The 115,343-nt window shown below is 44.6% G+C and carries 73 protein-coding genes and 1 tRNA gene (1 of these 74 running past the window's edge); 46 read left to right on the plus strand and 28 right to left on the minus strand.

The window, feature by feature from the left end; genetic code table 11:
• Window positions 1-324 precede the first annotated feature (324 nt).
• The 3 genes from Q0R52_RS27945 to Q0R52_RS27955 all read left to right on the plus strand — a co-directional run bounded on the left by Q0R52_RS27945 (window position 325) and on the right by Q0R52_RS27955 (window position 6,377).
• On the plus strand, window positions 325-2,733 hold the full coding sequence (locus tag Q0R52_RS27945; protein WP_295801621.1) for a hypothetical protein: 2,409 nt from the start codon (window positions 325-327) through the stop codon (window positions 2,731-2,733).
• 197 nt (window positions 2,734-2,930) lie between these two features.
• Window positions 2,931-5,264, plus strand: a complete 2,334-nt coding sequence (locus tag Q0R52_RS27950; RefSeq protein WP_295801623.1) for a hypothetical protein — start codon at window positions 2,931-2,933, stop codon at window positions 5,262-5,264.
• A 234-nt stretch (window positions 5,265-5,498) separates the two neighbouring features.
• Window positions 5,499-6,377, plus strand: coding sequence for an AraC family transcriptional regulator (locus tag Q0R52_RS27955; protein WP_295801624.1), 879 nt, complete (start codon window positions 5,499-5,501; stop codon window positions 6,375-6,377).
• A gap of 22 nt (window positions 6,378-6,399) precedes the next feature.
• Here Q0R52_RS27955 and Q0R52_RS27960 read toward each other — a convergent pair whose 3' ends face one another.
• From Q0R52_RS27960 to Q0R52_RS27970, 3 genes are all read right to left on the minus strand, one after another.
• Entirely contained in the window at window positions 6,400-8,304 is a 1,905-nt protein-coding gene (locus tag Q0R52_RS27960) for a right-handed parallel beta-helix repeat-containing protein (RefSeq protein WP_295801625.1), read from the minus strand.
• A gap of 143 nt (window positions 8,305-8,447) precedes the next feature.
• Window positions 8,448-9,743 carry an amylo-alpha-1,6-glucosidase gene (locus Q0R52_RS27965; RefSeq protein ID WP_295801627.1) on the minus strand — a complete coding sequence of 432 codons (1,296 nt, stop codon included), beginning with the start codon at window positions 9,741-9,743 and terminating at the stop codon, window positions 8,448-8,450.
• 279 nt (window positions 9,744-10,022) lie between these two features.
• The gene (locus Q0R52_RS27970) at window positions 10,023-10,751 is read right to left on the minus strand and encodes a GntR family transcriptional regulator (protein WP_295801630.1); all 729 of its coding nucleotides are present in this window, start codon (window positions 10,749-10,751) and stop codon (window positions 10,023-10,025) included.
• A gap of 227 nt (window positions 10,752-10,978) precedes the next feature.
• Here Q0R52_RS27970 and Q0R52_RS27975 point away from each other — a divergent pair, with 227 nt between their 5' ends.
• The 8 genes from Q0R52_RS27975 to Q0R52_RS28010 all read left to right on the plus strand — a co-directional run bounded on the left by Q0R52_RS27975 (window position 10,979) and on the right by Q0R52_RS28010 (window position 32,960).
• On the plus strand, window positions 10,979-12,796 hold the full coding sequence (locus Q0R52_RS27975) for a class I mannose-6-phosphate isomerase (protein ID WP_295801631.1): 1,818 nt from the start codon (window positions 10,979-10,981) through the stop codon (window positions 12,794-12,796).
• A gap of 4 nt (window positions 12,797-12,800) precedes the next feature.
• Window positions 12,801-14,225, plus strand: a complete 1,425-nt coding sequence (locus tag Q0R52_RS27980) for a sugar porter family MFS transporter (protein ID WP_295801633.1) — start codon at window positions 12,801-12,803, stop codon at window positions 14,223-14,225.
• A 227-nt stretch (window positions 14,226-14,452) separates the two neighbouring features.
• Window positions 14,453-16,495 (plus strand): hypothetical protein, encoded by a 2,043-nt coding sequence (locus Q0R52_RS27985; protein ID WP_295801635.1) that lies wholly within the window; start codon window positions 14,453-14,455, stop codon window positions 16,493-16,495.
• 296 nt (window positions 16,496-16,791) lie between these two features.
• Window positions 16,792-20,007, plus strand: coding sequence for a glycoside hydrolase family 38 C-terminal domain-containing protein (locus Q0R52_RS27990; protein WP_295801636.1), 3,216 nt, complete (start codon window positions 16,792-16,794; stop codon window positions 20,005-20,007).
• 183 nt (window positions 20,008-20,190) lie between these two features.
• On the plus strand, window positions 20,191-20,940 hold the full coding sequence (locus Q0R52_RS27995) for an insulinase family protein (RefSeq protein WP_295801638.1): 750 nt from the start codon (window positions 20,191-20,193) through the stop codon (window positions 20,938-20,940).
• A gap of 817 nt (window positions 20,941-21,757) precedes the next feature.
• Window positions 21,758-24,613, plus strand: a complete 2,856-nt coding sequence (locus tag Q0R52_RS28000; RefSeq protein ID WP_295801640.1) for a hypothetical protein — start codon at window positions 21,758-21,760, stop codon at window positions 24,611-24,613.
• A 214-nt stretch (window positions 24,614-24,827) separates the two neighbouring features.
• On the plus strand, window positions 24,828-25,445 hold the full coding sequence (locus tag Q0R52_RS28005; RefSeq protein WP_295801644.1) for a response regulator transcription factor: 618 nt from the start codon (window positions 24,828-24,830) through the stop codon (window positions 25,443-25,445).
• A 195-nt stretch (window positions 25,446-25,640) separates the two neighbouring features.
• Window positions 25,641-32,960: a cadherin-like beta sandwich domain-containing protein gene (locus Q0R52_RS28010; protein WP_295801647.1), complete on the plus strand. Its 7,320-nt coding sequence runs from the start codon at window positions 25,641-25,643 to the stop codon at window positions 32,958-32,960.
• Window positions 32,961-33,325: 365 nt separating this feature from the next.
• On the opposite strand, the gene Q0R52_RS28015 is transcribed toward Q0R52_RS28010, so the two are convergent.
• Entirely contained in the window at window positions 33,326-33,613 is a 288-nt protein-coding gene (locus tag Q0R52_RS28015) for an Arm DNA-binding domain-containing protein (RefSeq protein ID WP_295801649.1), read from the minus strand.
• A gap of 644 nt (window positions 33,614-34,257) precedes the next feature.
• Between Q0R52_RS28015 and Q0R52_RS28020 the strand changes: the two genes are divergently transcribed.
• From Q0R52_RS28020 to Q0R52_RS28040, 5 genes are all read left to right on the plus strand, one after another.
• A complete protein-coding gene (locus Q0R52_RS28020; RefSeq protein WP_295801651.1) occupies window positions 34,258-34,602 on the plus strand; it encodes a universal stress protein in 345 nt (114 codons plus the stop codon).
• Window positions 34,603-34,607: 5 nt separating this feature from the next.
• Window positions 34,608-35,126, plus strand: coding sequence for a hypothetical protein (locus tag Q0R52_RS28025; protein WP_295801652.1), 519 nt, complete (start codon window positions 34,608-34,610; stop codon window positions 35,124-35,126).
• 237 nt (window positions 35,127-35,363) lie between these two features.
• Complete coding sequence (locus Q0R52_RS28030; RefSeq protein WP_295801653.1) at window positions 35,364-36,200, plus strand: universal stress protein; 837 nt, start codon at window positions 35,364-35,366, stop codon at window positions 36,198-36,200.
• A 10-nt stretch (window positions 36,201-36,210) separates the two neighbouring features.
• Window positions 36,211-37,053, plus strand: coding sequence for a universal stress protein (locus Q0R52_RS28035; RefSeq protein ID WP_295801656.1), 843 nt, complete (start codon window positions 36,211-36,213; stop codon window positions 37,051-37,053).
• A 38-nt stretch (window positions 37,054-37,091) separates the two neighbouring features.
• Complete coding sequence (locus Q0R52_RS28040) at window positions 37,092-39,752, plus strand: cation-transporting P-type ATPase (RefSeq protein WP_295801659.1); 2,661 nt, start codon at window positions 37,092-37,094, stop codon at window positions 39,750-39,752.
• Here the strand turns inward: Q0R52_RS28040 and Q0R52_RS28045 are convergent.
• From Q0R52_RS28045 to Q0R52_RS28055, 3 genes are read right to left on the minus strand one after another with little or no spacing between them, the layout of a single operon-like run.
• Window positions 39,749-40,819, minus strand: a complete 1,071-nt coding sequence (locus Q0R52_RS28045) for an AI-2E family transporter (protein WP_295801661.1) — start codon at window positions 40,817-40,819, stop codon at window positions 39,749-39,751. The two genes, Q0R52_RS28040 and Q0R52_RS28045, sit on opposite strands and share 4 nt — an antisense overlap.
• A gap of 12 nt (window positions 40,820-40,831) precedes the next feature.
• On the minus strand, window positions 40,832-41,431 hold the full coding sequence (locus tag Q0R52_RS28050; protein WP_295801664.1) for a CDP-alcohol phosphatidyltransferase family protein: 600 nt from the start codon (window positions 41,429-41,431) through the stop codon (window positions 40,832-40,834).
• Between the two features lie 8 nt (window positions 41,432-41,439).
• Window positions 41,440-41,925 carry a hypothetical protein gene (locus Q0R52_RS28055; RefSeq protein ID WP_295801666.1) on the minus strand — a complete coding sequence of 162 codons (486 nt, stop codon included), beginning with the start codon at window positions 41,923-41,925 and terminating at the stop codon, window positions 41,440-41,442.
• 127 nt (window positions 41,926-42,052) lie between these two features.
• On the opposite strand from Q0R52_RS28055, the gene Q0R52_RS28060 reads away from it, so the two are divergent.
• From Q0R52_RS28060 to Q0R52_RS28090, 7 genes are all read left to right on the plus strand, one after another.
• Window positions 42,053-42,934, plus strand: coding sequence for a universal stress protein (locus tag Q0R52_RS28060; RefSeq protein WP_295801668.1), 882 nt, complete (start codon window positions 42,053-42,055; stop codon window positions 42,932-42,934).
• 21 nt (window positions 42,935-42,955) lie between these two features.
• Complete coding sequence (locus Q0R52_RS28065) at window positions 42,956-45,463, plus strand: cation-translocating P-type ATPase (protein ID WP_295801670.1); 2,508 nt, start codon at window positions 42,956-42,958, stop codon at window positions 45,461-45,463.
• The gene (locus tag Q0R52_RS28070; protein ID WP_295801672.1) at window positions 45,460-45,921 is read left to right on the plus strand and encodes a hypothetical protein; all 462 of its coding nucleotides are present in this window, start codon (window positions 45,460-45,462) and stop codon (window positions 45,919-45,921) included. The genes Q0R52_RS28065 and Q0R52_RS28070 overlap by 4 nt, the downstream gene beginning before the upstream one ends.
• A gap of 11 nt (window positions 45,922-45,932) precedes the next feature.
• Window positions 45,933-46,178: a hypothetical protein gene (locus tag Q0R52_RS28075; RefSeq protein ID WP_295801674.1), complete on the plus strand. Its 246-nt coding sequence runs from the start codon at window positions 45,933-45,935 to the stop codon at window positions 46,176-46,178.
• A 35-nt stretch (window positions 46,179-46,213) separates the two neighbouring features.
• Complete coding sequence (locus tag Q0R52_RS28080; protein WP_295801676.1) at window positions 46,214-47,290, plus strand: glycosidase; 1,077 nt, start codon at window positions 46,214-46,216, stop codon at window positions 47,288-47,290.
• A 130-nt stretch (window positions 47,291-47,420) separates the two neighbouring features.
• Window positions 47,421-47,807 (plus strand): hypothetical protein, encoded by a 387-nt coding sequence (locus Q0R52_RS28085; protein WP_295801678.1) that lies wholly within the window; start codon window positions 47,421-47,423, stop codon window positions 47,805-47,807.
• 95 nt (window positions 47,808-47,902) lie between these two features.
• Window positions 47,903-51,955 (plus strand): CusA/CzcA family heavy metal efflux RND transporter, encoded by a 4,053-nt coding sequence (locus Q0R52_RS28090; RefSeq protein WP_295801679.1) that lies wholly within the window; start codon window positions 47,903-47,905, stop codon window positions 51,953-51,955.
• Between the two features lie 689 nt (window positions 51,956-52,644).
• Here the strand turns inward: Q0R52_RS28090 and Q0R52_RS28095 are convergent.
• Window positions 52,645-53,073 (minus strand): transposase, encoded by a 429-nt coding sequence (locus tag Q0R52_RS28095; RefSeq protein WP_295801681.1) that lies wholly within the window; start codon window positions 53,071-53,073, stop codon window positions 52,645-52,647.
• 350 nt (window positions 53,074-53,423) lie between these two features.
• On the opposite strand from Q0R52_RS28095, the gene Q0R52_RS28100 reads away from it, so the two are divergent.
• From Q0R52_RS28100 to Q0R52_RS28110, 3 genes are all read left to right on the plus strand, one after another.
• The gene (locus Q0R52_RS28100; protein ID WP_295801683.1) at window positions 53,424-53,693 is read left to right on the plus strand and encodes a helix-turn-helix domain-containing protein; all 270 of its coding nucleotides are present in this window, start codon (window positions 53,424-53,426) and stop codon (window positions 53,691-53,693) included.
• 213 nt (window positions 53,694-53,906) lie between these two features.
• On the plus strand, window positions 53,907-54,266 hold the full coding sequence (gene mobC / locus Q0R52_RS28105) for a plasmid mobilization relaxosome protein MobC (RefSeq protein WP_295801685.1): 360 nt from the start codon (window positions 53,907-53,909) through the stop codon (window positions 54,264-54,266).
• On the plus strand, window positions 54,241-55,368 hold the full coding sequence (locus Q0R52_RS28110; protein ID WP_295801687.1) for a relaxase/mobilization nuclease domain-containing protein: 1,128 nt from the start codon (window positions 54,241-54,243) through the stop codon (window positions 55,366-55,368). The genes mobC and Q0R52_RS28110 overlap by 26 nt, the downstream gene beginning before the upstream one ends.
• Window positions 55,369-55,565: 197 nt before the next feature.
• Here the strand turns inward: Q0R52_RS28110 and Q0R52_RS28115 are convergent, their stop codons facing one another.
• The gene (locus Q0R52_RS28115; RefSeq protein ID WP_295801689.1) at window positions 55,566-55,961 is read right to left on the minus strand and encodes a helix-turn-helix transcriptional regulator; all 396 of its coding nucleotides are present in this window, start codon (window positions 55,959-55,961) and stop codon (window positions 55,566-55,568) included.
• Window positions 55,962-56,101: 140 nt separating this feature from the next.
• Here Q0R52_RS28115 and Q0R52_RS28120 point away from each other — a divergent pair, with 140 nt between their 5' ends.
• The 4 genes from Q0R52_RS28120 to Q0R52_RS28135 all read left to right on the plus strand — a co-directional run bounded on the left by Q0R52_RS28120 (window position 56,102) and on the right by Q0R52_RS28135 (window position 58,179).
• On the plus strand, window positions 56,102-56,683 hold the full coding sequence (locus Q0R52_RS28120) for a hypothetical protein (RefSeq protein ID WP_295801691.1): 582 nt from the start codon (window positions 56,102-56,104) through the stop codon (window positions 56,681-56,683).
• 105 nt (window positions 56,684-56,788) lie between these two features.
• Window positions 56,789-57,544 carry a HEPN domain-containing protein gene (locus tag Q0R52_RS28125; RefSeq protein ID WP_295801693.1) on the plus strand — a complete coding sequence of 252 codons (756 nt, stop codon included), beginning with the start codon at window positions 56,789-56,791 and terminating at the stop codon, window positions 57,542-57,544.
• 164 nt (window positions 57,545-57,708) lie between these two features.
• Complete coding sequence (locus tag Q0R52_RS28130) at window positions 57,709-57,846, plus strand: hypothetical protein (RefSeq protein ID WP_295801695.1); 138 nt, start codon at window positions 57,709-57,711, stop codon at window positions 57,844-57,846.
• Between the two features lie 12 nt (window positions 57,847-57,858).
• Window positions 57,859-58,179, plus strand: a complete 321-nt coding sequence (locus Q0R52_RS28135; protein WP_295801697.1) for a hypothetical protein — start codon at window positions 57,859-57,861, stop codon at window positions 58,177-58,179.
• 83 nt (window positions 58,180-58,262) lie between these two features.
• Here the strand turns inward: Q0R52_RS28135 and Q0R52_RS28140 are convergent, their stop codons facing one another.
• The 11 genes from Q0R52_RS28140 to Q0R52_RS28190 form a co-directional block, all read right to left on the minus strand.
• Window positions 58,263-59,261 (minus strand): PorP/SprF family type IX secretion system membrane protein, encoded by a 999-nt coding sequence (locus tag Q0R52_RS28140; RefSeq protein ID WP_295801699.1) that lies wholly within the window; start codon window positions 59,259-59,261, stop codon window positions 58,263-58,265.
• Window positions 59,258-61,822 carry a gliding motility-associated C-terminal domain-containing protein gene (locus Q0R52_RS28145; RefSeq protein ID WP_295801701.1) on the minus strand — a complete coding sequence of 855 codons (2,565 nt, stop codon included), beginning with the start codon at window positions 61,820-61,822 and terminating at the stop codon, window positions 59,258-59,260. The genes Q0R52_RS28140 and Q0R52_RS28145 overlap by 4 nt, the downstream gene beginning before the upstream one ends.
• A gap of 141 nt (window positions 61,823-61,963) precedes the next feature.
• Complete coding sequence (locus Q0R52_RS28150) at window positions 61,964-66,847, minus strand: putative Ig domain-containing protein (RefSeq protein WP_295801703.1); 4,884 nt, start codon at window positions 66,845-66,847, stop codon at window positions 61,964-61,966.
• Between the two features lie 288 nt (window positions 66,848-67,135).
• Window positions 67,136-70,639 (minus strand): hypothetical protein, encoded by a 3,504-nt coding sequence (locus tag Q0R52_RS28155; RefSeq protein ID WP_295801705.1) that lies wholly within the window; start codon window positions 70,637-70,639, stop codon window positions 67,136-67,138.
• 32 nt (window positions 70,640-70,671) lie between these two features.
• Window positions 70,672-75,642: a hypothetical protein gene (locus tag Q0R52_RS28160; protein WP_295801708.1), complete on the minus strand. Its 4,971-nt coding sequence runs from the start codon at window positions 75,640-75,642 to the stop codon at window positions 70,672-70,674.
• Between the two features lie 52 nt (window positions 75,643-75,694).
• Window positions 75,695-81,319 carry a hypothetical protein gene (locus tag Q0R52_RS28165; RefSeq protein WP_295801710.1) on the minus strand — a complete coding sequence of 1,875 codons (5,625 nt, stop codon included), beginning with the start codon at window positions 81,317-81,319 and terminating at the stop codon, window positions 75,695-75,697.
• A gap of 728 nt (window positions 81,320-82,047) precedes the next feature.
• On the minus strand, window positions 82,048-83,223 hold the full coding sequence (locus Q0R52_RS28170; RefSeq protein ID WP_295801713.1) for a hypothetical protein: 1,176 nt from the start codon (window positions 83,221-83,223) through the stop codon (window positions 82,048-82,050).
• A complete protein-coding gene (locus Q0R52_RS28175) occupies window positions 83,216-84,262 on the minus strand; it encodes a hypothetical protein (protein WP_295801715.1) in 1,047 nt (348 codons plus the stop codon). The genes Q0R52_RS28170 and Q0R52_RS28175 overlap by 8 nt, the downstream gene beginning before the upstream one ends.
• On the minus strand, window positions 84,249-86,222 hold the full coding sequence (locus Q0R52_RS28180; RefSeq protein ID WP_295801718.1) for a hypothetical protein: 1,974 nt from the start codon (window positions 86,220-86,222) through the stop codon (window positions 84,249-84,251). The genes Q0R52_RS28175 and Q0R52_RS28180 overlap by 14 nt, the downstream gene beginning before the upstream one ends.
• Window positions 86,223-86,513: 291 nt before the next feature.
• A complete protein-coding gene (locus Q0R52_RS28185) occupies window positions 86,514-87,839 on the minus strand; it encodes a hypothetical protein (protein ID WP_295801719.1) in 1,326 nt (441 codons plus the stop codon).
• Between the two features lie 44 nt (window positions 87,840-87,883).
• The gene (locus Q0R52_RS28190; RefSeq protein WP_295801721.1) at window positions 87,884-88,894 is read right to left on the minus strand and encodes a hypothetical protein; all 1,011 of its coding nucleotides are present in this window, start codon (window positions 88,892-88,894) and stop codon (window positions 87,884-87,886) included.
• A 471-nt stretch (window positions 88,895-89,365) separates the two neighbouring features.
• Here Q0R52_RS28190 and Q0R52_RS28195 point away from each other — a divergent pair, with 471 nt between their 5' ends.
• The gene (locus Q0R52_RS28195; RefSeq protein WP_295801722.1) at window positions 89,366-89,983 is read left to right on the plus strand and encodes a hypothetical protein; all 618 of its coding nucleotides are present in this window, start codon (window positions 89,366-89,368) and stop codon (window positions 89,981-89,983) included.
• An 812-nt stretch (window positions 89,984-90,795) separates the two neighbouring features.
• A complete protein-coding gene (locus tag Q0R52_RS28200) occupies window positions 90,796-91,011 on the plus strand; it encodes a hypothetical protein (RefSeq protein ID WP_295801723.1) in 216 nt (71 codons plus the stop codon).
• 8 nt (window positions 91,012-91,019) lie between these two features.
• On the opposite strand, the gene Q0R52_RS28205 is transcribed toward Q0R52_RS28200, so the two are convergent.
• Both Q0R52_RS28205 and Q0R52_RS28210 read right to left on the minus strand, forming a co-directional pair.
• On the minus strand, window positions 91,020-92,246 hold the full coding sequence (locus Q0R52_RS28205; protein WP_295801724.1) for a site-specific integrase: 1,227 nt from the start codon (window positions 92,244-92,246) through the stop codon (window positions 91,020-91,022).
• Window positions 92,247-92,437: 191 nt separating this feature from the next.
• Window positions 92,438-92,528: transfer RNA gene (locus tag Q0R52_RS28210), tRNA-Ser, on the minus strand.
• Window positions 92,529-93,002: 474 nt separating this feature from the next.
• Between Q0R52_RS28210 and Q0R52_RS28215 the strand changes: the two genes are divergently transcribed.
• The 6 genes from Q0R52_RS28215 (at window position 93,003) to Q0R52_RS28240 (ending at window position 98,371) form a co-directional block, all read left to right on the plus strand.
• On the plus strand, window positions 93,003-93,848 hold the full coding sequence (locus tag Q0R52_RS28215; RefSeq protein ID WP_295801726.1) for an SDR family oxidoreductase: 846 nt from the start codon (window positions 93,003-93,005) through the stop codon (window positions 93,846-93,848).
• Window positions 93,849-94,013: 165 nt separating this feature from the next.
• On the plus strand, window positions 94,014-94,985 hold the full coding sequence (locus tag Q0R52_RS28220; protein WP_252789003.1) for a polyprenyl synthetase family protein: 972 nt from the start codon (window positions 94,014-94,016) through the stop codon (window positions 94,983-94,985).
• Window positions 94,985-96,037 (plus strand): TerC/Alx family metal homeostasis membrane protein, encoded by a 1,053-nt coding sequence (locus Q0R52_RS28225; protein ID WP_295801731.1) that lies wholly within the window; start codon window positions 94,985-94,987, stop codon window positions 96,035-96,037. Before Q0R52_RS28220 ends, Q0R52_RS28225 begins: the two co-directional genes overlap by 1 nt.
• Window positions 96,038-96,138: 101 nt before the next feature.
• Complete coding sequence (locus tag Q0R52_RS28230) at window positions 96,139-96,621, plus strand: group II truncated hemoglobin (RefSeq protein WP_295801734.1); 483 nt, start codon at window positions 96,139-96,141, stop codon at window positions 96,619-96,621.
• A gap of 86 nt (window positions 96,622-96,707) precedes the next feature.
• Window positions 96,708-97,499 carry a diadenylate cyclase CdaA gene (gene cdaA, locus Q0R52_RS28235; protein WP_252789000.1) on the plus strand — a complete coding sequence of 264 codons (792 nt, stop codon included), beginning with the start codon at window positions 96,708-96,710 and terminating at the stop codon, window positions 97,497-97,499.
• 20 nt (window positions 97,500-97,519) lie between these two features.
• A complete protein-coding gene (locus Q0R52_RS28240; protein ID WP_295801737.1) occupies window positions 97,520-98,371 on the plus strand; it encodes a sterol desaturase family protein in 852 nt (283 codons plus the stop codon).
• Here the strand turns inward: Q0R52_RS28240 and Q0R52_RS28245 are convergent.
• The 3 genes from Q0R52_RS28245 to Q0R52_RS28255 form a co-directional block, all read right to left on the minus strand.
• Window positions 98,331-98,744 carry a hypothetical protein gene (locus Q0R52_RS28245; RefSeq protein WP_295801739.1) on the minus strand — a complete coding sequence of 138 codons (414 nt, stop codon included), beginning with the start codon at window positions 98,742-98,744 and terminating at the stop codon, window positions 98,331-98,333. The two genes, Q0R52_RS28240 and Q0R52_RS28245, sit on opposite strands and share 41 nt — an antisense overlap.
• Before the next feature lie 196 nt (window positions 98,745-98,940).
• On the minus strand, window positions 98,941-101,436 hold the full coding sequence (locus Q0R52_RS28250) for a M1 family aminopeptidase (RefSeq protein ID WP_295801741.1): 2,496 nt from the start codon (window positions 101,434-101,436) through the stop codon (window positions 98,941-98,943).
• A gap of 87 nt (window positions 101,437-101,523) precedes the next feature.
• The gene (locus Q0R52_RS28255; protein ID WP_295801744.1) at window positions 101,524-102,804 is read right to left on the minus strand and encodes an amidohydrolase family protein; all 1,281 of its coding nucleotides are present in this window, start codon (window positions 102,802-102,804) and stop codon (window positions 101,524-101,526) included.
• A 297-nt stretch (window positions 102,805-103,101) separates the two neighbouring features.
• Here Q0R52_RS28255 and Q0R52_RS28260 point away from each other — a divergent pair, with 297 nt between their 5' ends.
• The 4 genes from Q0R52_RS28260 (at window position 103,102) to Q0R52_RS28275 (ending at window position 110,299) form a co-directional block, all read left to right on the plus strand.
• On the plus strand, window positions 103,102-105,468 hold the full coding sequence (locus tag Q0R52_RS28260; RefSeq protein ID WP_295801746.1) for an ABC transporter permease: 2,367 nt from the start codon (window positions 103,102-103,104) through the stop codon (window positions 105,466-105,468).
• Window positions 105,469-105,541: 73 nt separating this feature from the next.
• Window positions 105,542-107,914 (plus strand): ABC transporter permease, encoded by a 2,373-nt coding sequence (locus Q0R52_RS28265; RefSeq protein ID WP_295801748.1) that lies wholly within the window; start codon window positions 105,542-105,544, stop codon window positions 107,912-107,914.
• Window positions 107,915-108,052: 138 nt separating this feature from the next.
• On the plus strand, window positions 108,053-109,567 hold the full coding sequence (locus tag Q0R52_RS28270; protein ID WP_295801750.1) for a PA14 domain-containing protein: 1,515 nt from the start codon (window positions 108,053-108,055) through the stop codon (window positions 109,565-109,567).
• An 81-nt stretch (window positions 109,568-109,648) separates the two neighbouring features.
• Complete coding sequence (locus Q0R52_RS28275) at window positions 109,649-110,299, plus strand: porin family protein (RefSeq protein WP_295801751.1); 651 nt, start codon at window positions 109,649-109,651, stop codon at window positions 110,297-110,299.
• Between the two features lie 72 nt (window positions 110,300-110,371).
• On the opposite strand, the gene Q0R52_RS28280 is transcribed toward Q0R52_RS28275, so the two are convergent.
• The gene (locus Q0R52_RS28280; protein WP_252788991.1) at window positions 110,372-110,782 is read right to left on the minus strand and encodes a BrxA/BrxB family bacilliredoxin; all 411 of its coding nucleotides are present in this window, start codon (window positions 110,780-110,782) and stop codon (window positions 110,372-110,374) included.
• A gap of 281 nt (window positions 110,783-111,063) precedes the next feature.
• On the opposite strand from Q0R52_RS28280, the gene Q0R52_RS28285 reads away from it, so the two are divergent.
• The 4 genes from Q0R52_RS28285 (at window position 111,064) to Q0R52_RS28300 (ending at window position 114,740) form a co-directional block, all read left to right on the plus strand.
• Window positions 111,064-111,930: a M23 family metallopeptidase gene (locus Q0R52_RS28285; protein ID WP_252788990.1), complete on the plus strand. Its 867-nt coding sequence runs from the start codon at window positions 111,064-111,066 to the stop codon at window positions 111,928-111,930.
• Between the two features lie 14 nt (window positions 111,931-111,944).
• Window positions 111,945-112,364 carry a polymer-forming cytoskeletal protein gene (locus tag Q0R52_RS28290; RefSeq protein ID WP_295801759.1) on the plus strand — a complete coding sequence of 140 codons (420 nt, stop codon included), beginning with the start codon at window positions 111,945-111,947 and terminating at the stop codon, window positions 112,362-112,364.
• A 159-nt stretch (window positions 112,365-112,523) separates the two neighbouring features.
• Window positions 112,524-113,840, plus strand: a complete 1,317-nt coding sequence (gene ahcY / locus Q0R52_RS28295; RefSeq protein ID WP_295801761.1) for an adenosylhomocysteinase — start codon at window positions 112,524-112,526, stop codon at window positions 113,838-113,840.
• A gap of 480 nt (window positions 113,841-114,320) precedes the next feature.
• Window positions 114,321-114,740 carry a hypothetical protein gene (locus tag Q0R52_RS28300; protein ID WP_295801762.1) on the plus strand — a complete coding sequence of 140 codons (420 nt, stop codon included), beginning with the start codon at window positions 114,321-114,323 and terminating at the stop codon, window positions 114,738-114,740.
• A 30-nt stretch (window positions 114,741-114,770) separates the two neighbouring features.
• Here Q0R52_RS28300 and Q0R52_RS28305 read toward each other — a convergent pair whose 3' ends face one another.
• Window positions 114,771-115,172, minus strand: a complete 402-nt coding sequence (locus Q0R52_RS28305) for a DUF5655 domain-containing protein (RefSeq protein WP_295801764.1) — start codon at window positions 115,170-115,172, stop codon at window positions 114,771-114,773.
• 3 nt (window positions 115,173-115,175) lie between these two features.
• On the minus strand, window positions 115,176-115,343 hold the final stretch of the coding sequence (locus Q0R52_RS28310) for a PAS domain S-box protein (RefSeq protein ID WP_295801766.1). Its footprint extends 2,565 nt past the window's final position; only the last 168 of its 2,733 coding nucleotides appear in the window; its start codon lies beyond the right edge, outside the window; its stop codon occupies window positions 115,176-115,178.

The following is a 115,343-nucleotide window of genomic DNA, read 5'->3' on the forward strand; positions in this document are numbered from 1 at the left end:
TTGCGGAAAACCTCAATAATGGATTAATAAAGCCCATATTAAATAATATATAAAGGGCTGTAATAATCCAATTATCGCAACTATCCTAATCCACTTATAATTATGTAAGTGGATTTTATTATTTACTTTCATATCTAAAAAATTATTTATCTATAATTAAAACCCCTCTTGTCCCAACTCATATATAGTTACCTAAATTTAATATATCCCAAAATGCTAATAAACAATTAAAAAGAATACCCGGAGCAGCTTATAATTAGGTAAGATCTGTTCCGGGTTATTTCATCTTTTATTGTGTTAAAGAGTATTTTAAATGCTGGTTATTTGATAGCTAAAAAGACATATTTCCCCTGTGGTAATTCATCAGCATTGCTAAATTTATATAAAAAAAAGTTACACGTTTTATTTCACTTACTTTTTCGCCTTTTAAGAGTTTTAAAAATTCTAACACCAATTATTTTAAACGCCAAAATAGACATGCAAAACAAAACCATTGCTCAAGTAACAAAAGTTGTCATCCTGTGTTTTTGTATTATAAACTTAACCACGGGAATATGCTATGGTCAATTAGATTTATCAACAAACTATTTCAAAATTCATATTGATACAAAGGGATTTATCACCAGTATGAAAAAAGGTGGAATAACGCCAGGCAGGGAATTTAGTCCAACCGATAAACCCTCGCCACTGCTTTGTTTATATAGTTCTAAAAAAGATAAATATTATTTGCCTCAATCGGCCCGATATAATTTTGCTAAAAGAGAATTGTTGCTTACATACGGTAATGGCTCTAAAGCAAGTGTTTTGATTAAAGCTGTAAATAAAAAATACATTACATTAACTTTAAAATCACTTTCTCCGCGCAACGATATTGACGATATTCAATGGGGGCCATTTCATACTAATATCACCAATCTTTTTGGCGATATAATCGGAGTAGCCCGTGATACAAGCGAAGCCGTAAACTTTTCAATAGGCGCTTTAGCACTAAATGATGCCACTACAGGCGGTAAAGCAAATGTAGCCGGCGATTTTTCGCCATGTCAATATATCATTCATTCACCTGACGTTTCCAGGTTTCCGTTACCTGCTGGTTTGCACGAAGGGGAGATGTTCACTTTAGGTGGTAATGGTATCAATGATGTTGCTTTTTTTTCGCACCCCGAAGAATACTATCGAATCTTAAACGGTAATACTGCCTTTATTGATAATAAAGGGCAAATTAGTTTAGCGTATCACGCCTCGGACAGGCGGGTAGAAAAAATGATTCATTTTTCTTTAATGCCGTTGATGCCGGCAAACTATCCCGTTCATCAAAAAGTGCAGGCCATTCCTGATTTAGATTTGATAGGCTCTTCCATTGCTTTGTGGGGAGCCCCTGATGATTTGGCATTGAATGTTTTAGAAAATATTGTTGTGAATGAAAAATTGCCTTACCCTAAAGTGAATGGAAAATGGATAAAAAAGCCTGCAAGATACATTCCTGATGTAGCATGGTATGGTAATTACGACAGTTGCTTAGTTTATACAAAGCGCCTCGGTTTTAAAGCCATACAGGCAGAAGGCCTGGGCGAGTTCTACCCTAATCGTGCCAATCATGGAAACATTGACTGGAAGATCCCATTTTCTGCTGGAAAAACTACTATAAAAGAGTTTACAGATCAAACTAACAAAAGTGGAATTTTATTTGGCTTGCATACCCTCAATAATTTTTTGCAAAGCAATGTTAGCAGCGATGTAAGCCCCGTGCCTAATGATAGCTTATGTGTTTTGTTGAAAACAAAGCTTAGCAATAACATTACTGCTAATGATACTAACATTATTGTTGATAATGAGCAATACCTGAATGAATACGGTGGCTGGGAAGGGCACCCCACCAATATAATAAAAATAGGAAACGAATTAATTTACTATAAAGGAATTACTGCTACAAAACCCTACACACTTCAAAATGTAAAGAGGGGTTTTTGGAAAACAAATGCAACAGCGCACAACAGCGGCGATGCGTTGTATAAATTGCAAACCAATTGCTATGGCGGTTTAGTGCCTGATATTTTTTTGCAGGATAAATTGGCTGATTATTATGCACAGCTTTCTAAGGTGAACGGCATGGATTATATTGATTTGGATGGCGAAGAAGGGTTTCTTTATCAAGGGCATGGCAACTATGCTTTCAAGAGATTTTTCAAAAGATTTTTTGAGCAATCTGCAAAACTTGGCGTTTCCTATCAACGGGTAATGGGAGCAACAATAGCAGAAGGCGGATGGCACTACCAAAGCGTATTGAATGTAGGGGGCGGAGAAAATATGTATTTGATAAAAGACAGAAAATGGGCTATTGAAGGAAAGGATATTAGAAATATTTGTTTTTCAAATTTTTTACCCGCCACTTTTGGAATTACCGCGCCGCTTCGCCCAAACTCTACAGTACAGGAATGGGAAAATTTGCAGGCAATTTCAGTAGGAGTGGGAGTAACATACATGATGAGTCTATCTGAAAAATCAGTAGAAAGTTGTTTGCAAAAAGATCTAATTTTTCGGGCGATTAAAATCTGGGAAAATGCAAGAGCAGCCAATAGCTTTACTTATACTGTTAAAAAAATATTAGCAGATAGCGCCCGTCAGTTTCACTTAGAAGAAATAGATACCAATACCTGGAAATTGTTCGAATTAAAAAACGGGAAAAATATTTATTTGAAAACCTTGCATCGTGACATCCAAAATGGATATTGAGTGAAAACGTTAAACGGAAACAGGTTAGTTAATTTCCGGTATAAGGTTAGTGTGTGACTAAAAACTTTGACGGAACCCACCACTGACTTTGCCAAATGGTAAATCTCAAATCCAGGTTAGTGCATTACATAATGGCAATGACACGATAAAGTTTGAATTGGTTGTTTCTGTGATTGGAAAAGGAGAAAAAATTTAAAATGATCCTGGATAAAAGAAAATGTGCTTTGGCATTTGCTATTTGCGTCTCTGCCCTGCAACAGGTAAATGCACAGCTAAGTCAAACTTCATTAGCACAAGCCCTGTTAAAACAATTGCATGGTTGTATGCATATAAGTGTAATTCAATACAAAGGAACCACGCAAATCAAAAAATATGAATTTAAACAAGACCGTTTGCAAACCGACGGTGCACAATGGCAAATATTATTAAATGAGCGCTCGGTAGTAAATCATGAAGTAATAGACATAAATGCAGATTTTATACTGAATGAAGGGCGCGCTTATTCTACTGCGCCGGCTGTTTCGTTCGATTTCAGTGAATGGAGCAGAAAGAACTATGTAATGGTGCCTGCAAGTATGTATAATGGTAACCGGTATCATTCCATCGGAGACGGCTATAATCCAGCATATACCAGGGACATGTACTACAACCCTCGTGTACCTCTAACCATTTCGAACAATCCACGGCTGTCAGTTGAAACGGATAAGGCTTCATTGGTTGAGTTACAGACGGGGAATGCCGCTACACCTGCGATGTGCTTTTTTTCGCCTGCTGAAAACAAGGGCTTTATCATGCTTACCACGCAGCAAACAAAATTTGGCAACAGCGGATTCACCATTGTTGAAAACGCGAAACAGGATAGCTGCAGTTTTGCCATCTCAGCGCCTGCTGTCCGAAAGTTGGCGGCAGGCTTTGGAGACTTCCACGATAGCGGCGACCAGGCGCCGAACTGGAAGGCCGGAGATAAGATGACCTTGCACTTGAGATTGTATGTGTTTGATGCTGAAAGTATCCCCGACCTGCTGAAAAAATTCATGCGGGTACGCAAAGATTTAACAGGACCCAACCATCCCCGCAATCAGCTACCAATGAGTCAATTACTGGCAGCGGGAACTTCTATTTGCAGCAACAATTTCATAAAAGCTCCGGCAGGTAGTTATTACAAACCTGAAAACAATGATGATTTTCAGTTAGGGTGGGTTAGCGGTATGATGAATAGCTACCCTATGCTCGCCTTTAACAACGTAACCGAACGTAACCGGGTGGCCGCAGAGCTCGATTTTGTAGTAAGTAAGCTGCAGGGGAAAAGTGGGTATTTTTACGGTGGCATAAAAACTGACGGCGAACTGCGCCCGGAAAAAATGCATCCCGATTTTCCTGCAGTGCAGGCTATGGTTCGCAAAAACTGTGATGCGTTGCTTTGGTTGATGAAGCACTTAATGCTTTTTAAGGCCCAAGGCTATGGTAATATGATAAAACCCGAATGGGAATCAGCGGCAAAACGGTTGGCGGGAGCTTTTGCACATACGTGGAAAATACATGGAGAGTTTGGTCAGTACATAGCACCTGAAACCGGCGAGATCGCGGTGTATAATTCTACGGCGGGAGCAATTGCACCAGCCGGATTGGCCATTGCCTCTGATTATTTTAAACAACCGGAATGGTTGCAGGTTGCCAAAGATGCTGCCAATTTCTACTATAGCCGGGATGTGGTTGGGCAGGGTCTTACGGGGGGCGATTGTGGCGATATATCGATGGACGCTAATTCAGAATCAGCTTTTGGTTTTCTAGAATCATTGATGGCGTTGTATTATTACACGGCTGATAAAGTATGGTTGCAAAAGGCGGAGGTACAGGCTGCTCTTTGTGCTACCTGGACACTTTCGTACGATCCGGTGTTCCCTCAAAATAGCCAGATTGGAAAACTAGGTTGTAATATGGCGGGTGCTGTATGGGCGAGTATTCAGAATAAACATGCTGCTCCCGGTATTTGCACTTCGTCAGGAGATTACCTCTTTAAGCTCTACCGGGCTACCGGAAATACGCCTTATGCCGCTTTGATACGGGATATTCAGCACGCGCAGGCCGAAGCAGTCAATATGCCTCCGGATCATATTACCACAAACAATTTAGTAGGGTCCTCTATGGAAAGGATTCAGCCCAGTGATGCAGAGGGTAAGGGTAGCGTTGGCAATTTTATTAATACCCGGAATTCCTGGACGGAAACCAATGGCATATTAATGGCGATGGAGATCCCTGGCGTATATCTGCAAACAGACAGGGATGAAATTTATGTCTTCGACGCTGTTGAATCCAGGATAGTAAAGCGAACCAGAGAGGGGCTTGTTATCTCCATCACAAACCCGACGAGGTATGATGCGAATATTTCAATTTTTGCAGAAACTACAGCAGATTCTAAAAAGCCACTGGGTTACACAGCATTCCTGAAATGGCCAAAAGTGGAAGTAAAAGCGAGTGCAACCCGCCTATTTCTGGTTAGCAATAATGGGAAGGCTGTAACTCAGTATTGACATTTGTCGCAGCGGCGACAAAAAACAATTGCATGCTCGTGCATTATTATATACATGTTAAATATGTTAAAATTTGATATTCGCAGTAAAATAAATTAGCAACCAGGGGGCGTCTTAATTGGATCAAAAAAAGGTCCACCAATCCGGATATTGAGCTCAAAACAAACGTTTGCGCGGAGTTTGATAAAATTAAATTATGGAATGGTGGTAAATTACCTAACCAATTATTTCAAAATGAAACCTCAACTGCTAAAATTAAATAACGATAGTGCGAATTCATTTAGCGTGCGGCGTGATGTTGTTCCTTCTGTAAACAATCGTTGGCATTATCATTCAGAAATCGAATTAATTTATTTTAAGAACGGGAATGGAACCCAATTTGTTGGCGACAGCATAAAGCGGTTTCAATCGGGCGATGTTGTATTAATTGGCCCATTTTTACCTCATTATTGGAGGTTTGATGATGCGTATTTTAAAAATGAAACAAAGGCCGTTGCCGATGTGCAGGTTGTTCATTTCAACGAAAACTTTTGGGGTAAGGACTTCATCAATTTACCAGAAAATAAATTGATCAAATCGATTATTGATAGTTCGAAAAGGGGAGTGTCGGTAAAAGTAAATAAAACCCAGGAGTTAGGAACCGTTTTTGATGCGCTGGTAAGTGAGGAAAGATACAATAAAATTATTTTATTGATAGAGGCCTTAATGCTTGTCGGGCAAAGTCAGTATGAACAACTATCGTCAATTGTATTTAATCATAATTTTGAAGATTCGGATAAAGACCGTATAAATGCGATTTATGATTATTCACTAAAGAACTTTAAAAATCAAATAAAGCTGGAAGAAATTGCGGAGATCGCTAATATCAGCCCAAATTCTTTTTGCCGGTATTTTAAATCGAGGACAAGAAAAACCTATACTCAGTTTATAAATGAAATAAGAATTGGCAATGCCTGTAAACTACTTATCGAAGATAATATAAATGTTAAGCAAATTTGCTACGAATGCGGCTACAATAACTTTGCAAGTTTTCATAAATTTTTCAAATCAATCACAAACAAAAGCCCTTTAAATTATCAAAAGGAGTTTTTAGCCAGGAACAACCAGGCCTAATTGGTGTATTAATAGTAGAATATCATTTCTTTTTATCGACTGATATCATTTTTACATTATCAATATCAGTTGAAAGATCTTTTTTGCCCATGTTTTCGATTTGTGCCGATACATCATCAAAGCCTTCAACCGCATTATCCTTTATTTCCACTTTCCGGCAGTCTGTCGGACTAAACTGGGGACGTTTGTCGCCCTGCTTCATAAATTCTGTACGGATAATTTTATTGTTTTTGAAGATGAGAAATTCGGCATTACGCGCGGTTAAAACCAGGCAATCATATATCTTAAAAAGATTGTTTTCGATGCGAATATTACGGTGTACTATGTTTTCAGATCCATGGGTCTCCGGGGCAATGGCAATAATATAGTTGTCTGGGGCTGAGTTATAACCACAATTTTCAAAAATATTATTTCGAATGGTTACATCTTTTACTTCGCCTGATTCATACCAACTCGATGCGTCATTAGCGATAAGAATCGCATGCATACCAATTCCAATGAATTCATTATTTTCTATCAAAACTTTTTTCCTGGTTGTAATAAGAAGACCACGGGTATTAACCCTTTCAAACCTGCAATTGAGTATAGTGACATATGGTGTCCAGGTAATATTTTCCAGGCAGTCGTTAATAACCATATCACGGGGAACGGGGGCTGCAAATTCTACCTCCATCTCTGTTTCTGAGATGAGTTTTGCCGAGGTTAATACGCCGGTACTAAAAACCTGGAGTTTTGATGAGTGAACAAATGCTACGGTGTCCCCCGCAAAGAAAGCTTCAAAACCATATGTCTGGGGGTGCATAAACCGAATCTTAAGCCGGGTGGGCGAAATAATATCCGTGACCTCCAGATGTGTGCCATGTACATTGATCGGGTCGTCGTGCGTGCTTTTGAATTGGCAATTTTCGATTGTTATGTGACCTTTGCAGCCCGAAAAGTGTATGCAATCAGCAAAGGATGCGATCATCCGCCCGCTTTCGGCGCGAGGCATAACAAACACGCTGTCGTAATGCAGGTTTTCCGAAAACTGATTAACAATACCTAGCCCGTGCATGTAATGCATCGAAACATTTTTAATAGTAATATTTTTTGAAAGATTAATAAAACCGCCAACCTGGTCACGAACAGGGTCGCGAATGGTAAGTACTTCTCCGGGTTGAAAATTATATTTTTTGAAATCGCCGGTAAAGCGGACCTGACCGGCAGCTGTCATAACTGCCGTTGCTTTTTGAAACGGCGCCCACGAACAATAGACTTCTGTTCCTTTGGATGGATTTACCAATATTGCATGGAAGTTCGTCATGCCCCAACCTTCGCCATACCATTGCAACCGTCCATTGACAATTGTGTGTCGCGAATCGGGATGAATGTCGGCAATTATAACACTGTCTGAAACCGTTCGGAAAGTCATCTCTGACACAGTCGGCCGCTCAAAATCTATTTTAATATTCTGCAGATGTATATTTTCGCAATGGGCCAATGCAAACGTGGTCATTTTGCCGTGAAACACAAATAATGACCCATTGCCTTCGATGGTTAGATTTTTCATTTTTTCGAAGAGAAGCCCTACTGTTTTCAATTTCGAAGGGCATTCTGCCGCCGACGATGTATTCGAAATAAAGTAATTTCGCTTTTCGGCATGTTCCGGCCAAAAATCATAGCGGCCTTCCGGAAATACCAACTTTATTGCCTCATTCTTTTTACAGGCTTCGATAGCTTTTTTTAATGCAGGCACCGCATCTTCAAAACTTCCCGGTTTTGCGCCGTAGTCAGTTACATTAATTAAATTATTGTGAGGTAGCGTTTCTTCCCCTGTCGCAGTAAAAGATATTCGCTGCCCGCCTTGTTTGGGATTTCCTTTGCTTGCATGTGCAAAACCAGAAAAGGTTAGAGCCGATATAAAAACAAAAATGGTTAACCTTTTCATATTTATAATATTACTACTTGGTTTTTAGATTTTGATGTAAAATATTGAAGCTGTTTTCTGAGAAAAATTCTCCTCCTATCACCGAAGTGATTTTCCACAGCAATTGCAAATCATTTTTTATTTGTGCAGCACTTAACTGCAATTTAATTATTCTTTGCCCACTCCTTCAATTCATCTATTGCTTTTGCCAAAACACCCGCTGAACCTTTAAAAGCTGCCGATCCGTTTGGCTTACCATCAACGCCGTACCATTCATAAAAACCTTTGTCGTTGATTGTTCTGTCGAGCATGGGTTGCAATTCACTATATGCTTCTTTGATAAAACCATGTTTTATAAGCTGCTGAATCATTCTTGCGCCAAACCAGGTCCAGTCTCCGCCGTTTTGATATATGTATGGTTTTGACGCTGAGGAGTTTTTATAAATATTCTCCGGGTAAACAGGGTATAGCGTTAAGCCAATAGAAGGAGCACCGGAAAGTTTTACATTCCGCATCATATCCTGATTAACAAGTTTAATTTCACTTTTTGATAAAATACCCGCTTCAATGGCCATGGCAGTTCCGCCATGAAAATAGATTTTGTTCTCATCAAAACTTGCAGGGAACGGTGATTTATCAAGATACAAATGCGGAATAAACTTATGCTTTTTGGCATCCCAAAGATGTTTTCTAATGGAATTGACAGTGGTTGTTTTTAGCTGCTGCCATTTTTTTTGGTCATTTTCTGTTTTATAAAAACCGGCCATATCATTGAGCGCTATAACAAACATAGCGTTGTCATATATGTCAATAGCCCAATGGGTATTTTCATCAATATCAACTACGGCACCGCCTTCAATTTGTACGTCTCCCCAATCTTGCGTTGTAGCCCCTGTCAAAAGGTGATATTTATTTGAATAACGGTTCTTTAATAAATAGGTAATGGATGTCTCCATGCGTTGTAAGGCGGTTTTCCCGGCTATCATTTCCTGCAAAATTGATTTGTCGCCGGTTATACGAATGTATTTGGCTATGGCCTGTATCAGCGAAGTTTCCTGGTCTGTTTCAACTGTATTCTTGAAACCTACATGGGATGCGTCATTTGGAGAGGTGTAAATATTAGGGTCGTTCCACGTTACATGGCCTTTTAATACATAGCCGTCCACAATTTCGCCGTTTGTTTGCTGAAGCTTGAGAAAAGTAAGCAAATTTGCCCTAATGCTGTCGCGGCCGTAAACTTTGCATGAAGTTTCAATGAAAGTATTAAAATCACGTATCCAAACCTGGGGGTAACCATCACCTGCATTAAAGCCTTTGCTTAAAAGAGCTGTGGCTTTTACGTATACTGTATCCAGTCGTTTGTCTGCCTTAATCTGGGTAGCCAATTCATGCCCCGGTTGAGCCAGTCCTTTTATGAAAATGCTGATTATTAGAACTGTAGTTAAAAAGATATTTTTCATGTTTGTTCTTAATATCGAGGGGGGCGATATTTTTAAAATAAAAAAAAGTTTATAATGGCCTGTAAAAATGATAAACGTTTAGTGATTATAATTTCTCGAATTTGTCATAACACTAAGCAGAATTGGCAATATGGTTGTGGCCTATGTTAATCTTATTCTGTAAAGAAAAATCAGGAAAAGGTATAATGAAGGATATTTGGAATCCCTGGGTTAAATATTTTTAATGAAGTGTATTATAAGAACGCCTTTCAGCTTTCGCCTGAGAATGATTCTATTTAATTATCTTGAACTTTCGACAGTATACACAAAACTATCTGCTTTGTAATAACCCAGGTTAAATTCTATCGGCCTCTCCCCCTGGTCGAATACGAATCGTTTACGAAACAGTACCGGGCTGCCGACCGCTATTTTTAGTTTAGTCGCAATAAACGTGTCAGCTGCTTTTGCACTTATTTCTTCTTTTGATAAGGTGGCAATAACAGAGTGATCATGTTCCAACATTTCGTACAGTGGCTTTTTAAAATCTTCGTCACCAGTTAAGCCAACACGGGGATGAAAATATGAAGCAAAGTATACGAACGGCTCATTCGGTTTGCCTCTTACTCTTTCCATCTTCAATATTTTACGATCGGTCTTTATTTCAAAAAAATTAGCAAGCGCATCATCCGGGAACACCCATGTCACGTGCAACTCAAAATTCTTGATAATTATGCCCCGTAATTTCATTTCCTGCGAAAAGCTTAACCAGTTATTTGATTTGGAGCTTACTGCTGCTTGTGAAACTTTGGTTCCGGTTCTTTTTTTGCGTATTAAAAGCCCTTCAAAAACTAATTTATTAATGGCCTGCCTCAATGTGGTACGTGATATCGCCAGTTGCTTTGCCAGCTCAACTTCATTAGGTAAAGTTTTGCCGTTTTTATATTCTTCTTCTGCAATAATGTCCCTTAATAGCATTTCAGTTTGTATATGCAGGGGAATAGGACTCTTGTGATCGATGGAATATTTCATTTATCTAAAAATATTTGCAATAATAAGCATTTTGAAAATTAGTTAATTTGTTTGTACATAAAACACATTTGTAATATTATCAGGTATTCCCTAAAAAAAATTTCAATAATTGTTTTTAATTTATATGTTTGTACATTATAACATATATCGTATATGTCTGAAATAATACAAATTGGAATAATGCAAAGCTTTTGATTGCTAAACACCTTGATACGTTACAATAAATTATGAATTCTAACTACCCCAACAAGCAAACTTCTTACGATGAATCTATGGAATTGCAACTGCGCAAATCTTCACAGTTTTTAATGCCCGTTAAACTAAATCGAAGCACAATAATTGAAGGTACTTATAATAAGTATCCGTCGCAACCAATTGGTGAAAATAAGATTTTTAACGGATATGAGTCGCTGGCAAAATGGGTAATTGACCATAAAACTGTTATCATAGACGGGTACGCAGGGGTATTTTGGGATAAGGCTAAATCGATACTTCAACAACAAATAGAAGTTGAAGGTTTAACGGTAAACTGGATAGAGACTAGCGCTTTTTTGAAATCCGTTTCAGAAATTGAAACCCTGGTGCAGCCCTATCTCGGAGCGGAGGATTCTGTATGGGGAACCAAATGTTTACTTGAAATTAAAGATCTATATGTATTTGAGGACCTGGCCGCACAACTACCGGACGATGGGTGTGATATTAATATCGTAATTGGTACGGCCGCGTCACTGGTAAATTGGGACTCCCCCATAATTTATATCGATCTTCCAAAAAATGAACTGCAATACCGGATGCGGGCCAATTCAGTTACCAATTTGGGTAGTGATCGGATACAGGAGCCATTTCTCATGTATAAACGATTTTATTTTGTTGATTGGGTTTTATTAAATCAGCATAAGAAAGCAATACTTGATAAAATAACTGTATTAGCAGACGGACAGTGGCCAATAGATATTAACTGGATGCTGGCTACGGATTTTAAGGATGGGTTAAACAAGATCAGTCAATCCACAATCCGTGTACGGCCCTGGTTTGAGCCGGGAGCCTGGGGTGGCCAATGGATAAAACAACATATCCCGAATGTAAATGAGGACGTGGTTAATTACGCATGGTCGTTCGAATTGATTGTGCCTGAGAATGGACTGGTTTTTGAAAGTGACGGAAACTTACTGGAAGCATCGTTTGATTTTTTGATGTTTTATAATCAAAAAAAGGTGCTTGGCAAGCATGCTGAAAAATTTGGTGATGAGTTCCCGATAAGGTTTGATTTTTTAGACACCTATGACGGAGGCAATTTATCAATCCAATGCCATCCAAAACTAAAGTACATACAGGAAATATTTGGAGAAACCATTACTCAGGATGAAACCTATTATATATTGGATTGCGAAAAGGATGCCCATGTATATTTAGGCTTTCAGGAAAATATCGATCCTGAAATTTTTAGGAATGAACTGGAGAAAAGCCAGGATGAGGGGGTAGAAGTAAATATTACCGATTATGTACAATCGCATTCCGCAAAAAAACACGACCTGTTTTTAATTCCCAATGGTACCGTTCATAGCGCCGGCGCCGGCAACCTTGTACTTGAGATAAGCGCCACCCCATACATTTTTACCTTTAAAATGTACGATTGGCTCAGGCTTGACCTTGATGGCAATCCACGGCCAATTAACATTGATCATGCTTTTAATAATTTAAATTTTGAGCGCAAAGGAAACCGCGTACAGGAAGAGTTGATCTCAGCTCCCAAAGTTTTAGAAACAGGTAAAGATTGGGAACTTATCCATTTACCAACACATGCCGACCATTTTTATGATGTCCACCGCATTGATTTTGACAGTGAAATAAGGATAGAAACTGATAACTGCTGCCATGTGATGATGCTGGTTGAAGGCGAATCAATACTTGTAGAAACTGCGGACGGATCAAACCAAATATTCGCTTATGCCGAAACATTTGTAGTTCCTGCAGCGGCAAACAGCTATAAGATTACCAATCTTGGTAAAAGCAAGGCAAAAGTTATTAAAGCATTTTTAAAATAACCCGATGAATACAGTAACAATAAATACTCCAACAAAAAAGAGCAATACTTACCTGTACCTGGTTTGCCTGGTAGCGGCCCTTGGCGGGTTTTTATTCGGGTTTGATACGGCCGTGATTTCCGGCACGGTTAGCCTGGTAAAACACGATTTTAACCTTAACGCAAATTACGAAGGCTGGTTTGTAAGTTGCGCATTACTTGGCTGTATTATAGGCGTAAGCATTTCTGGCAAATTAAGCGATAAATATGGCCGCAAGATTGTCCTTATCCTTTCCGCAATTTTATTTCTCGCTTCGGCAGTGGGCTGTATGTTTTCCGGTTCGTTCGCTGTGCTGGTAATATTCAGACTGATAGGTGGTTTGGGGATAGGCGTGGCATCAATGGTGTCTCCTTTGTATATCTCCGAATTTTCACCGTCGCGTTTTCGCGGAATGATGGTTTCGCTATACCAATTAGCTTTAACCATAGGAATAGTACTTGCCTATTTTTCGAATGCCTACCTGCTTAACCATTCAGGTGGCTCGTTTGGTAGTAATAGTATGAACAGGGTTTTTTCTACCGAAGTATGGCGGGCTATGCTTGGTCTTGGTGCTTTGCCTGCTGCCGTATTCCTTATTTCATTATTTATAGTTCCTGAGTCGCCAAGATGGTTGCTGTTAAAGGGCGAAGAACAAAAAGCAAAGGATATTTTAACAAAGATTGACGGTGCCGATGCTGCAAAAAATGAAATAGAAGCCTTTAAAGCAACAGGGGATGAGGATTCACAAGGATCATTGAAGGAGTTATTTAAGCCGGTTTACCGCAAAGCCCTTTTGATTGGTTTGTTGCTGCCATTTATGTCGCAGGTATGTGGTATCAATGCGGTTATTTATTACGGGCCCAAAATATTGGAACAGGCTGGTTTTACACTTAATAATGCGTTGGGCGGCCAGGTAACCATAGGGCTGGTTAATGTTGTTTTTACTTTTGTAGCCATTTTTACGATCGATAAATGGGGGCGCCGGCCGCTGTTGTTCACCGGGATCGGCGGAGCCATAATTGCATTACTTGTAATCGGTGCGTTGTTTGCGCTGGGCATAACCTCCGGTCCGTGGATATTGATTTTCATTGTTGCTTTTACTGCCTGCTTTTCTTTCTCATTCGGACCGGTTTGTTGGGTGGTAGTGGGCGAAATATTTCCGAATGCCATCAGGGGAAAGGCTATGGCTCTTGCCACACTTTCGTTATGGGTAGGTAATTTCTTGGTTGGTCAATTAACCCCGCTAATGCTGGAGGGACTTGGATCCTCGTGGACATTTTGGCTATTTGGCCTGTGTTGTTCACCAGCGTTGTGGGTAACCTGGAAATTGATACCCGAAACCAAAGGTAAATCGTTGGAAATGATCGAAACCTTTTGGAAGAAGGCGTATGCCGATGGTAAAAATAAATAAGCCGTTTTTTAGGTAAAAACTAATAGTTACATATAAATTCAATATAAGGTGACCCGGCAGCATTCAAAATGCACGGGGCATGTGCCTCGGATAAATTATCTACAATGAAAAAAAAAAATTATACGGCTTGTTTCCTTCTCGTTTCGTCTTTGCTTAGCACGTTTTCAGTCTTTGCTTTTCAAAATCCGCATAAAGCAGTTATTTCTGATGCACCTGTAAAGCGGGCAATGGCATTAGGTATTCCTACACTTGATAACCTCGCCGGCGATTGGATTCCGATGGAGCAAGTTGAGAATATGCCGGCGGTTCATAATTTTAATCACATGCTGGTGGTCAACCGCGATTTGACCTCCTATTTCTATTATCCCGGTGGCATTTATCCATGGAAAAAAGGTCACCCCATGACTACATTGACGATTGACGGGCAGGAGTACCAGGCGACGGAAACCCGTTGTTTTCCCTATAAGGCTCTTCGCCGTAACCGGTATTGCAACGGCACTTCTGTAGAGACCGATACGCGCATGATCAATGAGTCGAGAAATGTAATGTGTCGCATAACTGCAATTAATACAACGATATTACAGCGCCGCATAACCCTTACACTACGTGTGCCGGGTAAGCTTATGGCCGATGGTATTGGTGTTTCTAATGGCACACTACGCCTGGGTGTGGTATCAATAGTACGCCCGGCACGCAAGCCTGATGCTGTTTCGGTAGAAAAAGATACCGTTATTTGGCGCTGGGTGGCAGAACTCCCTAAGGGCGGCTCTACACATATTGAATTTACCGCAGGAGACGAGGTTTCGACACAAAACGCGCAAACCGATGCCAATGTCACTAAATGGGCTACCGGGTTCAACTCGTATTTTGATGCGTGTAAAACAAACTGGGAGGATCGCTGGGCAGATGCCTTCACCCCCGGAAACAAGCATTTTTCAGGACATCTACCCGTTTTAAAGAGTAATGATGCAGCATTGATGCGCAACTATTACGTCGGAGTATGGACAATGTTAGCGTTAGAGCGTACGCAGTTCCCGGTTAATAAACGTTCTTTTATTACAAGTGGTGAACGGGAAGATGGCACACAGTTTTATTGGGACGCTTCTATGCAGTCAACCACCTGGGCCCTCCTTGAACCCACCGGTATGAAGGCAACACTCCGCCGCTGGTTGGTGCAGAACCCAAGGACTGGACAAGCTAGCGGATATGCGCTTGATTTACGGACTGTTAAAGGATTTGATATAACTCATTACAACCGAATCAATGGTTACGCCTTCAACGCATGCACAATTTTTAAAACGATTGACGAATACCTGCGTGTGACAAACGATCACGCCTTCCTCGATGAAAAACTGGAAAATGGGAAGAGTGTGATAGCAGCAATGGATGCGCTTGCCACCGATTGGGAAACCCTTCCGAAGGGACATGACGGATTGGCTAACTACGGTGAAAATAACAACCTTCTTGAATGTGCTCCCGCTTATATTAATTGCGTATCATCATGTAACGCGCAGGATATCTGGATGATGAGGCAGATGGCTAAGTGGTATTTGCTACATAATAATAAGGTCCGCGCTAAAGAACTTGAAACAGAGGCTGCCGCTTTACTTCCCAAAGTAATGTCGCTTTACGAGCCGGGCGCCGGCGTTTGGAACGCCTGGCAGTTAAACGGTAAACGCGTAGAACTGCGTCACTGTGTCGACTTTATTTATACCGGCAACGCTTTGAAAAGCGATCTCTCCGCGACGCAAAAGTCGGAGATGGTCTCTTTTGTTAAGCAGGAACTGCTTACCCGCGATTGGATGCGTGCCATGAGCCTAAAGGATTCTGCGGCGATAAATTCAGACCGGCCGGATCATGGGCCAATGGGCGCATATGACGGTTGGGTTCCGTTAACAGTTAATACTATGTGGAACCTGGGCGATCCTGGTAGCGCCTATAAGTTCTACTGTCGTACCGCAGTGGTTACCAGCGAAGGCCCCTTTGCCCAGGCCCGCGAGTTTTTTGGCCCCAACCGTACTGCATATGATGCCCCCGTACGCATTGCAGCGAGACAGGGCTGCATGAAAGAATGTATCAGTGGCGTAGCGTTCAGTGATGTGGTAATCACTACGTTCTTCGGTTTTGTTCCCGAAGCCGGCAATAAACATGTCGTTGCAGATCCCTCTACGCCACGTCCATTTTCGGGCGAGCTACGTAATATTCATTTTGCTGGTAAAGAATTTACTCTTAAAGCAGGGCACAACGGTGTTAAGATAATTTCGGAATAGAAATGAAAAAATTAAATGTTATCACCTCAATCAGTTTGGTCTTTGTGCTCATCAGCTTTGGTTGTTTAGCACAAAATGCAACATTCAAAATAGTTAAGAATATTCGGGCAGGCGAGATAACTTCGTCGGCATCGGGTACTTTTGGTCCGGACCAAAGTGTTAGCCATTTAACCGATGGCTCGGGTATTCACAATAACCTGCATGATAGTAACGGTGGTGCGCAAACCATGTGGCATACACCGGAAAATCCTGTTGCCAGCATCCCCGCAAAAGGATTGCCTTCATATAAGGCATGGGTGAAATTTGATTTTTCAACCCCAAAATCTTTTAACAAAATATTGATATGGAACCATAATCAGCAGAATCTGACTAACCGCGGATTTCGCTCAATAAAAGTGTATGGAACAACCAACGAAATTGATTGGATCGAGTTAACCGCCTTGGAATTGCCTGATGCTAAAGGCATGAATGGGAAAGCATCGGAAATAGTTATTAATGAAAGAAAGGCATTGAAATCCGTAATTATTGCTGCCGCATCTAATTGGGGAGGTAATACTTATGGCCTTAGTGAAGTGAAATTTATATCGGAGCTTGAAGTCGCTGAGTCGGCCTTACCATTTCCTAATGATATTGATTGCACATCAACAAGTATATACCGCTATTGTAAAGATGGCAAGCCGGGAAGAGAAGTCATGCTCGCTTTTAAGGGGGATAATTTATATCAACCTTCAGAAATTGAGGTTACCGCAGATGGCCGCACAGTAACAACCTCCGTCCCATTTAGAAAAGAGGGATTAGAAACGGCAGCGATCACACTCCCGTCCGGTGTAGGTATCGAGAAGGAAATACAAATATTTGTTTCGTTAAAAGCGGGGAGCAAAATCATAAGAAAATCATTTGTATTGCCGAAGCAGAGACAATGGACAGTGTATATTTATCCGCATGCACATGTGGACATAGGCTATACAAACACCCAGGCAAATGTCGAAATTATTCATAAGCGCAACCTTGTTAACGGAATGAAGCTTGCAAAGGAAACGGCAAACTATCCGGAGGGGGCACGTTATGTTTGGAATCCTGAAGTGATGTGGCCTGTTGAACGTTATTTGAAAAATGCCACACCAACTGAGCGGGAAGAATTATTGGAGGCTATTAGAAAAGGATACATCCATCTTGACGCGGGGTACATCAACGATAATACGAGTGTAACCGCCGATGAAGAATTTCCCAGGTTTTTTGGGGATGCAAAACGACTTGAAAAATTAACAGGTGTCCCTGTTAGTACTATCGACCAGACTGATGTTCCCGGTATGTCATGGGGAATCGTTCCCATGGCTGCTCAATTTGGAATAAAATACGTTTTCGCACCTTTCAACGGATCAGACCGCACCGGGCTGGCCGACAAATTCAGCTTCAAACCATTCTGGTGGATTGGACAGGATGGCGTTTCAAAAGTATTATTTCTTCAACCCGGGGATTATACTCCCGGTGCAAGAGAAAAAGGATTTAAATATTGGCCTTTAATGGCGGGACAAAAAGATCCGAACAAATTACTGCAAATCGTAAAAACAGATCATCCACGTGAAAATTTCATCGATGGTTATTTATGGGAAAAACTTAAGGAGTTGGAGGGTAATAGCAGTTACCCCTACGATTTATTTCCAATGACGTGGGCAATGGCAGACAATACACCAATAGATGCCGACCTGCCCGATGCCGTTAAAAGCTGGAACGAAGAATATGCATTTCCGCACCTTGTTATTGCAAGTTCAACAGATATCATGTCGGCATTTGAGAAGAAATACGGGGATATAATTCCCTCACTCAGGGGTGATTTTACAGAGTATTGGACAGATGGCCTGGGCTCAGCTGCTAAAGAGACATCTATGAACCGGAAATCGAAAGAACGCTTGATTCAAACGGACGTTCTTTGGTCGATGTTGCATCCAAGGGAAAGAGCGCCGCGTTCAGAAATGAATGAGGCATGGCGCAATGTGCTCATGGGGTCGGAACACACTTGGTGTTATATGAATCCTTACCAGGCCGACATGCAGAATGAAATATGGGGGGTAAAGCAAAATTTCTTTAAAACCGCGGAAAAGAGCAGTATTCAACTTCTTGCCAATGCGCTTAGCACCGTATCAACCGATAAGTCAAATATTATCTGTGTTTTTAACACTTTGTCTTGGGTACGCAATGGTTTGATAACGATTTCACACGATCAAAGTGAAGCTGCTTTATCCGTAAGGGATGAAAATAATAAACTGGTTAAGTCACAAAGGTTGAGCACCGGTGAATTAGTGTTTTTAGCAGCTGATGTTCCTGCGTTAGGATCGAAAAACTACACCCTGAGTATTGAAAGTGGGGAAAAAACCAATATGAAGATGGCTAAAGGGAATATCCTGGATAATGGCCTGGTCAAAGTTTTGATTGATCCTGTTACCGGTGATATTACCAGTTTAAAGGATAAAACGGGCGTTGAATTTGTGAATCCCGGTGACGCCTGTAACATCAACAGTTTCAGGTATCTTCTGGGGAGCGGGAAGCCGGCTTCAGGCGGCCCGCAATACGCGGCTAATACAACTACATCAATCGGTACGCTTTCGCACAAGCCGGTAAAGGCGACGGGGCCAACAGATGTGCAATCTGTAATTAAAGAGAATGGGCCGCTTCTTGCATCCATTGAGGTGAATTCAAAAGCTGATGGTTGCAATAAGCTAACACGGGAAGTTCGTATTATAGCCGGGATGCCGGAAGTTGAAATTAATAATCTGGTAGACAAAATAGCAATAAAGGAAAAGGAAGGGGTTCATTTTGGTTTTTCATTTAACATCCCAAACGGACGTACGCGCATTGATGTTCCCTGGAGCGTAGTAGAAATAGATGCCGATCAACTTCCTGCTGCAAACCGGAACTGGATTTGTTTCCAACGCTGGCTTGACATATCAAATGAAGGCAAGGGGATAACCTGGTGCTCATTGGATGCGCATACTTTCGAAAGTGGTAATATGACTGCTAATATTATTGGAGGAGCTCTTCATTCACCTGAATGGATCCAACATCTGCCTTTAAGCTCAACCATATATTCATGGGCGCTTAACAATCATTGGCACACCAATTTTCCGCTGTCGCAGGAAGGTAAATTGAATTTTCGTTACAGGATATTACCTCACCAATATGCCTACGATGCGGTTAAGGCTAATCGTTTTGGGCTTGAGGAGTCACAACCGCTGATTGCTACTCCGGTTAAGAAAAAAATAATCCTGAACACCTTGATGAAAATCGATAATGTGAACGTTTTTATTTCGATCATTAAAACATCTGAAGATGGAAAGTCGATGATTATTCGCCTGCGATCATTATCGGATAAACCGGAAAAGGTAAATCTGTCTTTCCCTTCTTTTAAGCCAAAATCTATAAGAACATGCATTGCGGACGAAACGCCGGGTGAAGAAGCGGGGACTTCAATTAGCATGTTGCCACATGGAATTACATCGTTAATAATAGAGTAGAAGCAGATTTAAGATATTACCCCTTTTTAACTTTTGGGTGGTAAGGGTTGAAAAAGCCCCATTGTAGCCAATATAATGGATACCGCCATTATGTGGGTTAGTTTTAATAGATTTTTCATTTTGTCGCTTGTTTTTATCTTTTGACGATTTAACCACGCAAAACGGTCGGGTTTTTGTAAAATAGTGCTTAACAAAGCCTACGCTATATTTAAAGAGCGTTTTGCTAACGAAAGCGGCTTTACATTTGTGTTTGTTGGCAGCATTGATACCGTTGCTATTAAGCCATTGCTGGCCAAATACCTGGCAAGCCTGCCGGTTGCCGGCAAGGTTGAACAGCCAAAAGATTTGAATATCAATATTCCGTTGGGAGTTATTGAACGCACTGTTTATAAAGGAACCGAACCCAAAGCTACCGTTAACCTGGTATTCTCCGGCGCGTTCGACTACAGCTTTGAAAACAAGCTGAAAATGGATGCGCTTAAAGAAACCCTGCAAATCAGGATGCTGGAGCGCTTACACGAGGACAAAAGCGGCGTGTATTCGCCTGGCGTGCGTATGAGCACCGTAAAATTGCCGCAGGGCAGGTTTAGTACCACTATTACGTTTGGCTACGCCCCGCAAAATGTAGATAAACTCATCGCCTCGGCGCTCGACGAGGTAGAGAAAATTAAAACCGCCGGTCCGCCGCAGGTTAACGTTGACAAGTTTAGGGCCGAAAGCCAACGGACCATTGAAACATCGTTAAAAACCAACGGCTTTTGGTTAGGCTACCTGAGTTCGCAACTGCAAAATCAGGAAAAGCTGAACCAAATAGATGATTACACCAAACAACTGAATCTAATAACCCCAGCCGATGTCAAGGCCATGGCAAACAAATACTTAACAGGTAAAAACTATATCAAATTAGTGCTGCTGCCCGAAAAAGCGAAATAGTTTGGCATAAAAACAAAATACTCTTTGTTCTTAGCGTTTTTCATTACGATAAATGATGTCAGTTAATAGTTTAAATTCAATGCCCTTCGAAAGAGCGAAGGTCATTTATTATTGCTTAATTTTCAGTGTTATCTGTGGTTGAATAGTTAATTTCCTTGGAATATTCACTCGCCTTGTTCTAGCGACGGCGAGCTTTTGCGAAAGATTCTAAACAACGATAGGTTTTGGAACAAAGTATTTTTTAACGCCAGCGAAAACTTTGCCGGTACTGTTCTAAACCGCTTCTGCTTGATTCGTTTAAATGTAAGCACAAAAATAGCGCTTATAAGTTACCAGGAAGTCCTTCGGATTTTCAACTAAAGCCTTTTACGAAATATGCTAAATAATTTCACACTATGATAACATTGTCCGGAAGCTTTAAGTGGAATGAATGGGACTCGAACCATCGCGATATATGCTTAATTATCAAATATTTGACAATTCAGAAAATCAAAAGGTAACCGAGTAGGTAACCGAATAACTTGATTTATTTTGATCGAGCGTGAAAGAACTTACCATCAAAATAAATACAATTGATTATTTAAGAGGAAGCAAGCGGAAGTCTGCTTTGTTGTGCTAAAATGGTGGTCTTTAGGGATTATTTGTGCTGCTTAAGGCTAAATTATCGACTAATTGCTTATTTTTATAAACTCTTATAATAAGTAATAGATAGGTTTAATACTTAAAAATATCTATTTTTATTACACGAATGTCCCTGATGAAACAAACCCCACGGTGTCTAAATAACATAACGTTAGGTGATCTGTGCCGCACTTTTATGCAAAGACTATTTTTCAGGCGTACTTTTTGCTATCTTTTTGGGATTTCAGTATTTATTTGCGTCACCCCAAGGGCATCTGCTCAAAAATCAATAGCTGTTAGGACAATTGCCCTTCCGAAACCGTTCGATCATGCGGAAATAAAGCACCTGATGCTCGACGGAGATGGCTTTTTATGGTTTGTAACCAACCAGGGTATATGGCGTTTTGACGGGACAGACGTTCAGCCGGTCGATATCCATAACGCCGTGCTCCCACAAAATTCGGTTCCGGATGGCATATACAGGTATCATAATTTCTTGTTTTTTAGTTTACGGGATGTGCCGACAGATACATACCAAGTACTCTGTTATAATATCGGCAACAAAAATTTGAAACAGTATAAAATGCCCGGCAGGCCGATTAATTATATGACTGGCAAAGGCGGATCGCTTCAATTTATGACCAGCGATGGTAGCCGGTGGATGTTTACCGATGAGGATGGATTGAAGCAGACAGACAAATATTTTACATACAAGGGCTGGGTTAAAGGTGACGGCATGGAATATTATACCATTGATGCAAATGGCAACACCTATTTATTTTCGCATAAAAAGGCAGGATTGGTAAAGAAAGACAGCATTATTTGGAGCCTTCCCGCCGCGCCGCTGCAAAAATTAGCTTTTGTAAAACAAGCTTATTGCGATTCAAAATATGTTTTTGCCAATTGTGGGAATGGTTTGGTAGTTTACGATAAAAACAGCCTGCAAATTGTGTACGAACGGCTTGACGAAACATACGGACTATCTCTCCCCGGCAAAGACGGAGAACTTCCTGTATTTAAAATCATAAACGATTTACGCATACAGGATATGTGCAAAAAAACCGGCACCAACCAAACACTTGTAGGTACAGACAAAGGCCTGCTGGAAATAAGCCCGTCCGACGAAGGTCCCGGCGAAACGGACCAACAGCAACTGATTGTCGATTTTTTTAAGGATAAAAGCATCCGAAGCATCTACCGTTCGTCAAATAAAAAGTTATATGTTGGCACTTACCAGGGGCATTTTGTTTGCGATGGCAATACCTTTAAACGCATAAACGGTAATATTGCTTACACGGTGCAGCCCGTTAACCAAAACATGCTCCTGGCAGGCATGGAAGGCGGCACAGGATTTTATTTGTTAAATACACGTACGGATGAATGGCATTTAAATCCAAACCCTTTACGCACTACTGGTACTACTAAAATTATACCGTACAACAACGGTTTCCTAACAGGCTCGTCCGGTTACATCTATTATTTGACTGCTTTGCTCAACGGCGATTATAAAATCAGCCCCTGGCTTAGCGATGCAAACCTTGGTTTAATTAAGGACCTTAAGTTTATTAATGGAGATTTATGGATAGCATCGCTAAGGGGTTTATTTAAAGTCGACAAAAGCGGCAACGAGAAAAAAATATACCCGGCAGGTCGCACTTTGGGTTGTTATGCCATACTAAAAGCTAATGACGGCCTTTGGATAGGCACCAATGGCGAGGGTTTGGTTAAAATTGATGCTGCCGGCAAAGTAACCCGACAGATCCATTTCAATGACGGCCTGGCAGGCGAATATGTTTATTCATTGTTCCAACTGAATAATCTGGTAATTGCTGGCACCAGCGGCGGCGTAAATATTTTTGATCAGTCATCCGGGATGCAGCCGCTTGCTATTCCTGATTTGCCTTCATCCGATGGCAACTTATACCAGGAAATTAATCATTCGGCGGTATTCGACGATACTGCTAAACATAAGATCATTTTTGGAGGCACCCAGGGACTAACTTTTTTGGATAAGGATTATTTGAGATCTGCCGCCGGGAAACCCAACGACCGCGTAAATCTCTCCTATATTAAAAAGGGTTATAACACATCACAGCCACCCGCTACTGATATTTTCGTTTCAAACCAGGGTGTTATCGAGATTTTACCTGGCAATACCTTTACCGGATTAAAATTTTCGGGGCCATTTAATCAAAAATACATCCTCTTCCGCATTAAAGAACTTGGTTCTGCCTGGCAGCAGCGAAAGTTATCTGAAGAAGTTTCTTTATTCGCCATACCACCCGGAAAATACACATTGCAGGTGCGGTTCCCTTCTGTAACCGATCAGCGTTTTTGGCTTATCAAAACTATTGTTGCGGTGCCCCGCTTTTATCAGACATGGTTTTTTAAAGTAATTATGGCGTTTTTTATTGGTATCGGGATTTATATTGCCTGGCTTTGGCGCGCCCGGCAGATAAGGAAACAACACCTGCTGCGCACTACCATTGCCAGCGATTTGCACGACGAAATTGGCAGCGCACTTACCCGCATATCATTAAGCAGCGAATTGATGAACATTAAAAAGCAGATGGACACCAAGATAGTGGAGCGCATATCAACCGATAGTAAAAGCGCCATTGCATCAATTTCGGATATTATTTGGTCTGTGGATGCGCGAAATGATAATAAAGACGACCTGATTTTACGGATGAAAGCCCACGCCAGCAATATGCTGGAGGGACTTGCAACCATAAATTTTGAAGTGCATGGCCTGGAAAATGTTGTAAATTTACCCCAATTGGTAAGGCAAAATATCTACCTCATTTTTAAAGAAGCCATTAATAATATCGCAAAGCATAATGTTAACCCACAGGTTTGGATAATACTCAACAACCAGCTAACCGGCATGACCGTCACGTTAAAAAATACTATTGAACAAAGGCAAAAAGCGGCTTTTATTGGCCAGGGGCTTAAGAACATGGAAATGCGCGCCAAACGAATGAAAGCTTCGCTCGATGTTGTAAATGAGGATGGTATATTTTCAATAACGATAAAAATGAAGAGGTGGTGAGGAGGAGTAAGGAAAGTCAGTAAAGTCTGGACAGAGCGGAAAAATTGGTGGTTTACAGTTCGCGCAAAACCTGTTGGGTGCACTATACTATCTGTCAATCTGCTAATCGTTAATCAAACTTTGCTGTAGCGTCTTTACTGACTTTGCTGACTCAACAAAGAAATACCCCAAACATGTTATATCCACATATGTTTATTATTGTCATTTTTGAATTATGATTAGTGTTGCTATTGTTGAAGACGATGAATATATACGAAACAGCATCGTCCAATTTTTAACGATGCAGCCTGAATTCGACAGGATTTACAACTATGGAAGTGTTGAATTGTATATGGCCGGCACCGTTGTTCCGGATGTGCTTTTGATGGATATTGACCTGCCCGGAATAAGCGGGCTGGAAGGAGCATTTCTAATCAAGCAAAAAAGCCCTTTAATAAATATCCTGATGCTTACCGTTTACGAAGATAAAGAACGGATATTTAAAGCATTACAGGCCGGTGCTACGGGCTACCTGTTAAAAAACACCCCCCTGCCCAAACTAAAAGCCGCCATACTGGATGCCGATGACGGCGGCGTGCCCATGAGCCCTTTAGTAGCGAAAAAGGTAATTGCCTTTTTTTCGGGTAAACCTGCTGCCACCGAAAATACCACCGGTGAGCAACTCACCGCGCGCGAACTGGAAGTGGCCCGGTTGCTGATCAATGGCGATACTTATAAGCAAATTGCCTGGCATCTGCACATCTCTCCCGATACAGTGCGCCAGCATATTAAAAATATTTACCGCAAATTACAAATTAACAGCCGCGTTCAGTTGATCAATGAATTCAGGTAATTCATTAATGCTATCTTTCGGATTATTCCGACTTTCCCGGCTTTTGGACTACTCCGTATACCCCATTCATGTTATAGACACGTATCCTTTTTCGGTCTAACTTTAGCGAAGCTGCTTGGGTCACGCTCGGAGCTCTCAAGACAGCTTATTGCAAAAAAAAACATGAAATAATCTGCCCAGCTCAATAAAGTCTTTATGAAACATTTTTACCGCTATATGCCCGGACTGTTTAAGTTAACAATTTTTTTTATTGCAGCATCAGCGCTTTCCTTAACAGCGCGGGCACAAGGTACGCCCGGTACGCCTTCTGTAAGTGGCAACTTTACTATATGCAGCGGCAGCACGGCAACATTTACCGCCAGCGGCGCGTCGGGCGCTTCATTTGGCTGGTATGATGCCGCAACAGGCGGAACCCTGCTTTCAACATCGGCTACCTATACCACACCGGTATTAACGGCCAGCAAAAACTATTATGTGCAGCAAACGGTAAGCGGCAGCACCAGCAGCAGGCTGGCTGTAACAGTTGTAGTGGCGGCCGCGCCTTCGTTAACCACGCCTACCAATCTGCTGGCAACGCCGGCCACAATTTGCCAGGGCACGTTCAGTGCGCTTACCGCAAATGTGGATGCAACTGCCGGTCAGTACGTATATTGGTATGATGCGGCAACTGGCGGTAATTTGCTGGCCGGTGTTCCCAGCGGCGGCAAGTTTAACGTATCGCCCAATGCCACTACTACCTATTATGCGCAATCGCAGGCCAAAATAGACACAGCTACATTTAATTATACTGGCTCAGTACAAACTTTTACGGTACCGGCTGGAGTTACCAGCCTGCAAATTGATGCAAGTGGCGGCCGGGGTGGGAAAGGTACCGACCTGGGTGGTGGCAGCAAAGCCGGCGGCGGCGGCAGGGTTCAGGCTACCATGGCCGTTACGCCGGGCCAGGTACTGAGCGTTTATGTAGGCGGAGCCGGAGCCGATTTTCATTCTGGCTCCAGTTCACCCGGTGGATTTAACGGAGGCGGAAATGGCCCCGTTTGCTTTAATAGTGGTCCGGGCGGTGGCGGCGGCGCAACAGATATACGTACAAACGGGCAGGCACTCAGCAACAGGGTATTGGTAGCAGGCGGCGGTGGTGGTGGCACTGGATCTTATCCCAACTTTACCGGAGGCTCGGGCTCGGGTGGGGGCCTAACAGGCAATACCGGGCCGCTTTATTCAAACGGTCAGCCTGCCGGCGGAGGTTCTCAAACAGCCGGTGGCGCCGGTGGTTGCGATGCCAATGGCTGCGCCCCGGCTGGCAGCCGGGGCCAGGGCGGCGATGGCCAAAGTGACGGTGGCAAGGGCGGCGGCGGCGGTGGCGGTGGCTTTTATGGCGGTGGCGGTGGTGGCTCTGTTGGCGGTGGCGGCGGCGGCAGCAGTTATACCGATTCGACCTTTTTTCAAAATGTAGTACATACACAGGGATACCAGGGTGGTAATGGCCAATTAATCATTACTTATAATTCATCAGCCAACTGCGCGGTGGTGACCCGGCAGCCGCTTACCGTTACGGTAAATACCACACCACAGGTAAGTGCCGGCGTCAATGTAATCACTTGCGCAGGTACTGCGGTGACGTTAACTGCCACCGGCGCAAATACTTACGTGTGGCAACCCGGCAATTTAACCGGCGCCTCGGTTACCGTAAGCCCTTTGGTTACCACTACTTATACGGTAACAGGTACACTCACCAATGGCGGCTGCAGTAATAGCAGTACCGTAACAGTTACGGTGACAAGTATTTCGGTATCGGCATCACAAACCACATGTGCCGGGCAAACGGTAACGCTTCATGCCTCGGGTGCCGATAGCTATACCTGGATGCCAGGCAATTTAACGGGTGCGTCGATCGATGTGTCGCCCACAGCAACGACAGTATATACCGTGACCGGGCACAATAATAATGCAGGCTGCAACAGTACGGCGCAAACTACCGTGACCGTTAATCCACTGCCGGTTATTAGTGCAGGTGGCCCGATAACCGTAACTGCCGGCACCAGTGTAACCCTGACGGCAAGTGGGAATTCCGATAACTATCAATGGTCGGTTCCGTATTCGTTAAACAGCCCTTCCATTACTTTCATCCCATCGGCAACGCAAACGTGGACGGTAACCGGTACCATTACTTCCACGGGGTGTTCGGCAACGACCACCGTACTGGTAACGGTAGTGCCGGCTCCTTCGGTCACCGGCAACACTATCGTATGCCCGGGCAGTACAACTATGCTTACAGCGTCGGGCACCGGGCCCTTTACCTGGTATGATGCCATAACGGGCGGTAACCTTTTATTTACAGGTGCTGCATTTACAACGCCTGCCATTAACAGCAACATCACCTATTGGGTTTCTGATAACGGGGGCACCAGGATACCCGTGAATATTAATGCGCCGAAGTTCATGTCGAAAGCGGTGGCGACACCAGCATCAATATGTGCAGGATCAAGCAGTGCCCTATCGGTAACCCAAAACAACCAAACCATTAACTGGTACGATGCGGCCACTGGCGGCAATCTGCTCGGCAGCACGCCTGCCGGCGGCAGCATTTCGGTTAGCCCGGCCCAAACAACGGTTTATTATGCGCGGATCACTGCACCGGTTCAACCGGATACCGTTATATTTAACTATACGGGTGGCGTACAAAATTTTACCATACCTGCAGGTGTAACCAGCATGCAAATTGATGCAGATGGCGGCGGCGGTGGGCGGGGCGGCATTAGTGGTGGCCGCAGCGGTAGGGTTCAGGCTACCATGTCGGTTATTCCGGGCCAGGTACTGAGCATTTACGTTGGGGGTGCTGGCAGCGATTTTCAAGCCAGCAGGAACAATAACCCCATACTGGGTGGGTATAACGGGGGCGGTAATGCACCTTATAGAGGTACAAATGGCGCGGGCGCCGGCGGCGGCGCAACAGATATACGTATAAACGGGCAGGCACTTAGCAGCCGGGTTTTGGTAGCAGGGGGCGGTGGTGGTGGCTATGAATATTTTGCCAACTTAAGCGGAAGCGCAGGTGGGGGCCTGACAGGCCAAAATGGAGAGTACGATGTTACTTACTACGGTAACGCTGCCGGCGGAGGTTCTCAAACCGCCGGCGGTGCCCGTAGTTGCGATGCCAGTAGCTGCGCCCAGTCTGGCAGCCTGGGCCAGGGCGGCCAGGGTTTATCAAACAGCGGCACCGTAGGAGGCGGTGGAGGCGGCGGCTTTTATGGCGGTGGTGGCGGCAACACTTCTGGCGGTGGCGGCGGTGGCAGCAGTTATACCAATGCGGCCATTTTTCAAAATGTAGTACATACACAGGGATACCAGGCTGGTAATGGGTATCTAAAAATTATTTACAATGCTGTAAGTTCATGTGCTGTTAGCATGGTACTGCCTGATACGGTAACGGTTACCCCATTGCTTACGCCATCGGTAAAAATTGCGGCAGCTGCAAATTGCCAGGCCTGTATGCCTCAAACGGTAACCTTTACCGCCACAGCAACAAACGGCGGAACGGCCCCGGTATACGCCTGGTATAAAAATGGCGGGGTTGTTGGCACCAACTCGCCCAGCTATTCTGATAATGCCTTAACAGCAACCGACCAGGTATGGTGCATCTTTACCAGCAATTACCCTTGCTTAACCACCAATGCGATAAGCAGCAACAAAATAACCACAGCTACGCCTGTAATTTCAGCGATTAGTCCTTCATCCGGGCCGGTCGGCTCCCTGGTTACGTTAACCGGAAGCAACTTTCTAACCCTGTCAACAGTCAGCATTGGCGGCGTTCCGGCCATCCCTGTTTCCAATACCGACACACAAATTTTGGCCATGGTAATGCCGGGCGCCAGTACGGGGAATGTCACGGTAAACACCATTTTTGGCTCAACTACCGGTGCCGGCAACTTTACCGTAACACCGACATTGCCGCCCGTTATGCAACAGGGCGGCAAAATTGTGGCAACTTCGGGTGTTACAGCAACGTCGCAAGTCGGGCACGCAGTAGCGATAAGTGCCGATGGCAACACGGCGGTGGCAAGCCTTAATAGTTCGCCCGGCGGCGTCATTGTATTTACCCGCCAAAGCGGCGCCTGGACGCAACAGGCCATGCTTTCGGGTACCGGAGGTATCGGAACGGCGTTGCAAGGGTCGGCAGTGGCCATCAGTGCCGATGGGAATACTGTGATCTTCAGTGCACAAACAGATGCAGGCGGCAAAGGCGCATTTTGGGCATTTACGCGCAACAACGGGGTTTGGTCGCAACAGGGAAATAAACTAAGCAGCAGCGATGCAGCGGCAGGTTCACCCGGTAGCTATTTCGGCTCAGCGCTGTCACTAAGCGCAAACGGGAATACGGCTTTGATTGGGGGTACTTACGATAATTTATCTCAAGGCGCAGCATGGATATTTAAGCGTGACGACGCAGGCGCCTGGACGCAAAACGGCAATAAGCTGACCGGGACTCGCGCAACAGGCAATTCCTATTTCGGTAATGCCGTCGCACTTAGCGCTGATGGGAACACTGCATTAGTAGGTGGCTTTTTTGATGCCTCCCGCACGGGCGCCGTTTGGGCGTTTGTCAATAACAATGGTTCCTGGGCACAGCAGGGCGGTAAACTAACCGGCAGCGGCGCAACAGGCGGCCTTGGAGAGTTTGGCAATGCGCTTTCGCTGAGCGCCGACGGCAATACGGCCTTAATTGGCGGTTACCATGATAATAGCTCGGCCGGGGCAGCCTGGATATTTACGCGCAACAATGCCGTTTGGGCACAACAGGGCAATAAACTAACGGCAACGGGAGCTATCGGCAGCTTTTTATCCTTTGGGCAATCCGTTGGCTTAAGTGCTGATGGCAATATCGCGATGGTCGGAGCACCCAATGATAATAAAAATATGGGTGCGATGTGGGTTTTCCGCCGAAATAATGGCGCCTGGGCGGTGTACGGCAGCAAGCTTGTTGGCGGAGGCTTAATACTTACTGATTTCCAACCCGGTATGGGGCAATCTGTCACGATAAGTGCTGACGCTTCTACCGCGTTTGCCGGCGACCAAAACGATAATGCAAATGCGGGCGCGGCATGGGCTTACATACCACTGCCCCCGGTGCCATTAACCAGCCTGACTGTTAGCACGGGAACTTTAAGCCCTGCCTTTTCTCCAGGCGTTAACAATTACACCGTTACCGTAAATGGCGCTATCCAAAACATTACTGTAACACCATCAGTGAGCGACCCTGCGGCTACTATAACCGTAAACGGGGCAAGTACGCCATCCGGCTCGGCATCGGCACCCATAAGCCTCACTGTTGGGGTAAATAACATCGCGGTTGTGGTAACGGCAAGCGATGGCATCACTACTGATAGTTATTCCGTAGCGGTTACCCGGTTTTCAACTGATGCTACGCTTGCAGGCTTGAGCCTTAGCAGCGGAGTTTTAAACCCAGTTTTTTCCTCAGCTAACACAGCATATACCGCATCGGTGAGCAATGCAACATCGTCGGTCACCATTACCCCTGTTACTAACGATGCCGGAGCAACGGTAAAAGTTAATGGCGTAACGGTAGCTTCCGGAAGCCCATCAGCTGCGCTGCCGCTAATTGTTGGGGCCAATGTTATAAGCACTGTTGTAACTGCACAGGATGGTGTAAATACCAAAACTTATACGGTAACTGTAGTTCGACTTTCGAATAATGCCCTTTTAACCAGCATAAAGATAAACCCATCAACGGCGCTGACTTTAGTGAGCGGGGCTGACTACAAAGATTACACAACTACAGTGCCTAACAGCGAAACCAGCGTTAAAATAACGCCCACAGCACAGGACGCGACTGCATCCATAAAAGTAAACGGCGTAGCCACGGCCGGCGGGGCAGCCTCGGCTGCGATACCGTTAAGCGTAGGCGACAATGTAATTAATACCGTAGTAACAGCACAAGATGGTACTACCACCAAAACGTATTCTATAAAATTCACCCGCTTACCATCAACCAATGCCAACCTGGCTGGTTTTACAATAAGCAGCGGCACGCTAACCCCGGTGTTTGCTGCAGGCACAACCGGTTACACGGCAACAGTAAATACCGCTACTATAACGGTAACCCCTACAACCGGTGATGCCACTGCAACAGTTAAGGTAAATGGCACAACTTTAGCATCCGGGACAGCATCTGGGGCAATAGCCCTAAATGCCGGCGCTAACGTAATCAACATAGTGGTAACTGCCCAGGATGGGGTGACCACCCAAACCTATAGATTAACGGTAACCAACGGTTCGAATAATGCTCTTCTAACCACATTAAAAGTAAGCCCTTCAACGGCGCTGACTTTAGTGAGTGGGGGCGACTACAAAGATTATACAACCGCAGTTCCCAATACTGAAACCAGTGTTAAAATTACACCCACAGCGCAGGATGCTACCGCATCCATTAAAGTGAACGGTGTAGTCACAGCCAGCGGTACAGCTTCTGCTGCTGTACCATTACATGCCGGCGGCAATGTAATTAATACGGTAGTAACAGCGCAGGACGGCATAACCACCAAAACGTATTCTATAAAATTCACCCGCTTACCAACAACCAATGCCAACCTGGCTGGTTTGAAAATAAGCAGCGGCACGCTGACGCCGGTGTTTGCGGCAGGCGCCATCAGCTACACAGCAACGGTAAATACCGCAACTATCGCGGTAACGCCCACAGCCAGCGATGCAGACGCAACTATAAAGGTGAATGGCACAACGGTTGCTTCCGGCACGGCATCGACAGCATTGCCGCTGGTCGTTGGGTTAAATACAATTACAACCGTGGTAACGGCAAGCGATGGTACAACCACCAAAATCTACACGTTAACGGTAACCCGGCTTTCAAATAACGCTCTTTTAACCACCTTAAAGGTAAACCCTGTAACTACACTGACGGTAGTAAGCGGGCCCGACTATAAGGATTATACTACCACGGTACCAAATACCGAAACCGGCGTTAAAATAACGCCTACAGTGCAGGATGCCACAGCGACGATAAAAGTAAATGGCGTCTCGGTATCCAGCGGGGCGGCATCAGCGTCCATACCGCTAAATGTAGGTGACAATATAATTAATACAGTGGTAATTGCACAGGATGGTATAACAACCAAAACCTATTCAATTAAATTTACCCGATTGCCACCGGGCGGAACGTCATCATTATACACAACAAATTCTAACCGGGTAGATAATAACTTGCTGGTACACCAAAACGTATCGCCAAATGGCGATGGCAACAGTGATGTGTTAATTATTGACGGCATTACAGCTTATCCTGAAAATAAACTGCGGATAATGAGCCGCAGCGGAATACTGGTGTACGAGGTAAAAGGCTACAACAATGATACTAACGTATTTGACGGGCATGCAAGTTCAAATGGCAAGCTACAGCAAGCTGGTACTTATTTTTATTCTTTGGAATATAAAGATGGAAATGAAACGAAGTATAAAACCGGGTTTATTGTGCTGAAATATTAATGTAAAATGATTAATTAAAGACATCCAGGGCTTTCGAGGCTTCGGACGCCTTACAATTTTTACCCGTTGGTTAAACATAGCACACCAAGACGAAGTTATTCCATCTGCACAATGTGAAAAAGCGTTCTCCGTTTGCTTCCGGGTTTATTATTGCTTTGATATGAATATCTGCCAAACCACGAATGTCTACCAAGCTAAAACTTAATTTGGGCGTTTGCTGTCATTTTTCCTAACATCAGTTGTTCTATGATTTGAATAGGACTTGAGTAATTATTTCCCAGTACGGACCGAAAAACCGAACTATGCGCTTATGTATTTGGACGTCAATATTTTTAATTTCAGCCAGTCGCCGGACAACTAATGTCCTACAGGCGGTCTGCAGTTATTGGCAATCTGGCTTCCATCATTGATTGATGCGTCGCAAAAACTAATTGTTCCAAGGTTTTCAAATATGTATTAAATATCCTTGCTTCTTCAGTCGTGCCGGTCATTTTCTGAGATTTCGGATTCCATCGGCTGGCTGTTACATAACGCTTTGTAGAAAATTCGACTCTGCTGCCATCAATAGTAATTCTTAAATAAATTGGGGCGGTCCCATTGGCCAGGGTTTTGGTCTTTTTTAAATTAAAATTGATACAAATTGTGCTGATCATCGCATTGGCAGTTAAAATGTTAATTAATAGACTTTTATGATGCTTAGCGAGACCTAAAGTTAGTGGAACCGAATAGGTCTCGCAAGAGGTCTCGATCAGATTGGAAAATTACGGTCGGATTGGACTTGTCCTAAAAGCAAAAAAGCCTAAAATCATAGATTTTAAGCGTTTTCAATCTTTGTTATTAAGTACTTGGCGGAGAGGGAGGGATTTGTACACCTCTCAAACCGGTTTGGTATTCAATATGTTATGCGGTCTTTATTTCTTACTCACCGAAATGCTCACCACTTTTTTGATACAGATTAATTGCAAATCTTATGTAATAAAGATAGGTAAATTATGTGATTTTTAAAAGATGAAAGCATCATGAATCTTAATTATCTGTGATTTAAATGAGGGCTTTGGTGTGAAATTAAATTTGGTGTTGATTATACGGGAATAATTAAATGGAACTTTTAGTTTTTGGCCCGCGAAGGTCCACGCACACACACAGGCGTGAGGCATAAGGTGTATTAGTGTATTCATGCGATTAAAGATAATAAAAGTATGGCCGTTGCCATGCTGGGAAACACTTGATTAGGTGATGGTTGTCATTTTAAAAACACGCTTAAAACCGAAATTAGCATAAAATTTACGCCCCTGTTATGAAAAATGTATTAATCCTAACCGATTTTTCTGCCGGGGCCATGCGTGCGGCCGAAAGCGCATTGCTAATCGCAGCAAAGCTAGGCGCCGATGTGCTGCTGGTGAATGCTTATCCGATTACTCCTTATTTGCCACCTGTAGGGTCTGCCATTATACCGCAAAGAAGCGCGGACGATAAAAGGCGCGAAAGCACTGGCCGCCTCGACAACGAGGCCCGGCGGCCTATAAACCGCCTGCGTAGCCTTGGGCTGCCCGGCGATGCGCCGACAATCCGGCCCATCGCGCTGGAAGGCCGGCTGGCAGACGGTGTTTCGGGGTTGGCGCGGCGAAAAAAAGCGTACTGATCATCATGGGCGTCTCCAAAAGATCTTATGGCGACCTGCTTTTTGACGGTGAGGTCAAAGCGGTGCTGCAGCTGGTTGCCTGCCCGGTCCTGGTTATACCTGCCGGCTGGCCCGGGCCGGAGATCGGACATGTCATATTCGCGACTGACCTTGCGGAAGCGGACGTGCGGGTGATCGCTGAATTGGTCAGGCTTTCCGCCCGCTTAAAGGCGCGGGTGAGCCTGAGCCATGTTTCCCGGCCGGTACTGATTCCGGACTTCGCGGAAGAATTGCGAACCTCCTCCTTCACCGACCGGGTCATGCACCTTTATCCGGGTATCGGCTGCTCCAATCTTAGGGCAGCCAACGTCATGGGCGCGCTGGAACAGCTCAGCACTGAAAAGCATGCGGATTTGATCGAATTGCGTTACCGGAAACATCCGGTGTGGTACCGGCTGTTTAACGAAAATCCGCTGAAAGAGGCCATGCAGCATAGTCAAACGCCATTGCTCATCTTTCCTGAAAACCCCGGGCATCATGACTAATTTAACGCAGCGTGCCCTTGTGGGAAGCGGGTTGATCATCGGATATGGGGCAAGTGCATTAGTATGCGGCCACAAAACCTGACCGAATAAACTAAGTAAGGCAATGGTAACTGACGGCAAGCCATTGTAATGCCGAATGTGATAAAGGTCATTTATTTCGCTGGCAGGCGTCATTGCTCATTTCAATCATTTAGGGAACTTTGTCAAGAGGGTCGGAGCTTTCTATATAGTAATAGCATGAAAAAAATAAGCGCAGTATTTGATGGATTAAAATTCGCAGACAGCACCCTGGCTTACGCGATCAAACTGGCTGAAAGCACCAAGGCATTACTGTCAGGTGTTTTTCTGGAGTCATTTCTCTATAACAGTTACCGGCTGGATGATCTCATCGGGAGCCATGGCCTCTCACAGGTAAAAATGAAGCATCTTTTGGAGAAGGACAAAGAAACCAGGTTAAGATCGGCCGGCATTTTTGAGCAGGCGTGCAAAAAAGCACATATCAGCTATTCCATACACCATGACCCCAGCTTTTCTGTACCGGAAGTGCTCAGGGAAAGTATCTATAGTGACCTGCTGCTGGTCAGCGCAGGTGAAACATTCAGCCATGTACCAGGTCAGCCACCAACCCATTTTATAAGGGAGTTAATGGCAGGCACACAGTGCCCGGTCCTGATCATTCCGGCTGAATACCAGGAGATCGAAAAAGTCGTGCTGCTTTATGACGGAAAACCGGCCTCGGTGCATGCCATAAAAATGTTCAATTATATGATGCCCTGGTTACGCAGCAAAGCCACCGAAGTGGTTTCGGTAGCAGATACTCATGATACTGCAGAACTCCCCGATGAAACCCTGGTCAGGGAATTCATCGCCTGTCATTACCCTGCGGCAACCTACACATTGTTAAACGGCGACCCCGAAGAAGAGCTTTTAACTTACCTTAAAAACAGCAGCAAAAACAGCCTCGTCGTTTTAGGGGCCTATCAGCGCAGCGGGGTCTCGCGCTGGTTTAAATCAAGCATGGCCGACCGGCTGATGAAAGCTATTAATGCGCCCTTGTTCATCGCTCACCATTAACCTTAAACTTATGGAAAAGATACTTGTTACCACCGACCAGTCCGTTAATTCAAAGGCGGCAATCCGCTTTGCCATTAAACTGGCCAAACTACGCAAAGCGGAATTGATCATCCTGCACGTTTACCATCTCTTAAAGCCCTTCAAATGGAGCGAACATGCCTTTGAAGAGTATAGCGATACCTTTAGAAAAAAAACGGTGGAAGAATTAACATCATTCATCGCCGCCATCTATCACGATATCCATGAACCCGAAATTAATCATCAATTGGTACTGGTATCTAATATCGATGTAGTGGACGGGATCATGGATTATGCCAATATGCATAACTGTTCTTATATCTGCATCAGTACCCGTGGTGCCGGTAGCCTTAAAAAAATATTCGGTACCTATACCGCTAAACTGATCGGCAGTTCTGCGGTGCCGGTTTTATGTATCCCAAGTTCTTACCATTTAAAGGAATTAACACACATCCTCTATGCGTCGGATATGACCGATTATGAAAACGAGCTCAAAAAGGTCATCGACTTTGCCCGGCCTATCCATGCCAGTGTCTCGATGATGCACATTTCCTACCCCTACGAATTTACATTGGATAAGGAACTGGCGGAAGCCTCGTTACAGAAAAAAGCGGATTATAAAGTGAGGCTGCTGACCCCAGGGCGGGATATTACCCATACCTTGCTGGAGGATATTGAACAGGCGATAAAGTCGGATAAACCTTCCGTGCTGGTACTGTTTACCCACCAGTCAAGATCTATATTTGAAAAGTTGTTCTTTCCTTCTAATGCTGAGGAATATTCTTTTTACGGCAAGATCCCTTTACTTACCTTTAATAAAACGGAAGGAAAATAAAAAGTTCCCCGGTAAACAAACCCCACATTCTTACGATAATGAAATACCCTTTAGCACACCCTTTTTCATTATCTGTAGCGGAGGTGATCACGCTGACCCAAACCGACGGCCATAAAGGAATTTCCGAACACGAGGCTGCGAAGCGCAGTAAAGCCTATGGCGTGAATTCCTACAAAACGAAAAAGCAAAAAAGCCTTTGGCTGATCCTGCAGGCCCAGTTCACGAGCCCCATTGTTTACCTGCTGGTTTTTGGCGCAGCCGTTTCACTTTATTTTAAAGATATTTTGGAGACGACAGCTATTTTGGCTGTTATCGTGATCAATGCGCTGATCGGTTTCTTCATGGAAATACAGGCCCGCAGTTCGATGAACGCGCTCAAAAAAATGGATGTGATCCTGGCTAAAGTGATCCGCGACGGCGAAACGAAATCAATCCCATCTGAAGCGTTGGTGCCTGGCGACCTGGTTCCGCTGGAAGCCGGGGATATTATCCCGGCAGACGGCCGTTTAATAACTGTTAACCGTTTACAATGTGATGAGTCCTCACTTACCGGCGAATCCCTTCCGTCGGATAAGATGACCGGGGCGCTGCATACAGATACCGTTATTGGTGACCAGCAGAATATGGTTTTTAAAGGCACATCCGTAATTAACGGGAACGGAGAAATGGTGATCACGGGCATTGCGGCAAATACGCAGTTGGGCACCATCACCGCGCTGGTTGAAAGCTCGGAGGATACGATCACCCCGCTGGATAAAAAGCTGAACCGGCTAAGCCGCAAACTGATCTGGATCACCCTGGCCATGACCGCTATTTTTGCGGTGACCGGATTTATACAGGGCAAGGCGCTCCTAACCATCATAGAAACCTCGATCGCCCTGGCCGTGGCCGCTATTCCCGAGGGTTTGCCGATCGTTGCCACAGTAGCTTTATCCTATGGCATGTTGCTCATGGCCAGGCGCAATGCGATTGTGAAGAAGTTATCGGCCGTGGAGACGCTGGGCAGCACCGGGGTGATCCTGACGGACAAAACCGGCACCCTGACCGAAAACAAGATATATGCCGACACTTTCGCGTTCCCGGAGGAAACTGTAAAGGTCCATATCGAAAATAATCTCCTGAAATTTCCGCATGGAGCGATCAAAGTAAGCGCCGGAAACTTCGAGAAACTATTATTAACCGGTATTTTATGTAATAATGCAGACGAAATTACCGGAGATCCGGTGGAAGTTGCCTTAATACAAATAGCCATAGCGGCAGGCTTAGACAGGGCGAAATTATTTAAACAATACGAACGTGTTGCAGAGGTGCCCTTTAGTTCGGAGATCATGATGATGGGTACCCTGCACCAAATGTCTGCGGGATATTTTGCTGCAGCCAAAGGCTCGGTAGAACAATTGCTGGAAAAATGCAGCCAGGTACAATCGGGCACACTCATTAAAACCCTCAACAGCGAATCCCGTAATGCGATACTTTTAACATCGGAGAAAATGGCAGCCAGCGGGCTGCGCGTGCTGGCTTTTGCTTACCGGTCAGATAACCAGTTTGACGCCCACAATTATTTGAGCGACCTGGTTTATATCGGGATGGCCGGTTTTCTTGACCCGCCCCGCACGGATATTAAAGGCGCTATCCTGAGTTGCAGGAATGCGGGTATTAAAGTAGTGATGATCACCGGCGACCATCCGCAAACTGCGTTGAACATTGCCCGGAAGGTAGGCCTGATCGATGAGGACGATAAAGCGGTAATCGCCGGGAAAGAACTGCCGATGGCCGAACTATTAACCAAAGAATGGCGGCAACGGATCCTGGCAACCGCCGTTTTTGCCAGGGCCTCTCCTAAACAAAAACTGGAAATTGCTGATGTTTTTCAGGAGGCGGGATTTATCGTGGCCATGACCGGCGATGGCGTAAACGATGCCCCAGCCTTAAAAAAAGCGGACGTGGGCATTGCTATGGGCATCAGGGGAACCCAGGTAGCCAAAGAAACAGCGAGTATCATCCTGAAAGATGATTCTTTTACTTCGATCGCCCAGGCGGTGGCGCATGGCCGGGAGATCTTTCAGAATATTCAAAAGTTTGTGGTGTACCTGGTATCGTGTAACCTGAGCGAGATATTCATAGTGACTATTTTAGGCATAATTACACCGGCTGCTACCTTATTACCACTGCAGATCCTGTTCCTGAATATGGTGACCGATATCTTTCCGGCGTTGGCGCTGGGTTTAGGTACGGGAGACAGGACGGTGATGTCGCGGCCGCCAAGAGACCCAAAAAAGAATATCATTACCAACCCAAAATGGCTGGCTATCGCCTTATATTCTGCTGCCATTACCTCGGCGGTGATCCTGGCGGTTTTTTATTGCAAAGAAGTGCTGCATAGGGATGACCGTACCTGTAATAATGTCGCGTTTATCACCCTTACCTTCGCCCAGTTATTTCATGTATTCAACATGTCTTCGGATAGCTCAGGATTTGTAAGCAATGAAATTACCAGGAACAAATGGGTATGGATCGCCATTTTGATCTGTAGCGGTCTCACGCTGATGGTCTTTGCGGTGCCCGGCCTGCGTTTAGTTTTAGGGCTATCCGTACTTTCTTTTAAACTGTGGGTAGCTGCTTTAACCGTTAGCCTGTTGCCATTGGTTGTTTTCCAGGCCTTCAGGGCAGTCCAGAAAATCAATGGCCCAAAGAGTTAAACCTGCATCTGGCTTTTTACCGGCCGTTCATCACCCAGCAACACCCCCCATTGCTTATAATTTTCGCTGCGGTCGAATACGATTTTTAAAATAGACAGCACCGGCATCGCCAGAAACATGCCCGAAAGCCCCGCCATGACCCCACCAATGATAATACCCACAATAGAAACAAGCGGATTGATCTTGACCTGCGAACCCACGATACGCGGCATTAAAATGTTATTGTCCAGGAATTGTACCACCGTTATGGCTCCCAATACGATCAGCACATCTGCAATGCTAGCCGATGAAGCAAGGGTTAATAACACACCTAAAATATTGCCGATCAATGCCCCGAGGTATGGGATCAGGTTCAGAAAAGCAAAGATGATCCCGATCAGTAAGGCATTCTGTATACCGAAAACCCACAATGCGCCGCCCAAAAGGATAATGATGTACGTGATCTGTATCAGCAGCCCAACAAGGTAGCTTTTAACCATTTTTTCAGTCTGCCGTACGGCTTCCTCCACATTTTGGTACTCCTCTTTTTTAAACCACATCAGCAGGAACTTTAAAAAAAGGTTCCTGTACAGGATGATCAGGTAAATGTAAATCGGCAATAGTCCCATAAAGATGATGATGCCCGACAAAGATCCCGCCGCGCCGCTCAATACACCGCCCAGCGAGCTGAATAATTTTTTGCTTTGCATATTAATGAATTTCACTTGTTCGGCGGGGGAGTAGCCAAATGACCGGCTGATCCAGATACTCAGATCATCCAGGTGTTTGGCTACCGTGCGTTGGATCTGCGGAAAATCATCCAGCAAGGCGCCCACCTGGCTTGTGAACAGCCAAATGATCAGCGCCACAACGATCGTTAACAATAAGATCGGTAAAAAAACAGCGATCACTTCAGGCACTTTTAATTTCCTAAAAAAGCGAAATACAGGCAAAAGCATGAGGCTGAAAAAAAATGCCATTAACAGCGGCATAATGATCGTATTCCCGGCCACTATGATGGTTCCTAAAACGAACAGGCCTACGAGTTCTATGGCCCGTTTTACGGTCACCGGCATTTCTTTTACCATGGGGTACAGTTTTTACGCTTTTTGCAGTGTGCGCTTTTTTATTACCCAATATAACCCTTTTATATCAGTTTCCCATCTGGGGATAATAAGGACGAGCGCGATTTCCTCCAATAAGTCGAGGATGGTCAGGGCTGACACCCCATAAAACAGCACATAAACCGGTTCGGGCAGCCAATAGAAAAGAACCAGGAATATGCCCTGGAAAATAGCAACAAATTTGGCCAGGTAGGTATGAAAACTACTGATCTTACGATAACGAATCAGCGCAAAACAGATCTGGGTTATAAAAAGCAATACTTGTACCGCTACCAGCGCCAATTCTTTCCTTAGAAATTCCGGGTTCACCAAAGTTATACCGAAGATCGCCACCGCTATGGTCAGGTCGTCTGAAACAGAATCCAGTATCGACCCGAAGACGCTGGTCACTTTATACTTGCGCGCGAGGTAGCCGTCGATCGCATCGGTAAGGAAACTTACCACTAACAACCATTTAAAAACGGCAAGATGGTCATTGAATAATAATATCAAAAGTACCGTAGCTGCTAATAACCTGTAAAAGGTGATCGCATTTACCATATAATAGCTGGGTTTATGCATGAGGTAGATCAGCATGGTTGCAGTCAATCATTATCCTTACTATTTCCATCTTTCACCGGGGAAGCCGTGTTCGTTCCAATTTCTGTATGCCTGATCTGTCCGCCTAAATAACCGGTCCTTGCGATCAGCCCGAAGCCGATTAATGATGCTGTAAGCGCAAGCAATGCGAACGGCCTGACCAGGGAAGTACTTTTTAGTGTGACAAAAAGCCCGGTCACAGCGATCACGCCTATAGCAATTAAGCCGATCAACGATGTTAAGGCAGACTCTGCATGTTCTTCGATAACATTTTTAGATATGCCCTGTAAATGTTCGACCGTTTCTTCGGCGCCTTCACCTGTTGCATAAGCTATACCGGCTCCTATAGCAGATATGATCAAAAGGTTATAGGCGGCAATCAAAGTAGCATTGCTTTTTCTCCATATCCCATGGATCAAAACAAATGCACCCAGCGCAGCGCCGATGATCGGCAGGTGGGTGATTAGCAGGTGGATGTGTGTCTGGTTCATGACTTTTTTATCGAAGATCAGTATTTAATCGTAGTATTTAAGTAATTGCCGTCAAGCGCATTAATGATTTTCGTCATTTATTTTTTGCGGGAAAACAGCCAATTTTATAATGTTAAAAAAACCGGATATGAAGACGATCCTGATGCTTACTGACTTTTCGAAAAATGCGGACCACGCGGCGAGAACGGTCGCTAAAATTGTCCCGGACTTAAAAGCAGATATTTTGCTCTACAACACTTATTATGACCACCCGATACTCCCGACCTACGCCGGAGGGCCTTGGGTGGTAGAAGAGTTGGTATTTCAGAAGGATGAAAGTACAGCGCGGCTCAGCCAACTCGCCATTCAACTGAGGCATATCATAATGGGTATATCAAAAGAAGGGTTTAAACCTAAAACCGGTTATCAATGCGGAGAAGGCTCATTGGGCAAAAACACAGCGGCGATCATTCAGGAAAATAAGGTCGGGCTCGTAGTGATTGGTAGCAGTACGGATAGTTCAATAGACCATTTGCTCTTTGGCAGCGACACGATGGATGTGATCGATCATGCTTCCTGCCCGGTATTGATCATCCCCCCAAAAGCTGAAATGAATGAGCTGAAAAAAGTGACGCTCGCTACCGCTTTTGAATTAACTGACATCAATGCGATCAAATACCTGGCTGGCTTAGGTAAACAATTAAACTTTAAGCTGGAGATTGTTCATGTTTCGATTTTAGACGAAAAGGACGACCCGATAAAAGAAAATGCTATCCTTACTCATATTCATGGGATCAAACAAGATAATATCTCGTACCGTGAGATCAGGGGAAAGGACGTCGTTAAAAGATTAAACAGGTTATGTAAGGACAACGGCTCGGATATGCTGGCGCTGGTTCATCACCAGGGTGGTTTCTTTTCCGGACTATTCAACAGGTCAACAACGCCGGCTGCTTTGGGCAATCAGCATATTCCTTTAATGGTTATCCCCTCCGAAATGAATAATCACCTATGGCCTGCAAGGGCGTAACAATATCAATCGATAAAATAGATGTCAGCAAATAATTTTGACGTAAAGGGATTAAGCGGCGTGGAGGTAATGGCGGCCAGGGCAAAGCATGGAGCAAACAGCCTGTCGTTTAAAAAGGAAAACGGACTTGTTGATGCCCTGAAAGGATTGGCAAAAGAACCGATGGTGATCTTACTCCTGGTTACCTCGTGTATCTACTTTATTAGTGGAAAGGCCGGCGATGGCATTTTTCTGGCTTCAGCAATTGTGCTGGTTGCAGGCATTTCTTTATACCAGGACTCCCGCAGCCGGAACGCGCTCGAAAAATTGAAGGACTTTTCGCAACCAAAATGTAAGGTGATCAGGGACGGAGAAGTTTTAGAAATAAAAAGCGAAGAGCTGGTGGTTGGCGACAGCCTGATGGTAGAAGAAGGAACTTCGATAACCGCAGACGGGATTATCGTACATTCCAATGATTTTTCGGTTAACGAAAGTATCCTCACCGGTGAGTCCCTGGCGGTATATAAAGACAAGGCGGCTGATGACAATTTAATTTTTCACGGAACGACCGTAGCAGGCGGCCTTGCTATCGCCACCATAACCGCTATAGGCAATCAAACCCGGTTGGGGAAAATTGGCAAAAGCCTGGAATCTATTGTAGAAGAGAAAACTCCGCTGGAATTGCAGATCAACAATTTTGTAAAGAAGATGGTGATCGTTGGGGTAATCGTGTTCCTGATCGTGTGGGGTATTAATTATCTCCATTCGGCTAATGTTTTGGACAGCCTCATTAAAGCGCTTACCCTGGCTATGAGCATTTTGCCCGAAGAGATCCCGGTTGCCTTTACCACCTTTATGGCACTGGGTGCCTGGCGGCTGATGAAAATGGGCATCGTGGTCAAGCAAATGAAAACAGTGGAGACCCTGGGCAGCGCGTCGGTGATATGCACGGATAAGACCGGTACATTAACCGAGAATAAGATGAGCCTGGCGAAAGTATACACCCTGCAGGAGAATCGAATCGCTGACGCAACGGGAAAGAAACTGGACGGTACTGAGCAAGAGCTGATAGCACTGGCCATGTGGGCCAGCGAGCCGATCCCTTTCGATCCCATGGAAATTGCGCTGCACGATGCCTATTCGAAAGCAGGCCGCGCTGATGAGCGTCCAGGTTATAAAATGATCCACGAATACCCGCTGGGCGGTAAGCCGCCTATGATGACCCACCTGTTTGAAAATGCAAAGGGACATCGGATCATCGCCGCTAAAGGCGCACCCGAAGCGCTAATCAGCATCAGCCATTTAAACAGCACCGAAAGGAAACAGATAGCGGGAGCAATTGAGGTACTTGCCTCAGAGGGTTACCGGATATTGGCGGTGGGCGAAGCTATTTTTCCGGGAAGCGACTTCCCGACTACCCAGCAGGAATTTCATTTTGTATTTAAAGGGCTGGTCGCCTTTTATGACCCTCCGAAGAAGAACATCAACGCAGTGTTGCAGGGGTTTTACCAGGCTGGTATTGCGGTTAAGATCATTACCGGCGATAATGCGGAAACCACCGGCGCTATTGCCCGGCAAATTGCTTTTCAGGGAGCTGATCAATGCATTAACGGAGATGCGCTGATGAAACTTTCTGACAAAGAGCTTAAAGCGAAAGTGGAAACAGTGAATATTTTCACCCGTATGTTCCCGGATGCCAAGCTAAAGATCATCAATGCGCTAAAAGCCAAAAATGAGATAGTGGCCATGACGGGCGACGGCGTAAACGACGGGCCTGCCTTAAAAGCCGCGCACATTGGTATCGCCATGGGTAAAAAAGGCACGGAAATTGCCAAGCAGGCAGCTTCATTGATCTTGCTGGAAGATGACCTTTCAAAAATGGTCGATGCGGTGGCGATGGGCCGGCGTATCTACACCAACCTGAAGAAAGCGATACAATACATCATTTCGATCCACATCCCCATCGTATTGACCGTGTTCATCCCGCTGGCGCTGGGCTGGATATATCCAAATATCTTTTCACCGGTGCATATTATTTTCCTGGAACTGATCATGGGGCCGACCTGTTCGATCATTTATGAGAACGAGCCCATGGAAAAGAATACGATGCTGCAAAAACCACGTCCGTTCAGTACCACTTTCTTTAACTGGAAGGAATTAACGACCAGTATTGTACAGGGGCTCGTGATCACTTTAGGAACGCTGGCAACCTACCAATATGCCGTAAGGATGGGAGCGGATGAACAATTGACCCGTACCATGGTGTTTACCTGCCTGATAGCGGCTAACATCGTACTCACCCTGGTTAACCGGTCATTTTACTATTCATTGTTTACCACCATCAGGTATAAAAATAATTTGGTGTTAATCATTATTGGGGTCACCCTGCTTATTTCAGCTTCATTGATCTATCTTAAACCGTTAGCCGGCTTCTTTGGCTTCGAACCGCTTAATATCTGTCAGCTGGCGATAAGTATGGCTATCGGCTTTATCTCGGTCATGTGGTTTGAGTTGTATAAATGGCGGACACGCAAAAGTACAGGGTCATGAAAAATCAGACCTATCGAAATATACTGCTGGCGCTTTTAGCGTTCCTTGGCCTGGGCGCCTTAGCGGGTGGCTTTGTGCTGATGATTTCTCCTGATGGTGGATTGATGGGCATGCCGCTATCGGTCTTAAAACCATCGCCTTTTACCAGTTTCTTGATCCCGGGAGCCGTATTATTCGCCGTGCTGGGTATCGGTCCTTTGCTGATGATAGGCGCGCTGATCAAAAAACCTGCCTGTATGCCCGCAGAATTGATCAACTGTTTTAAAGATATGCATTGGTCGTGGACATTCACCATCTATACGGCGTTTGCCTTAATGATTTGGATACAGCTCGAAATGGTGTTTATCCAGGCTGTCCATTGGTTACATACCTGCTATGTTTTTCTTGCGATCATCATGGTCTTTGTCGCGCTGTTGCCGCAGGTGCGACATTTATATCAAAAAAAGCCGGTCTTCTAAAACGGATAAGTATGAAATTTTTAAGGTTTAATTTCTGCCATCCGGTTAAAGTGAACGCGCACCTGATACCACTTACCGGAACCGGCACAAAGTGCCGGCACATGGCTGTTGCCAGTGACGAATCGAATCTTGTAGAGATCCCGATCGATCAATGCGACGACGGGAACTGGAGAATTGAACTGGAATGGGAATATGGTAACGAATCGTTCCATCATAAAAAAGAGTTCGAGGTCAAACGGAATAACTTACTGTATTAAAATGAATATATACTATACGAGGGTCAACAACATGAATGGACGGATTTAACCTGCAGCGTATCGGGATCATTATGAGGCCGGAACCGGGAAATGAAATGGAGGTCGAAGGCGTATTAAATCCGGCTGCGATACGAGGGCCTACCGGCGACCTGTATTTGTTTCCCCGGCTGGTCGGAAAAGGAAATTATTCCCGTATAGGAATAGCGAAAGTAATATTCGACGAAAAGGGTGACCCAGTTGCGGTTAAACGGCTGGGTATCGTATTAGAACCCGAGGCTGAATACGAAAAAAGGCATGAGGGCGGCGGCTGCGAAGATCCGAGGATCACTTTCTTTGAGCCGATCGGGCAATATATCATGACTTATACAGCTTTTTCGTCAAAGGGGCCGCGCATTGCACTTGCAATTTCAAAGGACCTGCCGCAGTGGGAACGCCTGGGCCTGGCCGATTTTGCCGACTATAAACTAATCACTTTTAATGACGTTTATAACAAGGATGCCTGCATCTTTCCCAAATCTATGACGAGCCCCCATGGTGATACTTCCATGGTCATGCTGCATCGCCCGTTATTTCCGGGTACCACGCCGGAGGACATCATGTGTGACCCGGAAGACCGCAGGATCAGGGACCACCATGAATGTATCTGGATATCCTATAGCGATCTCATGTTAAACGGAAGCAGGGCCGAACACTTACAGGAGTTTGAATCTAATAGTCCGCTGGCGCTTCCGGAAGCGGCCTGGGAAAAGATCAAGATCGGTGCGGGAACACCGCCTGTATTGTGCAAGCATGGCTGGTTGTTGGTTTATCACGGCGTTCATCAAACACTGCCTGTCGGGGACGAGCCGCATCATTTGATCTATTCGGCGGGGATCATCATATTAGATGTCAATAAGCCCGATAAGATTTTGTACCGTTCGCGCTTTCCTATACTGGCGCCGATGCTTACAGAGGAAAAGATTGGAATAGTTCAAAGCGTTGTATTCCCGACCGGTATTGACCGGCGCGATGATTTGGGTGCACCAAACAGATTTGATATTTATTATGGAATGGCCGATAATTACATAGGGGTAGCGCGATTGGATATTCCTGATGAAATACGCACCGGTTAGTGCTTAGAAAAGCAGCCGACTTCAACGCCTAAAATGCTCAGATTTAAAACAGAATTAAATGATTAGCGATTGACAATCAGCTGGTTTTTAAATTAAAGCGATCAATAATTATTACTAACTTTGTAAAAATTTGAAAAAGTTCACCGCCATATTGCTTTTAACAGTTTACCTGTTTTCAACAACTGAACTCCACCAGTTATTGAAGTTGCCAGTGGTTTTTGAACACTTTGCTGAACATCAGCAAAAAAATAAAAACATCTCCTTTCTTCAGTTCCTGGATATGCACTATATGCATGGAAGCCCAAAAGATAAAGATTACGGTGACGATATGAAGCTGCCGTTCAAAACAGCAGACAATTGCGTGTCGATGGCCTCCCCTGTCGTTATCCCGTGCTTATTAAATGTTTTTGAAAGTCACATTGTGAATATCCCGGTAAAGGAAATGCATATACCAAAGGATGAGTTGATCCCATCCTCTTACTTATCCCGTGTCTGGCAGCCGCCAAAATCCTGTTAATTAGTCTTCCTTTCAATTTTTGTTTATAGTGCTTAGCGTGACTATTTCTGCTATGCGGTACTTTTTGAATTACTAATTTTTCAAGATCATATTTTATGTTAAATCATATTATCGCTTTTTCCGTGAGGAATAAGCTGATCATCGGGCTTTTTATCATCGCCCTGATCGGCTACGGCAGCTATCAGTTTACCAAGCTGCCCATTGATGCCGTACCCGATATTACCAACAACCAGGTACAAGTCATCACGATTGCCCCATCATTCGGGGCTACCGATATCGAACGTTTAGTTACTTATCCAATAGAGCAGGCCAACAGCAATATTTCGGGCCTTAAAGAGATCCGCAGCTTTTCAAGGTTCGGCCTTTCACTGGTGACCATTGTTTTTGACGATGCCACAGATGTTTACTGGGCAAGGCAGCAGGTTGCCGAACGTTTGCAAAAAGTGCAAAGCCAGATCCCGGCCGGCATCGGCACGCCGGAGCTTGGCCCGGTAAGCACCGGACTGGGCGAGATATATCAATATGTGGTTCGCCCTAAAAAGGGCTATGCCGGTAAATATAACGAAACCGACCTGCGTACCATACAGGACTGGATTGTTCGCCGCCAGTTACTGGGGGTTAAAGGTGTAGCAGAAGTGAGCAGCTTTGGTGGGAAACTTAAACAGTATTCCATTGAAGTTGATCCTAATAAACTGCTTTCACATAATATTACGATAACCGATGTTTTTAAGGCACTGGAAAATAACAACCAGAATACCGGCGGTGCCTATATTGAAAAAGGCCCGACCGTACTCTATATCCGCAGCCAGGGACTGATCGGGAGTATGGATGATATCAACAACACGGTAATTAAAAACACAACCGATGGATCTCCGCTTTTTATCAAAGATGTGGCTGATGTTAAAATAGGCTATGCCACCCGCTATGGGGCGATGTGCTATAACGACGAAGGCGAAGTCGCCGGCGCCGTTGTCATGATGCTCAAGGGTGCCAACAGCAGTGAGGTGATCAAAAACGTGAAGGAACGTATTGTACAAATTCAGAAAACCATGCCCGAAGGCGTGGTGATTGAACCATTCCTCGACCGGACCAAAATGGTGAACAACGCTATCGGAACGGTAGAGCGTAACCTGCTGGAAGGCGCGCTGATCGTGGTATTTGTACTGGTGTTATTCCTCGGGAATTTCAGGGCAGGTTTGCTGGTTGCCTCTGTGATCCCGCTGGCAATGCTGTTCGCCATTATTATGATGAACCTTTTTGGCGTAAGCGGTAACCTGATGAGCCTGGGCGCGCTTGACTTCGGTTTGATCGTAGATGGAGCGGTTATCATTGTGGAAGCCGTGATGCACACACTTAGCCACAGTAAGCATTTTACCAAAGTTGGTGTATTAGGTCAGGAGGATATGGACAAAGAGGTGAACAGCTCTGCCAGCAAAATGATGAACAGCGCGGTGTTCGGCCAGATCATCATCCTTGTGGTGTATCTGCCAATCTTCACTTTGCAGGGCATTGAAGGTAAGATGTTTAAGCCAATGGCGCAGACCGTTGCCTTTGCGCTGCTGGGTGCTTTTATTTTATCACTTACCTATATCCCTATGATGAGTGCCGTCTTCCTGAGCAAGAAGATCAAGCACAAACCCAACTTTTCAGACCGGCTGATGGCTAAGGTAGAAAGGGCCTACCAGAAGGCGCTTAACCGTATCATTGCATTTCCGAAAATGGTATTGCTAGCCGTTGCAGGCTTGTTTATCTTTTCGGCTTATCTGTTAACCACACTGGGCGGCGAGTTTATTCCCGCGCTGGAAGAAGGTGATTTTGCCGTTGATACACGCGTACTAACCGGCAGCAGCCTGAACACCACCATCACCAATACACAAAAAGCCGCCCGCATCTTAAAGACACAGTTCCCTGAAGTAGAAAAGGTGGTGACGAAAATAGGCAGCGGCGAAGTGCCGACCGATCCGATGCCCATGGATGCCAGCGATATGATGGTGATCCTAAAACCCAAGGACGAATGGACATCGGCCAAAACCTTTAACGAGCTGTCTGAAAAAATGGGTAAAGCCTTACAGGCTGTTCCGGGTGTTACCGCGGGCTTCCAGTTCCCGGTTCAGATGCGCTTCAACGAATTGATGACCGGCGCGCGCCAGGATGTGGTTTGTAAAATATTCGGCGAAGACCTGGATACCCTTGCAGCTTACGCGAATAAGCTGGGTAAGATCATCAGCACCGTTGACGGCGCGAAAAACCTGTATGTGGAGGCCGTTGCCGGTATGCCGCAGATCATCATTAATTATAACCGCAATGCCATTGCGCAGTACAACCTCAATATCACCGATATCAATAAAGTGGTGAATACGGCCCTTGCCGGCCAAAGTACCGGCACCCTGTTTGAAGGCGAAAAGCGCTTTGAGGTAGTGGTCAGGATAAGCGGCGGGCAGAAAAAAGACCTGAAGGATATCCAGAACTTACTGATACCGACCCCGCAGGGCACGCAAATCCCTTTGTACCAGCTCGCTGATGTCCAGATAAAGGATGGCCCTAACCAAATCCAGCGTGAGGATGCAAAACGCCGTATCGTAGTTGGCTTTAATGTGCGCGGCAGGGATGTACAGACTATAGTAAATGAACTACAGACCAAAGTTGATAAACAGCTCAAATTCCCTACGGGATACTATCTCACCTATGGCGGCGCATTTGAAAACCTGAATGTGGCAAAACAGCGTTTATTGATCGCGGTTCCCGTTTCACTGCTGCTCATCTTTCTATTGTTGTATTTCGCATTCAACTCGATCAAGCACGGATTATTGATTTACTCTGCAATTCCCTTATCAGCTATCGGGGGCATCCTGTTTCTGGCTTTGCGCGGTATGCCCTTCAGCATCAGCGCCGGCGTAGGCTTCATCGCATTATTCGGGGTTGCGGTGCTCAACGGCATCGTATTGATATCTGAGTTTAATCAACTAAAAAAAGAAGGCATGAAAGATTTGAAACGCATCGTGTTAATGGGTACTAAGGTAAGGCTGAGGCCGGTACTGATGACCGCATTTGTAGCCTCACTGGGGTTCTTCCCTATGGCCATCAGCAACGGCGCAGGTGCCGAAGTGCAAAGGCCGCTGGCCACCGTAGTGATAGGCGGCCTGCTGATCGCAACTTTTCTTACTTTGTTTATATTACCCGTTTTGTACATCATGTTTGAAAAAGGGTTCAAAACTGTACTCGGCAAAAAAACCACCACGTTGCTGATTATTGTCCTGCTGACTGTAATAAGCCAGACATCAAATGCGCAAACACCAATTACACTTAAAGCTGCTATTGATACCGCTTTGAAAAACAATTTGCAGGTTAAGCATGAGCAGTTAAAAGCAAAATATCAGCAAATGCTGATAGGCACTTCGGCTAATATTTCGCAGGCCACCCTGTTTGGCGAGACTGGGCAGCTCAACAGCAGCTATACGGACACTAAGTTTGGTATATCACAGTCTTTTAACTTTCCCACCGTCTACAGCAGGCAAAAGGAACTTTTAAAAGCCGATTGGAAAAACGGTGTATTGAGCGTTGCTGTCAATGAGGCGCTGTTAAAAAAGCAGGTCAGCCAGGTGTACTATACCCTGGTTTATATGGAACAGAAAAAGTTGTTGCTACAGCATACCGATAGCCTGTACCTGGGGTTTTATAAAAAAGCGGAGTTACGGCTGGCTAAAGGAGAAACCAATATACTAGAGAAAACCAGTGCCGAAACCTTACTAGGGCAGGCACGAATGCAATTGAACCAGTTGAAAGAAGATGAAGCCATATTGCAATTGCAATTCCAGTTGCTGCTGAATTCCACTAATCTATTCACAATAACGCTTGCCAGCCATAAATTAAGTCTTTCTGCTGCCGAAGACAGCCTGAATTTAAAGGAACACCCGGCGGTAAAATTAATAGCGCAGCAACAACAAATTGCGGATGCCGCAATCCGCGTGGAAAAAAGCAGGCTTTTGCCTGATCTGTCCATCGGATATAATAATACCAGTATCAAGGGTATCGGGGCTGATAATAAGCTGTATAATGGCTCAAACCGGTTTAATTCGGTGCAGGTGGGAATTGGTATCCCCATTTTCGCAGGCGCACAAAAAGCCAGGATCAACAAAGTGGCTAAATGAAGACGGCAGCATTAAGGAAGAGCATAAATACATTGAAGAACCAAAGCCGGAAGAAATAGAGATATAAAAAAAAAGTCCGTTGCTACTAACAACGGACTCTAAAATAATTTTAGTTTTTAATAATAAAAAGTGGCGTTTACAGAGTTTTGCGAACATTAGTAAAGTAGCAGATTGCTACGTACCGACCTTTTTATTGGCAACAAAGTTAATTGTATTAACAAAATTGTCAATACTTTTTAATAAATTTTGTTCATTTAACACAAGTGAAATGAAAGAAATATTACTTACGGATAATAAAAAAAGACGGGCAAGCCGTCTTTAATAACATTGGTGTCGAGCCAATAACTGGGTAGCTTAATTGGAAAGAGCAACGTAAACTAAACGTTAGATGCAAGTTCGAATCTTGTCCCAGTAGCATTAATAAGAGTGGTTCAGATAGTAATATAAACCACATTAGAGTAGCAATCGTGTAATTAGTATCATTAACTAATTTACAAAAGTGCCCGTAACCACAATTATTAATACAGGTTTCGCTTCGCGGGCGGTTAAAAAAGGCTATCTTTTATAGATAGCCTTTCCTGTTTTATACAAATCTATAAAAAATCTTTAACATCAACCTCTAAACATCGGCAATGCTTTTCAAACTCAATACATCGCAGTTGCGCTGTCCCCGTTCCAAAAACGATAGGTTAGACAAGTCTATTTTTGAACGGTCTGCCAGTATGGGTAAAGTCTAAGTGAAGTTTATTGTAAGCATTATGCTCGTCTGTAACCATAATGGTAACTGGTGCAACAAATTCTTTTATGGTAGGGAGAACGTTGTCGGCATCGATTTTAGCTATAACCCTGGTTTTAACGTTCCCGCCTCTTTCAACCGCTCCTAGTACCATAGCTTTACCACCCGCACCACCCTTTACAGTTCTTTTACTTGCATGCTTGTTTGATTGTGACCCCCCAACGTAGGTTTCATCAATCTCAACTATGCCCTCTAATAGTTCAGGTGCTGTAATTTCAGTGTATTTTCCAACGACTAATTGCCTCGTAGGTATTCCCCATTTGGAGAACTGGTGCTGTTCACACCAGTTCACACCGGATAAGTTCACATCGAATAAGTTCATTGCGAACGAGTTCATGGTTTATAAGTTCTCAGCGAACCAGCTTTCGCTTCAATAAATAAAAACACATACCCACCTAACGAATTACAGGTAATAGCCAATTAAAAATCAATGGCTAAGTGCAGAACGTTATCAATCGCAGTAAGGAGCAAGCCATGTTTTCGCCCTGCGAAAACGGCTTGCCAGGATACCCGGACCCGATATACTTCACTCTGTTCAGCATATCAAATTAAAGTATAAATAAACTTGATATGTTCTTCTATGAAATAAATCTTTCAGTAGTACCGAAGTACTCCTGATAAAAACAGTTCCAATCTGCCTTGTTTTGCTTCACAATTTATGAAGTACAATTTATGGCAGCACAAATTATCACCAAAGAAGACCTCGACGAGTTCCGGGAAAAACTGTTAAATGATTTAAAGACATTCTTGGGGAAATCTACCGAAGAACCAAAGAAATGGCTGAAAAGCTACCAGGTTAAACACATGCTCAGAATTTCTCCCGGCACCTTGCAAAACCTGCGTGTAAACGGCACACTCGGATTTACCAAGATTGGCGGCATCCTCTATTATAAATATGAGGATATTGTTAAAATGATGGAAGGAAGGAAAAGCGCGAAATGACGGGATTTGGTCACTTTTTAGCTTACAAGTATCGACGGCTTCGTAACAGCTTGTTCCAACAGAACTGGATACGAGAGAACTTGTTCCAAAAGAGCTTGTTCCAAACGAACTTGTTCCAAAAAGACTTGTTTCAAAAGAGCTTGTTCCAAACGAACTTGTTCCAAAAATACTTGTTTCAAGAGGGTTTGTTACTATTGAACAACTTTTGCAACGATGGCAAGGCCACGTATTAGCAAGGAAGTCGCCAGGTCGGTAAACTTTACCATACGCCTTACCGGCGAAGAACAGCGGGCGATTGAAAATGCAGCCGCAGCTTGCGGGATTACACCATCAGCACTGGTCCGGCAAAAAGTATTGAAAGGCAAATTTCCCAAACCAAGGCTGGCCCGGGTTGACCTGGACACCTATCTCGAATTGAAAAAGATCGGGGTAAACCTTAACCAGATGATCCGACTGGCCAATGCTGGCATAATGCATCAAAGACTTGAAAACCAGTTGGTGCGGTTATGGCAACAACAGCAGGAGGTCATTACGCTATTGATCAGTTATGATAGCCATACAGAAGATCGGTAAAAGCTTTTTGGGGGCGCTGAATTATAACCTGAAAAAATTGCGCCATCCCGACCCGAAGCAGCGCGCCGAATTATTGGACACCAACTTTGCCGCCCTTGATTCCCGGATGATCCGGCAAGAGCTGCAGATGGTGCGAAGTTTAAGGCCGAACCTTAACCGGTACGTCTACCATACCAGTCTGAATTTCTCAAATGAGGATAAACTGAATAACAGGCAGCTTCTGGAAATTGCACATGAGTATTTGAGTGAAAGCGGGTACACCAATAACCAATACCTCATCTTCAGACATTATGACGCCGACCATCCGCACATCCACCTGCTGGTAAACAGAATCTGCTTTGACGGCTCAGTAGTGTCAGACAGTAATAATTATAAAAGAAGTGAAGAAATACTACGCAAGCTGGAGCACCGGCACCACCTGGTAAAGGTCGACCCAAGCAACAAAGCCCAGGAACGGGCACCCGTCAAAGATGAGCTGGAAATGGTTTTAAGGACAGGCAGCGCTTCGGCGAAAATGATCTTGCAGGAAAAAATGAAACAACTGCTCGGCGGGCCTGCGCTCAACTTACAGGAACTGATCCGGAAAGGCGAAATGGCCGGGATTAATTTTCTTTTTAACCAGGCGTCGACCGGAAGGATAACGGGTATTACCTATTTTCATGAGGGATTCAAAATCAAAGGTCAGGCATTGGGTAACAGGTATAAGTGGGCCGAACTTATCAAAATAATCGATTATGAGCAAAGTAGAGACAGCAAAGCAATTAGCGAAGCAAACGATAGAACAAGAGCAAAATATGGCCAGCAGACAGCAAGCGAACAGCGCGGAGGAGGAAATGGCCTGGTTCGTGCAGACATTGCAAAAGATTTACCTGAATTCGGAGAAGCAAACGCAGCAATTAACAGCAATCATGCAGCAGGTGAATCAGATGGAAGCCAGGACACAGGCGATAGAGAAAGAACATTGGAAGCAAGTGAGGATGCTGATTGGCTGGATTATAACCCCGCTTATACTAAGCATTATAACCCTTTTGATATTGATTTCCAGCTGAGCGATGATGAGGATGACGCCAAAAAGAGGCGACAACGGGGCCTTGGCCGATAAGCGATTTTCATTTTTTACATTTTATCGTTATTCTTGCGGTTCAAATGGCCCGATTCTTAGGGCCTATTGTGATAAGGTTTAGGTTAACACCCCCAGGCTGCGAGAGTGAGGGGGTGTTTATTTTTTATCCAATTCCTTAAAACAAAAAAGGAATGCTTGCGCATTCCTCCGGTATTATTTAGATAGTGATGGTCTATTTACTTGTTATGTTTTAGTAATTCAACTTTTTCACGTTCGCTTTGCAGCAGGCGCTCATACAGTGTTTTATTTTCTTCAAATAGTTCGACAAGTTTTTCTATGGGATTAAAATTAAATTGATGGCCGATATTAGGGCCATGATTATTTGAACCTTCGTAATTATTTTGGATATTATAAATTACAGCTTCATCGCTGTAATTTTTTATGGCTTCAGATGAAACCCCTAAAACGGAAGCAATTTTTTCCAATGCGCTTCCCTCAACTTCTGCACTTTGTTCAATCTTCGATACAGCTTGCTGACTAATACCAAGTTCAGCCGCCAACGTTTCTTGCTTCATTCCACGCAATTCTCGTATTCTACTGATTTTTCGTCCGATGTGTAAGGTCTCTGCCATAGTTCAAATGTATTATTTAAATGTAAAGGTACAAAACAACGTAAACTTTGTAAAATACAACTGCTTTTGGTTCGGGACGCGTTTCACCTGCTTTTATTTTGTTTGGCCTTGCTAATTGTGGCAAGCTTAAACCGATGGATATGCAGAACGAACAATTTAACGATAGAAATTTATTTTCGGTTCATATCAGGCTTCACAAGATTAATGATCCTTTAATGATATTGAATAATTTTTTTAGCGATGACTGGCTTCCCGGTCACCTGGAGCGCCTGAAAAAATGGCGACAGTATGTTTTGGCGGGTGATTATTATAAAGACGCTAAAGGCAGTCCTTCGGGGTTGTTATACTTCCACGAACTGAATATTTGCTTGATAGAAGCGATGCATAGCTATTATGAAAAGGGTATCGCAGCCGAAGTGCTGGCTACAAAGGTTCAACTGGAGGAAGAGCAAAAAAACTGGAGGGATTTCCCAGTATTATTAAGTGACGCGGAGTTATTGAGCCCTTTGCTGGTTATCGAAGATTTCTTCCGGGACTATGACCATCATCAATATATTTCTATGCTTTACGAATGGCTGGAATACGGCTTGTCCTCATCTCCGGCAGCTGAATTTATCCAAACAGGCAGCTTTATTACGGTGTATGAAAACCTTCAAAAACTATATTGCGCCGCATGGCTGATTTTTCAGCGTTCTACAGAAAAGCCGTGGCTAAAAGTGTAAACCGAGCCCGGTTCGGCTACAGACCCGCTCAGCAATATATCAGTCGTGGATACTGTTTCCATATACCGCTTAAATAATATCATAGCACCAAGTTTTAAAGACCAAATGTCGAAGCTGGTCGGCATTATCATAAGGAAGGTCACTTCTGTTCAGGCGGTCTTCTTTTTGGAAGCTAATGACAATGGCACCTTGTTTTTATTAGTAATTACCTCCGATGAGGAACAACGGCAGGCAAAAGGCCTTGGCAGCACCATTGAAGAAAGCTGCCGGGAAATAGCCAAGTTGGTCGCGCTGGTACACCATTCATCGTCATTCCAGAACGGGATAGCAAACGATAATCCCTTTTTTAATCGTGCCCTACACTGCCCGGTTATATATTTGTCAGGCGGCCTGGTATTGCCGGCCCGCAAGCCGTTGGGCTGTAGCCCTGCGGGTTTGCCTGATATGAAATTATGGGACAGGTGGTACAGCCAGGGTAAAGACTTTTTGTCCGGTGCCGAATACTATTTGAAGACCGGGGCTTATGGTGCCGCGCTTTTTTCCTTGCAACAATGCGTTGAGAGTTTGCTGATAGCAGTAATCCGTTCGGTATTGGGATACCGTGTTAATAACCACAACCTGTCCAAGCTATTAGACATTACGCAAATGTTTACCGATGACCTGGCTGCCGTTTTTAATTTGGAAGATGCTGAAAGCGTTCAGTTGTTCGACCTGTTAAAGCATGCATATGTAAATGTGAGGTATAAGGATACTTTTGAACCGGATACAAAATCACTGGAGACATTATACCGGGTTACAAAACACTTTGTATCGGTTGTTGAACTGGTTCATCAAAAGTATTTATTAACGAATAGTATTTAATGCTCATTACTGTTTAGTAAGGCTGCGGCAGGCGTGCGGGAACGAAATTTCGGTAACACATGAACTATTGGGACATTCACCCAGCTAATCACTTTTGCAAATACTTATTTTACCGATAAGCGGAAGCAAAGCTTTGAGGTAAGTACACAACTACGAAATAAAAAATGGAGATAGGCGAAAATTTCGTTTTTATACCTGTTGAAAAAATGGCCGATATCCGGAAAAACATTGGTTTCTGGAAAGACGGCAATGAATCGCGAACAACGAAAAGCCTTGAGTTCCCGTACAGGGAGACTGCTTAGTTCAATTCCTATATGGATAAACTGAATGCCGACAACTGGAAGTTTAACCTGATCAGCCTGAATTTTGACATTTCATTCACCAATGAAGAAGTAGCGCATTCCAACGAACGGTCGCATGAGCTATACCTCAACTACCTGGATCTTGCCGGGCGTATCCGGAAAACGGAAGGTCATGAAAAAGAACAATTATTCAAGCGCTATGCTGTCGTCGTGTCTGACATGTGCAACCATTGCGAAGAAATATATAAAAGACTGGAGCGCGATATCGCAATCGTCAGGAAGCAATTGCTTGCTGAATTAAAAGGTACCAACAAAAGCTTAGGCTGGCGCTAACATTCGTGCCCGGCCCGGCGGACCATAGGTTTTTACTTAGACCTGGAACTTTCCACGGTCTTCCTTTTTTTTAACTATGACATTCAAAAACCTGGGGAAGAATTGGACGGATTGGCAAAATGACTGCCGAAGATATAGTGCAGCGATAATTCGAGACCGCCATGTCCGTTGGTTGCGGTATTCAAAGCAGAGGTATTAATATCATAGCTGATCCCAACTACCGTACTTTTTATATGAAAGCCAAACTCCGCAACCACAGCATCGCCGAGCCGGTACATTGCGCCAAAGTTTAAGCTATTGCCGTCGTTTGATTTAAGCGCTGCATAAATATCAATAGCCCTGATCTGGTTTTGCTGCTGCCGGATATAGATAATATTGGGGGTAATATCGAGGGCTTCCGATGCTGCTATTTTTAAGCCGCCATGCACATTGAAGCGAACAGGCAGCACCGCTTTGCTGCCGGGGGCCGCAAAAGGGTCGGGAGCGCCATTGATGTGGTAGATACTGGCCCCACCGAATAGTTTTAACGTATTGTCTGCATTAGTGTCGTCATAATAGATCCCCGCACCTGAATCAAATATAAAAGCTTCGCTGTTTGAAAAGGTCACGCCACTTGCTATGTTGGGGTCGAAACCGATCAGCGGGTTATACTGGTTATCAAATTGCAGCAGGCTAAGATTAAAACTGCGGTCGATAAAACCCACCTGCAGGCCAAAATGCAGTTTTTTTGTCCCGTCAGCCGAAATCGGTATTCCGTACGCGAAGGTACCATACATAGCAAAATAATTGAAATTGGCTGATCCCGCTACCTGGTTGATAAGGTTAAGTCCCAGGCTAACCTTGTCGGTTGCCTTATAATCAGCAGACACTGCGCCGGTTTGATAGCCGTTAGTAATACCCGTCCATTGTTCTTTAAAATTGGCTGTGAAGCGCACGTCGCCGTCGAACGCGCCGGTTAAGGCCGGGTTAAGCCAAAGCGGGTAAGCATTGATCTGCGAAAAATGCGGATCGATCTGCGCTGTCACACGGCTGGTTACCATGCAAAATAATAAGGCTGCTATTAATATTTTTCGCTTCTTCACCGTATCAGTGTAATCGTTCCTTTTTTTGTTAGTTGTTTGCCGTCTATCATCGTGGCATGCACATAATAGAGGTATGCCCCTGCAGGTTCTTTGCGTCCTTTGTAGGTTCCGTCCCATCCATTTTTCAAATTCGTTGAGGTAAAGACTAATTCGCCCCATTGATCATAAATAGAAAAGATCATGCTCTGAATACCTTCGCTATGCACGTGCGCGATATCATTTTCTCCGCCCCGATCGGGCGTAAAAGCATTTGGCACATAAATTAGTTTGCTATTCGGGACGGCGGCGGTAACAGCTGCCGAAGCGGCGCTTAACTGACAAGGCTGATTGCCAGTTGCTTGTACAATCATGGTAATGCTGTTGCCTGGTTGCAGCCCTGAAATGGTCGTTGTTAATCCATTTGCCCCGGAGCTGGGGGCTGAAAAAGTTTTACCACTGTCAATACTGACCTGGTAGCCCGTTGCACCGGGAACGGCTGTCCATTCAAATGTTATGCTTGTGGCGGTTACGGGGCCAACAATTACCACCGGCGCGGCAAAAGGCTGTAAAATCGCGACGGTTACAGCCGTGCGCACTGAATTACATCCGCCATTATCGGCTTCCGCAAAATACGTATTGCTGGTGCTTAATGCCGGTGTGGTAAAACTTAGGCCCGTTAATAATAAAGTCCCCCCCGCGGCGGCGTCATACCATTTATAGGTTAAACCGGGCTGAGGCGATGTGACAGCAAGGGTTATTGTTGCCCCCGCACAAATAGTATCCCCTGCCACCTGTGGCGCAGTAGGAGGGGGGCCGACATACACGGCCACCACGTTGCTGGTTAAGGACAGCGAACAGTTTGAAACAATGCGCCGGTAAAAAGTACTTGCGTTAAGTACCGGCGGCGTATAGCTTATCGAGTTGGCTCCCGGTATGTCGCTGTAATTTAAACTGTCGGCCGAATTTTGCCATTGATAAGTAAAAACGCCGGCACCGCCTGTAGGCGTGCTGCCCGTTATTGTTGCCGGTGTACCGCTTCCGCAAAAGCTGGTTACCCGTGGTGCGGTAATTACATTATTGGCAATAGCGGTAGACGCATACTGGGCGATGAAACCATCTGAACCGCTGGCAGCAGTCAGGCTTTGTGGCGAACAGCCGCTGGGGTCGAAATTGACGGCAGAACAAAAGGCCCCGCCAATGTTTACATTGTTATCTGAATCTACCGCTATGGCCTGGCTATATGATTGGCAACCGGTGCTTCCGCCGCTAAAAGCGTAAACATAATTACCGTTTGGGTCATACTCGGCTAAGTAAAAATCCAGTGGCCCGTGGGACGAAACGTTTTTGGCGTTGCTTGCATTGGTATTAAAGTTGACAGTGCCTTTAAAATACCCCGACAAATAAATATTATTATTTTTATCGAAGGCGAACTTACTGCCGTAGTCGATATAATCGGTCCCCCCTATTGATTTGGCAAATTGCAATACGCCTGCAGGCGAATATTTTGCGATACAAATATTATCATCAATGCCATTAGCTTTCAGTGTATCCGTACCAAAGACGATCAGATTATAGAAGGGGGCGTTGAAATAAATGTTGTTTTGCTGGTCAACCCCGATCGACGTGCTTCCGACATTAATGGCTGATACCTGGTTTATACCGTTAACCCAAATCAGGACACCGGACGGTGTATACTTGGCCACGAATTCCGCATTGGCATTATCAGGAACTAAACTATGTGAGACGCCTAATGGATTAAAATTAACTTCATCGGTGAAATCACCGGTTATAATAATGTTATCCAGCTTATCCACCTTGCCATCAAGAATAAGGGTCACTCCGTTCCGGGCAGTAAGACTTATATCCCACAGCACGTTCCCGCCGGGGCCATATTTTACGATCAAGCTGCTATAACCAACCGGTGACGGAGTATAAGTCGAATCGCCTATGGTAACTGGCGAGTTGAAAAAAGATGTCGCAATGACATTGCCCTGGCTATCTGAAGCAGCCCTTGCAAACCTTTCCACACCTGATTGCGCCCATAAAAATTCACCGTTGTTCCCCAGGTGAATAAGGAACCCGAATGAAGTCTGCGGGTCTTCAGAGGGTTTGGTGAGCATATAAACGCCGGGTCCCGGATCAGCATCTAATGTTGCAGAATAAGAACTACCCGTAATCGAAATATTTCCATTCTTGTCTATTGCAATGCTATTGGGTTGGTCTACACCCGAGCCCCCAATGGATTTCACCCACACCAATGTCCCATCCTGTTTATATTTGGCGATGAAAGTATCGTATTGGCCAACAGAAGTTAAATTTTTAACACCGGCGGAAGGGTCGAAATCATATGTCCCCTGGAACCAGCCGGTAACGTAAACATTATTTTGTTTGTCTACAGTCAAATCAGTCACCACGCAGTATACGGATGCACCCCGCAAATCATTTACCCAATTGGGTTTGAATGATTGTGCGTTGCAATAACAATGGGCCAGGATAAAAAGAGCGGGCAATAATAAGTAACGCAGGCTATATTTAATATTAGCCTTACTGCATGCATTATTAAAGTTGCTTTTGTTGTTCAAGTAATTTACAAAGAAGAAACGGATTAAATATAAGGTTTATATTTAATCCGTAAAGTTAAAAGTCTGTCCCGGCGCGGCGACCTGGCCATCACAGGCCTGCAAAATAAGCGGCAGGACATGGCGGGGCCAAACTGCGCATATCTAAAGTTTCACAAATTTACCTTCTGCCACCAGGCCTTTGGTTTTGTTATCGACTATCCGTACCATATAAGTTCCCGGCAGTAATTCACTCACGTTCCCCTGCCAGGTTGTTTGTGATAAGGTAAACTGTTTTAACATGGCGCCCATCGCGTTGCTAAAGCTTACTTTATAAACCGCCTGTTCACTAGTTGCGGGTTTTATAGCCAGGCTAATTTCGCCTTTTACCGGGTTAGGGTAAATAATGAGCTTTGCCCCATTTGTCTGATCAGAAAGGTTATCGTACTTTACCAATACACTTTTTGAATAACCTGTTACATTGTTCAAGTCTGCTTGTTTCAACCTGTATAAATTCTGCCCGATAACCGGAGTATTATCGACGAAGTCGTATTCGCCTTGCCCGCTTGAGTTTAATGATCCAAGCGCGGCAAACGTTTGCCCGCCGTCGGTGCTCCGTTCCACGGTGAAATATGTATCGTTTTCTTCATTCACCGTTTTCCAGGCGACCCGCACCTGCCGTACGGCCTGCGAAATCTTATTTGCTGTAAAATCAAGCAAGCGGTATGCATTTGACGGGTTTTGTTTGATCACCAAGCTAAAACGTTTGCTCCCAAAGCTTGCTGAATCTGCTTTATTGATTACAAAATCACGGGTTGCTGCGGTCCGCAGGTTCACCGAATCCTTTTTATAAGTATCCAAAAGCCACACATCATATAATTTTGGCAATCCAACAACTTCTTTTAAATTAAAATGATAAGCGCCGCTATTTGCCGCATCTACATTCAATCCAATGATCCGTCGTTCGTTGACGGGTAGGGGTTGCATGTTAATGCCCAACGGCACATTGTCACTGGATGAACTGGAAAGGCTAACAGTGTTATAGCCCCGCATATATAGCCCGTCCTGCGCCGGCTCAAAACCAACTTTCCTGGAATCATCAAACCAAATCAAAATATCTTCATGATGCTGGGTATCCGCATTCATTTCCAGGCGTAAATATTGCCTGTTTACATTAGCCGCAGGAAAGGCATCCATCGGTACGCCAAAACCGGATGCAATGGTAACCTGCTGGGAGGGTATTTTCGCATTTTCATTAAATGTTACGGAGGCGGAGCCGCTTGATGCCGTAACAAAAAAACCTGCCCCGCTCTGGATGTATTGGCCCGCAGTATTTGTGCCTATACCCAGTGCGGTATTCCAGTTTCCGTAGCTGCTGCTGATAGCATCGTTTTCGATTACAGTAGTACTTGTATTAGGTGCATAAATACCGCTAGTGCTTACGGAAGTACTATAGGTACTTAGATCTATTGTACATGCATAGGGGTTTCCGACGAAATGTTCACCCCTGATTGTGGAATTGCCGGTGATGACGCTGTAACTTAAGCTCGTTGTTGCCGGGCTGAACCAATCTTTCACGGTAATCGGTCCGCGGTTTAAAGTACCTGTTGCAACAAAAGTTGCCGGTTCTGGCTTCGTCCCGCTTACAAACGGGCTTCCATCCAGGATCGCCGTATTCGGTTTTTGCCCCCGGAAAAAACACAGGTAGCTTATGCCAACAGGGATATTGACAATGGCCCCGGTAGGATCCATCGTGTACTGTGGCGGCGCAGTAATATTAGCGATCCCCTGCCAGTTACCGCAGGTGAAAGTGGAATTGCAGACTGGGACGTCCTCCCTGAACAGGTACAATGTCGGATTACCGGTCACATCAAATCCGCCACCGGCGCCACCGGTGGTGTAGGTTCCGTTGGGGTTGGCATTCACATAATTAATGCTGTAAACATTACCGTTTGTAGTAACATTAGTAAATACGGGTGAGGTTAGGTCCCGGTAGCCCCTGAAACCGACTCCTCCGGAAATAAACCGCTCTACCGACACCGGCCCGTTGATGCCGGAAGTTGCGGGGATCGCGGCGATTGAGGCAGATCCATTGGCATCGGAACCGAGCGTAAACGTCCCTCCGCTGGTATTCGTAATGAAACTGGTGGCATTCAAGGTAATGGTTAAATTAGAACGTGCGGCAAATGATTGCGAAGCGGCCGTTATCTGCGAATTACTTCCCAACGTTAACTTTCCGGGGCCATTAACGGTCACCCCGGTACTCGCAGCTATCGTAAACCCGTTGGTTGCGGTCAGGGTATTGCCCGAACTGATTGTCAAAACCGGTTTGCCGGCAGGTGCCAATGCCCCAAATGCAAGGGTGGCGACGGTAGGGGCGGCTATATTCACCGTAGGCTGTCTGGTACTCAAATAGGCAACTGCCACACCTATCCTTGCGGTCTGCGCCGGTGTTGGAACTCCAGCTGACCAGTTTCCGGCAACATTCCATAAAGTGGATACGCCTCCGGTCCAGTCATTGGTGGCGCCTGCCGGCGGCAATGCCAAAGAAATGCCGGCAGTGTTGAATGCTATAACCGAAAACTTTACCGGCTGAACTAAAGCTGTAGCCGTCCCGCTGATAACACCGGTAGTGGCGTCAAGCGACAGCCCGGATGGGAGCGTTCCTGCAAGAGAATAGCCTGTCAGGATGATTTTCCTTACGCGGTTTCCACCTGCTTCAGTGACATAACCTGTTGCCAGGTTATCGATATAAACTGAGCTGGGGCCATTGAAAGTTGCAGCCGAGTCTATTCCATCGCTATTACCCGCAGTTTGTGAGGTGCTGCCGGCAGCGAGCGATACGGTACCGTCCGGCAGTATCCGGCGGATCACGTTATTTGCAAAATCGGCTACGTAGATTACGCCGCCTGGCGCAATGGCGAGGCCCTTGGGTTTATTAAATCTTGCAACCGTCCCCACGCTGTCCTGGTAGCCACCGGTATTGCCGTTTACGTTACTGCCGGCAAAGGTGGTAACCACGCCGGTGGGATCGATCTCTCGAATTGCGTTATTTAAATAGTCAGCTACAAAAAAGTTACCGGCGACATCGATTTTCACGTCAGTGGGGCTGTTGAACTGGGCCGCTGTACCTGTTCCGTTGGTATAACCCGAGGTGCTGCCAGCCAAGGTTGTCGCCACGGCGGAAGGTGTGATCGAAACTATCTGGTTTTCGTCCTTTGCTGCTACAACGATATTGCCTGCGCCGTCAATAGTCAGCCCTGCCGGGCCGAAAGTACCTGTGCTGTGATAAAACGTCGTCACCGTCCCGTCGGGCGTTATCTTGCGTATTGCATTATTACCATAATCCGAAACCAACAAATTTCCCGTGACATCTAAAGTAATCCCCGAAGGAGCATTAAATGAGGCCGATGTCCCCTGCCCATCTGTAAACCCCGAAATTCCTGATGAACTACCCGCAAAGGTTGATACCGCGCCGGTAAGGTCAATTTTACGGATGGCATTGTTGGCGGCATCGGCAATATACATAATCCCTGCTGCGTCGGTAACAGCGGCGGAAGGATCGCTGAAAAGCGCGGAAGTACCGGTGGCGTTTGTATAGCCCGATGTTGCTGATGTACTACCTGCTGTCGTGCTCACTGTTGCATAAGTTGTGGCCGGCACATCACCCCCGGTATTGATGGGACTAACCGAAAAGGGAACGCCAACGGCGATCGTGTCCGTACTCATGTCGTAGGAAATGACCGGCGGTACCCCCCGAAAGGTAATCGTGCTGGTAGAAAACCCGCTCGCATTCCATGCGGTAAGCGTATCTGTTTTAACCGTAAAGGAGCCGGTAGGCGTACCACTGATGGTCCCGGTAGAAGCGTCAAACGCCAGGCCGGTTGGCAGCGTGCCTTTTAACGTATAGCCTGTCAGGGAAACTTTTCGTATACGGCTGCCCAATAGTTCAGCAACGTATGCGGTTCCTGCATTATCAATGTAAATATAAACCGGCAGGTTAAAACCGGCAGCGGAACCAGTTCCGTCACTATCGCCTGGAACCTGGGCGGCGTTTCCCGCTAGCAGGCTTACCGTACCGTCGGGCATGATCCGCCGGATGTCGTTATCGTAAAGATCTGCCACATAGATCACACCGCCGGGGCCGAGGGCGAGCCCAGTAGGGTTATTAAATACTGCAGCTGTGCCCACGCCGTCTGCATAGCCCGGCGTATTCCCGTCTACATCGCTGCCTGCAATCGTGGTTACGGCTCCTGCCGGGGTTATCTTGCGGATTGCATTGTTTTCGAAGTCAACTACGTATATATTGCCGGATCCGTCGACGCGCACGTCGGTAGGTGTATTGAATTGCGCGGATCCCACTGATCCGTTAACGTAGCCCGGTGAACTGCCCGCGAGGACAGTAGCAACCCCCGAAGGGGAGATCGATATGATCTGGCTGGCATCCTGTGCGGTAACGATCAGATTACCTGAATTGTCGAAACATAAGCCTCCGGGGCCAAAAGTGCCGGCACTGATGTAAAAGGTAGTCACGACAGCACCCGGGGTTATTTTCCGGATCGCATTGTTGGTATAGTCAGAAACAAATAAGTTACCTGAACCGTCTATCGCTATACCGTCGGGATAATTGAACAGTGCAGCTGTCCCGGTACCATCAACTAATCCTAACAGACCGGTCAGGTCACCTGCAAACGTGGTAACCACGCCGGCGGGAGTAATTTTCCGGATCGCATTGTTATTGGCATCTGCCACATACATGTTCCCGGACACGTCTTTTATCATTTGTTGCGGAAAGTTGAACGTGGCAGTCGTGTCGCTGGCATTGTAGTACCCGGATGTGCCTGACGGGCTTCCCGCAAACGTTGTTACTTTCCCATAAGTCGTTGCCGGCACCGCTCCTCCACTATTGGAAGGGCTGATAGAAAATGGCACGCCGGGGATCAGGGTCCGGACTGCATTTGTGTAGGAGACGCTGGGCGCCTGTCCTGCGACCCGGCAGGACACCGCTAAAATAACCATCAGGGTCAGATAATTTTTAATCATTTTCATTGCGATCAGGATTTAAGTATTATTATTCCGGTTTTTAAACAAACAATATATCACTGGCCACGAAATTCAATTTCGGGCGTAGAACTGAGAACATACAAATTGATTTTTCATTGTCTTTGCAATAACTCCCGGGCTGTTCAAACCAGCACCGGAATTAGGTTTAGGAGACATTTATATTTTACATGCAAGGTATTTAAAAAATTGATTAAAAAGAAATATAATTCACGGCATTTATGTTATTAAGCAAACAAACCGGTCGCCCAGCGAAGTTTATTAACCTTTTCTTTATCAGCCCTGTATGCTGATCACCCGCTCCCCTCCGTTGCTGACGGTGCTTAAAAACAAAAAGCGCTGTCCGTTATCGGCATAATGGTGGGTTGTACCCCCAAATACTGCAACGATATCTAACCGGTTGGCTGTCTGCAAAGCGATATCACGGGTGTAAATCAGCACATCAATATTTGCATCACCGTTGTCAGCACCATACGCAGTATCCCCCGGCTGCATAACTACGTACGCCTGCCCTGCTCCAAAAAACGCGACCACTATGGGATCAGTGTTATTTGCACGGTCATCCGTCACTTTGATCCGGTGATTTGCCGGGTCTCCGGTGCTCTTCTTGAGAACGAAGATATCGTTGGCTTCCATCAATTGATCTGGCCGGCCGGTGTTGTACTCGTTGAGTAAAACGTCGCCCGTTGATCGCCGCGCATATAAGCCGGCTACCGGGCTGAAGTTTTCTCCTCCTGCATTTATGCTCAGCGTTGTCCAGGTATCTGGTACCCACCTGAACTCAGTAAACCAGTTATTCGGATTTGATGGATGGGATTCATCGCCCTCGCCGATATTATGTGTAAAGTTGGAATATAACCCCGCATTGAGCTTAGGGAAGAACGGGATATCTCCCATTTCATTTTTCAGCAAAACCGGCACCGCTGCGTCGGTATCGTCCGAAATTGTAATGTCTATTGAAGTTCCGGTACCTATATTGCGCGGCGTCATAAGCCAGCGGTAATTATCGTTCAGCGCGCCGGCTATAATGCCCAGATCAGTGATACCGGTGACTGTTGAAACCGAATTGATGCTGACCGATTTAGGACTTACGGTTCGGATGGTTTGTTGAATCGCGATACCCACGTTCCATCCGGTATTCACATCAGTTTGCAGCCATTCCGATGTACCCGGGGGAACAGGTATATTTGCCTGAACGTTACCCTGGCCATCGACTAATATAACAACCGCAATATGGGTATAAATATTACCGTTAACGGCGGCAGCTGTACTCTCGTGATAATAATTTACCAGGCTGTTTGATACGCTGAACGTAACGTTGTGTACTACCGGCGATGAGATACAGGAACCCAGGCTGTTGGCATTGGCCTGCCCATCGCTGTTGAACATTGCTGAATCAGCCACCGCAACGTTAATCTGTGCGTCTGCAATACTAATGTAGGACTGGTAAATTTTGGTATAGGGTATCTGGGTGCCAATCATTGGAGCGCTGCAGCCCTGGGTAGTGAAGCCGGCTGTTTTAGTATAATAAAAGATTGGAACGGTGGGCTTATAAAACAGATCAATAAAGTAAACGGTATCCGGCCCGTTAGGCAGGTTACCCGAGGATTCTGGCACCAACGATATACTTAAGTTGCCGGCTGTATCAACCGCCAGGATGGTGCCCAAAGGGCCGCCGGAAACGCCGTCCAGGATAGTAAGATATTTCTTTACAGGCGATACAGGGCGGGCCCCGTTGCCAACTACTCCAAGCGCAATCGTGTTCCCGCCGAATGATGTCTTTATCGTAAATTGCGCCCCAATATATACGATCATCGCCTCCCCGATGCCATCGATCTTATATTGAATCGGCGAAGTTTCGTTCTCAATATTCGACGACTTTGAGCTCACATCACTCCAGTTTCCCGGTTTGAAACCGCTGATCTGTGTTTGCCATGGAACCAGTGCCGTCGACCCGTCGGGTACAACGCCGCCTGCCCTGTCCGCAAAATAGCAATTGGCCACGTCGTTGCCAACGATATAACCGCCTGCCTCCACGCCAAATTCAATCCCGGCGCCGCCCGTACCTATGGTATTGTAGTTATTCCCGCCGTGAAGGGTAATATCGGTACTGCCCGCCCCTATAACATTTCCCAAACAATTTAAACCCAACTTAATATTGTTCCCATAAATACTGTTGGAATTGCCGCCGCCTTCGATAACAATGTTCTGGCCATTTTGAATGACATTTCCGGAACTTCCCTCCGCAATGTTTATGAGTGTACTATTGTAAAGCAGGTTAAAGGAAGATGCCGCCGCCAGCGAAATATTTTGGGACCGGACAACAAGGTTGCTGTCAGCCTGGGCGCTGATAAAGACATTCCTGCTGTTGTTTCCGAATATACCTGTTGTTTGTCCCCTGGTTTCCAGGTAACTCACGGCCAAAAATATGCTGGCGGAGCCACCTTCTGGAAACACGCAAAATGAGCAATTATCAAAATGAAGATCGGATGCACTGTCCCCTATGTTCAATTCGGTCGAACCGTTTGCCAGCACCACATTGGGCAGATTGTCAGGATATGTGCCGGTACCAAGGCGCTGTTTGTTTCCCGTACCATTGATTGGCGGCAGGTCCACGAACGTGGATGTGTCTGCCGATAGCTGACCAAACGGACCGATCTGGTTAGCCAGGTTCGGCAGCACGCAACTGCCTTGGCTAAACAGAAGCACGTAGGGCGAAGACGGGCTTGTATCGAGGCTTTCGTTAGGATCATTCGATACTGTCGCATTCACACCAAACAGGTCGCCATTACTGGTCAGTAACGAATACGGTCCGTACGAACCACCTGGGACCCATTCAGGAATTCCGGTGAGATCTGCGGCAAACCGTCTAAAAACAACGTTGCGCCAGTCGAACCAGGTGGCATTTCCTTTTGCATCCTCTCTGTAGGTGATCCATCCATTCCGGCGCTGGGTGGTTGCCGGAATTCCTGCACTATCATCCGGCAAAGTCAGGTCACCAGGCGCGGTGCTGCCGGAGTTATACGCTTGTATTGAACCGTTCGCTGATATGGCAGACGCAATACGAGGGATTGCTGAATAATCGCCGGTTTGATCAAAAGAGGAATGGTCATATACGGTTACTGTTGTAACGGTCCCGTTGATCTTTACTTTAAAACCACTGCCGGTATAAGTACCGGCCAAAGCGATCGAATAGGGCGCCGAATGGACACTCAAACTGCCTTGCTGTGGACCGGCGCCGGTTGAATCGGCTATTGATGTGTAAGCAACTGGGTTGTTGTTGACATCGAGCACATAGATGCCGGCCTGGTCGGCACCGGTCCCAACGTTGTCGATCACGTTCACTGCGAAGTTATAATTGCCATCCACAGCCGGTGTCACGACCACCCCGTTGTTGCTGAAATCATAAGATATCATATCCGCGGGATTCACCGCTGACACCGCCGCTGTGCCGAATGTGTTAACGGTAGCCGCCTGGATGACCAGTGGTTCGGTCGCCCCGGTTACGATCTCATCGGTCACCGGCTGGTGAAAAACAGTCGCATAGTCAGTTAAAAGATATAGCTGCCCGGGCGCCAATGCCGAGGCGTTCACTAAAGCGCTTAGGTCGGCATATGTCATGCTGACCAGACCCGCCGCCTGCTGTTCAAATCTGTCCCTGAGCAACTTAACCAATGCACGCAGCTGTACACCCTGGGTTTTATTCAGGTTTGGATTATAGGGGTCGTTTGCATTAATAATGCTGTCAATATAAGCGTCTGTTACTGGTCCGATTGGCATGGCTTCTATGATTAAGTGTTTTTAATAAGATATCAAAATGATAAGGTTAATATATTGTCTGTTAAATTGAACAACCCCGAGGCGTTTTGAACACGCAATTTAAACCGGTAGTAAATCGTGTTACCATCACCATCGGCCGGCGGAAGTGCCGGGAGCGTAAAATGAACCGTTTGGCCTGGCAGCGCCGTATGGTCGGTATTCAGCAAGGTCCAGTTCCCTTTGGAATTTTGCTGGTACAGGTAATAAGTTCCTTTATTTACATTGGTCGTCCAGCCTAATGAATTATCTGGACTGTTATAAGTAAGCGCGGGCGCTTCAGGATTTACCGTATCGATAAGGGTGATAACAGAAACTTCGGAACCGATCGAAACTATATCTTCGGGGAGATTTAGTTCGTTGATGATCGACCGCACGCTGGCCAGCCTGTAGTAAAGCGGCTCTCCGAAAGGGATATTTACCATGTCCGATAAGGTATCTGTCAATACGTAGCCCAGGTGGCCTGGGTCCGAAACTTCAATCTCAGCCGGCGTCCCCATGGTTGCCAATGCACCGGTAAGCGTGATATCGGTTGTTCTGTAAAAACGCATTTTAGTGATATTATCATAAGGTGCTGCCGGCGAAACCTGAAACACGATGCTGATGGGGCTGGTAACGTCTGCCGCAGATGGAACTATTGAAAACGTTCGTACGATGGGCGGTTCAGGCGGTGTTGTATCTGCTACAGTAACCGGCCCGGCAAACGCGCTGAGCGGCCCGGGAACAAGCTCATTAGTAACTTCGGCAGCAGCATAAAAATACAGGCTTCTTGACGATGCATTTAAAGTATAGTCAGTAAACCGTACAAAGGAGGTATTCGGGACATCGTTCTTGATATACTGCCTTATCATAGGGAATGGATTAAAAGCGATGTCCGAAGGATCGAGCAATTTTCCGTTAACATCCCTTATTGTTGGCTGCGTGTTTTCTGTCTGGAAGCCTGTTTTTATAAAAATAAAAATCGGCGTTGTAGCTGTCAGCGGCAAAACTGTTCCCTGTATCGCAAGGCTGTATTCCTGTATTGTTTCATCCAGCGGCCCGGGGTGGCTCATCAGTGGCGGAAATCTGTCCGGAACCGGGAAGCCATAGTTATGGGGCATCGCATTAAATATCGTGAATTTTCCCGGGGTCGCCGGGTCGAATATAACGTTAACCAATTCAAAATAACGCTGGTTATAATCCGGATCATCCGTCAGCCCGGCCAGTTCAGCCAGTATTGCATCAACCGTCGTGGGTAAATACAACGCGTGCAGTACGTCTTCTTCCGATATCCTGCAAAACTTAAACCCGAACGGGTGTCGCGGCGAACTGCCCGCCGGCGGTACTTTAATATCAAAAGTAAGCGCGGCTTTGCCGATGGCGTTAGGCCTGACGATAGAAGCGGAGATAACCGGCGGATCTAATTTAACAGGTTGCACGATTAAACGCGCCAGCAGGATTGCCGGTGAGGATACTGAGGAAGTAAAACCGCTGCCACCCGTCCTGGTATCGGCGGTCTGCAATCCTATCATCGTCTTCCTGCTGGTCTGGTTACCTGTGGGCAAAATGTTCGGGCCGTTAAATGCATGAGGAGCCGGTTCTGTAAAAACATATGCCCGGTACCCCGGATGAAAGTTTACAGGAATAGTAACGTTTCCTGGCGGGGAAACTGGAATCGGATCATCCTGGTATGCTGGATCGTATATGATCAACACCAGCGGATCGGTTTGCACTATCCGTAGTACCTCGAGTTGTTTTTTATCGCCGCCGGAAACGGTATCGATCCTGCACCAACCTTTATACCACTCTACATGAGGCGTGCGAACATCGTCGGGTTCGTTTTTGTCGGGTTCTGACGGTTCAAACGGGATGTTGATTTGCGGGTTTGGTGGCAATGATTCCGTAAAAGTCAGCATATAATACCCGGGCATATGGGCCGGCGGGCTGTCGATTGTCAGCACCGGCGTGATTACAGCATCCCATGAAACACCGCCGATCCAGTTTTTGGTATGGTTCCCGCCGGAATCAGTGAAATCTTCGATAACCGGCGCCGCTGCATCGGCAAAACTATGCAGTGATATCTTTTCTGCAACAGCCAGCCAGTTAGCGGCGTTACTGAGGTTTTCGACCATCGAGAACCGGCTGCCCGCCAATGGCGACAGGTAGGTTTGCACCAGCCCGTAGCTTCCCTGTAACCCTATGTCCTCCTGCAAACTATTCTGCGCAATTTTATTTACCGTAATAACCGGGCCATCTGTGCCGGCAGTAATGCCCGTTACCACGAACTGGCCCTGCGGCGTGTTTAATAGGCTATTATTGAATCTGAAAAATGCCTGGCTGTCTATCACCGGTGAAAGTATAGTTCCGTCAATCTGCATGTAATCACCGGTATACAATTTCAGCTGACCATCCTGGCCCGGAACGGCTGCAATATCTTTGATAACTCCCTGGACCTCTATCGGCAATTCAGGGTCAAAAAATATATTAACCGTATTCGGCCTGATTGCCTTAGCGAGTGCCGCAGAACTATTGTCGGGCAATAAGCTGATATCAACTATATCCAGCCAGTTAAATACTATCCTTGTGAAATTGATATCCTGCCCCGGGAAGGTAGTTGCCCTGCCGGCGAGCCATTCCTGTTCCTGTGCGGTGGTGAACACCAATGTATCTTCCTGCTGAATATATTGTACAGCAACATCAGTAGGCGCCTGCAGCCTGTTTTGCGGTGTAAATTCTGTATCATCCGTTGCCACTACCTCACTGACCGGCGAAGTCCTTGAAAACCAGTTTATCCCGTATATTGCATAATAATGAACGCCTGGGTTCGTCTCCAGGTGAACATAGAGGCTGGCTTCATTGTCAGGGACGGGAACGGTTTCCAAAACACCGGTTACCGGAAAATCCGGGTCGTAGGCGTAATAAAGCGGCCCGGGTGCCAGGTTTTGGGTAATGCCTGGCTTTTGGTAACCAGGATTGGCTTCTGCCCGGTATTCGATACCATAGCTAACCGGCCTGCTGTTAATAAAAGTATTGGTATTGTCTGACAGGGTAAGGTCGGCAAAAAAATCGTAGCCGTCTATTTCATCGTTAAATAGCTGTCGCCCGATGTTAATTGCCCTGGTTGATGCATACCGTGCATACCCGTGTTCATCGAAAGCCGTGGAAACGAGGTTGTCCACCACAGGGAGGCCATATCTTACCGGCCGTATTTCAGGCTGCAATGGCAGCCGGTTGGTGGACTTGCCAGTGGGCAATGTCATATATGACCTGGTAACGGGGCTTGCATTATTGATACCCGCCTGGTTGGTATAATTCGCCCGGTAGATATAAAACCCGTTATCCGTTACCGTGTCGATAAAACCCAACCCCAGCATTCGTGCGATATGATAGTCCGTCGAGACCATGTTGAGCATGTCAACCAAACTAACCTGCAGCCCGGACGGTCCGGGATCTGTGCTCAAATCCGGTAGGGTTATCATTGCGCGCGGGTCCGTTCCGCTGCGCGAGAAATAATCGGTTACAACTGACGAGATCGACGGGTCGCTCTCGTCACCATTGTTCCATTTGTCCTTATAGTTGGCCACTTTTACCGTGGTGCCGTCTTTGTACTGGGGCCAGTGGTGATCAACCGGATGATCAGGAGGATCCAGGCGTGTAAACACCTCGTCTGTTGCCAGCGAAAGGGCAAAGCCATTGCCAACTTCCGACCATTCCGCGGCATTTGTTACGGCTAAAAAGTCGTTATAGGCTTCATATGTAAAGCTGGCAAAATAGCAGCCGGGCGTCATCTGCACTTTTAGCGCCTGGATGTTCTCGGCTATTATACCCACTTGTTTGGTGTTGCCTGCGGAAACCTGGTCGCTCTTCCTGGCGTATAGCTTTTCCGCTGCGGCATCATCCAGATCCGGAGTACATTGCGCCTCAATTTTCACGAATGCGGACGTCAAACCGGAACCATTTACAATTTCGAAAGAAGCCGCAAAAAGGGTTTTATTGGAGACTTCGATTTGTAAAATCCCGGAATAACCCTTTAAAAAGTTAAAATAATCAGTTACGGGATTAATGCTTATAGCCAGCTGATTATATATGGCGGCATCGGTAAAAGTTAAAGTTAATTTGCTACTGAGCGCTTTTCCGTTAACCGATGTATTTATAAAGTAAGTCCAGCGTTTTAAATTATAGTTTATCAATGGGCTAACAGCCGCGAAATCCAGCCTACAAGGCGCCGGCTGGGTATACGGTGTCCGGTAGATCCTGACGTAATCATCCGGTTGGTTAAAAAGTGCGGGGGCACCGATGCTATCGTCCGAATTTCCCTTCGGGAGGTGGTTTAACCCCAGCTCACCCGAGAGCGCCCAGCGCAGGTGAATACCTGTAGCAGCTTCGTCAGACCCATCTGCACCCGCTGCCTGCAGGTAAAGTTCCGGCGAGTTATTCGCATACAGCGTCCCGGATGGAAGACAGGGGCTTAACCCAATGGAGATCAAATAGGCCTTTATAGCTTCGAATGCATCAATGACATCCACCAGTGCATTATCAAGGCCGGCAAGTTCAGTAGCGGTTATTTGATCAATCTTCCGCTGCAATTCATATAAAATATTGAGGATAGTTTGAAAAAAAGAACTAAAGCCGTTATTGGTGGTATCAATGTAGGCGAGCAGAAAGTCATTTGTATACTCAAGGGGAGAGAAATCCCCGGCAAGGTTAACGTCACCATCATTAAAATCGTAATCTGCAAAATCCGGGTAATCAAAATCACCGGAAGGGAAATTTGAAGGCAGCACGGTACCATCCAGTCTGTTCAAAATTGTAATAGCGCGGATATATAGTTTCAGCAAAGTATTCTGTTCAAATACGCGTAGCATTTGCTGCACTTCCGGGTGGCCGGAAAATGCTCCGCCGTCGGATAAACCCTGGATTGCGAACAGGCATTTGGCCATGTCGCGGTAATCAGCGAACAATGCATTAAAATTTGTTTCCGGTGGCATCTTTCCTATTGTTATTCATTTATAAATCAAATTTCTTACGCTTCCCCGGCACTTATCCGGCTGTTATCTCAATTCTATCAATTGTATATTCTTCGTAAACCGTGTCATAGTCGGTACCGTTGTATATTTTGTAGCGGAAATAAAGCTTCAGGCTTCCCGTACTTAGTTGCATCGCCGCATTGGTGATTAGCACCGCCGAGGTATCCCCGGAGTAAATATTGACAAAATCGCCATGGGGAATAACAGTGCTGTCCGGCAGTGTCATGGTCGCCTGTACGGTATCTGCTAATTTGTCTGCCGGCAGTTTCGGATCATTGAATGGTTCCGGGTTCCTGATAATAATTCCAAGGATAGTAATGCTTCCGCTTAGCGGGTCGGTGTTGATAACGGGGTTAATAATAGTATTGACAGATGGCTCAAACGCCTTTATTTTCATGCCGCCATAAATAATCCTGTCGTATTGAACAGGGTATTGGGCAATCAATGGGGTGTCAACATCCGGGTTGCTGTTCAGCAGCGGGATTAAATCCCCGGTTACCTGGCCGGCTGTAAAGGCCAGGTTGATGGGATAGATCGCATATTTTTCGGCGCCTGGCGTATGGTCCAAAATATAGCTGCCAGCCTGCTCCTGGAAAGTGGCGAAGATGGATGACTGGAAGGTATATTTATGCACCTCTGCGGTTTGCTGGTCCTGGCCTGCGGGCTGGTACACGGCATTAAAAATGGCTGTATATAATTTCCCCGGCGAAAGGTCCGGAAATTGCCATGCTCCTTTTTTGATGTTCCGGGTGAGGTTGAGGTGGTGTTCATTGCAGCCGCCATTGGTTGCGGCCCTGTCCATCAGGTACAACAATTGCTGGTCCTGAGTCAGGGTGGTATAATTGGTGTCGTTTATTTGTTCGCTGATTGTGCTCCATACCAGCGCCGGCGTTACCTCATTTTTATAAGGATCGAGCAGGGTTACCTGCAGGCTGCTTTGAACGGCAGGCAGCCCCTGATAGCCGGCCCAATCGGAGTACATAGCATTGAGATAAGATTGGGTAAAAAACAAGCTGATCTGCGGACTATGACACAGCACCGGTTTGCTTAAATTATATCGCCCCTGCGCATCCGGAAAAGAGCGTTCAAAATCGATGTAACCGCGCAAATTGGCCACCTTGAATTCGTCTGCGCGGTCCTGCTGCAAAAGGGTTTGATAGACCGCGCTCTGCTGCTGGAAAAGCCCCACAGGCCCGGCTGTTTTAAAGCCGAATATCTGCGTGAAATTGACGCCGTTATTGCCATTTACGGAGTCGGAAGTAGTAACGGAAACAGCGAACGTGGTATCGGGCCTCCATACCGGCTGTATGGTTTTGTTTAGGTTATTACCCAATATCTGCACTTCGTTTATTACGCCGTCCAGGGTAACGTTGTTGTCTTCCTGGCTGGCTTGCAGCGCTTGTGTCAGGTAACTGATCTCGTCGATAAAGGTGTACCCTGGCTGCAATTCGGGTGGGGCCAACTCGGCCGGGATTGCCGCGCTGGCCACCAGCAAACGGTCAGCATAAATCGCAACAGTCCCCGCTGCGCGGTCAACCGAAACTAATATTTGTTTGCACTGGCTGGTAAGCAGCCTCGAATTGGTGAAGTCTAAGGTATAAGGGACAGACGCCTTTATGCCCGAAACATCGGGGCCGTTATAACAGGTTAGCCAGATATCAAATGTCGGAACGGTCGCCGGGTCGGTGTAGTTTTTCGACAGGTCACCGGGCGTTTGCTGGTAAAGGTGCAGCACATAGCCCTTCCGTAAACCCGTAGCGGGGTCGGAAGTAACTTTCGATAACAGGGTACTAATGCCCGGCTGGTATGGGTTGAATATCGCCGTTACCTCAAATGCAAAGCTGCCGCTTTCTACCCGCAATGCCGGATTGAATGGTACCACCATGCCGTCGGTATTCGACGTATAAGAATAAACGTCCTGCAGCGAAAGCGGCTGGCTGCCATCTCGCCGGTAATAGCCCGGAACTAAATCGGGGCTGCCGGTGATAAAAGCATTGGAAGTCCCAAATGAATCATGATCGGAATTAGCGCACCATTGGCCCACAATGCCGCCGGTATCGCTGTATTGCCTTTGCAGAACTTCTTCCGCCGAAAAACTCCGGTTGAACAGCAATACATACATCAGTGATTTCGCCGCATCATATTCATGGCGGAACTGTGGCGTAGTTGCCGGTAAAAACTGGTCAGGCAGTTCAAAATATCCGCCCATAACTAGGTTGCCGTTAAAATCGAGCTGGCTTTTATTAGTAAATTCGATCAGCACTTTATTTACCGGCTGATTAATATTGCTGTAGGCGGCAACCGGGTTATCCTGTAAGCATGAAAACAGCATCGGCGCAAGTGTTACATCCAACGTGATAGTCCGGCCAAAAAGGTCGCCAAGGAATTTGTGAGTGGTGGCTAGCGGGTAAATGGCCATGTCGTTGCTATTGCCTGCGAAGTCAATTTCAAAGGTCGTAACCGGGTCCGGGAATTCAATCAGCAGGCTTCCATTAACGGCATCGATCGAAAGCCTGAGTTTGGCAACCGAACCCGGGTTGCCGGCATCTTTATAAACAATGCCATCCAATCCGTTAAGCCCAAAAGACACGCCGCGGAACATTACCGTGTCATCGTCAGGATAAACGGTGTCCGGCATTTCGTTATGCCAGTTTATAATTACCTTTTTGGTTACTTCCTCGTAGCAAAAAATATCTTTGGGTTGAAAATTAAGCGCATCGAGATTGGTATTGGAATTATCGCTCCCGTTGGAGAACGTAAACATCGTCTGCGAAAGCAGCCGTATCTTGTTATAGGTGTTCGGCTTTGTAAACTGCCAGAAACCGGGGGGCTGTTTGTCAAGTTCAATAGTATTGCCGCCGGTGTTATTATTTACGATGGCAGTAACCGCTTCGTAAACATTATAGGGAACCCAGGTGCCGGAAACTGTATCCCATGCGTGGATATCGAGTTCTTTTATAGCATAGCTGTGCTTCACCGGGTTGCTGATGCCTTTTACCGGCGGCAGCAGCTCTGTATTACCCATAGGCAGCTGGCTGCCCGAACCACCCAACAGGACCTGACCCGGCGCAACCGGTTTCAGCAGTTCGATATCGATATAGCTGTCAAGCGGAATGGTTACCTGCATTGCTGCTGTAACATTGGTAAAGTCGAATTTCCATGCAGATGAACCGGGCTCAGGGATAGCATAGCTGCCCTGGTATTTGGAGGTCACATAGTTGATGGGAAAAGTTTCTCCCGACATGATGTTGAGCGCTGTCGCCGGCATATAACCTGTAGTTGCATCCGGTTCGTCCAAAACTGATATCGGTGCCAGCAGCGGGCTGTTGTCGCTGCTGATGGTCCAGCTTACGCTTAAAGTAAAATGGATATTCGGCAGCGGCCATGGCGTATGTATCTTAACGCCCAGGCGACCGGTGATATTGAACGGATGCGGCGCCTCAACCCCAAGGTAAATCTGTACGGCAAGGCCAATTTTAAACCAGAATATCTTCAGGCCTGCTTCGCCGCTAAACTGGATAAAGCCACCAATTTGTATTGGTTTAAAGCTGATCATCGCCCCCAAATCAAGGCTGGCGGCCAGCTTTACTCCGACCGGGCCAAACGACTTATCAAAATTAAATCCCGCCCCGGCCCCGGCTTTAAAGCCTTTAGCGGATATCATCACATAGGCATAGCCTTTAAACAATGTAAGTATTTTCGCCTGTATCCGGAGGCTTTCGGGCTGGTCCTGTCCCAGGTTGAGGTACCAGCCGGAAGCATTGTTAAAGAAGAAGGCCATCGCCAGCGTTCCCTGCAGCGTAAATATCTTGCCATCGAGCGAGCCGCCGGCAGGCAGGTGATAATTTACACCCAGGTTGCCGGTAAACGACTTGCTGTCGATTGCTATCAGCGCGCTAAAGGGCGGGTCGGTTTTGTCAAACAGCCCTATCCTGGACCGCAGGACACCCGCTTGTCCCTGCAGCAGGAACACTTCAGGCAGGCCGAGCAGCAGGAAGAGCTTACATGAAAAAGTAAAGCCGGCATCGAATTCCGTGGCAATGGTAATACCTGCGCCTAACGACAGGCCGTCCCTGATGGCAAATTTATCAAGTTCTACCCCTTCCAGGCCGTCCGGGTGGTTTGGTGCCTTATAATAATCCCACCAGCTTGCATCATCAGTCAGCCCCGCAGCTTTTTTTGAAGGCAGATAGTGTTTCCCCAGCAGGCCGCGGAAGCCATAAATACCCAGCCCAGTTGGGCCCAGCGGTAGCGCTGTCGACAATTCAAGGCCGATATCCACCACAAACGAGGGAATGGCAGGGTCAAGCCGCATGCCGGCGCTGCCCGATATGCCAAGTTTTGGAAGGCTCATGGCTACCGAGCCAAAATATTCTGTTCCGGCTGTCGAATCGGATATATCCGGATCCGGGGTACTTACGCTAAGATGGCCTTTTAAAATAAATGTGGCGTCTTCCGGCGAGGCGTCCCCGGGTTCGATGATATTGATGTCGATACCGTCGATGCGGATGAAATTGTCAAACGGCTTGCCGGCACCATCGTCGATGGTAAAATAATATTTTATCCCGTTGCCGGCAACGGATACCCCGGCATTTCCGGTATTCAGCATACCGTCGAAGCCGATGTAACGGTAGTGGCGCTCCACACCATTTAATATTTTGCTGTAACTGCCGAGCGAAAGGTGAGATACTTCCATCTTAACCGGCCCAATCTTTATCGTAAATGCTTTTGGCAGAACAAGTCCGCCGCCGGCAAACTCGATGTCGCCATCGTCCCAGATACGCAGTTTAGTGATGTTGATGCCTTTGGGCAACACTTCGCCCAGCACAGGTATATTTGCAATAAAATCCAGCGTTCCCGCTACCTCTATATAAAAGCCCTTGGGCTGCTGCTCTCCGAAGGTTAACGACCGGATGTTTAATGTAAATACGCCCGGGAAAGTAATTGGCGGAAAATTGTCTGATGACGCAGTTATTGAAAAGTCGCCACTATCCTTGAAGTGTACCTGGATACCGATTTTTGAGGGCGCGCCGTTGGAAGTGTATTTATCGAGGGAGATATAACCTTTTATATCGCAGTCGACAATGGTATTTTGTTTAAATGTAATGGAAAATCTATCGAGACCGACAGAAAAACTATTGAACTTGCGTTGGATAGCGTGGCCACTGCCATCAATGGCGATGTTGCCGGAGATGCCGCCAGTACCAATTAAAAGATTAGTTCCGGTTATTGACGCGCTTACCTTGTCAGGATCATCTGTTCCAAAGTTGTTAAAACCGATTGTGGCTTGCTGCACAAAAAGACCGACAAAGTCATCGGGATAGCCTGCGGCTGTAGCTTCCGGAATATTAGTGGTCTTTGAAACGTCTAATATTGCACCGGTAAACCCAATAATAAGTCCCGTATTTCCAATTTGAGCTTTGGGATGGGTAACAGGGAAAGTAACACTCAGATTGTCTTTGAATCCAAAGCCATTTACTGAATCAAAATATAGTTCACCAATTCCAAAAATCAGTTCCGTCTTAATATTGACATCCTGTTCAATCTGGCCATCAGCCTTTATGGGAACGAGAATTGTCCTTGGGATTTCTAAAGCGGCTGACAGTTGAACATCGGCTGAAATAAATGGAATAAACATATTGTTTAAACTTCCGATCACGTCCAGACCTAAAAATGGAAAAAACAGTTGGCTTAAATTATTAAGGCTGTCGGTTAAAGTTTCACTACTTGAGACATATAAGTTAAATAAGACATCGTATAATTTGACGTCCGTATTTTGTTGAAAAACTAGCAAAATATCACTAATTGCCGTTTCAAAGTCAGGATCCGGTGGAAAAGGAATGTTTAAATCTGGATAGTTCTGATTAACTTCTATTATAAACTGACCGACTTGGTCTGAAGCATCTACAAATGTTTCTATTGCCAAAGACAACAAAACATGGTCGTCAATTCTGGTAATTTTCAATAACAATTGATGGAAGGCATCTGCTTGAAATGAAAAGTTCGAAATTTTAAAATATCTTAAATATTGTAAAATCCCTAATTTAAAACTCAATGAGACGGGAATAACGCTTATGTTGTTATTCGGATCCTCAAGATCAGGATTTAATTTAATAACCAATCCTGTTCCAGGTATTTCCAGATGCAAGAGCTGGGAATAGCTTATTAGATCCAAAACAAATACATAAGAACTCCCATCAGATGATTTTTCAACTTTCAAATTTCGGAAATAGATTTTGTCGAGAAGTTCGTCTAAACTATCTCCAATAAAATTTAAATTTTCCGGCAGTTGATCTGTCGTAATAATTGTTGAGAGAGATGGATAAAAGCTATTTGCCATAACTATTATTTTTAGCTTTAGTATCTTTATTGGTAAAATGAATGATGGTTGATGAATACATATTTACCTATTAAGTCAAAATTCGCCCCTTTGCTTTTTGGCCTTAACACCTTATCAAGTAGCCGGCCTGAAACTTTATCGATCACGAGGAAATAGCCATCATCCGGAGTTGTTGCCAAAATATACGCTTTAAATAAGCCCCAATATTTAGCGTTTTCAAAATGCCAGATCAACCTGTTCTTAATTACGTCCACACAGGACAGGTCATTTTGATTATTATAGTTAGTGACGTATAATTTTCCATTTTCGACCTTGTTTAACGGGCCATTATCAGTGCCGGAGAAAAACTTCTTCCATGGAATTTTTCCTTTTATGTCACCGGTATGTAGATTGATTGTATAACAAGCATTGTTTCCCGGCGCAATAAGGTTATTCCCATCGTTTTCCAAATTTGTTCCATCAAATAAATTGTCACTTTCACTAGGAATCCTGGTTAACCAATCTATTTTAAACTTTTCCAGGTTATAACTGCTTATTTTTAAAAATCCATTTATTGTTTCGGTAAAAATCAATTTGTTACCGATAACTGCACTTCGCCCCTCCATTGGAGCACTATGATATTTGTATTTCCAAATCAGTTGCTGGGTTAGGATATCGAACACAAATATGCCGTTCATACTCGCAATGATTGCCTGATTTTTGTACAGCATTACCTTATTTGCGTAAAACAAAGTGTCATTGTATTTTTTAAAATAATCGGTTAAAGCACCGTCGGAACATAAAGATTGCATAAAACTTAATCCAAAAGCGCCAAAGTACAGGCAGCCGTTTCGATACTGGTCGATCGCAGATATACTTGGTAACACCAGCTTAACGTTATTAAATTCACGTTTATACCTCGGATTCTGCATACTTTGAATAAAAAAGTACTTATACATTCTATTGTTTATTTGTTTACTCCAAAGCCCTACCAGCGTGTCGTTTATAATATTTAGTCGTGTGGAATGTTCATATGTTGTATCACGACAAATTAATTTCAGTTGCAATGCCTTAACGATCCTTTCCTCAAATATTTGTTGTTCCTTAGTTTGAGGTTTATCTATATTATAATAGACAACGGCCAGCACAATTAAAAAAAATGCTGCTACCATTGCTATCGGCATGATCAGATATTTTATAGTTTTTATTAAAAGATTATTCATAAAAAACTTTTTTCAAATACCCTGTAGTTGTGAGGTAAGCTAAAAAAATAGTTACGTCCCTGTCTTGGTTAGCATCTGCAATTGCCTTTGCATGTCCTCTTTTCATGGTTTTCGCGAACACGGTATCCTTTAAGGAATAGCTATAATCCAGGTTATCAATATCTTGCGCTACATCGTCATCATAGAAATATTGATTCGGATACAACATGCCTAAAGGAATCTGAACGCGGGCTCTCGCTCCATATCTAAAATGTAAATTAGCATTGGACCCATCGGTTAGGTTTGAATCATATTGATCTGTATATACAGGTATATAGGCCACATCTACAACAAGATCATATCCGGCAAAAAGTCCTCTCTTGTTAAAGATGGCGTTCTCCAGCGCTAACCCGTCAGCATAGTCTGGGTTACTATAAACCGAGTAGGCTATTGAGGCTTGTTCAGTAAAAATAAATTGCTTATCAAATTTCCAGGCATCAAACCCCGTCCTTGGCAGATTTCTATATTGCCCGTAGAGCAGTCTATTAAACTGGGATATTGCATAATTGGCAATGGCTACGTTCAAAGCGCCAAGTAGATCCTGTAAATTTCGAAAACCCAGCTCTGAATAAAGATCTCCAATTAGTAATCTCCAGTCTTCCACCGTTTCCCCCCTATCATACGCATCTGCAAGGTCGCTCACCAAATAATACGCGCCAAATAACCACTGGGTTTGATGCTTCCGGTAAGTCACAAGTATTTGTGTATAATGATAAAAGTCCGAAACCTGCTCAAACGGCATTAACCTATTTTGCATATTGACAGGGTCTTTTAATATTGATATTACAGCATTTTTCCAGTATTGGTTGCAGCTTTCCCTATCAGATTTAAGCCATTTTCCATCAGTCCTTTTCCATGTTGCTAAGCTAGTTGCCGTGCCTCCAGCATTCTTGTACTCTGTAAAATTATGATACTCAAAGTTTTGCTTTGGGGGTTCAGCTCTTTTTCCTTTAAGCTTTGTCAAATTCTGTAAGGCGAGTGAACTGCTAAAAAGTGCCATAAGTAAGTAGGTTAATGTTTGTGGGAACCTCTAAGGTTTGAATCGTGTCACCGGTAATATAGAATCCGATCAATTTCAAATCGAGCGAAGTGTAAAATAAACCTCTGTCATCCGTTAAATTTTGTTTATCAGATACGCTAATATAAATGGGATAATTTTGTAATAAACTGCTGCTATTTGAAATTTGAATTAAGTTAGCCCACTCAGCAACCGTGATTGTAAAACCTAAAAGTTTTCTAAAATCAGGAACATTCATTGTTTCAGCGAGATCATTGTATCCTGGCTTAACCTGCAAAACGTGCAGATCGTTACCGGAAGAAACTAAGGTCATATTTAGGAAATTTGAGCCGTTCTGATTTAGAGATATATCTTCAAAATAGTTTTGACTGTCCTTGAACGTTTTGTGATCACTTGTAGGCGATAACATACTTCTCTGGCTATCAACTGTATTAAAAACTGAAGGGACGCCTGTTAGTGTTATGTTTGATCCATCAAAATCCATTACCAAACTAAAAACCGCATCAAAATTTTCGATATCTGTGGCATCAACATAAATATTTTCATGGAATACCTTGGTTTTATAAGAAGAATTTAAATAATCAAAATTTAAAGAAGTATTAAACAGGCAGTCAATGCTATCTGTCTTTCGTATTTGCGTCGGTAAGATATCGGGAAGTGACGAGTCATGGTTTTGTTTAACGAACTTAATTAGTACGTATGAACTTAGTAAGGCATCCGAGTTCCACGGCAAAGCTATTTTGAATTCATTTGTATAATTCGAATCTATTTCAAGTGTTTGAAACATCTCCCACTTTACATATTCATTGGGGAAATCACTTGAAGGAATATAAGCTTTGTTAAAGAACACCAGGGGAACAGGGTTATCTCCGTTACCACAGGGCAGTTGCAATGAAAGGGTTTGAAATTTTAACGCAGTTGACTCAAAATCTGTTGAATCAATTGTTAATATAGGCCAGTTGCTTTGGTAATAGTCGACAACTGAATAAGAGTCCATTTCCCCTTTTTTTATATTCAAATTTGTTGTATTGTCTGTGCTGGAAATCCCATAGTTTTTAAAAAAGTTTAAAGAAAAATTAAACTCATTTCTTATATCCAAATAGCATAAATTTTTATTGACAAATTTCACTAATAAATTACTATACAAATCATCTCCTGTCAGCTCACTTTGTGCACCGTTATTTAATAATAACAACGAATCGATGTAAAAACTTCCAAAAAATGCACAAGGATCAATAAAGGATGTTATACTTTCTTTATTGAACCAATGATCGAAAAAGTCTTTTTGTGAAAAATCCGGGTCAAGTGATTTACACTTTATTATGGTGACAGCATTCCTCATTAGCTCCAGCGTGGGCAGATAAAACATAGATTGAGTTATCACCTCAAAACCTATTGAATCTTCATCAAATTTCCCAATAATACTTCCACCTTTAATATTCCATATTTGGACATTTCCAAACGTTGTGACGAAAATTTCTTCTATCGGAGTAGCGTCAGGTAAATTATTTATCGCAGCATCAAGTCCCAAAATTTCTTTTGAAGGACTCCCTTCCGAATTCGTAACTTGATAAGCGTTCCAAATTGCGTCTGCCAAATCATTCGTTCCTTTCGAAACTATATCGATATCGTTATCCGCAATTAGACTATCTTTTCTAATGCCTTTATATATGAAGTAACTTATTTTAGGAAAGTTAAATGGGGGATGATCTATTGGCTTAAGAACGATGTTTAGCAAATCATTATCTTCGCTCTGTTCCTGAACAAAAATTTGTCCGTTACAAACAGCGATGGCGTTTATTTGATCGCTAGCAATATGCTTACTTGTAACCTGGAATTGTTCATAGTCAACTCCGTCCAGGGTAGTGTTTATGGCGGGGCCAAATGCATCGCCACTTTGCACAACTAAGTCACCAATGTCAGCGAAAAAATAACAGCTCATAAAAAAATGTTTACGTTTATATATACCTATTCTTTATCCCCTTAAAACTGTAATCCCAATCAACAATAAAATTCACGCTATTATTTGCTGGATAAGCAATAACATCATTATCTCCGCTAAGGATTGACGTTGCTCTGTGTTCAGCAAATGAAAACGCGCAACAAAATCTACCCTCACGCTGCGTATTTGCTGCATAGGCGTTGAAGAAAAACGAGTTCGGTGCATATTTCGCCATTACTTCCATAGTTATCGTATTACGTGTTTTCGTTCAAGCTTATATACCCTATCGCCTTAATTAACCACAATCACGGCCGTTGCCGTCGACCGGGTGTATTTTAAGGTACCTACCTTATAAGCATTGGCCGGAGTATGTAAATTATTGTGTATTTGCGTATTTGCGTTTATTGTATTTACCGAAACCTGGGTGCCGCCTGTGTTTACAAAATCGGTACCGCTTTGGCTCATGGTGCCGCCTTTATAGGTAGTTAGTGTAACTGTGAAATCGCCCGACACCGGCTGACCGAACCAAACAGCATACAAACCCACTTCAATAACATCTGGCAACCCGGTGTGACCTGCTATAAACTGGTTGACCCCTACCAAAACATTTTCGCTTCCAGTAATTGTCTGGTTGTCAGTTTCCCACCATAAATAGGCATTGGTTCCGGGGGCAGTATCCGGGGGCAGTGTGATATTCGGCTGGCCATACCCAACGTAAATAAAGTCGTCCGTGGTTCCGTTATTTTCAAAACCCACCATAATGTCGAGATCGGTGCCGCCGTGGTCCCAGGCATACTTGACGGTCATGGAATCAAAATCACTGCCAATTGGCACGCTGGTACGGGTGATATAAGATATCGTGGCACTGGCAACATCATAAACCAGCTTAATGATCGTAGTAAGGTCGGCTTCAGCATGGCTGCCATTGGCACCGCCCACAAGGTCACTAGTGAAGTTTGTACTTGTACCCAAATTATCCCCGATTATTGAAGGCAGATAACTCCCTGCGCTGCCGGAAAGCGTCATTTGGGAGGCAAAGGTCTTTAATGAAAACGCTCCGGATAAGGTGACAGGGGCGCTAGCCCTTCCATCAATATAAAATACAAAACTTGTTGATTCCGGATAGTCGGTAAGCAGTTTGGCAATATTAAATTCAAACCGCCAGTTTAATGTGGATTGGTCGATAAAGTCGGATGCAAGAATCAAAGAATTGGCTGGTTCGCTTTCTGCAGGGACAATATTTACACCCGAGTATGCCGCTACGTGGTTATCGGCCACCTCTGCATTATCGATAAGCCCAATCACATTCAGGCTGCCGTTATTAAAAAAATCAACTACCAATATGCCTGCGCCTTTGCAGGCTTCGAACCCAAGTTCCTGTGTGCCAGACCAGGCACTATTATATAAAACTCTTACACCTATTGTATGTACACCGCAAGTTACCTGCTCGGCAAAGTTATCGCCCTCAGCTTCGATTATTAAGATACCGTCAAGGTACCATTCGTACGCCTTCACGAGCGCCTGGTCATCCGGGTTGTTGAACGCCATCTGGAAGCTGGCCGTATTGTCGCCAAAGACACGCCTGCCGCTGATGGTAAATGCTGGACTTTGAGGCATATTTATTTATAATTTAATAGTGTGGTACACTAGTTTTATTAGCTTTAAGAAATGACGATCGCGTTCAGGACAGCCTTCACTGTGCCTGTCACACCGTGAAATTGAATGAGCAGGTTCCCGCTTTCATCAGAAACAGTCTGCGTAAAATCATATTCAAATGCTCCCGGGTATGGTTCCATAAGATGGCTTGATTGATTTGGCGATGTTCCAACTACCATTATGGTGGAGCTGTTACTCTCGTCTGTTTCAGCCGTACACACCTTAATCGTATACTGTTTATTTACCGTCAGCCCGCCAATAGTAAGGCTAAGGGTATGGGTGTGATCAGAAACGTACCATTGCGTTTCGAGTACACTATCCGGAAAGTTGGCGTTTTCGAAACTTCCCGAGATACTCGCACCGTTTGCGCCGTCACTTCCGTCGGATGTTCGCACGATCGTCATCCCGGAGGCATCGCCTGCCGCCGTATCAAGCGACATTGGAGTTGTTGAAGTACCTAACAGGAAATTATTCCACCCTGAGATTGCGGTAGCCGATCCGTAGGTAAGATTAATTTGGACAGCCGGAGCCGGCGGCGGTACTTCAGTGTCTCCGAGATCGCCGCTTAGCCACCAAAGATCCGTGCCACGTTTTACCAGGCTGGCCCAGGTATATTGGGTACGCAAACTTACTTTTCCGTCGGCAGACTGGACGGTTACGCCGGTATCGCCCTGGATAGTGGTCTGACCTGTCCCTGATTGCGTAAGCAGGATTTGGGTCCCAACAGGAAAGGCTACGTCCGAATTGGCAGGTATAGTCACCATGTTTAAGGCCGACAAATTCATGTCTATCGCCTTGTCGGTGAGTGCCAGAGTATAATTGCTGCTCTTTATGTCATAAATAACCAGCCCTCCGCCCGCGCTGCCCCCTGACCCGAGGATGTCGACCATTTTTTGCATAATAGTTCCGAGGTCCGAGGCCGATATAGCCGGCGACACAGGTGTAATCAAATGCTCCGCCATCCAGGCAGCAAGCTGCTCTTTGTTGGTGACCGCAGGTAAACCGCTTAAATCCATAGGTAAAAAGAAAAAGTCTTGTTGATTAATTATTTCAGTTTAGGTTAAAGGCCTCAAATTGCGAAGCCTTATCAAAGTTCAGGTTCTCTTGTTAATTAAACACTTCTTTACGATCAATTCTCTCTCATAAATACAATATCTATGAAATAAAATTCACCTACACGCAAACTCTGGATATATATGAGTTTGATTTTATCTTATCGTTAAAAAATTATTTTGATTCTTTCATATCTGTGACTTGTTTAGGACGTGCAGTAAAACTAAATTCTTTTTTTTTAATTTCAAATTAAAAATAGATTTATTTTTTATTGTGAGAACCTAATAATAAATACCGTAAAAAAACACTGTATATTTCATTTGAGAATTTAGGGGTTTGTTTGTTTAGAGAAACTTTATTTTTTCCAAGATGTTCCCAATGTGCATTTTGTCATTGCTCATATCCTCATACATGCTCCGAAAAAATACTTTTGTTTGCTGCATAAGATTGGTTATCTCTTGTTGAGAAAAGAACCTGTCCCTGACGAAAGCCGGCATGTGCAGATGCTCTGCCAGCCACCCGACCAGGATGATATTTTTTTCAACGAGTATCCCCGATCGCGCTGCGTCCGGAAACCGCCCGACAAAGGTTTTAAAGGTGATATAAGGCATCAAAACGAAAATCATCAGTTATTGGACAGGGAATTTCAAAGTTTTAAATATCGGAGAATATGGTTATTCGGTCCGGCGATAGACTGGGCGGTATGGGCTTGGTGGGATTACGGCAGCGCCAGGGAACGTGTTTTTTTGTGCACGATTTTCCTTTTATTATTGTTTACACTTATTAATTTCTGGCTGTTTGAACGATTAAATAATGAAGTGTATAAACTTGACAATTTCAAACCGGATTTTCGCGGAACACACTTTGCAAGAGCGGCAATAGCCAGGTTTTATTACAGCTTTATATATACCGCGGCAGTCTTTTTTAAAGTCAGCGTAAAATTTGAAAAGTTAAAATATACCAGTCCGCCTTTATTGGCCTGGTTTTTCTTTAACTACCTGGTAGGGTTCTTTTGTATTTTCTTTATCATCAACGCCATATTAAAATTTTGAGAAGTTACAATCCTGAACTGCTCCATCACTAGGTAAATAATTGCCACCGCCCCCTCATGGTCATTCCGTGCGGATAACCTTTGGATAGGTGGCGCTGAACTAATTTGATAATATTGCTTTACACTTGATAAGTAGTTGATCCAAATATTGGTTGCGGTCATTTTTGCTGTTTAGACTTTCTAACACGTATCCGCTATGATTTTTATTTTGTCTGTGAATTAGCTAGGTAATTGGAGCTTATCAAATGATCAGGTAACGACGGGCGCCTCCGCCTCCCGGCGGACCGGGTCATCCGCTGTATCTGCTTTGCAGGATGCCGCTGCTCCCCCTGGCGCTTTGGCCCTGCCGGAAATCAGCTTCATGCATTCGCTGCCGTAAACTCGGCTCATTTATTCCAGCCGTTTTCCCGGCCCCGCAGCAAGAGCCTGCCCGGCGGAAGTGACGGGCCGAAGGCTAAATTTCACTCCCGCTCCGCTGACGTTCAATTTCCCGCACTCCCTCCAGGCAGGCACTTGGCTTTCCTCTGATAAGACTATGAATATTAATTTATGGCTACAGCTTTTTTCAAAAAAACGAAAAAAAGAGCCGCAAAGGTTGTGTCCGCAGCTGGCAGTCAAGGCCATGCACAGTGACGCTAAAAAATCTCCACCCTTCGGGTAGTATTTTTTGCGTCAGCCTTGTCTGCCAGCCGCTATGGACACCCTTGTTTGGGCTTTCTTTTTTTCCTTTTTCTTTTGAAAAAAAGCTTTCAGGGGACAGGGACGAAAGAGAAAAGAATTAACAGATTTTTTACTCTTAAAACCCATTAAAAAATGGAATTTCAAAATGACAACGGCACAGCTACCAAAAACGGAGTGGCCACAGCGGACAAAATCAATGTTGCACAAAACGGAGCAGCCAAAACCAACAGCGCCACAAACGGCAAAGTAAACCACGCCAACGGAAAAGCCGAAGAAAAACCGGAACCGGCTAAAAGCGAACCCGCGAAAACACCCGAACCTTGCTCGAAAAGGCGTTCAATAAATTGATATCCTGGTTAGGAATTTTGGTCCAATCTTTCACTTAATTTGGCCATATCCTTACTTACTTGGATATCGAGAATTTTTGCATAATGCTGCGTTGTGCGAATATTTTTGTGCCCCAGCATTTTAGAAACTGTTTCGATTGGAACGCCATTTGAAAGCGTGACAGTTGTTGCAAAAGTATGGCGTGCAGTATGATAAGTAAAAGGTTTTTCAATTCCGCAGATGTCCGCAATCTCCTTTAAATATGCGTTCATTTTTTGATTGCTTAAAACTGGAAGTAATCGGTCACTACTAATGCACTGCGGATGATTTTCGTAAGAGGAAAGAATAGATAATGGTACTTGCAGCAATGGAATCCTTGACGCGGTGTCAGTTTTCTGCCTATTTGTATAAATCCATTGTTTTCCATCGATTCCCGTTGTTACTTCCGACCGTTTTAATTTATTTACATCCACATATGCTAAACCCGTATAACAACTGAAAAGAAATGTATCCCGAACCTGCTTAAGCCTTTCATTTTCGAATTGCTTTTTTTCGATTCGCATAAGCTCATCGTGAGTAAGAAAGGCAGGGGTCACTTCTGTCAATCTCGTTTTATACGTAATAAAAGGATCCTTATTAATCCAACCATTGTTTAAGCATATCCGAACTATTTTTTTAAAGTTTTTTAAATATTTGACAGCTGTATTATTGCAGCAGTTTCTTTCAGATCTCAGAAAAAAATCATACGATGATATAAAATCATGGTCTATTTTTCCTATTTCGATATCCTTTGCTTTATAATGCCAGTTTATAAAGTCGATAGTATGTCTAAGACTGGTTGTGTAGCGCTCTAGTGTGCCGGCTGCATATTGTTTTCCGACTAGTGCTGCTATTCTCCAATTGTGTTCTTTAAAAACAGGAATCAATGTTCGAGGCTCATCGATTTCTGGCTTGCCAAACAGGCGATCCTTTAACGTATCCGCAGTTATTGGCAATCTGGCTTCCATCATTGAATGATGCGCCGCAAAGACTAATTGTTCCAGGGTTTTCAAATACATATTAAATATTCTTGCGTCTTCAGTCGTGCCGGTCATTTTTTGAGATTTCGAATTCCATCGGCTGGCTGTGACATAACGCTTTGTGGAAAATTCTACTCTACTGCCATCAATAGTAATTCTTAAATAAATTGGAGCGGTTCCATTGGCTAGAGTTTTGGTCTTTTTTAAATTGAAATTGATACAAATTGTACTGATCATCGCTTTGCTGTAAAAGGTTAACTAATAGACTTTTATGGTGCTTAGCGAGACCTAAAGTTAGCGGTACCAAATAGGTCTCGCAAGAGGTCTCGATCAGATTGAGAAATTATGGTCGAATTTGGATAGCTTATAAAGCAAAAACGCCTAAAATCATAGATTTTAAGCGTTTTTAACCGTCTATAAAGACTACTTGGCGGAGAGGGAGGGATTCGAACCCTCGATACCCTTTTGAAGTATACACACTTTCCAGGCGTGCTCTTTCGACCACTCAGACACCTCTCCGGATTTGGATTGCAAAGGTAAAATAATATTGCTTTTATTATTAAATAAAAAAGCGCCCAGGGCAAAAACCCCGGACGCGTCATGAAAACTTAACCTATACAAAAACTATAATCACTATTTTTTAAGTCTTGAGTCTTGAGCCGGAAGTCTAAAGTCAAAAAACGACTCAAGACTATCTACTACAGACTTTGGACTAATTATCTTACGCGGTCGTTATGTTTGATGCGATAAATTGCACGACTGTAATCTTTCTTAATTAGTGTTGTTGTAGTAATAGAGTGGTTTTATGATAAAAGGTTTAATCAGGGTGTGGATTTCATGCTTGCTGGTTACATAACTGAAAGCCAGCAACGGACGTGTCGGTTAATCGCTGTTTGAAAATCTTATTTTTTTTTATTGTTGTTAACGTGCGTTTAATTGTAGCAGTAACTTTGAATGAGCGGATTTTTCGCATATTTAGAATTTAAATAACCCATGGAGAAAAAATCAATAAGCGTAGTAGTAGTTATTGGCGCGGGCTCAATCGGCCAGGCAATTGCACGGCGTGTAAGTGCAGGAAAGCATATACTATTAGCCGACCTGCGCCAGGAAAACAGCAATGCAGCCGCAAAAACACTTAGCGAAGCCGGTTTTGATGTTAGCACTGCGATTGTGGACGTATCGAGCCGGGAATCCGTACTTGCATTGATTGAAACAGCGACAGCAATTGGAGGCATTACCGGTCTTATCCACGCTGCGGGCGTTTCGCCTTCACAGGCATCGCCGTCAACAATACTTAAGGTCGATTTGTATGGCACAGCGCTTATACTAGAAGAATTCGGTAAAGTTATACAAAGCGGTGGTTCGGGTGTGGTAATTGCTTCACAATCGGGGCATCGGCTGCCGGCGCTAACGCCGGAGCAGGATAAGGCCCTTGCAACCACGCCTGTAGAACAGCTATTGTCTCTTCCTTTGGTTCAACCCGATCAGGTTAAAGATTCGCTGCACGCCTATCAGTTATCAAAAAGGGGAAACTCCTTGCGGGTAATGGCCGAAGCTGTGAAATGGGGTAAACGGGGCGCACGCATCAACACCATTAGCCCCGGGATAATTATTACCCCACTTGCAAAGGACGAACTGTCCGGTCCACGGGGTGATGGATACCGGCGGATGATAAATCTTTCTGCCGTAGGCCGCGCCGGCACCCCCGACGAGGTAGGGGCAGTTGGCGCTTTATTAATGGGCCAGGATGGAGCATTTATTACGGGCAGCGATTTTTTGATGGACGGAGGTGTTACCTCTGCTTATTTGTACGGCGAACTGGCACCGAAAGCTGAGTAGTTCATGGTTGATAGTTTATGGTTCATAGTTCATAGCCGGAAATGCAGTTGCAGTAGCAGCAGGGCCGAATTGCCAATTGCAGCTACCATGAACCATGAACTATCAACCATGAACCAACTACGAACTTTTTCCTTATGTTTGCACCTGTAAAAAGCGTGTAACTGAATGTTGAGCATCAACGAGATTAAAAAACCTATTGCGGCTGAAATTGATGTTTTTGAAGGCAAGTTTAAGGCGTCGATGCAAAGTTCGGTACCGCTGCTCGACCGCATTACCCATTACATTGTAAAACGCAAGGGCAAGCAGATACGGCCGATGTTCGTTTTTTTTTCAGCCAGTATTTGCGGGGGGATTAATGAATCTACCCACCGGGGCGCCGCACTTGTTGAACTGCTGCACACAGCTACATTGATTCATGATGATGTGGTTGATAACTCTTATCAACGCCGCAGTTTTTTCTCTATCAACGCTTTATGGAAAAATAAGATAGCCGTTTTGGTGGGCGATTTCCTGCTTTCCAAAGGCTTGTTGTTGTCCATGAAGCACGATGACTACCGCTTTTTAAAAATAGTATCAACTGCCATGGAGCAGATGATTGAGGGCGAACTGTTACAGGTTGAGAAAGTGCGCCGGATGGATATTGAAGAAAAGGTTTATTACGAGGTGATACGCCAGAAAACGGCCAGCCTTATCGCCAGTTGCTGCGAATGTGGCGCTGCATCGGCTGGGGCTAACGACGAGACTATAGAGAAGATGCGCCTGTTTGGCGAGAAAATCGGCATCGCCTTCCAGATAAAGGATGATATGTTCGATTTTGGTACCGACGACGTTGGCAAGCCGCTTGGCATCGATATAAAAGAAAAAAAAGTTACCCTGCCGCTTATATACTCGCTCAACAACAGCAAAAGCGATGTTAAGAAGCAAATGATAAACCTGGTTAAAAACCACAACGACGACCCCGAAAAAATAGCCCGAATCATCAGTTTTGTAAAAGAAACCGGTGGCCTGCAATATGCCGAAACACAAATGAAAAAGTACCAGGACGAAGCGTTTGCTATATTGAATACATTCCCTGACGGCGAATCGCGCCGGAGCCTTGAGCAACTGGTACGTTTTACTACCGAACGCAATAAATAATGAGCAGCGAATTAATTTTTATATCGGCGTTTATTGCATTCATTTTAATAATGCTATCGCTCGACCTTGGCCTTTTTGCCAAAACCGATAAGGCCGTAAGCTTGAAACAGGCAGGTATCATGAGCGCTGTTTGGGTAACGCTGGCGCTGATATTTTATGGGTTGATTTTGCAATTCGGCCACCTGTTGCACCATGTTGACAGCTTTACAGCGTTGCAACAGATAAATGAGAAAAACTTTCATCACCTTAAGCTAATCCCCGGCAACCTGGCTGGTGGCCTCGAACTATATCGCAAAAATCTCGGCCTGGAATTTATCACAGGTTATGTGGTCGAGTATGCGCTATCGGTTGATAATATTTTTGTAATGGTGCTGGTGTTTACCGCTTTTGGCGTTAGTCCGAGGCATTACCATAAAGTGCTTTTTTGGGGGATATTGGGTGCGGTGCTGATGCGGTTTGCATTTATTTTCCTGGGTTCCACACTAATCTCGCACTTTCACTGGGTACTATACATTTTCGGCGCCTTCTTGGTTTACACCGGCGTTACCATGTTTATTAACCGCAACCAGGAAGACGAAATTGACCCCGAGAACCACAGAGTCGTAAAATTTGCATCCAAATACTTTGCCGTTCACCCGCAGTTTGAAGGGAGCAAGTTCTTCGTAAAAATCGACCACAAAAAACTAATCACACCGTTGTTTTTGGTGCTTATTATCATTGAGGTTACCGATTTGGTTTTTGCGGTGGATTCCATCCCTGCGATATTTTCTATAACCAAGGATCCTTATATTGTTTTCTTTTCAAACATATTTGCCATACTGGGTTTGCGCTCTATGTTCTTCCTGTTGGTTAACATTATCGATAAATTCCATTACCTGAAGGTTGGCTTATCCATTTTGCTGGCGTTTATTGGCCTTAAGATGCTTGCTGCGGAATATGTAGACGCAATTGGCTTAACCACCGGCCGCTCCTTGCTGATTATCCTGGCTATTTTGGTGATTAGTGTGGCTTCTTCACTTATATTTCCAAAGAAAGAGGGATTAAAGGCTTAGCCAGAAGCTAAAAGATATGAGATTTAGGTTACAAAAGTTTCTGTCTGACGTTACGCGCTTTTTCTATTTTCGGACTAAATTTACCACAAATCTTTATTCCGATGGCAGAGAACAATGCAACTCCAATTCCCACACTTTACGAGTGGGCCGGCGGTATGCCGGTTTTTGAGACGCTTTTCGATAAATTTTACGATAAAGTTTTAGCCGACGATATACTTGAACCGGTTTTCAAGCATATGTCGCCACAGCATCGGCTGCATGTGGCCCATTTTGTGGCGGAAGTGTTAGGCGGGCCCAAAGTTTACAGCGAAAGCGAGGGCGACCATTTCCGCATGATACAAAAGCACCTTCAAAAATACCTTACCGAGACTCACCGCAAACGCTGGATGGAACTGTTGCTGCAAACAGCCGACGAACTATCTCTGCCTTCCGACCCGGAATTTCGCTCGGCATTCCTCGCTTACCTGGAATGGGGCACCCGCATAGCGGTAATCAACTCAAACACAGCCGAAGTAACGGAAGACCCAAATGTACCCATGCCTCAATGGGGCTGGGGTGTACCCGGCGGACCGTTTATGGGATGATGTGCTGCTGAAAAAAGACCGTAAGTTATCTTTACTGACTTTACTGACTTTCCCGACTTTCGGACTAAATACCTAACTTCGCTTTTATGCAAGCGTTTGATTTTAAGCTTTTCAAGATAACACCCTTCTCCATTTTAGATATTGTACTGCTGGCCATAATTATATACCAGCTGTACAACCTGATTAGGGGGACAATCGCTGCTAATATTTTTATAGGGCTTGCGCTGATATACGTGCTGTATTTTATAGTGCCCGAAAGCAAAATGCCCCTGCTTGCGGGTATATTGAAAAAGGTGGCTGACGTTGGTATTATTGCGGTAATCGTCCTGTTTCAGCAGGAAATTCGACGTTTTCTACTGCTGGTGGGTAAAAATGCTTCGCTGCAGCGCAACAAAGCCTGGTGGCAGTATTTTTTCGGTAAGGCCCAAATTGAAAAAGATAACTATGCCCGTATCAAACCCATTATTGATGCTTGCAAGAGCTTGAAACAAACCCGTACCGGCGCGTTGATAGTTTTTGCCAAATATTACGATGAACAATTTTACCAAAACAGTTGCGAAATGATTGAGGCCAAAATATCAAAGCGTTTGCTGGAAAGTATTTTTCAAAAAAGCAGTCCGCTGCATGACGGCGCGGTGGTGATTTCCGAAAATAAAATAAAATCGGCCAGCTGTATTTTACCGCTTACCGAGAAAACCGATCTGCCAACACAGTTTGGTTTGCGTCATCGTGCCGGTATTGGTGTAACGGAATCCAACGATGCCACGGCGATCATCGTATCCGAAGAAACCGGCGAAATATCATATGCCAAGCAAGGCCGTGTTAAAATGAACATCAGCTTTGCGGAGCTGGAGAAATTGTTGAATAAGGATTTTTGATTTTTAACGTTTAGTAAGATATGCAATCGCTATTATCATTCGATGCTTTAAAACTACTGCTGAACATAGCCGTGCGCTACCTGCTGTTTACGGGGTCGTTTTACCTGGTTTTTTATGTATGGAAAAATAAGCGGTACTGGGCCTCAAAAATTCAGCAGCGCTACCCGGAAAAACAGCACATTTTTCGCGAAATAAAATATTCTTTCTTTACCGTACTGATATTTGGAGTGATAATAATGCTGACGGTAATAGCCGGTATGAAAGGGCTGACGCTGGTATATACGCCGTTTGATAAGTATGGCTACTTCTACTATTTTTTCAGCATCGTGCTGATGATACTAATGCATGATACTTATTTCTATTGGACGCATCGGCTGATGCACTGGAAGCCGATATTTAAATACGTGCATAAAGTACATCATTTGTCTATCAACCCAACACCTTTTGCGGCTTATGCTTTTCACCCGATTGAGGCCGTCGTTGAGGTAGGCATTATCCCGTTGATAGCTTTCACCATTCCTCGCCATGCCACAACTATAGTTATTTTCGGATTATACTCGTTGCTGCTGAACGTAGCCGGGCATTTGGGTTACGAACTTTTCCCAAAAGGGTTTGCCAGCCACATGCTGTTTAAATGGCACAACACATCCACGCATCATAACATGCACCACCGGCTAGTGAAATGCAATTATGGCCTTTATTTTAACTTTTGGGATAGGGTTATGCACACCAACCATCCCACTTATGAGACAAGTTTTGATGAGGTAGTTGAACAACGTGAGCAGGGAAAACTTATCCGCGAGGCGCAAAAAAAATCAGGCGCACATGTTGTTACTTTACAGGAGCAGGGGAAAGTGCTGCCGGAAGTCTAAAGGTAGGCAAACTCTTGAAGAATTGCTGATTGACGATACCGTTGTCGGAATTTGCCGATTTAACAGGCATTTTATCATATCCATCTAATCGTGCAACCGGCATTTTTGAGTTCCCCGGTAAAACTACAACCGGCATATTGTTGGAGAAATACAGATTGTTTAACGAAGCCTGGGCGTCTGTTTTATCAACGTATAAAGCCAGCGCCTGGTCTGCTTTCAGACCTGATGTCAACTGTTTCCAGGAGTTGTTTTGAGCTTTAATTGAATTGTTTATGGATGCCAAAATACTATCGGCAGGATTAACCTTTACCTGCTGTGCCTTTAGCTGGTAGGCACTCCCGAATAATATAAAAGCAATTATTATTTTTTTCATAACGATTTAATTTAGGTGCAACGTAGAGGCGCGATACTTCGCGTCTTAACCACGCATGCAAAACAAATTTAGAGAAACGAAATGTTAAATCACGTTAATTCTCATACGGAAAATGTTAAAAAAAACAGCCGGCCCCTTTCGAAACCGGCTGCTTTAATAAAGACGCCCCGATGTATCGGGGCGTCTTTATTAAATACTACTTTGCGTCATTTACCGCTTTGACGGCTTCATCAGCAGCTTTTGCTGAGGCGGTATCATTCAGTTTTTCGCGCTGGCCTTTAATGGTGGTTAGTAAACCGGTAACAAATGGGCCAACGCCAAATTGTTTGTATTTAATACCCAAATCCTTAAGGGCACTGATGCCTTGCTGCGCATATTCAGGCTTATCAACGCGACCTGTCATTGCTGCAAAGCTGCGGGTTAGGCCAAACTTATTCTGCGGCCCAGCGTCCATATATTTTTTGTAGATATATGGCCATTGCTCGCTGGTGCCGTTCAGGGCATAAGTATTCACAATAGCCTGGCTAAGTGCGCCTTTGTTGTCGGCCTCAAAACCTTTGGCTATGGTTAACGATTGTGCCGGGTCAATCAAAGCAATTGCATTTAAGGCAGCAGCCTGCACAGCGTACGATTGACTGGTTAATGCCTGCTGAAACAGCGCCATATTGCCTGATGCCTTTAAAGCACCAAGTTTGGCTAAGGCCGCCGCACGCACCAATGTGTTTTCGTCGGTCTGTGCTAACGAAACCAATACCGGCAATGCTGCATTATGTATATCATCGTTGCTCATGTTTAACGCCCTGATGGCACGAATGCGCAAACCATAATATTTATCCTTTAAAGCAGCGATCATTACTTTTTGTCCGACCTTGTCGCTTTGGTGGTTACCCGCGAAAGTTATGGCTTCCAGGCGGTCCATAAATAATGGCGCATTAAAGTACTGGAACGCAAATTCGTCAAGAGTTTTGTCGTCGGTTTTTTTGGTAAGTAAAGTTTTATCAGCGTCAACATTTACCAAATCGGGCTTGGTTGCCGATTGGAAATTAAGCGTATCCGCCTTATCGTTCATCCAAACTTTGTACCTGTTCTTTTTACCGCCGGCGTAAATGTCAATAGCCATTGGTAGTTTAAATGTTTGGCCTTCCTGGGTTTGTGCTAAGTAAACAGTTTCTGTTTTGGTAGCATCATCATATTTGTAGCTTATTTTTAGCTCCGGGTGACCAGCACCATAATACCATTGGTTAAAAAACCAGGTAAGGTCGCGCCCGCTCACTTGCTCAAGGGCCAAACGCAGTTGGTGCGGTTCGCCTTCTTTGTAAGCGTTGGTTTTCAGGTATAACCCTAAACCTTTGTAAAAAGCCTCTTTACCCAAGTAGTTGCGCAACATGTTTAAAATGCGGCCGCCTTTTTGGTAGGTTACAACGTCAAAAACGTCCTCTTTGTCAACATAGTGAAAGCGAACCAGGTTTTTGCCTTTAGCATCAGGCGAGCCCAGGTAGTTTTGCATCGCATCGTTACTGTGCGAATCGGCTTCATCCTGGCCGTATTTGTGCTCGGCCCAAAGCATTTCGCTGAAGTCGGCAAATGATTCATTTACGGTAAGGTTGCTCCAGCTTTCGGCAGTAACCAAATCGCCAAACCATTGGTGGAAAAGCTCGTGCGCGATGGTGCTGCGGCCGGCATCATAGTTGGCATCAATCAGTTCGCGCGGGGTTTCCTGCACGTACTCGCCATGTAAGGTCGCCGAAGTATTTTCCATCGCACCGCTCACGTAGTCACGTACCACAATCTGCGAGTACTTGGCCCATGGATAATCAACACCAAGGGTTTTTGAATAAAACTCAATCAGCTCCGGCGTCATGCCGAAAATCTGCTTGGCATAAGGGGCGTATTTAGGCTCCAGGTAATAGCTAACTTCTTTATCACGCCATTTATCTTTATAAATTTTAAAATCGCCAACGGCCATCATAAACAGGTATGGTGAGTGTGGCAGATCCTGTTTCCAGGTATCGGTACGTGTGCCATCGCCGTTAACTTTTTGCGATACCAGTTTACCGTTTGATAGTGTTACATATTTATTCAGCACGGTCATGCTGATTTCGTCTGTAGTTTTTTGTTCCGACAAATCAATAGTAGGGAACCAGCACGATGAACCGGTAGTTTCGCCTTGTGTCCAAATCTGGATCGGCTTATCTTTTTCGGTGCCATCGGGATTAATAAAGTATAGCCCTTTTGCATCGTTTATAGCTGCGCTACCCTTAATATGCAATTGATTTGGCTTTGCAGTATAATCAATGTAGATGGTATAGCTTTCAGTACTATGATAAACTTTGTCCAGTTGGATAGCCACGGTAAGACTATCGTCATACCTGAACTTCAGCGGCACATTTTTGCCATTTTTTACAATGGCTATGGTTTTAAGGTCCATACCTTTAGCGTCGAGCCTTAAGGTATCAGTTGGGTAAAAATGCGGCTTCAAAGTAACCCATTCTTTGCCATACAGGAAGCGTTTTTTATAATCGAAACGCACGTCAAGTTTGGTGTGCACCAAATCGTTAATTTTTGGCGGTGTTTCGCGGTAAATTTTCATTGCCGGGTCTTCCGGTTTGGTAGCCTGTGCATTTACCCCCGTTGCAGCAAGCCCAACAAACAGGCCCGAAAGGATAAATGGTGATAGTTTTTTAAAATTCATGGTTATTTATTTGTATAGGTTTTTTGTTCTTTTAATAAGATACACAATGCATTACGTATCTACTTTGTTTGCGTATTTAGGTTAATATTATTGTAAGTATATTTTTCCGTCCTTCATTATAAAGGCCATATGTTGCATTACTTTAATGTCTTGCAGTGGGTCGCCGTCAACGGCCACAATGTCGGCAAGTTTACCTTTTTCAACGCTGCCCAGTTTATCGCTTACGCCCAGCAAATCGGCGGCGCTGGTGGTTGCAGCTTTTATGGCCTCCATTGGCGGCATTCCGGCCTCAACCATGTACTCAAATTCCTTGGCGTTTTTTCCATGGGCGTACACACCGGCATCGGTGCCGAACGCTATTTTTACACCCGCCTTGTAGGCCTTTCCAAATGTTTGCTGTATCACTGTGCCAACTTCCATCGCCTTACGCGCAATAACGGGCGGAAAATAGCCGCTTATTTTTGCAGAATCAGCAACCGATTTCCCGGCAATGATGGTAGGTACCAAATAAGTCCCGTATTTTTTTGCCAGCTCCATATCTTCCTCGTTCATGAAGGTGCCATGCTCAATTGAAGTAACCCCGCCAAGTATGGCCCTTTTGATCCCTTCGGCGCCGTGAGCATGGCAGGCCACGCGCAGGCCGTAATCTTTGGCAGTTTCAACCACAGCTTTTATTTCATCTACCGAAAACTCGGCGCCCGAGCTGTTTTCGCTCAAATCAAGTACGCCGCCGGTTGAGGCTATCTTGATAACATCCGATCCACGCTTAAACTGGAAACGCACCGCTTTTATCAATTCGTCGCGGCCGTCAGCAACGCCATCTTCCGGGCCCATTTTGTGGTTAAAGGCATCATCCCTGAATCCTACCGAATTATCCATGTGGCCGCCTGTGCCAGATATGGCCCTGCCTGCAGTAAATATCCTTGGACCGTCAACTTCGCCTTTTTGCACAGCCTTACGCAAGCTGATGTTTACGCCGCTGCCGCCCAAATCGCGCACAGTAGTAAAACCTGCCATCAGCGTACGTTTAGCGTATACCGCTGCTTTGTAAGCTATATCGGCATCGGTTAATGTAAAGCCTTCTATCAATGAATTTTTACTGCCCTGGCTTTCCAGGTGCACATGGCAATCAATAAGGCCGGGCATTACTGTTTTGTTTTTCAGGTCGATAACCTTGTCGCCGGCATTGCCGCTAACATAGCCTTTTTGGACGCCGGTTATCATGTTGCCATCAACAACTATCGTAACCTCGGTTTGCACCTTGCCGGCAATGCCGTCAATCAGTTTGCCACACTGGATATACGTGCGTTGAGCAAACGCAGCAGGGGCAATAAATAGCAGGAGAATAAAGTAAAAGTTCTTTATCATACGCGTTTAGGATAAATACGGGTCAGTTAATTTAAAGCTAAATTATAAAGTTTTTAACAATAAAGCTATGATAGGCTTGTATTCAAATATGTTACAACTCCCAAGCTTTTTATTTTTCGTGTGATATTGGCCCAACAGGTCAAAACCGCACGCAAACTGTTCGGATGCGAACATCTGTAGAAGTAAATATGTATTTTAAATGATTTATAATGAGTTGTTTATATAAATGGCATGTGTTTTATATTAATAGGTTCGGCTATGAACCATCCGCACGTGCGGAATTAACGATAAACTATTATGATACGAAACTATTTTAAAATTGCCTGGAGAAACATTACCAGGCATAAAGCCTATTCGTTTATTAATTTATCGGGACTGGCCATTGGTATGGCTTCAAGCATCCTGATATTGCTTTGGGTGCAGAACGAGTTAAGCTACGACCGCTTTCACAAAAACGCAGATCAAACTTATCGCATTACCTGCGACGCAAGCGGTTTTAAAGCAGCAGTAAACACAGCTGGCATGCCAGCCGGCTTGAAAGCGCAAATGCCCGAAATAAAAAATACGGTAAGGTTGAGCCACCTTTCGAGTAACTTGTTTGAAGCGGGGACACGGAAATTTGAGGAAAAGCGGGTTTTTTATGTTGATTCTACTTTTTTCCAGGTCTTCTCCTTCCAATTGGTTAAGGGCGATCCTTCAACAGCTTTAAACCGGGTTGATGGCGTGCTGCTTACGCAGGATATGGCAAAGAAATACTTTGGACAAGAAGATGCCATAGGCAAAGTGCTACGTAAAGACAACGGCAGTAATGTGGTGGTTACCGGTGTTTTGGCTAATATCCCTGCCAACTCTCACTTGCAGTTTGATTTTCTTTTGCCGATGTCGTCAATTGCTAAGGATGATTATGATTTGAAAACTAACACCTGGGGTAACTTTAATTATTACAGCTATGTGGTGCTTGATAAAAATTTCGTGTCTTCCCCTGAGTCACTCTTGCGTTTTAATAACAAGATGAATGCGATTTACAAAGCGCATCAACCCAATCAAAAAATAGTTTTTCAATTACAGCCTTTAACTTCAATCCATCTCGCAACCCCGTTGCAGGTAGATTTGGAAGGCCATGGAAATTCGCAATACGTCACCATTTTCTTTATCGTTGCCATTTTAATCCTCATAGTGGCCTGCATCAATTTCATGAACCTGGCTACTGCACGTTCAGCCCGCAGAGCAAGGGAAATAGGCTTGCGTAAAGTATCCGGCGCTATCCGCGGGCAGCTTATCCTCCAATTTTTAAGCGAATCTGTACTGATATCGTTTTTGGCTTTGCTGTTGGCATTGGCAATGGTATACCTGTTTTTACCGGTGTTTAACAACCTTGCGGATAAACAGCTTAACATTAATTTTTTAGATACAAAGCTTTGGTTAAGCCTGATCGGTATTGCTATACTTACGGGCTTTATTTCGGGCAGCTACCCTTTTTTGTTCCTCTCGGGCTTTAACCCTGTTAAAGTGCTTAAAGGCAATATGAAGTCGATGGGCGGTAACCTAACCTTTCGCAACACACTGGTTGTAATGCAATTTGTCGTCTCCATCCTGCTGCTTGTAGGCACAGTTACTATTTACAACCAGCTTAAATTTATCCAAAACCGTAACCCAGGTTTCGAGAAAGCTAACCTGCTGTATATGCCAATGAACGGCGATATGTGGAACAAACAACAGGCATTAAAAACCGAGCTGAAGCGTAACCCGCTTACGGCCAATTTTGCCGTTGTTAGTGATTTGCCCATCAACCTTATAGCCGGTACGCTTAATGTACAATGGGACGGGAAAGACCCAAAATCACAAATAGTTATCCCGTCGATGGATGTCAGCGAAGATTTTATTTCAGTATTTAAAATGAAGATATTGAAAGGGCGGGGCTTTTCAAACGCGTTTAAAACTGATTCTAACAAATATGTCGTTAACGAGAAGATGATTGCCGTAATTGGGCTTAGTAAGGATAATGCCATAGGCAAACCCCTGAAATTTCAGGGGATGAAAGGTAACATCATTGGAGTGGTGCAAGACTTTAATTTTAAGCCCATTCAACAATCTATTGAACCGCTGGTGCTACGGTTTAACCGTTATGGTGGCTACATCATCTTAAGGACTCAAGCCAAAACTACTGTGGCTACTATAAAAGCCCTTGAACAAATAAGCCGCAGTCTTAATCCCACCTATCCCTTTAAATATGATTTCCTGAACCAGGATTTGGCGCGGATGTACAGAGGCGAGCAAAAAATGGGCAGCATATTTAACCTGTTTGCAGGTTTAGCTATCTTTATTTCGTGTCTTGGTTTATATGGGTTGTCGGCATTTATGGCCGAGCAGCGCACGCGTGAGATAGGCGTGCGCAAGGTGTTGGGCGCTTCGCTGGTAAATATCGTTTATTTATTGTCGACAGGCTTTACAAGGCTGATCCTCATAGCCATAGTTATAGCTATACCAGTTTCGTGGTTTGCGGTTAACCATTGGCTGGAAGGCTTTGCCTATCATATCAGTATCGGCTGGGCCGTATTCGTTTTGTCCTCTCTGGCTGCATTAATTATTTCGTGGGTAACAGTTAGTTACGAATCTATAAAAGTAGCCATCGTTAACCCGATAAAGAGTTTGCGTTCCGAGTGATTAGGGACCAGAGACTAGTTGAAAAAAGAAACTCCGGCCATGATTTATTAACCATTAACTATAAACTAACAAAATGATACGAAACTATTTAAAAGTGGCCTGGCGTAACCTGGTGAGGAACAAGGCCCATACCTTTATAAACATGGCAGGCCTTTCGGTTGGGCTTGTTTGCAGTTTGCTTATTTTGCTTTGGGTGCAAAACGAGTTGGACGTTGATACGTTTCATAAAAACAATAAACGGTTGTTCAGCATCTACGAGCGCTTTTATTCGGAGCATAAAGCTATTGCAAGCTATGGTACATCAGGCATATTGGATACGCTTTTGAAAACAAATATTCCCGAAATTGAATACGCTTCGGCAATTGGTTTTAACGGGCAGCACATATTTAAGGTAGGCGATAAAATATTAAAACAGGCGGGCAACTCGGCCAACGAAGATTTTTTTAAAATGTTCAGTTATAAACTGTTGCAGGGCAACCCTAAAACCGCCCTCACTGCGCCCCTTGGAATAGCAATCTCCAGGAAAATGGCCGAAGATTTTTTCGGCAGCGCGCAAAACGCAATGGGGAAAACCATCCGGTATGATGATAAAAAAGACTTAAGCGTTACTGCGGTATTTGAAAACATCCCGGCAAACTCATCACGAAAGTTTGAATACCTAACCAATTGGGAATGGTTTCTGCAGGAAAATGAATGGGCCAGGCAAATTACTACCATTGGCCCCGGTGTGTTTATCCAGCTAAGAGAAAACGCGAACCCTGCACTGGTAGAAAAAAAGATTCTGCATTTAATGGACAAGTATAATGGCGACCAGCAAAAAGGGGCGCATTCAAACGAACTGGGTATGCAGCCATACAGCGAATTCTACCTGCACGGTAATTTTGTTGACGGGCAGTTGGAAGGCGGCCGCATAGGCTATGTTAACCTGTTCAGCATTGTCGCAGTTTTTATCTTACTGATAGCCTGTATCAATTTCATGAACCTGACCACTGCCCGTTCGGTTAAACGTGCACGCGAAATTGGCGTGCGTAAGGTAGTCGGCGCGGTGCGGGGCGTATTGATAAAACAATTTATAGGGGAGTCGGTACTGTTAACTTCGGTTGCCGTATTATTTGCGCTGTTTTTACTGGCATTGCTGCTGCCGTATTTTAATATTGTTACCCAAAAAAAAATTGACCTGCCGTTTAGCCAACCGCTGTTTTGGGTGAAACTGGTGTCAATTACTTTAATAACCGGTATAGTTTCTGGCAGTTACCCTGCGATATTTCTGTCGTCATTTAACCCGGTTAAAGTGTTAAAGGGCACTATGAAAATTGAATCGGGCAGTACCGTATTCCGTAAAGGGTTGGTGGTGTTCCAGTTTGTATTGTCTGTTATACTAATTATCGGCACGCTCATCATTTCCCGGCAGGTAAACTATATTCAATGCATCAACCTCGGTTACGACAAGGAAAACCTGGTTTATATGCCATTGGAAGGTACCCTGCCTGCCAAATTTGAAGTTTTTAAGGATGAGGCGTTACGGATGCCCGGTATTCAATCCGTCACCCGTATAACAACCACGCCCACCAATATTGAAACCAGCGACGGCGATACTGACTGGGATGGAAAAGACCCCAATTTAAACCTGCAGTTTACGCAGGCGGCAGTAGGATATAACTTTACCCAAACCATGAAATTGAAGTTGCTTAGCGGCAGGGATTATTCGAAGGTATTCCCCAGTGATACCACAGGGTTTTTGATTAACGAAGCTGCGGCAAAAAAAATAGGCTATGCTGACCCTGTGGGCAGGCGGTTAACATTCCGTCAAAGGCCGGGCAGGATTATCGGCGTTTTAAAGGATTTCCATTACAACTCTTTACATGAAGAAATCAGGCCAATGATTTTACGTTTTGGTGAACATCAGTCTTTCGGCAGTGCGCTAATCAGGACGCAACCGGGGAAAACAAAACAGGCAATAGCCAGTTTGCAAAACCTTTACCGGCAGTTAAACCCCAATTTCCAGTTTTCTTATACCTTCTCCGACGAAGAATATAAAAAATTATATAACGATGAGCAGGTGGTGAGCGACCTTTCGAACGCATTTGCCGTACTGGCCATTTTAATATCGTGCCTTGGCTTATTAGGCCTGGCAATGTTTACCGCCGAGCGGCGTATTAAGGAAATAGGTATCCGCAAAGTTTTGGGTGCCAGTGTGGGCTCGTTGTTTGCATTACTCTCAACAGAGTTTTTATCGCTGGTTGTTATTGCCATGTTAATCGCTATCCCGGTTGCTTGGTATGCCACCGATAAATGGCTGCAGACTTTCGCCTATCATACGCCCGTACAATGGTGGATGTTCGCCCTTTCGGGTGGATTGATAATACTGGTGGCCGTGGCAACGGTAAGCTTCCATGCAATTAAAGCTGCTTTGGTAAACCCGATAAAGAGTTTGCGTTCGGAGTGATCGCGGTTGCTATCGGAAGGCATCAAATCCTAGTCGCAGCTTGTAGCAACACAGGCTGCTTTTTTATATTTATTAAATTTTCGGCTGTAACTATATGTGTCAATTCACAGTCTTATCTTTAATCAAATGCTTATCATCATGAAAAATAGACCCCGCCTTTTTTTAACGGTTGCTGTTGCATTAATATTTAATCTTATTGGTTGCGCCCGTGCGCAAGATATGCCCGGTAAGCGCGATTCCATTAATTCGGTTGTGTTAAATGAGAAACGTGTCATCCAGGTAATATTACCGGAGAAATATAAAGCAGGCCAGGCAGGTAAATTTGATGTGCTTTACGTACTAGACGATGGGAACATAAAGCTGGCAAGCGATATACAGCGTTTTATCGAAAGCGAAGGCGGTATGCCGCCAACTATAATCGTCGGCCTGATAAATACCGACCGCGACAGGGACTTTTTGCCAACCCATTCCAACGGTAACAAAACATCGGGTTCGGCAAGTAAATTCCTGAAGTTTTTTAAGGATGAGCTGATACCATATATCAACAAAACCTATCCTTCTGATGGCGATAATACGCTCTTCGGCCATTCATTCGGCGGCGTGTTTGTTACTTATGCCCTGTTGAATGAGCCGCAGCTTTTTACCAATTACATCGCGGGCGACCCAAGCTATTGGTGGGATAATGGCGTTATGCTTAAGCAGGTTAAGGACAAATTGCCTTCGCTGGCTAATAAAGCAAAATCGCTTTATATAGGTGGACGAGAAGGGCAGGGCATGAAAGAGATGAACATTAACCCCATGGACAGCCTGTTGAAAAAAGACGCGCCCGCTGGTTTTAGATGGGTAGTAAAAGCTTATCCCGGCGAATCGCACGGTACAGTAAGGTTAAAAAACATGTACGACGGCTTAAGGTTTGCGTACAGCGATTATGGCGGAAGACCCATCGTGTTTCATCCAACAAACGGCATTGTTTTAAAGGACAAGCCAGTAAAGATTTGGTATTTTGATGATACCACGAAGGTACATTATACGCTTGACGGTTCGCAGCCTTCGATAACATCGCCGCTTGTAAAGCCCGAATTGGATTTGCCGGGCCCTGCAACAGTTACTTTTCGCCAGATTGCCAGCAACCCTAAATTCGACAAAACCATTGCCGGCGAGTTTAGGGCCGGCAACTATCAGGCCACAACACCGCTCAAAAAAAATTACAAACCCGGCGGTTTTAACTATGCCTATTACGAAGGCCAATGGGACAAACTGCCTGATTTTAAAAATTTAACGCCCGTTAAAAAAGGTGTTGCCGATAGTACTTTCGATATAAATAAGCTGCCCCGTCAAAATAATTTTGCCGTGGTTGTTGACGGGCAATTTGAAATTAAGCAGGACGGTTATTATATTTTTGGAATATCATCCGACGACGGCTCAAAGGTATATCTCGGCGACAAGCTGATAATTGATCTTGACGGCCTGCATGGTGATGACCTGGCGCGATCATACATCGTTCCGTTAAAAAAAGGCTTTTACCCTTTGCGGATAGAATATTTTCAGAAGGATGGTGGCCGTAAGCTTGAATTGGTATACGTTACTCCCGATAACATCGTGAAAAAAATGCCGACACCTATTCCGTATGCATTGCAGTACGGGCGCAGATAAGCTACATGCTGTAAAATTGCGAATGACTTAGTTTAATTGCATTTGTTTACCTTTATACATAAACCACTTAAATCCCGATTCATGAAGAAATTACTTTTACTAACTATCGCGCTGATTGGCACAACGAGCATTTATGCACAAACAATAACTTATGGCGTAAAGGCAGGGGTTAATTTCTCTACATTTTCAGCTACGGTTAGCAACCTTACCGGAACTTCAGCCAGCTTAACAGGCTTTCACGTTGGCGGAGTGGTTGATTTTAAATTTGATAAATCATTCTCTATACAACCAGGGATATTGTACAGCACAAAAGGCGGCAGTTCGACCACAAACGGTGATGGCAGCGGGACGGTGGGCCTAACAGCTTCGAAAGTGACGTTCAACTACCTCGAAATCCCTGTTAACTTTTTATACCATGCGCCTGTACGCAAAGGCAGCGTATTTATAGGCGGCGGCCCTTATGTAGGTTTCGGCCTGTCGGGCAGTGCACCTTTACTTACTGATGCTAACGGGCAGCCAACCAGTCAAACCCAGTCCGTGCATTTCGGCAGTGGCATTGATGAAATACACAACCCTGATTTTGGCTTTAATTTTATTGGCGGTTACCAGTTTACCAGCAACGTAACCCTAAGCGTTCAGTATGGCCTTGGCATACAGAACCTGTCGAACGATCCCTCCGTTCGTATTCATAACCAGGCACTTGGCTTTTCGTTGGGGTATTTCTTTAAATAACCAAAGTGATTAAAAAACAAAAACCCGGTTAGCAAGAGCCAGCCGGGTTTTATTTTATAGGTATAAAAATCTTTAGCAATATTGTTCAAAGGCACCAATAAGGTTATCGGCAATCATTTGTGCAGGGCGGCCTTCAATTTGATGACGCTCGATGATGTGTACCAATTTGCCATCCTTAAACAGCGCCATTGAAGGAGATGACGGAGGATAAGGCAGCATATAATTACGCGCTTTATTCACTGCATCTGTTTCCATACCTGCAAAAACTGTTACCAGCTTATCAGGATGTTTTTCACTTTGTGCTGCCATACGTGCAGCAGGGCGTGCGTTGGCAGCAGCACAGCCGCAAACCGAATTTACCATCACAAACACTGTTCCTTCGCTTTCAATAGCTTTGGTAACCGCATCTGCATCTTTTAACTCTTCAAAGCCAACCCTGGTCAGTTCTTCCCGCATTGGGGCTACTAAATATTCCGGATACATTTTTTCTGTTTTCTAAATTGTAAATACAAAAATAAGAAATGATAAGCAGTAAACGTTTAAAAATGCGAATAATAACAATTTGCTGACGGACGGGGAGAAGTCGGAAGTCCGAAGTCGGAAAGTCCGGGAGTTGAGAAATCGCAAAGAACAAGCGTGAAAAATCAGAAAATTTTGAGTTTTTACACAATAAATGAAACCTTCTGATTTTCAAATATTAACGAAAACATCATTTTGATTTTCTAAAGGCATTAACTATCTTGCTGCCCCTAATTAAAGTTACGATGAAATTGAAACCGTCTGACGTAAGTACAGTTATTATTGTAAACAAAAACAAAGAAGGCTCGCAAACGCTGCAGGTTAAAACAAAACACATCGAAAGGCTGAGACATTACGTGCTCGGTATTTTAGCAGTAATTACAGTATTAACCCTTTCGGTAATATACCTTACGCACAAAAGCCAGCAGCAGGAAGAAGAAAAACAACGCCTTGTAGCCCAGCTTACCAAGCTTAAAGGCGAGGTGCCCCCGGCCGATATCGAACAAAAAAAAGCTACCACTGCCCAGGATTATATCCAATCCATCGAAGTTAAGCTTAAAACCATAAACGACTATCTAAAAAAACGCGGCTTAAAAGGCTTTGCAACTAAAGCTGTTGGCGGCAATGGCAATGCCGAAGCAGCCAAGCTTACCGATTCAGAAACCTACTCGTTGTATGATGAATATTTAAATCGCCTGGTGCATACTGTAGCTTTTACGCCTATGGGTTACCCGCGGGTAAGCTCATTGACATCGTATTTTGGCTATCGTAGCGACCCTTTTAATACATCAAACGCCGAGTTTCATCCCGGCATTGATTTTAAAGGCGAACGCGGGGACGAAGCAAAATGTACCGCAACTGGTAAAGTTGTTTTTGCAGGGCGTTATGGCGGCTATGGCAATTGTGTTAGAATTGCCCACGCCAATAATTTTGAAACTTTATACGGACACCTTTCGCGCATCACGGTAAAAGTGGGACAGGAAGTTACCGTTGGCCAAAAAATTGGTGAAATAGGTTCAACCGGGCACTCAACCGGTAACCATTTACATTATGAAGTGCGCAAAGACGGCAAGGCTATTAACCCCATTAAGTTTTTAACGCTTAATAATTAATAACAAAACCAATCATGGCATTATTTTCAAAAAAAGAGAAAGTTGCATTGGATCTGCAATCAATATCCACATTGATTAGTGAGGGATGTATTTTTGATGGCAACCTAAAAGCGCCTGCCTATGCACGTATCGATGGGCAAATAACCGGCGATGTAATGGTTGATGAGGGCCTGATAATCGGCGAAAAAGGCACTATCCAGGGTAACGTCATCACCAAGGAAATGGTTATTTACGGCGAAGTGCACGGCAACATCCAAACAAATTCCCTTGAAATTAAAGCCTCCGGCAAAGTAACCGGCGAGATACGCACCCAAACCCTGCAGGTTGAAAATGGCGCTGTTTACAACGGCAGCCTGTCAATGACCCAGAATAACAAACTCGCCCAGGCAAATAAGCTGCCAAGAGTTGAGCAGAAGGTTATTGAAGTAGGGTAAGGGTTCATAGTTCATAGCCATTTAGGCTCTTTAACGCCGGGTATTGAACTAGTCTCTGATCTCTAGCCGCTAATCTCACTTATCCTATGGCAACTTAAACTTCCTTATTTCATTTTCATAAACTGATGCCTTACCTTTGGAAAAAAACTAAGAAAAGCTATGTCATCAGTAGAGACCGAATTTGTAAAATTCAAAGTAAAAGATATCTCTTTGGCTCAATGGGGCCGCAAGGAAATTGAATTAGCCGAGGCAGAAATGCCGGGCTTAATGGCTTTACGTAAAGAGTACGGCCCGTCGAAAGCATTGAAAGGCGCGCGCATTGCCGGCTGCCTGCACATGACTATCCAAACTGCTGTTTTAATTGAAACTTTGATTGAACTGGGTGCTGAAGTTACCTGGTCGTCATGTAATATATTCTCAACCCAGGATCACGCTGCCGCCGCTATTGCTGCTGCAGGTACTTCAGTTTACGCCTGGAAAGGTATGAACGCTGAAGAGTTTGACTGGTGCATTGAGCAAACACTATTCTTCGGTGAAGACCGCAAGCCATTGAACATGATTTTAGATGACGGAGGCGATTTAACCAATATGGTATTAGACAGGTTCCCTGAATTGATTGAAGGCATCAAAGGGTTATCTGAAGAAACTACCACTGGCGTACATCGCTTATATGAGCGTATGAAAGCCGGTACATTGCCGATGCCTGCGATTAACGTTAACGACTCAGTTACCAAATCGAAATTTGATAATAAATACGGCTGTCGCGAATCGCTGGTTGACGCCATCCGTCGTGCAACTGATGTAATGATGGCCGGTAAAGTGGCTGTTGTTTGCGGTTATGGCGATGTTGGTAAAGGTTCTGCGGATTCATTGCGCAACTCTGGTGTACGTGTTATAGTTACCGAAATTGACCCTATCTGTGCTTTACAGGCAGCAATGGAAGGCTTTGAAGTTAAAAAGCTGGGTACTGCTATTGCCGAGGCTGATATTGTTGTTACTGCAACCGGTAATATGAACATTGTTCGCGAGCAGCATTTCCGCGCGTTGAAGGATAAAGCCATCGTTTGTAACATTGGCCACTTTGATAACGAGATTGACATGGCCTGGTTAAACGGTGCTTATGGCGATACCAAAATTGAAATTAAACCACAGGTTGACAAATACACCATCGACGGTAAAGACCTTATCATATTAGCCGAAGGCCGTTTGGTAAACTTAGGCTGTGCAACAGGTCACCCAAGCTTTGTAATGAGTAACTCGTTCACCAACCAAACTTTAGCGCAGCTTGAGCTTTGGAACAACGGTGCACAATACGAAAACAAAGTTTACACCCTGCCAAAACACCTTGACGAAAAAGTTGCCCGCTTACACCTTGCCAAAATTGGCGTTGAGCTGGAAGTTTTAGACCAGGATCAAGCTGATTATATTGGTGTAACTGTTGAAGGTCCGTTTAAACCGGAGTATTACAGGTACTAATTGACTTGATACCCGAAAGGTAAAATATATGAGGGAGCGGCGTAAGTTGCTCCCTTTTTTCGTGCGGTTAGGCTGCTAAGGTAATCCCTTACGGCAGGGTAGCAACCCGGTAGTAATAATTGATAAAAAACGTTGCTGTTCACAGTGGAACATATAGAACAGGGTGGAACAGTGAGACGGCCAATTTTCTTGGCAAAAAATGCATTTCCAGTGCACCATAGTAGTTTTTTGCATCAAAGTCACCATGAAAAATGCAAAAAGTACTGACAAAACAGTGTCAGCATTTACTCGTTTTTAATACCGAAATTTGCAGTTTTGTGGATACCCGCCTTGGGCATATAGGGGCAGTAATTGTTGCAGGTTTGTTTAATTCGAAGTATTAGAGGTACTAAGATTAAGAGTCAAGAACCAAGAGATAAGAATCAAGATAGAAAAGGGCGTAGTTTTAGAAACTGTGCTTTTTTTGTTAGTATTGATTCGATGAATAAAAGAATAAAAAACCCGCACTTTCGGGTGTTGTATGAAACTGACCAGCTGATTTTAGGCCACGAATTTGAATACGCCTATCTTATTTGGAAAAAAGGTAGTAAAGAAACCAATATGGGTGATTTTTACGGCGACCCTTCATGTGGGTTAATAAGTGAGAATAATGATTGGTGCCTGGTAGGAGGGGAGACGTTAGTTGTTTGGAAAAATGATGGAACTGTTTTACCCGTAGTGGATGACGGTCTTCGTTGGATTTCTGAACTTAGACAGACAGCGCCATATGAGGCAGAATTATTAATAGACCCCTATTCGGAAAAAGGAGCGGTTTGGAAATTAAATATTGCAACACTAAAATTTGAAAAGCTGAGAGATTTTAGAAGTGATTACATCCATTCTGATAAATTTGATTGGTAATAATAACTCATTTTAAAAATATATTGCATTCTACAACAACTCATACGATTCCCTTATCCACCCAAAAAGCTGTGGCCTTAATTCATTGGTGCTGCTTAGCCTGATGCTGTTTTGATACCTGCCCGCAACAGCAATGGTTTTTACCAGGTGCGGCATTTCAATTGGCTTTGTTGAATAAAATTTCAGATCAAGCTGTTTTTGCATGGGGCGGATGACGAAGAATGTTTGCCGGTGCACAAACGTGATGCAATTGGGTGTGGTGCCTACCAAAACATCGGGCCAGTCGGCAACTTCAGCCAAAAGCTTATCGAACAGCAACAACAGCTCATCACTTTTGCCCTTAAATAAATCATCGAGACTTACTTTAGCACAATAGTGGCTTTGGTGCTCACTTACTAACTCCCGCTCGCATTTTGGGCAGATGTATGGCATAGTTTAAAACACGATTGTAAATGTAGTCCCAATTCCCGGCTCACTTTCAACACTAATATTACCGCCAAATGTTTCTATCTGCGTTTTAGTCATAAACAAGCCCACGCCTTTGCTGTCATATCCGCTGTGAAAAGTGTGGTTGAGCTTGAATATTTTGGCTCCATGGCGTTT

The sequence above is a fragment of the Mucilaginibacter sp. genome (assembly GCF_025359345.1).
Lineage (GTDB): Bacteria > Bacteroidota > Bacteroidia > Sphingobacteriales > Sphingobacteriaceae > Mucilaginibacter.

Bases quoted from the DNA above. Each gene is read 5' to 3' on its own strand.
- Q0R52_RS28300 (WP_295801762.1), top strand. From the start codon at position 114,321: ATGAATAAAAGAATAAAAAACCCGCACTTTCGGGTGTTGTATGAAACT.
- Q0R52_RS28265 (WP_295801748.1), top strand. From the start codon at position 105,542: ATGATACGAAACTATTTAAAAGTGGCCTGGCGTAACCTGGTGAGGAAC.
- Q0R52_RS28065 (WP_295801670.1), top strand. From the start codon at position 42,956: ATGTCAGCAAATAATTTTGACGTAAAGGGATTAAGCGGCGTGGAGGTA.
- Q0R52_RS27960 (WP_295801625.1), bottom strand. From the start codon at position 8,304: ATGAAAAGGTTAACCATTTTTGTTTTTATATCGGCTCTAACCTTTTCT.
- Q0R52_RS27955 (WP_295801624.1), top strand. From the start codon at position 5,499: ATGAAACCTCAACTGCTAAAATTAAATAACGATAGTGCGAATTCATTT.
- ahcY (WP_295801761.1), top strand. From the start codon at position 112,524: ATGTCATCAGTAGAGACCGAATTTGTAAAATTCAAAGTAAAAGATATC.
- Q0R52_RS28095 (WP_295801681.1), bottom strand. From the start codon at position 53,073: ATGAACTTATTCGATGTGAACTTATCCGGTGTGAACTGGTGTGAACAG.
- Q0R52_RS28040 (WP_295801659.1), top strand. From the start codon at position 37,092: ATGAAATACCCTTTAGCACACCCTTTTTCATTATCTGTAGCGGAGGTG.
- Q0R52_RS28270 (WP_295801750.1), top strand. From the start codon at position 108,053: ATGAAAAATAGACCCCGCCTTTTTTTAACGGTTGCTGTTGCATTAATA.
- Q0R52_RS28020 (WP_295801651.1), top strand. From the start codon at position 34,258: ATGAAAAATGTATTAATCCTAACCGATTTTTCTGCCGGGGCCATGCGT.
- Q0R52_RS28080 (WP_295801676.1), top strand. From the start codon at position 46,214: ATGGACGGATTTAACCTGCAGCGTATCGGGATCATTATGAGGCCGGAA.
- Q0R52_RS28220 (WP_252789003.1), top strand. From the start codon at position 94,014: ATGTTGAGCATCAACGAGATTAAAAAACCTATTGCGGCTGAAATTGAT.
- Q0R52_RS28225 (WP_295801731.1), top strand. From the start codon at position 94,985: ATGAGCAGCGAATTAATTTTTATATCGGCGTTTATTGCATTCATTTTA.
- Q0R52_RS28290 (WP_295801759.1), top strand. From the start codon at position 111,945: ATGGCATTATTTTCAAAAAAAGAGAAAGTTGCATTGGATCTGCAATCA.
- mobC (WP_295801685.1), top strand. From the start codon at position 53,907: ATGGCAAGGCCACGTATTAGCAAGGAAGTCGCCAGGTCGGTAAACTTT.
- Q0R52_RS28015 (WP_295801649.1), bottom strand. From the start codon at position 33,613: ATGATCAGCACAATTTGTATCAATTTTAATTTAAAAAAGACCAAAACC.
- Q0R52_RS28115 (WP_295801689.1), bottom strand. From the start codon at position 55,961: ATGGCAGAGACCTTACACATCGGACGAAAAATCAGTAGAATACGAGAA.
- Q0R52_RS28180 (WP_295801718.1), bottom strand. From the start codon at position 86,222: ATGAGCTGTTATTTTTTCGCTGACATTGGTGACTTAGTTGTGCAAAGT.
- Q0R52_RS28165 (WP_295801710.1), bottom strand. From the start codon at position 81,319: ATGTTTATTCCATTTATTTCAGCCGATGTTCAACTGTCAGCCGCTTTA.
- Q0R52_RS28260 (WP_295801746.1), top strand. From the start codon at position 103,102: ATGATACGAAACTATTTTAAAATTGCCTGGAGAAACATTACCAGGCAT.
- Q0R52_RS28255 (WP_295801744.1), bottom strand. From the start codon at position 102,804: ATGATAAAGAACTTTTACTTTATTCTCCTGCTATTTATTGCCCCTGCT.
- Q0R52_RS27975 (WP_295801631.1), top strand. From the start codon at position 10,979: ATGAATTCTAACTACCCCAACAAGCAAACTTCTTACGATGAATCTATG.
- Q0R52_RS28090 (WP_295801679.1), top strand. From the start codon at position 47,903: ATGTTAAATCATATTATCGCTTTTTCCGTGAGGAATAAGCTGATCATC.
- Q0R52_RS28155 (WP_295801705.1), bottom strand. From the start codon at position 70,639: ATGCCAATCGGACCAGTAACAGACGCTTATATTGACAGCATTATTAAT.
- Q0R52_RS27985 (WP_295801635.1), top strand. From the start codon at position 14,453: ATGGCATTAGGTATTCCTACACTTGATAACCTCGCCGGCGATTGGATT.
- Q0R52_RS28110 (WP_295801687.1), top strand. From the start codon at position 54,241: ATGATAGCCATACAGAAGATCGGTAAAAGCTTTTTGGGGGCGCTGAAT.
- Q0R52_RS28130 (WP_295801695.1), top strand. From the start codon at position 57,709: ATGGAGATAGGCGAAAATTTCGTTTTTATACCTGTTGAAAAAATGGCC.
- Q0R52_RS28035 (WP_295801656.1), top strand. From the start codon at position 36,211: ATGGAAAAGATACTTGTTACCACCGACCAGTCCGTTAATTCAAAGGCG.
- Q0R52_RS28175 (WP_295801715.1), bottom strand. From the start codon at position 84,262: ATGGCACTTTTTAGCAGTTCACTCGCCTTACAGAATTTGACAAAGCTT.
- Q0R52_RS27970 (WP_295801630.1), bottom strand. From the start codon at position 10,751: ATGAAATATTCCATCGATCACAAGAGTCCTATTCCCCTGCATATACAA.
- Q0R52_RS28200 (WP_295801723.1), top strand. From the start codon at position 90,796: ATGGAATTTCAAAATGACAACGGCACAGCTACCAAAAACGGAGTGGCC.
- Q0R52_RS28280 (WP_252788991.1), bottom strand. From the start codon at position 110,782: ATGTATCCGGAATATTTAGTAGCCCCAATGCGGGAAGAACTGACCAGG.
- Q0R52_RS28135 (WP_295801697.1), top strand. From the start codon at position 57,859: ATGGATAAACTGAATGCCGACAACTGGAAGTTTAACCTGATCAGCCTG.
- Q0R52_RS28120 (WP_295801691.1), top strand. From the start codon at position 56,102: ATGCAGAACGAACAATTTAACGATAGAAATTTATTTTCGGTTCATATC.
- Q0R52_RS28185 (WP_295801719.1), bottom strand. From the start codon at position 87,839: ATGCCTCAAAGTCCAGCATTTACCATCAGCGGCAGGCGTGTCTTTGGC.
- Q0R52_RS28230 (WP_295801734.1), top strand. From the start codon at position 96,139: ATGGCAGAGAACAATGCAACTCCAATTCCCACACTTTACGAGTGGGCC.
- Q0R52_RS27965 (WP_295801627.1), bottom strand. From the start codon at position 9,743: ATGAAAAATATCTTTTTAACTACAGTTCTAATAATCAGCATTTTCATA.
- Q0R52_RS28005 (WP_295801644.1), top strand. From the start codon at position 24,828: ATGATTAGTGTTGCTATTGTTGAAGACGATGAATATATACGAAACAGC.
- Q0R52_RS28240 (WP_295801737.1), top strand. From the start codon at position 97,520: ATGCAATCGCTATTATCATTCGATGCTTTAAAACTACTGCTGAACATA.
- Q0R52_RS28055 (WP_295801666.1), bottom strand. From the start codon at position 41,925: ATGAACCAGACACACATCCACCTGCTAATCACCCACCTGCCGATCATC.
- Q0R52_RS28060 (WP_295801668.1), top strand. From the start codon at position 42,053: ATGAAGACGATCCTGATGCTTACTGACTTTTCGAAAAATGCGGACCAC.
- Q0R52_RS28160 (WP_295801708.1), bottom strand. From the start codon at position 75,642: ATGCCACCGGAAACAAATTTTAATGCATTGTTCGCTGATTACCGCGAC.
- Q0R52_RS28000 (WP_295801640.1), top strand. From the start codon at position 21,758: ATGCAAAGACTATTTTTCAGGCGTACTTTTTGCTATCTTTTTGGGATT.
- Q0R52_RS28030 (WP_295801653.1), top strand. From the start codon at position 35,364: ATGAAAAAAATAAGCGCAGTATTTGATGGATTAAAATTCGCAGACAGC.
- Q0R52_RS28010 (WP_295801647.1), top strand. From the start codon at position 25,641: ATGAAACATTTTTACCGCTATATGCCCGGACTGTTTAAGTTAACAATT.
- Q0R52_RS28025 (WP_295801652.1), top strand. From the start codon at position 34,608: ATGGGCGTCTCCAAAAGATCTTATGGCGACCTGCTTTTTGACGGTGAG.
- Q0R52_RS28245 (WP_295801739.1), bottom strand. From the start codon at position 98,744: ATGAAAAAAATAATAATTGCTTTTATATTATTCGGGAGTGCCTACCAG.
- Q0R52_RS28275 (WP_295801751.1), top strand. From the start codon at position 109,649: ATGAAGAAATTACTTTTACTAACTATCGCGCTGATTGGCACAACGAGC.
- Q0R52_RS28250 (WP_295801741.1), bottom strand. From the start codon at position 101,436: ATGAATTTTAAAAAACTATCACCATTTATCCTTTCGGGCCTGTTTGTT.
- Q0R52_RS27950 (WP_295801623.1), top strand. From the start codon at position 2,931: ATGATCCTGGATAAAAGAAAATGTGCTTTGGCATTTGCTATTTGCGTC.
- Q0R52_RS28305 (WP_295801764.1), bottom strand. From the start codon at position 115,172: ATGCCATACATCTGCCCAAAATGCGAGCGGGAGTTAGTAAGTGAGCAC.
- Q0R52_RS28285 (WP_252788990.1), top strand. From the start codon at position 111,064: ATGAAATTGAAACCGTCTGACGTAAGTACAGTTATTATTGTAAACAAA.
- Q0R52_RS28150 (WP_295801703.1), bottom strand. From the start codon at position 66,847: ATGAAAATGATTAAAAATTATCTGACCCTGATGGTTATTTTAGCGGTG.
- cdaA (WP_252789000.1), top strand. From the start codon at position 96,708: ATGCAAGCGTTTGATTTTAAGCTTTTCAAGATAACACCCTTCTCCATT.
- Q0R52_RS28075 (WP_295801674.1), top strand. From the start codon at position 45,933: ATGAAATTTTTAAGGTTTAATTTCTGCCATCCGGTTAAAGTGAACGCG.
- Q0R52_RS28205 (WP_295801724.1), bottom strand. From the start codon at position 92,246: ATGATCAGTACAATTTGTATCAATTTCAATTTAAAAAAGACCAAAACT.
- Q0R52_RS28190 (WP_295801721.1), bottom strand. From the start codon at position 88,894: ATGGATTTAAGCGGTTTACCTGCGGTCACCAACAAAGAGCAGCTTGCT.
- Q0R52_RS28125 (WP_295801693.1), top strand. From the start codon at position 56,789: ATGTCGAAGCTGGTCGGCATTATCATAAGGAAGGTCACTTCTGTTCAG.
- Q0R52_RS28215 (WP_295801726.1), top strand. From the start codon at position 93,003: ATGGAGAAAAAATCAATAAGCGTAGTAGTAGTTATTGGCGCGGGCTCA.
- Q0R52_RS28050 (WP_295801664.1), bottom strand. From the start codon at position 41,431: ATGCTGATCTACCTCATGCATAAACCCAGCTATTATATGGTAAATGCG.
- Q0R52_RS28100 (WP_295801683.1), top strand. From the start codon at position 53,424: ATGGCAGCACAAATTATCACCAAAGAAGACCTCGACGAGTTCCGGGAA.
- Q0R52_RS28170 (WP_295801713.1), bottom strand. From the start codon at position 83,223: ATGAATAATCTTTTAATAAAAACTATAAAATATCTGATCATGCCGATA.
- Q0R52_RS28045 (WP_295801661.1), bottom strand. From the start codon at position 40,819: ATGGTAAAAGAAATGCCGGTGACCGTAAAACGGGCCATAGAACTCGTA.
- Q0R52_RS28070 (WP_295801672.1), top strand. From the start codon at position 45,460: ATGAAAAATCAGACCTATCGAAATATACTGCTGGCGCTTTTAGCGTTC.
- Q0R52_RS27980 (WP_295801633.1), top strand. From the start codon at position 12,801: ATGAATACAGTAACAATAAATACTCCAACAAAAAAGAGCAATACTTAC.